General features: G+C 68.3%; 97 protein-coding genes (1 of these 97 only partly in view). 52 read left to right on the top strand and 45 right to left on the bottom strand.

The genetic code is table 11. The features are described 5' to 3' along the window. Window positions 1-316 carry the final stretch of a helix-turn-helix domain-containing protein gene (locus AB0P21_RS29480; protein ID WP_363700489.1) on the top strand. The gene continues 326 nt to the left of window position 1, outside the view, so the window shows 316 of its 642 coding nt (coding positions 327-642); its start codon lies beyond the left edge, outside the window; it ends in the stop codon at window positions 314-316. A 50-nt stretch (window positions 317-366) separates the two neighbouring features. Here AB0P21_RS29480 and AB0P21_RS29475 read toward each other — a convergent pair whose 3' ends face one another. From AB0P21_RS29475 to AB0P21_RS29460, 4 genes are all read right to left on the bottom strand, one after another. After that, a complete protein-coding gene (locus AB0P21_RS29475) occupies window positions 367-2,019 on the bottom strand; it encodes a cation acetate symporter (protein WP_363700488.1) in 1,653 nt (550 codons plus the stop codon). After that, entirely contained in the window at window positions 2,016-2,357 is a 342-nt protein-coding gene (locus AB0P21_RS29470; RefSeq protein ID WP_363700487.1) for a DUF485 domain-containing protein, read from the bottom strand. The genes AB0P21_RS29475 and AB0P21_RS29470 overlap by 4 nt, the downstream gene beginning before the upstream one ends. 115 nt (window positions 2,358-2,472) lie before the next feature. Beyond that, window positions 2,473-3,240 carry a methyltransferase domain-containing protein gene (locus tag AB0P21_RS29465; protein WP_363700486.1) on the bottom strand — a complete coding sequence of 256 codons (768 nt, stop codon included), beginning with the start codon at window positions 3,238-3,240 and terminating at the stop codon, window positions 2,473-2,475. Window positions 3,241-3,335: 95 nt separating this feature from the next. Continuing rightward, on the bottom strand, window positions 3,336-4,067 hold the full coding sequence (locus AB0P21_RS29460; RefSeq protein WP_363700485.1) for a hypothetical protein: 732 nt from the start codon (window positions 4,065-4,067) through the stop codon (window positions 3,336-3,338). Window positions 4,068-4,224: 157 nt separating this feature from the next. Between AB0P21_RS29460 and AB0P21_RS29455 the strand changes: the two genes are divergently transcribed. Further along, complete coding sequence (locus tag AB0P21_RS29455; RefSeq protein WP_363700484.1) at window positions 4,225-5,367, top strand: hypothetical protein; 1,143 nt, start codon at window positions 4,225-4,227, stop codon at window positions 5,365-5,367. Window positions 5,368-5,375: 8 nt separating this feature from the next. Here AB0P21_RS29455 and AB0P21_RS29450 read toward each other — a convergent pair whose 3' ends face one another. After that, window positions 5,376-6,746 (bottom strand): serine/threonine-protein kinase, encoded by a 1,371-nt coding sequence (locus AB0P21_RS29450; protein ID WP_363700483.1) that lies wholly within the window; start codon window positions 6,744-6,746, stop codon window positions 5,376-5,378. Window positions 6,747-6,781: 35 nt separating this feature from the next. Between AB0P21_RS29450 and AB0P21_RS29445 the strand changes: the two genes are divergently transcribed. Next, entirely contained in the window at window positions 6,782-7,339 is a 558-nt protein-coding gene (locus tag AB0P21_RS29445; protein ID WP_363700482.1) for an RNA polymerase sigma factor, read from the top strand. A gap of 1 nt (window position 7,340) precedes the next feature. On the opposite strand, the gene AB0P21_RS29440 is transcribed toward AB0P21_RS29445, so the two are convergent. From AB0P21_RS29440 to pseB, 5 genes are read right to left on the bottom strand one after another with little or no spacing between them, the layout of a single operon-like run. Beyond that, a complete protein-coding gene (locus AB0P21_RS29440) occupies window positions 7,341-8,081 on the bottom strand; it encodes a glycosyltransferase family protein (protein ID WP_363700480.1) in 741 nt (246 codons plus the stop codon). Beyond that, entirely contained in the window at window positions 8,078-8,908 is an 831-nt protein-coding gene (locus AB0P21_RS29435; RefSeq protein ID WP_363700479.1) for a hypothetical protein, read from the bottom strand. Before AB0P21_RS29435 ends, AB0P21_RS29440 begins: the two co-directional genes overlap by 4 nt. Beyond that, complete coding sequence (locus AB0P21_RS29430; RefSeq protein ID WP_363700478.1) at window positions 8,908-10,293, bottom strand: hypothetical protein; 1,386 nt, start codon at window positions 10,291-10,293, stop codon at window positions 8,908-8,910. The genes AB0P21_RS29435 and AB0P21_RS29430 overlap by 1 nt, the downstream gene beginning before the upstream one ends. Continuing rightward, on the bottom strand, window positions 10,290-11,414 hold the full coding sequence (locus tag AB0P21_RS29425) for a DegT/DnrJ/EryC1/StrS family aminotransferase (protein WP_363700477.1): 1,125 nt from the start codon (window positions 11,412-11,414) through the stop codon (window positions 10,290-10,292). The genes AB0P21_RS29430 and AB0P21_RS29425 overlap by 4 nt, the downstream gene beginning before the upstream one ends. 3 nt (window positions 11,415-11,417) lie before the next feature. Then, complete coding sequence (pseB, locus tag AB0P21_RS29420) at window positions 11,418-12,398, bottom strand: UDP-N-acetylglucosamine 4,6-dehydratase (inverting) (RefSeq protein ID WP_363700476.1); 981 nt, start codon at window positions 12,396-12,398, stop codon at window positions 11,418-11,420. A 97-nt stretch (window positions 12,399-12,495) separates the two neighbouring features. Here pseB and AB0P21_RS29415 point away from each other — a divergent pair, with 97 nt between their 5' ends. After that, a complete protein-coding gene (locus AB0P21_RS29415; RefSeq protein WP_363700475.1) occupies window positions 12,496-13,521 on the top strand; it encodes a spore coat protein in 1,026 nt (341 codons plus the stop codon). On the opposite strand, the gene AB0P21_RS29410 is transcribed toward AB0P21_RS29415, so the two are convergent. Together AB0P21_RS29410 and AB0P21_RS29405 are read right to left on the bottom strand one after the other, a co-directional pair. After that, entirely contained in the window at window positions 13,506-15,725 is a 2,220-nt protein-coding gene (locus AB0P21_RS29410; RefSeq protein WP_363700474.1) for a hypothetical protein, read from the bottom strand. The two genes, AB0P21_RS29415 and AB0P21_RS29410, sit on opposite strands and share 16 nt — an antisense overlap. A gap of 50 nt (window positions 15,726-15,775) precedes the next feature. After that, window positions 15,776-18,229 (bottom strand): hypothetical protein, encoded by a 2,454-nt coding sequence (locus AB0P21_RS29405; RefSeq protein ID WP_363701261.1) that lies wholly within the window; start codon window positions 18,227-18,229, stop codon window positions 15,776-15,778. A gap of 65 nt (window positions 18,230-18,294) precedes the next feature. On the opposite strand from AB0P21_RS29405, the gene AB0P21_RS29400 reads away from it, so the two are divergent. The 6 genes from AB0P21_RS29400 to AB0P21_RS29375 are packed head-to-tail and all read left to right on the top strand — an operon-like array spanning window position 18,295 to window position 26,097. Beyond that, window positions 18,295-19,287, top strand: coding sequence for a glycosyltransferase family 2 protein (locus AB0P21_RS29400; RefSeq protein WP_363700473.1), 993 nt, complete (start codon window positions 18,295-18,297; stop codon window positions 19,285-19,287). An 11-nt stretch (window positions 19,288-19,298) separates the two neighbouring features. After that, on the top strand, window positions 19,299-20,453 hold the full coding sequence (rffA, locus tag AB0P21_RS29395) for a dTDP-4-amino-4,6-dideoxygalactose transaminase (RefSeq protein ID WP_363700472.1): 1,155 nt from the start codon (window positions 19,299-19,301) through the stop codon (window positions 20,451-20,453). Further along, window positions 20,450-21,214 (top strand): N-acetyltransferase, encoded by a 765-nt coding sequence (locus AB0P21_RS29390; RefSeq protein ID WP_363700471.1) that lies wholly within the window; start codon window positions 20,450-20,452, stop codon window positions 21,212-21,214. Before rffA ends, AB0P21_RS29390 begins: the two co-directional genes overlap by 4 nt. A gap of 38 nt (window positions 21,215-21,252) precedes the next feature. Next, window positions 21,253-23,574 carry a glycosyltransferase gene (locus AB0P21_RS29385; protein ID WP_363700470.1) on the top strand — a complete coding sequence of 774 codons (2,322 nt, stop codon included), beginning with the start codon at window positions 21,253-21,255 and terminating at the stop codon, window positions 23,572-23,574. Beyond that, the gene (locus AB0P21_RS29380; protein ID WP_363700469.1) at window positions 23,574-24,404 is read left to right on the top strand and encodes a hypothetical protein; all 831 of its coding nucleotides are present in this window, start codon (window positions 23,574-23,576) and stop codon (window positions 24,402-24,404) included. The genes AB0P21_RS29385 and AB0P21_RS29380 overlap by 1 nt, the downstream gene beginning before the upstream one ends. Next, window positions 24,397-26,097, top strand: coding sequence for a hypothetical protein (locus AB0P21_RS29375; RefSeq protein ID WP_363700468.1), 1,701 nt, complete (start codon window positions 24,397-24,399; stop codon window positions 26,095-26,097). The genes AB0P21_RS29380 and AB0P21_RS29375 overlap by 8 nt, the downstream gene beginning before the upstream one ends. Here AB0P21_RS29375 and AB0P21_RS29370 read toward each other — a convergent pair. From AB0P21_RS29370 to AB0P21_RS29355, 4 genes are read right to left on the bottom strand one after another with little or no spacing between them, the layout of a single operon-like run. Continuing rightward, on the bottom strand, window positions 26,094-27,578 hold the full coding sequence (locus tag AB0P21_RS29370; RefSeq protein ID WP_363700467.1) for a class I SAM-dependent methyltransferase: 1,485 nt from the start codon (window positions 27,576-27,578) through the stop codon (window positions 26,094-26,096). The genes AB0P21_RS29375 and AB0P21_RS29370 overlap by 4 nt on opposite strands. A gap of 1 nt (window position 27,579) precedes the next feature. Then, the gene (locus AB0P21_RS29365) at window positions 27,580-28,533 is read right to left on the bottom strand and encodes a glycosyltransferase family 2 protein (protein ID WP_363700466.1); all 954 of its coding nucleotides are present in this window, start codon (window positions 28,531-28,533) and stop codon (window positions 27,580-27,582) included. Window positions 28,534-28,554: 21 nt separating this feature from the next. Further along, window positions 28,555-29,613, bottom strand: coding sequence for a pseudaminic acid synthase (gene pseI / locus AB0P21_RS29360; protein ID WP_363700465.1), 1,059 nt, complete (start codon window positions 29,611-29,613; stop codon window positions 28,555-28,557). Further along, window positions 29,610-30,128 (bottom strand): GNAT family N-acetyltransferase, encoded by a 519-nt coding sequence (locus AB0P21_RS29355; protein WP_363700464.1) that lies wholly within the window; start codon window positions 30,126-30,128, stop codon window positions 29,610-29,612. The genes pseI and AB0P21_RS29355 overlap by 4 nt, the downstream gene beginning before the upstream one ends. Before the next feature lie 86 nt (window positions 30,129-30,214). Here AB0P21_RS29355 and AB0P21_RS29350 point away from each other — a divergent pair, with 86 nt between their 5' ends. From AB0P21_RS29350 to AB0P21_RS29340, 3 genes are all read left to right on the top strand, one after another. Beyond that, window positions 30,215-31,786 carry a family 10 glycosylhydrolase gene (locus tag AB0P21_RS29350; protein WP_363700463.1) on the top strand — a complete coding sequence of 524 codons (1,572 nt, stop codon included), beginning with the start codon at window positions 30,215-30,217 and terminating at the stop codon, window positions 31,784-31,786. Between the two features lie 6 nt (window positions 31,787-31,792). After that, a complete protein-coding gene (locus AB0P21_RS29345) occupies window positions 31,793-32,545 on the top strand; it encodes a class I SAM-dependent methyltransferase (protein ID WP_363700462.1) in 753 nt (250 codons plus the stop codon). A 129-nt stretch (window positions 32,546-32,674) separates the two neighbouring features. Beyond that, window positions 32,675-34,054, top strand: a complete 1,380-nt coding sequence (locus tag AB0P21_RS29340; protein ID WP_363700461.1) for a condensation domain-containing protein — start codon at window positions 32,675-32,677, stop codon at window positions 34,052-34,054. Here AB0P21_RS29340 and AB0P21_RS29335 read toward each other — a convergent pair whose 3' ends face one another. Together AB0P21_RS29335 and AB0P21_RS29330 are read right to left on the bottom strand one after the other, a co-directional pair. Further along, entirely contained in the window at window positions 34,055-35,017 is a 963-nt protein-coding gene (locus tag AB0P21_RS29335; RefSeq protein WP_363700460.1) for a phosphotransferase, read from the bottom strand. It lies immediately after the preceding gene. Further along, the gene (locus tag AB0P21_RS29330; RefSeq protein WP_363700459.1) at window positions 35,014-35,673 is read right to left on the bottom strand and encodes a TetR/AcrR family transcriptional regulator; all 660 of its coding nucleotides are present in this window, start codon (window positions 35,671-35,673) and stop codon (window positions 35,014-35,016) included. Before AB0P21_RS29330 ends, AB0P21_RS29335 begins: the two co-directional genes overlap by 4 nt. An 80-nt stretch (window positions 35,674-35,753) precedes the next feature. On the opposite strand from AB0P21_RS29330, the gene AB0P21_RS29325 reads away from it, so the two are divergent. After that, on the top strand, window positions 35,754-36,140 hold the full coding sequence (locus AB0P21_RS29325; RefSeq protein ID WP_363700458.1) for a DUF1761 domain-containing protein: 387 nt from the start codon (window positions 35,754-35,756) through the stop codon (window positions 36,138-36,140). 18 nt (window positions 36,141-36,158) lie between these two features. After that, entirely contained in the window at window positions 36,159-36,461 is a 303-nt protein-coding gene (locus AB0P21_RS29320; RefSeq protein WP_363700457.1) for a DUF1905 domain-containing protein, read from the top strand. Window positions 36,462-36,467: 6 nt separating this feature from the next. On the opposite strand, the gene AB0P21_RS29315 is transcribed toward AB0P21_RS29320, so the two are convergent. Continuing rightward, window positions 36,468-39,368, bottom strand: coding sequence for a hypothetical protein (locus AB0P21_RS29315; RefSeq protein ID WP_363700456.1), 2,901 nt, complete (start codon window positions 39,366-39,368; stop codon window positions 36,468-36,470). A gap of 201 nt (window positions 39,369-39,569) precedes the next feature. Between AB0P21_RS29315 and AB0P21_RS29310 the strand changes: the two genes are divergently transcribed. The 6 genes from AB0P21_RS29310 to AB0P21_RS29285 all read left to right on the top strand — a co-directional run bounded on the left by AB0P21_RS29310 (window position 39,570) and on the right by AB0P21_RS29285 (window position 43,889). Next, entirely contained in the window at window positions 39,570-39,764 is a 195-nt protein-coding gene (locus tag AB0P21_RS29310; protein WP_363700455.1) for a hypothetical protein, read from the top strand. A 42-nt stretch (window positions 39,765-39,806) separates the two neighbouring features. Next, entirely contained in the window at window positions 39,807-40,058 is a 252-nt protein-coding gene (locus tag AB0P21_RS29305; protein WP_328332703.1) for an acyl carrier protein, read from the top strand. Window positions 40,059-40,060: 2 nt separating this feature from the next. Next, entirely contained in the window at window positions 40,061-41,311 is a 1,251-nt protein-coding gene (locus tag AB0P21_RS29300; protein WP_363701259.1) for an AMP-binding protein, read from the top strand. Further along, window positions 41,304-42,050 carry an SDR family NAD(P)-dependent oxidoreductase gene (locus AB0P21_RS29295; RefSeq protein ID WP_363700454.1) on the top strand — a complete coding sequence of 249 codons (747 nt, stop codon included), beginning with the start codon at window positions 41,304-41,306 and terminating at the stop codon, window positions 42,048-42,050. Before AB0P21_RS29300 ends, AB0P21_RS29295 begins: the two co-directional genes overlap by 8 nt. Window positions 42,051-42,127: 77 nt before the next feature. Next, a complete protein-coding gene (locus tag AB0P21_RS29290) occupies window positions 42,128-43,336 on the top strand; it encodes a DUF2786 domain-containing protein (protein ID WP_363700453.1) in 1,209 nt (402 codons plus the stop codon). A gap of 10 nt (window positions 43,337-43,346) precedes the next feature. Beyond that, window positions 43,347-43,889 (top strand): dTDP-4-dehydrorhamnose 3,5-epimerase family protein, encoded by a 543-nt coding sequence (locus AB0P21_RS29285; protein WP_363700452.1) that lies wholly within the window; start codon window positions 43,347-43,349, stop codon window positions 43,887-43,889. Between the two features lie 3 nt (window positions 43,890-43,892). Here the strand turns inward: AB0P21_RS29285 and AB0P21_RS29280 are convergent, their stop codons facing one another. Further along, entirely contained in the window at window positions 43,893-44,462 is a 570-nt protein-coding gene (locus AB0P21_RS29280; protein WP_363700451.1) for a helix-turn-helix domain-containing protein, read from the bottom strand. Window positions 44,463-44,597: 135 nt separating this feature from the next. Here AB0P21_RS29280 and AB0P21_RS29275 point away from each other — a divergent pair, with 135 nt between their 5' ends. Beyond that, window positions 44,598-46,091: an MFS transporter gene (locus AB0P21_RS29275; protein ID WP_363700450.1), complete on the top strand. Its 1,494-nt coding sequence runs from the start codon at window positions 44,598-44,600 to the stop codon at window positions 46,089-46,091. A gap of 10 nt (window positions 46,092-46,101) precedes the next feature. Continuing rightward, entirely contained in the window at window positions 46,102-46,443 is a 342-nt protein-coding gene (locus AB0P21_RS29270) for a hypothetical protein (RefSeq protein ID WP_363700449.1), read from the top strand. 2 nt (window positions 46,444-46,445) lie between these two features. Here the strand turns inward: AB0P21_RS29270 and AB0P21_RS29265 are convergent, their stop codons facing one another. From AB0P21_RS29265 to AB0P21_RS29250, 4 genes are all read right to left on the bottom strand, one after another. Beyond that, window positions 46,446-47,423: a GNAT family N-acetyltransferase gene (locus tag AB0P21_RS29265; protein ID WP_363700448.1), complete on the bottom strand. Its 978-nt coding sequence runs from the start codon at window positions 47,421-47,423 to the stop codon at window positions 46,446-46,448. Window positions 47,424-47,465: 42 nt separating this feature from the next. After that, window positions 47,466-48,500, bottom strand: a complete 1,035-nt coding sequence (locus AB0P21_RS29260; protein WP_363700447.1) for an alpha/beta hydrolase-fold protein — start codon at window positions 48,498-48,500, stop codon at window positions 47,466-47,468. A gap of 18 nt (window positions 48,501-48,518) precedes the next feature. Continuing rightward, window positions 48,519-50,246, bottom strand: coding sequence for an arginine--tRNA ligase (gene argS / locus AB0P21_RS29255; protein WP_363700445.1), 1,728 nt, complete (start codon window positions 50,244-50,246; stop codon window positions 48,519-48,521). Between the two features lie 142 nt (window positions 50,247-50,388). After that, window positions 50,389-52,611 (bottom strand): CDP-glycerol glycerophosphotransferase family protein, encoded by a 2,223-nt coding sequence (locus tag AB0P21_RS29250; protein WP_363700444.1) that lies wholly within the window; start codon window positions 52,609-52,611, stop codon window positions 50,389-50,391. Window positions 52,612-52,636: 25 nt separating this feature from the next. Here AB0P21_RS29250 and AB0P21_RS29245 point away from each other — a divergent pair, with 25 nt between their 5' ends. Beyond that, the gene (locus tag AB0P21_RS29245) at window positions 52,637-53,419 is read left to right on the top strand and encodes a Fic family protein (RefSeq protein ID WP_363700443.1); all 783 of its coding nucleotides are present in this window, start codon (window positions 52,637-52,639) and stop codon (window positions 53,417-53,419) included. 282 nt (window positions 53,420-53,701) lie between these two features. On the opposite strand, the gene AB0P21_RS29240 is transcribed toward AB0P21_RS29245, so the two are convergent. Beyond that, window positions 53,702-54,508: an HAD family hydrolase gene (locus tag AB0P21_RS29240; protein WP_363700442.1), complete on the bottom strand. Its 807-nt coding sequence runs from the start codon at window positions 54,506-54,508 to the stop codon at window positions 53,702-53,704. A 505-nt stretch (window positions 54,509-55,013) separates the two neighbouring features. Here AB0P21_RS29240 and AB0P21_RS29235 point away from each other — a divergent pair. Both AB0P21_RS29235 and AB0P21_RS29230 read left to right on the top strand, forming a co-directional pair. Continuing rightward, window positions 55,014-56,720 carry a glycoside hydrolase family 18 protein gene (locus AB0P21_RS29235; protein WP_363700441.1) on the top strand — a complete coding sequence of 569 codons (1,707 nt, stop codon included), beginning with the start codon at window positions 55,014-55,016 and terminating at the stop codon, window positions 56,718-56,720. 2 nt (window positions 56,721-56,722) lie between these two features. Then, the gene (locus AB0P21_RS29230) at window positions 56,723-57,649 is read left to right on the top strand and encodes a helix-turn-helix domain-containing protein (protein WP_363700440.1); all 927 of its coding nucleotides are present in this window, start codon (window positions 56,723-56,725) and stop codon (window positions 57,647-57,649) included. Window positions 57,650-57,667: 18 nt separating this feature from the next. On the opposite strand, the gene AB0P21_RS29225 is transcribed toward AB0P21_RS29230, so the two are convergent. Continuing rightward, window positions 57,668-58,117, bottom strand: coding sequence for a YbaK/EbsC family protein (locus AB0P21_RS29225; protein WP_363700439.1), 450 nt, complete (start codon window positions 58,115-58,117; stop codon window positions 57,668-57,670). After that, a complete protein-coding gene (locus tag AB0P21_RS29220) occupies window positions 58,114-59,253 on the bottom strand; it encodes an MFS transporter (protein ID WP_363700438.1) in 1,140 nt (379 codons plus the stop codon). Before AB0P21_RS29220 ends, AB0P21_RS29225 begins: the two co-directional genes overlap by 4 nt. Window positions 59,254-59,581: 328 nt before the next feature. Here AB0P21_RS29220 and AB0P21_RS29215 point away from each other — a divergent pair, with 328 nt between their 5' ends. Further along, a complete protein-coding gene (locus AB0P21_RS29215; protein WP_363700437.1) occupies window positions 59,582-60,268 on the top strand; it encodes a hypothetical protein in 687 nt (228 codons plus the stop codon). A 292-nt stretch (window positions 60,269-60,560) separates the two neighbouring features. Here AB0P21_RS29215 and AB0P21_RS29210 read toward each other — a convergent pair whose 3' ends face one another. Then, a complete protein-coding gene (locus AB0P21_RS29210; RefSeq protein ID WP_363700436.1) occupies window positions 60,561-61,073 on the bottom strand; it encodes a MauE/DoxX family redox-associated membrane protein in 513 nt (170 codons plus the stop codon). Between the two features lie 137 nt (window positions 61,074-61,210). On the opposite strand from AB0P21_RS29210, the gene AB0P21_RS29205 reads away from it, so the two are divergent. Genes AB0P21_RS29205 through AB0P21_RS29195 form a run of 3 tightly spaced genes read left to right on the top strand, consistent with a single transcriptional unit; the run spans window position 61,211 to window position 64,004 of the window. Further along, a complete protein-coding gene (locus tag AB0P21_RS29205; protein ID WP_363700435.1) occupies window positions 61,211-61,750 on the top strand; it encodes a redoxin domain-containing protein in 540 nt (179 codons plus the stop codon). Then, complete coding sequence (locus AB0P21_RS29200; protein WP_363700434.1) at window positions 61,747-63,579, top strand: ABC transporter ATP-binding protein; 1,833 nt, start codon at window positions 61,747-61,749, stop codon at window positions 63,577-63,579. Before AB0P21_RS29205 ends, AB0P21_RS29200 begins: the two co-directional genes overlap by 4 nt. Next, window positions 63,576-64,004, top strand: a complete 429-nt coding sequence (locus tag AB0P21_RS29195; RefSeq protein WP_363700433.1) for a S26 family signal peptidase — start codon at window positions 63,576-63,578, stop codon at window positions 64,002-64,004. The genes AB0P21_RS29200 and AB0P21_RS29195 overlap by 4 nt, the downstream gene beginning before the upstream one ends. Here AB0P21_RS29195 and AB0P21_RS29190 read toward each other — a convergent pair. From AB0P21_RS29190 to AB0P21_RS29180, 3 genes are all read right to left on the bottom strand, one after another. Continuing rightward, complete coding sequence (locus AB0P21_RS29190) at window positions 63,982-65,724, bottom strand: BTAD domain-containing putative transcriptional regulator (RefSeq protein ID WP_363700432.1); 1,743 nt, start codon at window positions 65,722-65,724, stop codon at window positions 63,982-63,984. The genes AB0P21_RS29195 and AB0P21_RS29190 overlap by 23 nt on opposite strands. Before the next feature lie 132 nt (window positions 65,725-65,856). After that, window positions 65,857-67,416: a cellulose binding domain-containing protein gene (locus AB0P21_RS29185; protein WP_363700431.1), complete on the bottom strand. Its 1,560-nt coding sequence runs from the start codon at window positions 67,414-67,416 to the stop codon at window positions 65,857-65,859. 25 nt (window positions 67,417-67,441) lie between these two features. After that, a complete protein-coding gene (locus tag AB0P21_RS29180; RefSeq protein ID WP_363700430.1) occupies window positions 67,442-69,208 on the bottom strand; it encodes a glycosyl hydrolase family 18 protein in 1,767 nt (588 codons plus the stop codon). A gap of 246 nt (window positions 69,209-69,454) precedes the next feature. Here AB0P21_RS29180 and ssd point away from each other — a divergent pair, with 246 nt between their 5' ends. The 4 genes from ssd to AB0P21_RS29160 all read left to right on the top strand — a co-directional run bounded on the left by ssd (window position 69,455) and on the right by AB0P21_RS29160 (window position 73,483). Further along, window positions 69,455-70,660 carry a septum site-determining protein Ssd gene (gene ssd / locus AB0P21_RS29175; protein ID WP_363700429.1) on the top strand — a complete coding sequence of 402 codons (1,206 nt, stop codon included), beginning with the start codon at window positions 69,455-69,457 and terminating at the stop codon, window positions 70,658-70,660. Next, on the top strand, window positions 70,657-71,817 hold the full coding sequence (locus tag AB0P21_RS29170) for a TadA family conjugal transfer-associated ATPase (RefSeq protein WP_363700428.1): 1,161 nt from the start codon (window positions 70,657-70,659) through the stop codon (window positions 71,815-71,817). The genes ssd and AB0P21_RS29170 overlap by 4 nt, the downstream gene beginning before the upstream one ends. Before the next feature lie 22 nt (window positions 71,818-71,839). Further along, complete coding sequence (locus tag AB0P21_RS29165; RefSeq protein WP_363700427.1) at window positions 71,840-72,721, top strand: type II secretion system F family protein; 882 nt, start codon at window positions 71,840-71,842, stop codon at window positions 72,719-72,721. Between the two features lie 210 nt (window positions 72,722-72,931). Then, on the top strand, window positions 72,932-73,483 hold the full coding sequence (locus AB0P21_RS29160) for a type II secretion system F family protein (RefSeq protein ID WP_363700426.1): 552 nt from the start codon (window positions 72,932-72,934) through the stop codon (window positions 73,481-73,483). Here AB0P21_RS29160 and AB0P21_RS29155 read toward each other — a convergent pair. Continuing rightward, window positions 73,475-73,777, bottom strand: a complete 303-nt coding sequence (locus AB0P21_RS29155; RefSeq protein ID WP_363700425.1) for a YciI family protein — start codon at window positions 73,775-73,777, stop codon at window positions 73,475-73,477. The two genes, AB0P21_RS29160 and AB0P21_RS29155, sit on opposite strands and share 9 nt — an antisense overlap. Before the next feature lie 190 nt (window positions 73,778-73,967). Between AB0P21_RS29155 and AB0P21_RS29150 the strand changes: the two genes are divergently transcribed. From AB0P21_RS29150 to AB0P21_RS29135, 4 genes are all read left to right on the top strand, one after another. Beyond that, on the top strand, window positions 73,968-74,177 hold the full coding sequence (locus AB0P21_RS29150; protein ID WP_363700424.1) for a DUF4244 domain-containing protein: 210 nt from the start codon (window positions 73,968-73,970) through the stop codon (window positions 74,175-74,177). 77 nt (window positions 74,178-74,254) lie between these two features. After that, window positions 74,255-74,650, top strand: coding sequence for a TadE family type IV pilus minor pilin (locus tag AB0P21_RS29145; RefSeq protein WP_363700423.1), 396 nt, complete (start codon window positions 74,255-74,257; stop codon window positions 74,648-74,650). Continuing rightward, a complete protein-coding gene (locus AB0P21_RS29140; RefSeq protein ID WP_363700422.1) occupies window positions 74,631-75,053 on the top strand; it encodes an Rv3654c family TadE-like protein in 423 nt (140 codons plus the stop codon). Before AB0P21_RS29145 ends, AB0P21_RS29140 begins: the two co-directional genes overlap by 20 nt. Before the next feature lie 4 nt (window positions 75,054-75,057). Then, a complete protein-coding gene (locus AB0P21_RS29135) occupies window positions 75,058-75,468 on the top strand; it encodes a hypothetical protein (RefSeq protein WP_363700421.1) in 411 nt (136 codons plus the stop codon). A gap of 1,344 nt (window positions 75,469-76,812) precedes the next feature. On the opposite strand, the gene AB0P21_RS29130 is transcribed toward AB0P21_RS29135, so the two are convergent. Then, window positions 76,813-77,013, bottom strand: coding sequence for a hypothetical protein (locus AB0P21_RS29130; protein WP_363700420.1), 201 nt, complete (start codon window positions 77,011-77,013; stop codon window positions 76,813-76,815). A 264-nt stretch (window positions 77,014-77,277) separates the two neighbouring features. Here AB0P21_RS29130 and AB0P21_RS29125 point away from each other — a divergent pair, with 264 nt between their 5' ends. Beyond that, complete coding sequence (locus AB0P21_RS29125) at window positions 77,278-77,898, top strand: response regulator transcription factor (RefSeq protein WP_363700419.1); 621 nt, start codon at window positions 77,278-77,280, stop codon at window positions 77,896-77,898. Window positions 77,899-78,042: 144 nt separating this feature from the next. After that, window positions 78,043-78,432 (top strand): VOC family protein, encoded by a 390-nt coding sequence (locus AB0P21_RS29120; protein ID WP_363700418.1) that lies wholly within the window; start codon window positions 78,043-78,045, stop codon window positions 78,430-78,432. 12 nt (window positions 78,433-78,444) lie between these two features. Here the strand turns inward: AB0P21_RS29120 and AB0P21_RS29115 are convergent, their stop codons facing one another. The 8 genes from AB0P21_RS29115 to AB0P21_RS29080 all read right to left on the bottom strand — a co-directional run bounded on the left by AB0P21_RS29115 (window position 78,445) and on the right by AB0P21_RS29080 (window position 88,826). After that, on the bottom strand, window positions 78,445-79,695 hold the full coding sequence (locus AB0P21_RS29115; protein WP_363700417.1) for a CehA/McbA family metallohydrolase: 1,251 nt from the start codon (window positions 79,693-79,695) through the stop codon (window positions 78,445-78,447). Beyond that, entirely contained in the window at window positions 79,695-80,927 is a 1,233-nt protein-coding gene (locus AB0P21_RS29110; RefSeq protein WP_363700416.1) for an ABC transporter ATP-binding protein, read from the bottom strand. Before AB0P21_RS29110 ends, AB0P21_RS29115 begins: the two co-directional genes overlap by 1 nt. Next, complete coding sequence (locus AB0P21_RS29105) at window positions 80,927-81,748, bottom strand: carbohydrate ABC transporter permease (RefSeq protein WP_363700414.1); 822 nt, start codon at window positions 81,746-81,748, stop codon at window positions 80,927-80,929. The genes AB0P21_RS29110 and AB0P21_RS29105 overlap by 1 nt, the downstream gene beginning before the upstream one ends. Continuing rightward, the gene (locus AB0P21_RS29100) at window positions 81,745-82,779 is read right to left on the bottom strand and encodes a sugar ABC transporter permease (protein ID WP_363700413.1); all 1,035 of its coding nucleotides are present in this window, start codon (window positions 82,777-82,779) and stop codon (window positions 81,745-81,747) included. Before AB0P21_RS29100 ends, AB0P21_RS29105 begins: the two co-directional genes overlap by 4 nt. Continuing rightward, on the bottom strand, window positions 82,779-84,203 hold the full coding sequence (locus tag AB0P21_RS29095; protein ID WP_363700412.1) for an extracellular solute-binding protein: 1,425 nt from the start codon (window positions 84,201-84,203) through the stop codon (window positions 82,779-82,781). Before AB0P21_RS29095 ends, AB0P21_RS29100 begins: the two co-directional genes overlap by 1 nt. Before the next feature lie 527 nt (window positions 84,204-84,730). Then, window positions 84,731-85,477: a ricin-type beta-trefoil lectin domain protein gene (locus AB0P21_RS29090; protein WP_363700411.1), complete on the bottom strand. Its 747-nt coding sequence runs from the start codon at window positions 85,475-85,477 to the stop codon at window positions 84,731-84,733. A 454-nt stretch (window positions 85,478-85,931) separates the two neighbouring features. Beyond that, window positions 85,932-86,480 carry a hypothetical protein gene (locus AB0P21_RS29085; protein WP_363700410.1) on the bottom strand — a complete coding sequence of 183 codons (549 nt, stop codon included), beginning with the start codon at window positions 86,478-86,480 and terminating at the stop codon, window positions 85,932-85,934. 39 nt (window positions 86,481-86,519) lie between these two features. Then, window positions 86,520-88,826, bottom strand: coding sequence for a DEAD/DEAH box helicase (locus tag AB0P21_RS29080; RefSeq protein WP_363700409.1), 2,307 nt, complete (start codon window positions 88,824-88,826; stop codon window positions 86,520-86,522). A 207-nt stretch (window positions 88,827-89,033) separates the two neighbouring features. Here AB0P21_RS29080 and AB0P21_RS29075 point away from each other — a divergent pair, with 207 nt between their 5' ends. The 8 genes from AB0P21_RS29075 (at window position 89,034) to AB0P21_RS29040 (ending at window position 98,413) form a co-directional block, all read left to right on the top strand. Next, window positions 89,034-89,363, top strand: a complete 330-nt coding sequence (locus tag AB0P21_RS29075; RefSeq protein WP_333486527.1) for an STAS domain-containing protein — start codon at window positions 89,034-89,036, stop codon at window positions 89,361-89,363. Window positions 89,364-89,599: 236 nt separating this feature from the next. After that, a complete protein-coding gene (locus tag AB0P21_RS29070) occupies window positions 89,600-91,906 on the top strand; it encodes a sodium-translocating pyrophosphatase (RefSeq protein WP_363700408.1) in 2,307 nt (768 codons plus the stop codon). A gap of 356 nt (window positions 91,907-92,262) precedes the next feature. Next, complete coding sequence (locus AB0P21_RS29065) at window positions 92,263-93,261, top strand: ATP-binding cassette domain-containing protein (protein WP_363700407.1); 999 nt, start codon at window positions 92,263-92,265, stop codon at window positions 93,259-93,261. A gap of 1 nt (window position 93,262) precedes the next feature. Further along, window positions 93,263-94,027, top strand: coding sequence for an ABC transporter permease (locus tag AB0P21_RS29060; protein ID WP_363700406.1), 765 nt, complete (start codon window positions 93,263-93,265; stop codon window positions 94,025-94,027). Window positions 94,028-94,158: 131 nt separating this feature from the next. Then, window positions 94,159-94,953, top strand: a complete 795-nt coding sequence (locus tag AB0P21_RS29055; RefSeq protein ID WP_363700405.1) for a DUF2785 domain-containing protein — start codon at window positions 94,159-94,161, stop codon at window positions 94,951-94,953. Beyond that, the gene (locus AB0P21_RS29050) at window positions 94,954-96,408 is read left to right on the top strand and encodes a class I SAM-dependent methyltransferase (RefSeq protein WP_363700404.1); all 1,455 of its coding nucleotides are present in this window, start codon (window positions 94,954-94,956) and stop codon (window positions 96,406-96,408) included. 65 nt (window positions 96,409-96,473) lie between these two features. Then, complete coding sequence (locus AB0P21_RS29045) at window positions 96,474-97,652, top strand: cytochrome P450 (protein WP_363700403.1); 1,179 nt, start codon at window positions 96,474-96,476, stop codon at window positions 97,650-97,652. Continuing rightward, complete coding sequence (locus AB0P21_RS29040) at window positions 97,649-98,413, top strand: crotonase/enoyl-CoA hydratase family protein (protein WP_363700402.1); 765 nt, start codon at window positions 97,649-97,651, stop codon at window positions 98,411-98,413. Before AB0P21_RS29045 ends, AB0P21_RS29040 begins: the two co-directional genes overlap by 4 nt. Here the strand turns inward: AB0P21_RS29040 and AB0P21_RS29035 are convergent. The 4 genes from AB0P21_RS29035 to AB0P21_RS29020 form a co-directional block, all read right to left on the bottom strand. Continuing rightward, on the bottom strand, window positions 98,376-99,968 hold the full coding sequence (locus AB0P21_RS29035; RefSeq protein WP_363700401.1) for a GGDEF domain-containing protein: 1,593 nt from the start codon (window positions 99,966-99,968) through the stop codon (window positions 98,376-98,378). The genes AB0P21_RS29040 and AB0P21_RS29035 overlap by 38 nt on opposite strands. A 28-nt stretch (window positions 99,969-99,996) precedes the next feature. Next, on the bottom strand, window positions 99,997-101,511 hold the full coding sequence (locus tag AB0P21_RS29030) for a GGDEF domain-containing protein (protein WP_363700400.1): 1,515 nt from the start codon (window positions 101,509-101,511) through the stop codon (window positions 99,997-99,999). 140 nt (window positions 101,512-101,651) lie between these two features. Beyond that, window positions 101,652-102,956 (bottom strand): cytochrome P450, encoded by a 1,305-nt coding sequence (locus tag AB0P21_RS29025; protein WP_363700399.1) that lies wholly within the window; start codon window positions 102,954-102,956, stop codon window positions 101,652-101,654. Window positions 102,957-103,260: 304 nt separating this feature from the next. Further along, on the bottom strand, window positions 103,261-106,878 hold the full coding sequence (locus AB0P21_RS29020; protein WP_363700398.1) for an NPCBM/NEW2 domain-containing protein: 3,618 nt from the start codon (window positions 106,876-106,878) through the stop codon (window positions 103,261-103,263). A gap of 305 nt (window positions 106,879-107,183) precedes the next feature. On the opposite strand from AB0P21_RS29020, the gene AB0P21_RS29015 reads away from it, so the two are divergent. The 4 genes from AB0P21_RS29015 (at window position 107,184) to AB0P21_RS29000 (ending at window position 113,156) form a co-directional block, all read left to right on the top strand. Then, on the top strand, window positions 107,184-108,521 hold the full coding sequence (locus tag AB0P21_RS29015) for a hypothetical protein (RefSeq protein WP_363700397.1): 1,338 nt from the start codon (window positions 107,184-107,186) through the stop codon (window positions 108,519-108,521). 86 nt (window positions 108,522-108,607) lie between these two features. Continuing rightward, window positions 108,608-109,759 (top strand): hypothetical protein, encoded by a 1,152-nt coding sequence (locus AB0P21_RS29010; protein ID WP_363700396.1) that lies wholly within the window; start codon window positions 108,608-108,610, stop codon window positions 109,757-109,759. A gap of 239 nt (window positions 109,760-109,998) precedes the next feature. Next, the gene (gene topA / locus AB0P21_RS29005; protein WP_363701257.1) at window positions 109,999-112,713 is read left to right on the top strand and encodes a type I DNA topoisomerase; all 2,715 of its coding nucleotides are present in this window, start codon (window positions 109,999-110,001) and stop codon (window positions 112,711-112,713) included. Continuing rightward, window positions 112,713-113,156, top strand: coding sequence for a Fur family transcriptional regulator (locus AB0P21_RS29000; protein WP_363700395.1), 444 nt, complete (start codon window positions 112,713-112,715; stop codon window positions 113,154-113,156). Before topA ends, AB0P21_RS29000 begins: the two co-directional genes overlap by 1 nt. Window positions 113,157-113,218: the final 62 nt, after the last annotated feature.

The raw sequence follows: 113,218 nt of genomic DNA, 5'->3' as shown, positions 1-113,218 counted from the left end.
GGGTGAGATCGTCACCACCGACATCCTGGTGATGGCGCTGCGCTCTACTTTCCTGCCGGGCAAGGCGAAAGCGAAGTACGAGCTGAGGTTCGGCGAGCTGGTCATCCACGCGATCGTCGACGGCGAGGAGTTGACCGTCGACCTCGGACCGCTGGAGAAGGCGGTGGTGGTGGAAGCCTTCGCGCCGATCGCGCCGCTGCTCACCCGCACCATCGACGGAGCCGAAGCCCTGCGCTCAGGTCTGATGAAAACCTCGGGTACCGCGAAGGACCTGGATCGCTTCGCAGCCACCTTCCCGATCGGCACCCCCACGTAAAAGACCCGCAGCACCGTCGAAGGTGCTGCGGGTCTCTTGCTGCTGAGAATTTAGTGCTTGCCTGCGCTCTCTGCGCCGGCGCCGGTGAGGGCTCGGACGGAGAGTTCGTTGTAACGGTTCGACGCGGACTTGTCCTTGCCGAGGAAGGTGCCGACCACGCCGAGCAGGAAGCCGAGCGGGATCGAGACGATGCCGGGGTTGGACAGCGGGAACCAGGCGAAGTCGGCGCCGGTGATCATCGACGTGGACTTGCCGGAGACGACCGGCGAGAAGATCACCAGGACGACGGCGGAGATCAGGCCGCCGTAGATGCTCCAGACCGCGCCGGAGGTGTTGAAGCGGCGCCAGAACAGGTTGAACAGCAGCGCCGGCAGGTTGGCCGAGGCGGCGACCGCGAAGGCGAGTGCGACCAGGAAGGCGATGTTCAGCTTCTGGGCCGGGATCGCCAGGCCGATCGCGACCGCGCCGATACCGATAGCGGCGAAGCGGGCGACCCGGATCTCGTTCTTCTCGGTCACCTTGCCCTTGGCGATCACGTTCACGTACAGGTCGTGCGCGAACGACGACGCCGAGGTCAGCGTCAGGCCGGCGACCACCGCGAGGATGGTGGCGAAGGCGACCGCCGCGATCAGCGCCAGCAGGATCGCGCCGCCGAGCGAGTCGGCTCCACCGCCGACCACCTCGGCGAGCAGCACCGACGCGGTGTTGCCCTTCGAGGCCGCGACCGCGCTGTCCTTGCCGGTGTTGAGCAGCGCCGCGGCGCCGAAGCCGAGGGCCAGCGTCATCAGGTAGAAGGCGCCGATCAGGCCGATCGCCCACTGCACCGACCGCCGCGCCGAGCGGGAGTCCGGCACGGTGTAGAAGCGGATCAGGATGTGCGGCAGGCCCGCAGTACCGAGGACCAGCGCGAGCCCGAGCGACAGGAAGTCGATCTGGCCGACCAGGTCCTTGCCGTAGAGCAGGCCGGGCTGCAGGAACGCCTCGCCCTTGCCCGAGTTGGCCGCGGCCGCGCCGAGCAGCTTCGACGGGTTGAAGTCGAACTTGAGCAGTACCAGGAAGGTGATCAGCAACGTGCCGGTCATCAGCAGCACGGCCTTGACGATCTGTACCCAGGTGGTGCCGCGCATGCCGCCGATCGTCACGTAGATGATCATCAGCGCGCCGACCAGGATGATCACGCCGGCCTTCAGGCCCTCGCTCTTCACACCGAGCAGCAGCCCGACCAGCGAACCCGCGCCGACCATCTGGGCCAGCAGGTAGAAGATCGACACCACGATCGTGGACGACGCCGCCGCGGTACGGACCGGGCGCTGCTTCATCCGGAAGGCGAGCTGGTCGGCCATCGTGAACCGGCCCGAGTTGCGGAGCAGTTCGGCGACCAGCAGCAGCGCGACCAGCCAGGCCACCAGGAAGCCGATCGAGTACAGGAAGCCGTCGTACCCGTAGAGGGCGATCTGGCCGGAGATGCCGAGGAAGGAGGCCGCGGACATGTAGTCACCGGCGACGGCGAGACCGTTCTGGGCGCCGCTGAAGGAGCGGCCGCCGGCGTAGTAGTCGGCGGTGGTCTTGTTCTGCCGGGACGCCCACCAGGTGATGTACAGCGTCACGGCAACGACCGCGGTGAACAGCGAGATGGTCAGCGCCTGGTTGCCGGGCTCGGCGTCGGCGAGTGGGACAAGCAGAGGTGTGGTCAGCTGTGTCATCGACGGCGCTCCCTCTTGTACTTGGCGTTCAGCCCCGCGGCCAGCGGGTCGAGCTTGCGGTTCGCGAACCGGCCGTAGATCGCGGCGATGACGAAGGTCGAGACGAACTGGAGCAGGCCGAAGATCAGCGCGACGTTGATGTGCCCGATCACCTTGTGACTCATGAAGTCACGCGCCCAGTTGTTACAGGCGACATAGGCCAGGTACCAGACCATGAACGCGACCGTCCACGGCACGACGAAGTTCTTGTACCGCCGTTTCAGCTCCTGGAAATCTCGAGCCTCGTGGACGGCCTCGTACGCCCGAGCTTCTCGCTCGTGCCCAGTTTCCTCTGACATCTGCACCCCTTAGTCCGGAACGCGAACAAGGGCACGTTAGCGGTTGGTCCCGGGTTTGTGACCGAAAGCAACAAAATCGTTCTCGGCAGCAAGCTGCCGGAGGTGGTGGTTCGGCTCAGGCCATCGTGCGGCGGTAGTTCGCCAGGTCGCTGGGGCGGGTGCGGTAGCAGTTGGTGAAGTACGGCATCCGCAGCGGTTCCGGCGGGCGGGCGGTGCTGTCGTAGATGCCGTCGATCTGGTCGAGCACCGAGTCGCGGCGCGATTCGGTCAGTACCGCGACCCGCGAGTGCGACATCGCCAGCTGCTTGAGCCCGTTGCGGTCGAGGTCGTGCCAGTGCCGGAAGCGGGCCGTCTCGACCATCGCGAACAGGTCGGACTGGAGCAGCGTCGGCATCGGGTCGAACTCGTCGGCCAGGTGGTCCTCGCCGATCATCGCCCGGTGCAGCCGGCGGACCCAGGGGACCACCGTGTCGTAGTTGTTCCAGAGCAGGCCGAGGACGCCGTGCGGGCGCAGTACCCGAGAGATCTCCGGCAGCGCGCGGCTGTGGTCGAACCAGTGGAAGGCCTGGCCGACGATCACCGCGTCGACCGAGGCCGGCGCCAGCGGGATCGACTCGGCCGCCCCGACCATGGTGTCGACACCGGTCAGCTTGCGGCAGACCGACAGCATCTCCTCGGACGGGTCGACCGCGACCACGTCGTGCCCGAGGGCGGCCGCGACCTGGGCCAGCTTGCCGGTGCCGGCGCCGAGATCGAGGATCTGCAGCCGCCCCGGACCGAGGATCCAGTTCAGCGCGTCGGCAGGAAACGTCGGCCGGCCCGCGTCGTACGCGGCCGCGACGGCGCCGAAGGAGTGCGCGCGTGCTGAGTCGTCGGTGGTCATCACGCCAAATCATGCCGTAGCCACGCGCATGCGATGCGTTCATTCGGCGGTTTTCCACCATCCGGCCTGGGGCGACCGCGATCAACGGGCCCGAATCAGCTCATGATCCAGCCCCAGCGCTTCAGGTTCGGGACGTAGACGAAGGTCCAGCCGCGGTCGTGCTGACCGGTCGGCCGCACCCGCCAGCCGGCCGGCACGTTGCCGATCACCAGGGAGTTGGGCTTGTCCCGCAGCGTGCCGGGCTTGGTGGTCTTGACCAGCTTGCCGGGGATCGCGCCGTGGGCCGGACGCCAGTCGACGTCCACCCAGCCCCGGGCGGACTGGCTGCGCGCCTGGAACTTCCGCTTCGGCCGGACCTGACCCGCCGGGATGGCGGGCGTCTTGTGGGCCCGCCACTTGCCGCTCTCGTACCGCCAGTAGTTGCGGGCGGGCTGGCCGACGGTCGTGCCGATGCAGTCGGTGTCGGTGAAGCCCCACCACGGGAACCCCTTGTCGTGGCCGCGCGGGTCGGAGACCAGGGCGGTCTTGCTGCTGACGTTGTAGCGCCAGATGATCTGGGTACCGGTGACCGTCCACGGGGTGCCCTTGCGGGAGTGGTTCGGATAGATCTTGCAAGGCGTGTCCATCGTGTACGTGATCAGCAGGATCTTGCTGTGTCCGCAGGTCTTGCCTTCCCGGGGAGTCGGGTCCTTGAGACACGACGCCGGTGGTTTCGGGTCGGCGGCAGCGTCGGCGAGCGGGCGGGCATCCGCCGGGACGGCACCGGCGGTGGTGAGGACCAGGCCACCCAGCAAAGTGGCCGTGAGCAATGATCGGGGCGTACGCATGGAGAACTCCTGTCTGGAAGGGGACAACTCACGCATCTGATCGGTGGCCGGGCCGATTCGGTTCTCGAAAAGTCGCAAGAACTTTTCCGGCCCGCGGACCGATCAGATGGCTGGTACCGGATCAACCGGCGCCGAGCGATGACGAGAGGACGACAAGATGAACCGGACCAGCAGGGTGAGTGGCGTGCTGGCGGCGGTCGGGATCGTGGTGGCCGCCGCGCTGATCGGTGCCACCGCGGCCGCGCTGACCGGTGGCTCCGAGCGCAAGTCGAGCGGGACCGTGGCGCCGATCGGCGAGACGCCCAGCGCGAAACCCAGTACTCCGCCCAAGGTCACCGGGCCGGCCTCGGTCAAGCTGAACCCGGCCAAGCTGAAGTCCGGCGCCGCGCCGTCGGCGCCGTACCTGCTGAACCGGAAGCTGGTCGGCGACGGGCCGACGGTCGCGATTCCGGGCGATGGCACCGTGACGGCGGTGGTCAGGTCCAAGGCCCGCACGCTGGTGCTGCTGGACCTGACCGATCCCTCCGGCGGGACCGAGCTGGTCAGCTACGACGGCGCGGGCAAGCAACTACGGCGGATCCCCGACGTGTCGGACCTGTACGGGTCGCCGGACGGCCGGAGCGCCGCCTGGGTCCAGCACACGGTGGACGAGAAGGGTCCCGTCCCCGGCGCGACGCTGACCTTCAGCGATCTGGCCACCGGGCGCAACACGGTGCTGGACCTGCCGAAGGATCTGATCGTGGTGCCGATCGGGATCCAGGACGGCGTGGTGCTGTTCGTCACCGCGGTCAAGCAGGCGATGCAGCTGCACAGCTGGAAGGTCGGCGACGCGACCGCGACGCTGATCGACAAGCCGACCGAGGAGCCGATCCTGCTGTCACCCGATCAGCGGAGCCTGGTCGAGCGGCTGGGCGAGGGCGTCATCCCGGACTGCGACCAGCTGGTCAACCGGGCCGACGGCACCAAACTCTGGCAGAACTGCAGCTGGCTGGTCCGCGAGTTCTCCCCGGACAGCCGCACCGTGCTGACGGCGCCGAAGAACATCACCCAGGAGGACCGGGTGGCGATCTTCGACGTGGCGACCGGCAAGCTCATCCGGCAGTGGACGGTCGGCACCGAGGCGTTGGAGGCGACGATCTACGAGGACGACGACCACGTCCTGTTCACCGTCGCGGCCGACGACCGGCGGATCGTCCGGTGCACGATCTCGGACGGGACCTGCGAGCAGGCGACCAAGCCGGTCGGGATCGAGAACTTCGAGGACTACGAGGTACTGCCGCGCGGCGGTGCCTCGGCGTGATCCGTCGCTCAGCTGCCCTTGCGGGTCGAGTCGACGACGGCCCGGCCCTGCTCGATCGTCGTACTGCGAACCTGCACGCGGGCGAGCAGGTCGCCGAGGTCGACCACCGCCTCGACGATCGAGGTGCCGCCGGGGCAGCCGGCGAACTCCTGGGTGATCCGAGGCTTCTCCGCGGTCGGCTGGTTGAGCTGACCCGCCTGTTGGCACTCGGGGTGGGCGGTGAGCGAGTTGGGGAGCGCATCCTTCGGCAGTACGCCGAGGAACACGCCGGGCTGACTGGAGTCGGCCGCGCTGAAGCGGTCGGACTGCGCGGAGGCGACCAGCGTTGGTTTGGGCTCGCCGCCGCCGGGGGTCCATTGGCTGGTCCGTACGTCGCTGGCCCAGTCGCCGGGGACCAGGACGGAGACGGCAGCTCCGTCGGTGCCGACGCGGGTCTCGCGGTCGCCGCGGATTGCTTGGTAGCCGGCGAAGCCGCCCGCGCCGGCGAGGACTGCTGCAACAGCAACCAGCGCTGCAAGCTTCAGTTTCTTCTTCTGATGATTGAGCTCTGGCCGGACAGTGATGGCGTCTGTTGGGCGGACTTGCGCCAGGGCGGTGGCGAAGGCGTCGATGGTCGGCCAGCGGCGGTCGCGGTCGGGCTCCAGCGCCCGCAGCACCACCGCGTCGTACTCCGGGGGGACCGCAGCGCGCCGACTCGGCGGCTCGGGAAGACTCTTGAGCCCGAGAACAGCCTCGAGGCTGCCGAAATCATGCGGCGGCCGACCCGTGAGCGCGGCGTACGCGACCGCGCCGAGCGAGTAGACGTCAGCCCGCTCGTCGAGTCCGAGCGCCCGCACCTGCTCCGGCGCGACGTAGGTCGGTGTACCGGACGGGATGGTGATCCCGGAAGCCTCCTGCAGCGCCTTGCCGAGCCCCAGGTCGCCTACCACCACCCGGTAGCCGCCGGGCTCCTGGTGGAAGAGCAGGTTGGCCGGCTTGACGTCACGGTGCAGCAACCCGGCCCGATGCAGCGCGCTGATGCCCTGGGCAGCCTGCAGGATCGTGTCGACGGCAGCGCCCACCGGCAGCGGTCCACTCCGCAGGCGATCGGCCAGCGTCCCGCCGTCGGCGTACGCCAGGACGAGGTACGGGCGCCCGTCGGGCAGCTCGCCGACATCGTGCACCCGGACCAGGTGCGGCGAGTCGACCTTCCGCAGGAATCGGCCCTCGGCCAGGAACCGGCGGCGGATCTCGGTGTCCTCGACCAGGTTGTCGGCGAGTACCTTGATCGCGACCGGCGTGTCCAGCAGGTCGTCGTGAGCCAGCCACACGGTGGCGAAACCGCCACTGCCGAGCCGTCGTACGATCTCGAATCGGCCGATCTGGCGAGGGACGGTCACGGGGTCATTCTTACCCTCCATCGATCGGAGTACCGATGAACGGCCCTGAGCAGGCGGCTGCGCTGGACGAGTTGGCCCAGCGCGCGGCCCGTGGCGAGCCGGCCGCGCTGGAGGATCTGCTCCGCCGGATCCGGCCCGACGCGGTCCGGATCTGCCAGCGGCTGCTGCCCTATCCACAGGACGCCGAAGAGGCCGCCCAGGACGCGTTGTTCCGGATCAGCCTCAAGATCGGCACGTTCGAGGGCCGCAGCCGGTTCTCGACCTGGCTGTACGCCGTCGCCTCGAACTGCGCCCGTGAGACCTACCGCACCCTCCGCCGCCGCTCGCTGGAGGCCACCTCGCCGGTCCAGCCCGACCGGCCCGACCCGCGGACGACGAGCGTGATGGCCGGCACCCGGCTGGACCTGCTGGAGGCCCTCGAACGCCTGGGCCAGGAACGCCCCGAAGCCGTTGCCCCACTCGTACTGCGTGACGTCTACAGCCTCCCGTACGGCGACATCGCCGCCGAGCTGGACATCCCGCTGGGCACGGTCAAGTCGCGCATCCACGCCGGCCGGGACGCGATCCGTCCCTACCTGCTGCCCGGCCGCTGACTCAGTCGCCGAGCTTCTTCTGCTCGATGTGCGCGTTGAGCGCGGCGAGCTCGGGATGCTCGGTCAGCACGCCGACCAGCTCGGCGCAGTTGAGCGTGCTCGCGGCGTACTCCTCGAACAGCGCGGTGAGCAGCAACCGATCGTCCGAGGTGTCCAGCGTCAGCCGGTACTCCGCTCCGCCGCCGCTCCAGGAGAGGTTCTGCAGCCGGATGTCGCCCGGGCGGTTCTGGTGCAGGTACGACGTGACGTGCTCACGATCGGCCTGCAGGGTCGCCTTCGCGTCGGCCTCCAGCAGCCGCTTGGTCGAGAACACCTCGTAGTCCATCCCGCGCGGATAGGTCCGCTCCAGGCAGTTCGACAGGTACAGGTCCTCGTCGTCCTCGGCCCGCCAGCGGTCGACGCCCGCGGCAACGACCTCGGGGTCGATCAGCGGGCAGTCCGAGGTGACCCGAACCACCCCCTCCAGCCCGTACTGCGTTGCCGCGCCAGCGAACCGGGACAGCACGTCCTGCTCGCTGCCCCGGAAGACCGGCAACCCGAGCTTCTCGGTCAGGATCACGATCGGGTCGTCGTCCACGTTCGTGGTGGTCGCGACGATCACCGGCAGCCCGGTCGCGACCAGCCGCTCGACATGGTGCTCGAGATAGGTCCGCCCATCGGCGGTCAGCAGCACCTTGGCAGGCAGCCTGGTGCTGGTGGCACGCGCCTGCGTGATGACGCCGATCTTCCCCGTGAATGTCACTGAACTGCCTTCTTCGTCGTCCACTGGAACATGTCCCGGATCTCCGCCGGGTGGGCGAGGTTCTCGACACCCAGTTCGGCGTCGGTGAACTCGCGGGCCTGCTGCAACGGTACGTACGGCTGGTCCATCTCGGGCCACAGCCGCTTGATCCGGGCCTGGCCGCCGAACGACGGATGCTCGTTCTCGAGCAGCATCGGATCGCCGTAGACACCGGGCTGCAGGCCGAGCGAGGCGCCGTACAGGATCGCGGTGCTGAGCCGGTTGGAGGCGACCCGGCGGTGTTTGCGGAGCTCCTTCAGCTGTTTGAGCAGGAAGTCCTGGTCGGTTCTGCGCCAGTGCAGGCCGCGGTAGCCGTGCGTGATGACACGGAAGCCGGCCTGCTCGTAGACCTGCCGGATGGCCACGTTCTCGTACTCGTTCCAGTACAGGCAGACCGTCACCGGACCCTGCTCGTGCTCGTTGATCGAGGCAACGATCCGGCCGTGGTCGCCGAGCACGTGCTGGCCTTCCCAGCCGTGGAACGGGTAGAAGATGGTGCCCTCGGCATCGGCCGCGGGCGTCGCCAGCTCGGGGTGCACCTGCAGCAGGTAGAGCCAGGGCGCGCCGATCACCGAGTAGTTGCGCAGCCCCATCGACCAGCCGCGGCGCCGGACGCTGTCCGACCAGACGAACTTGGGCATCCCGGCCACGAACGCGGTGTTGTACGCGAAACCGTCCAGGATGTTCCAGCCGTGCTGCAGATAACCCCAGATCCGCGGCGAGCCGCGCAGGCCGGCGTACTTCGCCATCACGTGCGCGTGGCCGTAGAAGTGGTTGGCGTGGTGCATCAGAGCCGCCGGAGTCGCTTCACGATGACGCGGGCCGGGTTGAGCACCGCGTGACCGATCCGGTAGGGCCGGGACCGCCGGATGCCGTCCAGCTGACTCTCGAACCAGGTCGCCTGCTCGTTGGCATCGGCAAGCTCCTGGGACAGTCTCGCGATCGTCGCCAGCTGCTCGGCCTGACCCTGTGGCTGAAGGTTGTCGAGGGCAACGGTCAGCTCGCCGTCGACGGTCAGGCCGACCATCGAGGCAAGCCTGCTGGTCAGCGCCTGGGTGTCGCCGGCCCACGGTTGCCGAGAGCCCGCTTCCTGGGCCCGTCGGACAAAACGCGCCAGGTGCTCCACCGCGCCACCCGAAACCACCACGCCGCTACCGAACAACCGGTACTTCGTACCCTCCACGATCACGTTGTCCGGCGAGGCGATCGCCGCCGACTCCGGATCGAGAGAATGCAGCCACGTGATGTACGCCGGAACCATCCGGCGGAGTGCTGCCTGGTCATCGATCTTCAGCGCCGCCAGCAACTGTTCTTCCAGCAGCACGCCGGTGCCGGTCGGAATCACCTTGTTCGGAAGGGTTTCCGGACCTTTGTCGCCGACAACGAAGTACCAGACCGGGGCCAGCTCGCGGCCGAGTCCAGCGGCGACGGCATCCTGGACCAGACGATAGGGGTCCATCAAGGTCTGCCCGCTGTGGCGCGCGGCAACGGACCTGGCGATAGCCGCCGCAGTCAGAGGTCCGGTCGGCGTGAGCAGAGCAAGATCCGCCGCGATCAAGTCCGGGTAGACGCTGTAGACGGTGGTGTTGGCGGCCAGCGCGCCGAGCGCGGTGCGGATGCCCGCCAAGCCGACCGGGGCCTGGAGCGCGCCGTCGACAACGCTGGGCCAGTCCTCGTTGCGTGGTACGCCGGCCGTGACATCGGGTTGGATCAACCGCTCGATGCCGAAGGCGTTCTCAGCAGCCAGCAACAGCCGACCGCGCGGCGCCATCCGCGCTTTGAGCAGCGCGAGGGCATCGGTCCACGACATCGCCGGGCTGTCGGGGCCGACCAGCCGGGGAAGGCCGTCGAGCGCCACGACCACGTCGTACAGGTCGGTGCCGGTGAAGCGGTCGAGGGCGCCGCAGTACACGCGGCGGCCGACGACGCGGGCGATCTGCTCGGCGTCAGGCGCGGAGCGGACCAGTACGTCGACCGTCGCGGCCTTGGTCGCGATCCGGTCCAGCAGTTGCAGCGAGTGCGGTCCGACGACCAGCACCTTGTCGGTCGGCCGCAGGGTCGCGTCCAGCAGGGCGGCCGTGGCCGGGCCGCCGGTCGCCGGACGTCCGTCGGTGGGACGCAGATCGGACCAGTTGAGCATCTCTGCCCCAACCATCAACAGGCTTGTAGTCACCGCACCAGTTTCGTCAGCGTTTCGATCACCCGGTCGACGTCGGCGTCGGTCAGGTCGGGGAACATCGGCAGCGAGAGCTCCTCGCGGTAGAACTGCTCCGCGTTGGGGCACAGGCCGCGCTGGTAGCCCTGTTCGGCGAAGACAGGGTGCCAGTAGACAGGAATGTAGTTCACCTGGACGCCGATCCCGGCAGCGCGCATCCCCTCGAACACCTCGCGCCGCCGGTCGCCCAGCACGCGGACGGGGTAGAGATGCCAGGCAGGATCGACGCCGGCCCGCTGCGGCGGCGTCCGCAGACCGTCCACACCGCTCAGCGCCTCGTTGTACTTCGCGGTGATCTCGGCGCGACGCTGCTTGAAAGCCGTGAGCCGGCGGAGCTGGGACAGGCCGAGCGCGCAGGCGAGGTCGGTCAGCCGGTAGTTCACGCCGAACTCGTGCACCTCCTGGTGCCACGGGCCTTCGTCGGTGATCGCGAACCGGGAGGGATCGCGGACCAGCCCGATGAAGTGGAACTCGTGGATGCGCTGGGCGACCGCCGGGTCCTTGGCGACGACCGCGCCGCCCTCGCCAGTGGTGAGGTTCTTGGTCGGGAAGAACGACAGCGTGGTCACGTCGGCCAGGTCGCCGACCGGGCGGCCGGCCGCGAAACCGCCGACCGAGTGGGCCGCGTCGTCCAGCGTCGAGGCGCCGACGCGGTCCGCGATCCGCTGGAGCGCGTCGTAGTCCGCCGGGTGGCCGGCGTAGTCGACCGCGGCGATCACCTTGGTGCGGTCGGTGGCGACCGCGTCGACCGCGGCCGGGTCGAGCAGCGCGGTGTCCTCCTCGACATCGGCGAAGACGATCTTCGCGCCGAGGATGGCGGCGGACGACGCCGTGGCCACGAAGGTCATCGGGGTGGTCACCACCTCGTCACCGGGGCCGACGCCCAGACCGGCGTACGCCATGTGCAGGGCGGCGGTGCCGGAGGTGCAGCTGATCGCGCGGTGGCCGCCGGTGAGCTCGGAGATCGCGGTCTCGAAGGCGGTCACCGCCGGGCCGGTGGTGAGCCAGTCGCCGCGCAGTACGGCGGTGACTGCCTCGATGTCCTCGTCCGAGATGGACTGGCGGCCGTAGGGGAGCATCTGTCAGTCCTCGAGCAGGATCTTGCGGATCTCGTCGATCGAGTACCACTGGTCGTTGGTGTCCGAGGCGTAGTGGAAGCCGTCGTCGACCGGTGTCCCGCCGGTCGGTGGGACGTATCCCCACGAGGCCAGGTCCGGCTGGAGCACGAAGCGGTTGCCGAGGATCAGCGCGCGGCGGCCTTCCTCCGGGCTGATCATCTCCTCGTGCAGCTTCTCGCCCGGGCGCAGGCCGACGTCGTGCATGCTGGCGCCGGGCGCGATCGCCTCGGCCAGGTCGGTCACCTTCATCGACGGGATCCGCGGCACGTACAGCTCGCCGCCGGTCATCAGCTCGAACGAGTCGACCACGAACTGCACCGCGTCCGGCAGCGTGATCAGGAACCGGGTGCAGCGCAGATCGGTGATCGGCAGCGACTGGCCGGCCTCGTGCAGGGCCCGGAACTTCGGGATGATCGAGCCGCGGCTGCCCATCACGTTGCCGTACCGGACCACGCTGAACCGGGTCTCGTACGCCGCCGCGTAGTGGTTGCCGTTGATGAACAGCTTGTCCGCGGTCAGCTTGGTCGCGCCGTACAGGTTGATCGGGCTGGAGGCCTTGTCGGTGGAGAGCGCGACGACCTTCTTCACGCCGGAGTCGATCGCCGCCTCGATCACGTTCTGCGAGCCGATCACGTTCGTCTGGACGAACTCCCACGGGTTGTACTCACCGCTGTCGACCTGCTTCAGCGCGGCCGCGTGCACGACGTAGTCGACCCGGTGCATGGCCCGCATCAGCCGGGCCCGGTCCCGCACGTCGCCGAGGAAGAACCGCAGCCGCGGGTCGTCGCCGAACGCGGCCCGGACCTCCCACTGCTTCAGCTCGTCCCGGCTGAACACGATCACCCGGCGCGGATCGAGCCGCTCCAGCGCATGCCGGATGAACGCCCGGCCGAAGGACCCGGTGCCTCCGGTGACGAGAATGTCGGAGCCGGTGAGGATGGACACGTCAGACCCTTCTGAGCCACATTTCCGAACCACGCGATCACACCGCGCAAGTCCGTACCTTAGCTGGCCGCCCGAAGGGACCGGATACGGTCTGGACATGCTGCGGGTTGGGGTCAGGTGTGACGTGGGGGTCCGGCGCGGGGTCGGGCACGTGATGCGGAGTCTGGCCTTCGCGGAGGAGCTGCGCGGGCGCGGGGTCGAGGTGGTGTTCGTCTGCGACAGCGGGACGGTGCCGTGGGCGGACGAGCAGATCCGCGGGCGGGGGATCGCGATCGAGGCGGCGGTGTGGACGCCGGACGAGCACCTGGCGCTGGTCGAGCGGTTGCGGCTCGATGCGGTGGTGTTCGACTCCTACGATCTGCCGGGCGAGGTGTTCAGCGCAGTACGCCGGTCCGGGGTGCCCACGCTGGCGATCGTGGACGGCGACCTTCGTGGCGGCGATGCCGACGTACTGGTGGATCAGAACCTGGGAGCCGAGTTCGACCAGCCTGTGCTGCCTGCAGGCGCAGTACGGCTGGCTGGGCTCGACTACGTGTTGCTTCGCGACGAGGTGCTCGCGCTGCGCCCGACCGAGCCGCCGGTACTCCGGCAGGGCGGGGTGCCGAAGGTGTTCGCGTTCTTCGGCGGCACTGATGCCTACGGAGCCGGCCCGTACGTCGTACGAGCGCTGGCTGCGACAGGTGTTCCGTTTGAGGCGACAGTGGTCGCGCCCGATGAGCAACTGGTCCAGGCGATCGGCGCAGTACCGCTGCAACAAGGGCAGCAGGTGCAGGTGATCGGCCCGACCTCGCAGCTCGCACAGGCAGTGGTGGAGTCCGACCTGGTCGTCAGCGCTTCCGGTACGTCGACCTGGGAGCTGCTGTGCCTAGGCGCCACAGCAGGACTCGTCTGCGTCGTGGACAACCAGGAGATGGGCTATGAGCGAGCAGTAGCCACCGGTGCGGCAGCAGGTGTCGGCACACTCGCCGCGCTCAAGGCAGATCCAACAGAAGCAGCCGCAGCACTACGGACCTTGCTGACCGACCCGCAAGAGCGCGCACAGCTAGCCCAAGCAGGGTGGAAATTAGTAGACGGTCAGGGCCGAGCACGTGTGGCCGATGCGTTGCTTCACCTGATCTCGTAGATCGTCGCGTCCAGCGTCGCGTGCCGCAGCCGCACATATTGCTTCAGCTGCGGCGACACCAGACCGGCCCGGTTGTCGGCGTACAGCCATCGCACGCCCAGCTTCCGCAGCCGCTGGATGATCGCCTCCGACGGTGACGTGAAAGTAGCGTCGTTCGCCGCGAGTTGGTCCTTGTTCCAGTACGGCACCTGGCTCGCCTCGACCCCGGTAGTGGCCGAGATACGGGTGGACCTGTTGGTCCGGACCCAGCCTTCGATCAGCACCTGCCGCTCGGACAGCGCCGCGATCCAGAAGTGCCGGCTGTCGCAGGTGACGCTCGTCTGGGTGAGGCAATGCGCGTTGGTGGCGACCAGATCATCGGCCGGAGTGTTCTCCTTCAGCCACCGGGCGGCATCCGCCTGGGCCTCGGTCGGCCCGTCGCGACCCGGTCGGCCGTAGACGACATTGCTCGCCTGCTCCGACACCAGCCCGAACACCGGCAGCGTGGCCGCACCGACCATGCTCGCCGTGACCAGCGCAGCGCAGAAGGCCGTCACCAGACCACCCTTGCGTCGGCCGAGCTTCCAACCGACTGCCACCACAAGGCCGACTGCCACCAGCGCCGCGACCGTCCAGATCAACGGCTCCTTGACACCCCGAAGATCCGCCGAGGTCCAGCGAGCAACACCACAACCGACCACCCCGAGCCCAGCGGCAACCGCCACCAGTGCGGCACTCCGGCGATCCTCCAACCGCTCGACCAGCCGCGCCAGCCCCACACAGGACAGCACCGCCAGGAACGGAAAGGCCATCCGGTAGAACGACAACGGCTGACTGGTCACCAGCGCCGCCACGAACCCGCCGATCGCAAATCCCGCGATGTAGATCCCACCCGGATCCCGCCAGAACCGCCGCAGGAACAGCACCCCGACCACCGCGAGCCCCCAGGCAGCAAGGATCACCACCGCACTGATCAGCTTGGCCCGCTGCTCCGTCTCGACCGCGCCCAAGATCGACTCGTACGGCGGAAGCTGCGTGAACAGCTCGCCGAACTTCACCTGCAACCCGGACGACTCGCCGCCGAAGACCACCACCACCGAGCCGATGAACAGCCCGAGCGCGATCACGACGCCGAAGAACGCGTTCCGGGTCGACCGGCGGAACAGGAACACCAGCAGAAACCCGCAGACCGCCATCGGCAGCACGGTCGCCTTGGCGCCGGCCGCGGCCAACGCGACCAGGAGCAGCAGCAACCAGCGACTCCGCGGCGGCTGCTTACGCAGTACGTCGATCGCGAGCACGGCCAGCACGAGCGCGAACATCAGCCCGAGGTTCTGGGTGGGGCTCAGATAAGCCCCGGACACCATCGACACCCCGCCGACCGACAGATCGTGCAGCGGCTCCAACGCCCCGCCGAGCCCAGCCACCAGTACGGCGAGCGGCCCGGCCCACAAGGCAGCAGCATTCTCACCGGGCTGGATGAACCGCTGCGTCAACGCGAACACCAGCGCGCAGCCGGCCAACGCGAACGGCAGCCAGATCAGCGTGTAGATCAGTTGAGTGAGGTCGATCCCGGTTGCCCACGAGGTCGCCGCGGTGACCTGGTGGAAGAAGGTGTGGAACTTCATCGGCTCGCCGCCGACCCACAACGGCACGATCGGCACATCGGCCTTCGCGCTGGCCGCGAGTGCCTGGTGGAAGGCCATCCCCGGATCGCTGACCAGCGGATCGGCGTACGCCGGTGCGTAGCGCTCCGGGCCGTTGCGGTAGATCGCGAACAGCACCAGAGCGGTGGCCAGCGACAACAGCCACGCGGTCAGCGGCGCGAGCGGGGCCTCGACCCGGCGCCAGACGCGGTTGCGGACATCGCGATCCAGGACGCCGAGGACGAGCACGATCGGCGCCCAGCCCCAGGCCCAGCGTTGCAGCCCCACCGAGGACGCGGCCAGGTAGACGATCAACTGGGCCGCCGTGCCGATCGCGAAGCCGGCCGCGAAGTCCTCCACCAGATTGCGGCGGTACGCGCCGATCAGCCGCCAGATCACCAGCCCCGGCAGCAGCACGCCGACCATCAGGAACAGGCCGAACTTCAGCACGTCGAAGACCGGCGCCCGGGCGATCAGGAGCACCAAGACCAGCAACAGGACCGGAAGCGCGGCCATTCGCCCGGCAAGGGTGCCGGCGCCGGTTTCCCTCGGCCCGCGCCGTCGAGCCCTGGAGTGCATGGGCGTCACCCTAATGCCGCACCGGCTCCTATGAGTAGCCGTGCTGTTACTTAGCGAAGCTCGTAGACCAACGCGTCGGGGGTCCGGAAGCGCAGGGTGGCCAGACTGTTCAGGGTGCTTGAGACGATCGTCTGAGTCGGGTCGGCGTACAGCCAGCGGACGCCGTACTTCTCCCGCAGGACCCGCAGGTTGTCCCGCGTCGGCGCGACGAAGACGATGTCGTTGTCCTGCAACCGGGGCTGGTCCCAGAACGGCAGCGAGTTCGGGCCCATCCCGGTGCCGGCGACCAGGTCGTTCAGGGTGTTCGTGTAGCCCCAGCCCTCGATCAGCACGTGCCGCTCCGACAATGCTGAGATCCAGAAGTGCCGGGCGTCGCAGCCGATGGTGTTCTTCATCGCGCAGTGCGCGTTGGTCGCGATCAGTTCACCCGGCGCCGCGTGCTCGCGCAGCCAGCGCGCCGCGTCGGCCTGGCTCTTGGTCGGGCCGAGCAGCTGCTTGTCGGTCTGCGGCGCGAGCGTGACCGGCTTGTACTCCGCCATCGCCTGGATCGGCAGGAACAAACCGGCGCCCATCCCCGCGAGCATGAAGGACGCCAGCGCGATCCGGGTCGGCCGTCCGCGGCGATGCCCGAGCTTCCACAGACCGGTGACCGCGGCGGCGACCAGCAGCAACAGCGCGATCGTCCACACCCACGGCCCGATCAGCCCGTGCAGCGATCCATCGGCCTGCCGGAACGGTTTCGCGTCCGACCGCACGATCGCCCGGGCCGCGGCGGTCGCGCCGATCCCACCGGCGACCGACGCGAGCACGATCAGGTCGGAGCGTTTGTCGGCGAACCAGAACACCACCATCCACACCCCCGAGGCCGCGAGCGCCGCGATCACCGGTACTGCGGTGCGGTGGAAGTACAGCTGGCTGGTCCCCGGCTGGTCGGTCAGCAGCATCGCGCAGAACCCGGCGATCGAGATGCCGACCAGGAAGATCGTGCCCGGATCGCGGAACCAGCGGGCCGCGCTGCCGACCAGGATCAGCAGCCCGGCCGAGCCTAGCACCAGGCCGAGGCAGGCGGTGATCCCGCTGATCCACATGGCGCCGTGGTCGAACTGGCCGGACGGCAGCGGATCGGCGATCAGCGGATAGATGCCGATCTTGGCGAACGTCACCCAGGGCTTCACCGCGAGCCCGGACGAGTGCATGCCGAACACCACCACGATCGAGGTGGCGAAGATTCCACCCAGGACGGCGGCGATCAGCAGCGCCACCCCGGACAGCCGGCCGTAGCAGAGCCGGATGAAGACGACCAGCGCGAGTCCGCAGATGATCAGCGGCAGCACGGTCGCCTTCGAGCCCGACCCGGCCGCGGCGATCACGACGAACAGCAACCACGAAGAGGGCGCGCTGCGGCCGCGCAGCAGGTCGACCCCGAGGATCGCCAGCAGGGTGATCAGCGCGCCGCCGAGGTTCTGGGTCGGGCTGCCCCAGACGTAGTTCATCAGGCCTTCGGACAGCAGCGAGGCCTGTGGATAAGCGCTGACCGTACCGCCGATCGCGGCGACCGCGATGGCGAGCGGTCCGGCCCAGCGCGAGCTCGGTGCCAGCCGGTCGGTGAGCGCGAAGATCAGCGCGACCCCGGCGATCAGCAGCGGCACCCAGCCGATCGTGTAGACGAGGTCGGTCAGGTCCACACCGGTCGCCCACGAGGTGGCGGCCGTGAACTGGTGCCAGAAGTAGTGGTAGTCCATCTGCTCACCACTGACGTACGGCGCCTGCAGCGGGAAGTCGTACTTCGCACTGGCCGACAGCGCTTGGTGGAAGGCCATGTCAGGCGAGTTGGAGCGGGCATCCGTGTACGGCGCCGGCAGCAGGTTCCGGTAGCGGCCAGTGCCGTACACCGGCAGGGCGCAAGCCAGCACGATCAGCCAGGCGGTCAGCGGATGGACTGGGCGCTCCACCTTGCTCAGTACTCGTTTGCGCCACGTCGGGACGGACACGGCGACCAGCAAGACAGGCGCAGCCCACAGCCAGGCCCACTGCTGCAGCCCGAGCGGTGCGACCGCCATATAGACCAGCAGCAGGATGGACACGCCAACCAGCGAGCCGGCGGCGATGTCCTCGATCAGGTTGTGCCGGACCGGGCTGGCCAGCCGCCAGAGGATGAAGCCCGGCAGCGTCAGCCCGAAGACCCAGAACCGCAGCAGCGCCACGATGCTGTCCCCGGACGCGTGCCCAGCCATCAACCAGATCGCCAGCCCGGCCAAGGCGATCCCCGCGCCGACCTTCACCAGACGTGCGGTCAGTGTCTCCGGGTCCTGCCGGGGCGGAGCTTGCGGTGGCCGGATGACAGCCCGGAACTTCCGCGACGAGGCCCGCAATCGAGCGGCCTCCCGCAGGCGGCTCTCCTCGATCTCGCGGGCTTTCTCAAGCTGACGGGCGCTCTCCCGGAGCAGGGCCGCCTCGCGCCGACGTGCGGCGAGGCTGGTGGCGCGAGGCGCATCGCCCGTCATGATTGACACCACCGCAGCCTAACTGCGCAGGGTCCGAGTAGCCTCCCTCGCAAGGGAGGTCCGCAATGGCAGCTCAGCCTGTTCTGTCCGTCGTCGTGCCGATGTACGACGAGGAAGAGGTGCTGCCGATCTTCTTCGAGCGGATGCACCCGCTGCTGGACGGGCTCGGAATCGCCTACGAAGTACTGGTGGTCGACGACGGCAGCCGGGACAAGACGGCCGCACTGGTCACCGAGGCGGCCGCCACCTGGCCGCAGCTCCGGCTGGTCCGCCTGCTCCGCAACTCCGGTCACCAGGCCGCCCTGTCGGCGGGCTTCCGCAAGGCCCGCGGGGAGTACCTCGTCACCATCGACGCCGACCTGCAGGACCCGCCGGAGGTCATCGCCGACCTGCTCGCCACAGCGCGCGACCAGGATGTCGACGTCGTGTACGGCGTCCGCTCCGACCGCTCGAGCGACTCCTGGCCGAAGCGAACGACCGCCCGGATGTACTACCGGCTGATGTGCCGCCTGGTCGGCAAGCAGATCCCGTTCGACGCCGGCGACTTCCGGCTGGTCTCGCACCGGGTGGTCGAAGCGGTGAACGCGTTGCCCGAGGACGGGCGGGTGTTCCGGCTGGTGATCCCGTGGCTGGGGTTCCCGAGCGCAGAGGTCGCCTACGTCCGCGCCGAGCGGGCGGCAGGCGTGACGAAGTACAACTGGTCGAAGATGTTCCGGCTGGCCTTCGACAGTGTGACCGCGTTCTCGGCGGCGCCGCTGCGGCTGGCCACTTGGCTCGGTCTGCTCGGCGGGCTGCTGTCCTTCGGGGTGGTGATCGCCGCGCTGGTCATCAAGCTGGCGGGCAACAGCATCCCCGGCTGGACGTCGACAGTGCTGGCCGTAGGAGTCATCGGCGCCATCCAGTTGCTCTGCCTCGGTCTGTTGGGCGAGTACGTCGCTCGCTTGTTCCAGTCGAGCCAGAAGCGTCCGCAGTTCCTGGTCGGCTACGACAGCCTCGAAGACCCCGGCCACCACAGCTACGCCGAGGCGATCGAGGCCCAGCAAGAAGACCAGCGGTAAGCTCCGGACCCATGCCGGAGTTGTCACCCATCCCGTTCGTCAAGGCATACCTGGCGGGTGACGAGCTTGCCTACGTGAACCAGTCGTTCACCTCTGCCGCGGTCACCGGCGACGGCCCTTTCACCGCCCGTGCGACCGAGCTGATCACCAAGCTCACCGGCGGAATCGCGGCGCTGCTGACCACCTCGTGCACGCACGCGCTGGAGCTGACCGCGCTGCTGCTCGACCTCGGGCCGGGCGACGAGGTGATCATGCCGTCGTTCACCTTCGTCTCCACCGCCAACGCCTACGTACTGCGCGGCGCGGTCCCCGTCTTCGTCGACATCCGCCCGGACACGCTGAACCTGGACGAGACCCAACTGGAAGCCGCCGTCACCGAGCGGACCAAGGCGATCGTGGTCGTCCACTACGCGGGGGTCGCGGCAGCCATGAACGAGGTACTGGCGGTCGCGGCGCAGTACGGGCTGGCGGTGATCGAGGACAACGCGCACGGGCTCGGTGGGACCTACAAGGGTCGCCCGCTCGGTTCCTTCGGTCTGATGGCGACACAGTCGTTCCACGGGACCAAGAACGTGCACTGCGGCGAGGGCGGCGCACTGGTGCTCAACGACGCCGACCTGGTCGCCCGAGCCGAGGTGATCCGGGAGAAGGGCACCAACCGCAGCCAGTTCTTCCGAGGCCAGGTGGACAAGTACCGCTGGGTCGACCTCGGCTCCAGCTATCTCCCTGCCGATCCGCTGGCAGCGTTTCTCACGGCCCAGCTGGAGCAGTTCGACAAGATCCAGACCCCGCGGCACGCGATCTGGCAGCGGTACGACGAAGAGCTCGCCGTCTGGGCCGCCTCGCGGGGAGTCGGCGTACCGACCGTGCCGGCCGAGTGCGTGCACCCAGCGCACCTCTACTACCTGCTGATGCCGTCGCCGGAAGACCAGCAGGGCCTGATCGCCCACCTGCGCGAGCTCAACATCACCGCCCCGTTCCACTACGTCCCACTGCACTCGTCGCCGGCCGGTGAACGCTACGGCCGGGTCGCCCCCGGCGGCTGCGACATCACCGAGCTGGTCAGCGGCCGGCTGGTGCGCCTGCCGCTGTTCAGCCAACTGACAGCAGACGAACAGAGCCGTGTCATCGACGGCGTCCACTCCTACGACCTGGTTGCCGCATGAGTTGGTACGACGCCCTGGAGTCCGGCGAGCTGACCAGCAAGCCGGGTGAGTACGAGTCGAAGCGTTTCGGCGTCTCGGTGGACCGCATCTCCGTCTCAGCCTCAGCCGGTACTCCGCTGGACGAGGTGCTCGCCGCTGTCGACAAGTCCACCGCCGACGTCGTCGTACTGCGCTACCCCGCGCGCGAGGTGCACTGGTTCGCGGCACTCGCCACCGGCTCCCGTACTGCGCTACTGGCCGACAGCCTCGTCTACTGGGCTCTCCCGGTCGGCAAGGGCCGTCGCCCGGCGCCACTGGCCGGGTTCAACGCGAGCCTGGAGAAGGCGGTCGACGACGAACTCGTGGACGACCTGGTCGGCGACATCTTCGGCGACTACGGCAACCACTACTGCGCGAACCCGCTGTTCAAGCGCTCCGAGGCACTCGCCGGGTACCAGGAGTGGGCCCGGCGCAGCGTCGCCGAGTCAGGCGCCGTCGTACTGCGTGGGCCGGATCGCCGGGTGCTCGCCCTGGCGACGGTCGACCAGGAGCGCTCGTGGACCGAGGTCCAGCTGGCCGGCGTGGTACCGGCTGAGCAGGGCCGTGGACGGTACGGGCATCTGCTCGCCGCGGTCGAGGACGCGAGCACGGCGAGACGCTTGGTGATCTCCACCCAGGGGCATAACACTGGGGTGCAGCGGGCCTGGGCGAGGTACGGATTCGAGCCTGTCCACACCTTGCTGACAGTGCACTTAGTAGCCGATCGGTTACTGCTAGCATGACGAACCGAACGAACTGAGCCGAGGAGACAGAAGCAGTTGTGACGCCGCGGCTGAGCGTGGTTGTGCCGTTCTACAACGTCGGGGAGTACATCGGGGACTGCCTCGAGTCGATCGCCCGGCAGACCTTCGCGGACTTCGAGGCGATCCTGGTCGACGACGGGTCGCCGGACGACAGCGCCGCGATCGCGAAGGACTTCTGCGGCCGCGACTCCCGGTTCCGGATCGTCGAGCAGCACAACCAGGGCCTCGGGCCGGCCCGCAACACCGGCGTCCGGGAAGCCCGCGGTGAGTACCTGACCTTCGTCGACAGCGACGACCTGGTCAGCCGGCACGGGTTCGAGCGGTTGATCCACAGCCTCGACGAGACCGGCTCCTGCTTCGCCGGCGGCAACGCGCGACGGTTCAACAACAGCGCCGGGGTCCGGCCGTCGTGGATCCACCGGCTGCCGTTCGCCAAGGACCGGATCGCGACCCACGTGATCGAGACGCCCGACCTGATCCTGGACCGGATGATCTGGAACAAGGTCTACCGGCGGTCCTTCTGGGACGAGCACGGCTACGAGTTCCCGGCGATCCGCTACGAGGACTACCCGGTCACCCTGCAGGCCCATCTCGACGCGGTCACCGTCGACGCGCTCTCGGTGCCGGTCTACTACTGGCGCGAGCGCGAGTCCGGCGAGTCGATCACCCAGCAGAAGTTCCAGTTCGGCAACCTGGCCGACCGGGTCACGTCGGCCGAGCTGGTGCTCGACCTGATCGACTCGGGCCAGGCCGGCCTGGGCGAGATCAGGCGGAGGGTGCACTCGCACTTCACCCAGATCGACATGCTGACGCTGATGATGGCCTTCGGTCCGGTGCCGGAGTCGGAGGAGCAGGAGCTGGTACTGCTCGCCTCCCGCTTCCTGGAGCGGCTGGATCGCTCGGTGCTCAGCCGCGCTCACGGCTACGACCGGCTGCAGCACGCCGCCCTGCGAGCCGGGGACGTCGACCTGCTCCGCCGCCTCGCGAACTTCCGCAACGACGGCGGCCTGCGCGGCGGCGCTCGCGCTCTGGCCAAGCCGGGCCGGCGTCGCCAGTTCGAGCACAACTACCCGGGTGTGCACGAGCCGAACACGGCGATCCCGCGTTCGCTCTACCAGTTGCCCGCGCGCGAACTGACGCTCGCGACGACCGTGCAGGACCTGGCCTGGCGCGACGGCGGCCTGTCGATCAAGGGCACCGCCGAGATCCGCCACCTGGCGACCGACGCCTCGGCGGCGCTCCGGATCGCGCTGGTCATCGACGGCACCGAGACGCCGCTCGCCGTCCGCCGGTACGACGCCACCGACTCGCACGGCGACCTGGCCCCGGTCGGGTTCGAGGTGCACCTCGACAAGCCGTTGCTGGGCAAGCTGGCCGCGACGGGGGCGCCGGCGCACTTCGCAGTACGGATGAGGTCGGGGAAGGCTCGGCGCGAAGGCAAGTTGCGCGGGCAGAAGGCAGGCAGCCCGGGCTGGCCGCCCGGCAGCTGGATCTGCTCGAACAGCTGGGTCCAGCCCGGTCCCGGCGCCGACGGAGCCTTCGTACTGCGCCGGATGGTCGACCCGTGCCGGCTGACCTCGGTCGAGCAGTACGAAGACGCCCTGGTACTGCGTGGTCGCGTCCCCGCCGCCCTCGACAATCCCGAACTGCAGCTGACCCGGCCGCTGTCGGGACAGGACCAGGTGTTGTCGGTCGAGCTGTCGAGCGACCGGCGGTTCAGCGTCCGGATCCCTTATGCGCCGATCATCGCGGAGACCAACCCGGACGACCCGTTCAGTCAGCGCACCACCTGGGCGTTCCGCCTGGTCGGCAGCGACGGCACCGAGAAGCTGCTGCTCTGGACGGCCGAGGAGCAGGCCGTCAACCACCTGGAGCGCGGCCGGCTGGTCTCGCTGACCCGATCGACCGGCGGCTACGTCAACCTGCACGAGGGACCTGCCCGGCTGGTCGCCGAGCGGGTCGCAGTTGTTGCTGAGAGCAACGAATTGCGAATCAGCGGGCCGCTGACCGATGTCACCCACAGCTTCAGCTGGCGGCGCTATCTGGACGACTCCGACGACCACCTGGACGTGGTCTGCCGCAGCCGGCTGTCGGGTGGGCACTGGTCGGCTTCGGTGAAGCTGCCCGCCCTGATCCCGGCCAACCCGGTCGCACACGCGGTCGATCCGCTGGCCAGCCTGGCGGACTGGGTGCTGTTCGCGGTCTCGGCGGACGGTTCGGCGCAGGCCGTGCAGTGCGAGCCGTTCCTGGCCAGCCGGTTGCCTTTGGTGATCGAGCGGGACGGGCACACACTCGGAGTCCGGCCGCACGCAGGCACTCTTCATGTCGAGGTTCGCTGATGCACCACCACAACCACTACTACGGTCAGGCGCACATCCTGGCCCGGTACGCCGGGCTGAACGATGCCTACCCGCCCCGGCTGCGCGGCTACCTGCAGCACGGCTGGAACATCGGCGACGGCTGGAACCCGGTGCACGAGTTCTACGACGGTGCCTGGCGCTTCACCTGGAGTGACGCGCCGCGCCGCCGCGGACACGCGCTCGGCCGGCGGAACTACCACAGCATCGGCGCGCCTTTCCTCTACCTGCTGGACCTCGAGCCGGAGCTGGCGGTGGTGCCGGAGGAGGAGCGCGAAGGCACGCTCTGGTTCCTGTTCCACGGCTGGGAGGGCGGCAAGATCGAGGGCGATCACAAGCGCCTGATCGACGAGATCCGCGAGACCGAGCCCGGGCCGGTCACCTTCAGCCTCTACTACACCGAGTACGACCGGCCGGAGATCCGGCACGCGTACGAGGACGCCGGGTTCCGGGTGGTCTCCTTCGGCCGCCGCGGTTTCTCCTACGAGGGTACGGATCCGCGGTTCCTCTACAAGCAGCTCGCTGAGCTGCGCAAGCACAAGCGGGTGGCCGCGAACCGGCTGTCCACCGCGGTCTTCTACGGGATCGCGGCGGGCTGCGAGCCGGCCGTGTACGGCGACCCGATGCAGATGGCCGGTGAGAATCCGCTCTTCGGCGGCGAGGCGCGGATCGCGCGGCTGTGGCCGGAGCTGCTCGGCAAGGAGATCGACCTGGCGGCTGCCCGGGCGACCACCGAGCTGGAACTGGGCGTGCCGTGGATGATGCCGCCCGACGAACTTCGGATGTTGTTCGATTGGAGAGAGCGTGTCTGACAACCAGCTGGCCGTCGAGGTGGTTCGCGGTGAGATGCAGCCGTGGAGCGACTACAGCGGCAAGCGTGGGGCCGTCGGAGGCCCGGTGCTCCGGGCCCTGCTGACCGACGTACTCCCTGCTGGGGCACGCACCCTGATCGTCGGCCCGCACGCGGCCGACCTGGTCGCCGTCGCCGTCGAGAAGGCGTCGACCGCGACCATGCTGGTCCGCTCCGTCTCGGATGCGGCCGCGCTGGCTGAGCAGTTCCCTGACCTGCAGGTGATCGCGGGAGCCCTCGACGGCCTCGCCGGTACGACGTACGAGACGGTTGTCGCAGTGGACGGCCTGGACCGCGTGCTGGGCTACGACAGCGACGACCTCACCTGGCCGGAACGCCTGGACGCCTTGGCAGCACTCTGTACTCCGGAGACGGTGTTGCTGCTGGGCCTGGAGAACGAGTTCGCCCTCACCAGCCTCCTCGACCGCCGCCCACCCTTGGATCGCCACGGCGACGACGAGTGGCGTCCTCTCCACGACGACCCGGCGCGCCCGGTCTCCGCCGTGCAGTTGGCCTCCGAGCTGGCCCGCGTTGGCTTGCCGCTGCAAAGCGTCTACGCGTCCTTCTCTGACAAGACGCTGCTGGCAGTGGACGTCGCCGCAGCCGCCCGCCCAGGCACCCTGCCGACCCGGCTGGCCATCGAGGCCCTTGAGTCCACCGACGTCCCCCTGCTGGCCCCGATCGCCGAAGCCGCCGAAACCGCCTCCCGAGCAGGCCTGCTGGTATCGACCTCCACCGGCTGGCTCGCGGCCACAGGCGCTCCCGTCGAGCACGCCGTCTACAGCAGCACCGGCCCCGCGGTGCTCACGGCCGACCAGACCTCCACCGGCTGGTCAACTACTGCTGTTGCCTCCGAGGCACCTACCGTGGCTCCCCGTTCCACTCATCTTTCAGCCCGGCATGTCTCCTTCGACGCTTCCGCCGTGCCTGCTGAGGTTTCTGGTGGTGTCAGCGTCGAGACTCTCCTCTTCCGCTACGCCGCCGCCGAGGACGTGCCCGCCTTCCGCGAACTGGCCGCGCGACTGGGCGAGTGGGCCCTCGCGCAAACCAACCAGGTAGTACTCCGCTGGGACGACATCGTCGTCGACGGCGACTCGTTCGGCTTCGGCGTCTCAGGCTGGATCGCCGACGCCAACCGCACCGAACTGCTCGCCGCGGCCTGGCAGCGCTTCCACACCAGGCTGATCGGCAACCATCGACGGCACCCGTGGCCGCCATGGATGATCGGCGACGACCTGGTCACCGCCTGGCTGGCGATGTCCGGCGCCCCCGACGAACAAATTGCTCAAGGCAAGGAAATCGCCGCCGCGCTGGCCGCTGTGCTCGGCACCGTGGAGACCCCGGCGCCCGACGTCCGGACCGCGCTGGCCGACGCCGAGCGCGCCAAGCACGAACTCTTCGAGCTGCAGGGCCACGTCTTCGGGCTCGAGCGCACCCTCGGCTTCCGCGACAAGGCGCTCAAGACCCGCGAGACCCGCCTGCGCGAGCTGCGTCTGCAGGTGCAGAAGGCGAACGCCGAGCGCACCCGCTTCCGCAACTCCCGCGCCTTCGCCGTCACCACCGTGATCCGCAAGGCCGCGCTGATCCGCAACCCGCGCAAGTTCGCCTACAAGGTGAAGCGCCGGCTCAAGAAGAAGCTGGGCAACCGCTTCTAACGGCGGGCGACCAGCAACTGGTGGGTGTCCGGCCAGTCGACCGGCTCGCCGTCGGCGGTACTGATCGAGGCGACCGGAGCGATCCGGTTCTCGATCACCCAGTCGTTGCGCCACGCCTTCGAGGCCGGGTCGATGGTGAAGCCGGCCTGCTGCGCGACCGCTGACCAGCCGGCGAAGTTCAGTCCGCAGAATTGCTCGTGGGTCTCGCTCAACCAGTTGTCCACGTAGTCCTTGCGGGTCAGGAAGTCCATCGCGTCCGCCAGTCGCAGGACCAGCTTGCCCTCGCGTTCGGAGTACTCGAAGGGCACTGAGGCGTTGCGCCGGAAGTCCTGGGCGAACTGGAAGAACCGTGCCCTGGTGGAGAGTTTGGAGATGTACGCCGCCGGATCCGCCAGCGCCTCCAGCTCGGCCGGGGCATCCGGGTTCTCCCCGTCACTGTCGTCCAACGCCAGTACTACGCTCCGCTCCGGCTCGCCCGGGCCGCAGACATCGGAGTTCACCCAGACCCCGCCCGGCGCCGTGTGTGCGAACACCGCGTCCGCGAACCGCTGGACCGTCTCCGGACGCGAGCCGTCGGCGTACGACCAGATCTCGTGGGTCAGGGCCAGCGTGAGCGTGGTGTCGATCGAGCGGGGCGTGAAGACGGCCGAGCCGAGCATGTTGCGCTGGTAGAAGTAGACGTTCGGGTTGTGGAAGAGTCCTTGCTCCTTCTTGTGCACGCATTCGGCGTACAGGTGCCGGGCGACCTCGACGCCGATCAGGTCCGACTCGTGGAACCGCGGGTCGGCGTCGACGAGTTGCAGGGTCGCGCCGGTCGCGCAGCCGATGTCGAGGATCCGGCCGGGCCGGACGAAGTCCTTGATCTGCAGCCATTTGCGGTCGGCCGCGGTCTCGAAGGCGTCCGCGTAGGTCTTGTAGTCGCGGGTGGTGGTCAGCCCGCCGTCGTCGCCGACCACCGGATCGTTCACGCAGCGCTGGATGTGCGCGTCCAGGTGGTAGCGGTCGAAGACGTCGACGGTCGCCGGGTGGGCCAGCTTCCGCCAGTCTTTATTGCCCTCAGCAACCATCAGCAGGACGTCCCATGGCCGGTGCTGGTCCTCGGGCTCGACCCCAACCACCTGGTAGCCGAGCTGCTCGTAGAGCTTGGCGACCTCCGGCGTCGAGCAGGCGACGACCGTGTTGCCCGGATGCAACTGCACCTGGTCGTCCGTGCCGGCTTCGACCGCCTTGATGGTGACGTCGGCGAAGTCGTCGGTCGGTGGGGTGTCGACCACGCCGATCACCAGCGACCGGATCCCGACCGCCACGCTGAGCCGCTCGATCGCGGCCTCGCGCCGGTCGAAGGGCACCGGGTTGCGCTTGGTGGTGTGGTGGTTGGCCGAGGTGACCGCCCAGACGATCGTCGCGTCGTACCGGCGCAGGAACTCCGCCTGGAACCGGGTCAGCACGTGGTGCCGGCCGGGGAAGAGGAGGTACTCCATGTCAGTCTGCCTCACGCTTGATGTCGGGGTGGGCGTCCACGTCGGTGCGCTCACGGATCACGTAGGTCGGCCGGCCCATCGAGCCGGAGTGCAGCCTGCCGACGTACTCGCCGAGGACGCCGAGGGCCAGCATCTGGGCGCCGGAGAACAGCGCGACCATCGACGCGATGGTGGTGAACCCGGCCACCGTGGTCGCGCCGGTGACGTACTTGACGATGATCACGCCGAACAGCCCGACGCCGAAGACCGCGCAGATGAAGCCGAGGTACCCGACCAGCCGCAGCGGCTCCACGGAGTACCCGGTGATCAGGGTGAGCGCGTGCTTCATCAGCATCCAGGTCGTGTAGTTCGACTGGCCGTCGGCGCGCTGCTCCATCCGGACCGTGGTCTGCGCAATCCGTGTCGTGGACCACGACAACGCCACGTCGACCGACGCGTGCGGCCCGTCCAGCCCGTCGAACCCGTCCCGCAGGAAGGTCCGGAAGGCCCGGAACGCGCTGATCGACCGCGCGTCCCGCACCGCCATCGCCGACGCCAGCGCCCCCTTGACCAGCCGCGACGAGAAGCTCCGCGCGAACCCGTGCTCCTCCTCGACCGGTACGCCGTACACCAGGTCGACGTCGTCGGTCAGCGCCCGCAACAACACCGGCACCTGATCGGCGGGATGCTGCAGGTCGTCGTCCATCGTCACCACCACGCCGTACCGCGCGTTCCGCACGCCGGCGATCAACGCGTTGTGCTGCCCGTAGTTCCGCGCCAGCCGCATCGCCCGGACCTCGTCGTACTTCGTCGCCAGCTCACTCGCGACCTGCCAGGTGTCGTCCGGACTCCCGTCCACCACCAGCACGATCTCGAACCCGGTCGTCGCGTCCGGCAACACCTGCACCAGCTCGTCGATCAGCCGCGGCAGAGTCGCCGCCGACCGGTAGCACGGCACCACAACAGAGACGAGCACGACTTGCCTTTCGAACTGCGGTTACAGGAGGTCCCAGGTCAGGGCGGTGCCGGCTGGGGTGTCGGTGCGGAAGGGGCGGCCTTCGACGGTCGTGTAGGCGTCCGGGGGGAGGCCGCCGGCTGGGCGGACCGAGCGGACGTTGCCGGGGGAGACCTGCTCGCCGGCCTTGACGTCGCGGGTGACGTAGAGGGAGCGGCGGAAGCGGAGGACGTTCTGTTCGGCTTGTTTGGGGCCGATGATCGGCTCGCCGAGGGCCTCGTGGGCGATGGTGGTGCCTTCGACCAGGGCCCTGACCTCGTGTGGTTCGAGGGAGAACGCCGAGTCGACGCCGCCGTCGGAGCGGGACAGGGTGACGTGCTTCTCGATCACTGTCGCGCCGAGGGCGACAGCCGCGATCGAGGCGCCGATGCCCATCGTGTGGTCCGAGAGACCGACCTGTACGCCGAGGGCGTCGCGTAGTACGGGGATGCCGCGGAGGTTCGACTGGTCGGCGGGGGCCGGGTAGCTCGCCGTACAGGAGAGGACGACGAGCTGCTCGTTGCCGGTGGAGCGGGCGGCGCGGACGGCCGCGTCGATGTCGGTCAGCGTCGCCGAGCCGGTGGAGATGATCACCGGCTTGCCGGTCGCGGCCATCGCGCGGACCAGCGGCAGGTCGCCGATCTCGTTGGACGCGACCTTGTAGCCCGGCACGTCGAGCTTCTCCAGCAGGTCGATCGCGGTCTGGTCGAACGGCGACGCGAACGCGACCATGCCGAGCGAGTTGGCCAGCTCGAACAACGGCTCGAACCAGGACCAGGGCGTGTGCGCCTCTTCGTACAGCTCGTGCAGGTGCCGGTCGGCCCACAGCTTGTGATCGCCCGGCAGCCGGAACGCGGGCAGGTCGACGTCCAGCGTCATGGTGTCCGCGGTGTAGGCCTGCAGCTTGAGCGCCTGGACGCCGGTGTCGCCCATCGCCCGGACGATCTCCTGGGCCCGCTCGAAGTCGCCGTTGTGGTTGCCCGACATCTCGGCGATCACCAGCGGCCGGTGCTCCGGCCCGATCGGTACGCCGCCGAAGTCGATGGTCCGGGTGGCGCTCATGAGGTTCCCTTCGGCGTACGGCGGTCTTGCCTGGCCAGCGTGATCGGCAGCACGGTGAGCTCGCGGCCGTCGACCGAGCGGATCTCGGGCTCGCCTTCGGTGAACCGGAACCGCCGGTTCATCTGCCGGACGACGGTGTTGTGCTCGAGCACCTCGCCGGTCAGCTCGTCCAGGCCGAGGGTGTCGAAGGCGTAGCCGGTGGCTTCCTTCATCACCTCGATCCAGGCAGGCAGCGTCTCGCCGGTCTCGGCCAGGCCGTCGGCGTCGAGGAAGAATCCCCAGGCAGCGGTCTTCCGGCCGGGGTCCAGGTCGAAGATGTTCACCACGCCCGCGGTCCGGCCGTCGCGATCGTAGATCAGCACCTGTCGGGTCGGGTCGGTACGTGTCCTGGCCCACCACCCCGCGTGCTCGGCGGCGGAGATCTCGTGCGCGGTGAGGCTGACGTCGCGGTTGGCCTGCTGGTTGCGCAGAGCCCGGATGGTGTCGACGTCGTCGTCCGTCGCCTGGCGCAGCATGGCCCAACCGTACCGACCTCTTCTGCGCCGGGCCCAACTGTGTAACTATTTTTCGACTTCATCCCTGGAATCAGTCGGAGAGTGACATGCAAGCCAGCCGGATCATAGCCCTGCTCAGCGCGTCGGCCCTGCTCCTGACCGGCGCGTTCACCGGTGCGGCTGGTACAGCTGGTGCTGTGCAGCCCACGCCAGCAGCCGCCGCGTCCTGTCCGCCGGACGCCAGTACTCCGCTGCGCCAGTTCCGCGCCAGCTGGGTGTCGTCGGTGGTCAACATCGACTGGCCCTCGAAGATCGGGCTGACCCCCGACCAGCAGAAGGCCGAGCTGATCGGCTGGTTCGAGGACGCCGTCCGGCAGCACCACAACGCGGTCATCCTGCAGATCCGCCCGACCGCCGACGCCTTCTGGCCGTCGAAGGTCGAGCCATGGTCGCAGTACCTGACCGGCACGCAGGGCGGCAATCCCGGCTACGACCCGCTGGCCTTCGCCGTCGCCGAGGCGCACAAGCGCAACCTGGAGCTGCACGGCTGGTTCAACCCGTACCGGCTGTCGATGGGCACCAACCTCAACGCGCTGATCCCGACGCACCCGGCCCGGCTGCACCCGGATTGGGTGGTCACCTACGGCGGCAAGCTCTACTACAACCCGGGGATCCCCGCGGCCCGCAAGCTGGTCGAGGACGCGATCATGGACGCCGTCGCGAACTACGACCTCGACGGGGTGCACTTCGACGACTACTTCTACCCGTACCCGGTGGCGGGTCAGGTGTTCGACGACGCGGCCACGTATGCGCAGTACGGGGCCGGCTTCCCGACCGTGGCGGAGTGGCGGCGCAACAACATCAACCTGTTGATCCAGGAGATCCAGCAGCGGATCAAGGCGATCAAGCCGTGGGTGAAGTTCGGCATCTCGCCGTTCGCCGTCTGGCGCAACAAGGCGACCGACCCGCTCGGCTCCGACACCACTGCCGGTGTGCAGACCTACGACGACCTCGCTGCCGACACCCGGCGCTGGGTGCGCGAGGAGTGGATCGACTACATCGTGCCGCAGGTCTACTGGGCCGGCGGCTTCGCTCCGGCCGACTACAACAAGATCGTGCCGTGGTGGGCCGAGCAGGTCCGCGGTACTCGCGTGCATCTCTACATCGGGCAGGCGACGTACAAGGTCGGTACGTCGACGCAGTCGCCCGACTGGGCGGACCCCGCTGAGCTGAGTGACCATTTGGCCTTCAACACAACGATTCCTGAGGTCAAGGGCGACATCTTCTTCTCCGCCAAGGACGTCCGCGCCGACCGACTCGGCGCGACGAGCCTGCTGAACAGCACTTGGTACACGCGCCCGGCGCTCATCCCCGCGATGCCTTCACTCGACTCGCGTGCGCCGCTACCGGTCCATGCCTTGCGAGCTTCGCGTTCGGCGGCCGGCGTCAAGCTGCAATGGAAGCCGACCTCAGCCGACAGTACGTCGTACGCGATCTACCGGCGCGACCTGACCGGTGGCGACTGGTGCGCCGACAACGACGCCCGCAACCTGCTCACCACCCTGCGATCCACTAGCTACATAGACACAACCGCCGTCCCCGGCCACCACTACCTGTACTCCGTAACAGCCCTCGACCGAGCCTCCAACCAAAGCCTCCCCATTCCCGCCATAAGCTAGCCAGTTATGACCGGTTATGACGTACTTGCCGATGTGTACGAGTGGCTGATCTCGGACGCGAAGTTGCCTCCGGCCCAGTTCGCTGCGTCGTTCGACGACGTCCTCGGTCAGCTGCCGTCGAACGCTCGCGTCCTCGATTGCTCCTGCGGAACCGGACAGTTGGCGGTCGGCCTCGCTGGTCGTGGCCTGCAGGTGGTCGCGACTGATGCCAGCGAAGCGATGGTTCGTCGTACTGCGGAGTTGGCTGAGGAGTTCGGGGCAACGGTGCAGGCCGAGCGGGCGAGCTGGGAAGAGTTGCCCGAGCATTTCGAGGACGGCACGTTCGACCTGGTGTTCTGCGTTGGCAACTCGCTGCACCATGCCCCGGGCGTGACAGCCAGGGTCGCTGCTCTGGCGTCGATGTCACGCCTGCTGCGCCCTGGCGGGCGCTTGGTACTCACCTCCCGCACCTGGGAACTCGTACGGTCCAGAGGCTCCCGACTGGACATCAGTGACCGCCTTGTCCGCCGGAACGGTCGCGATGCCGTCGTGATCTACCGCTGGGATATCGCGGCACAGTGGGAGGAAGAGCACCACATCGAGATCGCGATCGCGCAGGTTGATGCGGCTGGGCCGGTTCTTGTCCGCTCGGAACTGCTGTCGTGCTGGCCCTACCGATACGACGAACTCCTGGCCGAATTGCACCAGGTCGGACTCCGGATGGAAACCAGCACGTACGACCCTGAGGCCGAGAACTACACGGTGGTGGCGACCAAGTAGGGCTTTCGCTGGATCGACGCGCCCAGTAGCACCGCGACGGCCGACCTGAGGTGCTAAATCTAGGTGAGCTTTCCTGCGCGGGGTGTTCTTCGCGCGGCCCGCCCCAGGTCAGTGAAAGGTTGGTTCCGCGTGATCACCGAGAGTGCGACCGAGGCGGTTTTCGGCGGTGGACGGTCGCGGGTCGCGCCGTTGACCTGGGGGCAGCAGGGGACCTGGGACGGCATTCACGAATGGCTCCCGGAGATCAAGCCGTTCTTCACCCTGACCCGCTGGTTGTCGGTGCCGCTCGTGCTGACCCTGCCGGATGTCCTGGAGCAGCTGGGCGAACTGCTGAACCGGCACGAGTCCTTGCGGACCCTCTACCGCTCGAGCGCGCGGGGTGGTGCGACCCAGGAGGTGCTGGCCGCCGGCACCGTCGCGGTGACCCTGTTCGATCGGCCGGCCGATGACCCGGTCGAGTTCCACGAGCTGGTCGAGGAGAGTCTCCGCCGGGCCAAGGAGACCGCCTGGGACTACGGCACCGAGCTGCCGGTCCGCTTCTACGTCGCGATGCACGAAGGCATCCCGGTACTGGTGACCTTCGGCGTCTCGCACCTGTCCTCGGACTACCTGAGTGCTGACCTGCTCTCGAAGGAGCTGGCCGCACTGTTGCAGGCAAAGGTGGACGGCAGCGCCCCACCGGCTGCCCGATCGTCGATGCAGCCGGTCGACCTGGCGATGTTCGAGAACTCGCCGGACGGGCAACTGCTGAACGTCGAGGCGATCAGGTACCAGCGCGAGCAGTACAAGAAGTACCAGCCGAGCATGCTTCCCTTGCGGTCCGAGCCACTGACGCCGCGGTTCCGCCGCGGCGAGCTGGAGTCGGACGCCGTACCGGTCGCGGTGCGGGCGGCCGCGCGTCGCCATCGGACCTCTCCGTCGGCCGTGCTGTTGTCCATCACGACCGCTCTGGTTCGCTCGATCGCCGGGGCGGACGTCTACTCGATCGACATCATGCAGAGCAATCGGCTGCTGCCCGAGCTGGTCGGCGCGGTGAACACCCTGAACCAGATCGTGCCGACGGCGATCGACCTGACGGCGGACTCGTTCGAGGAGATCGTCCGGCAGTCGGCGGTGGCGATGGACGGAGCCCGCCGGCACGGCCGGTACGACGCTCGGTCGGCCCGGGCGATGGCGCTCTCGCTCAGAGGGCCGGACTGGGAGCCGGGCTCACAGTTCAACGACATGTGGTCGCTGCTGCCCCGGCCGAAACGGCCGGTGGCCACGGACGAGGCCGAGCTGAATGCGTTGGCCGAGCGGACGACGTTCAGCTGGCCGGAGATGACCCATGACGAGGGCATGGTGCTGTTCCTCGACATCCGGGGGACGGCCGACCGGATCCAGCTGTCGATGATGGCGGACACCGCCTTGCTGCCACCGGCGCAGATCGAGGCTTTCCTGTACGCCTTCGAGCGAACGGCCATCCAGCTGGCCGTCGCGGACGTGGACCTGGAGACGCTCCGGCTGTAGCTACCAGACGAGTCCGTCCAGATGGTTGTGGCCGGACAGCAGACGAGCGATGCGGCCCTGCGCTGCTTCGCGTACCTCGGGCTGTGGGTGGTGTGCATGGAGTGCGAGCTCGCTGTACATGTCGTAGAAGTTCAGCCGCTCGCGCAGCTGCTCGCGCTCGAACAGCTCCGGATATACGCCTCGCAGCCAGCCGGGGAGTTCGGTGAGGGTGGTCTCGTCGAGGCCCTGTTCGTCGGGTGTGGGTGGGTACTCCCGTGATCTCGCGCACCAGCGCAGGATGGTGTCGAGCTCGGCATCGGCCGGCTGAGCCAGCGCTTCCGCGAAGTCGATGATTCCGGTGACGCGGCCTTGGTCGACGATCACGTTGGAACCATGGAGATCGCCGTGGACGAGGACGGGGTGGTCGGTGGCGAACAACGCCAGCCGTTCCTGGATCCAGTCGGTGACGTCGGCGAGGAGGCGCGAGTCGTGGCCGGGTAGTCGCTGGGCAGCCTCGACCAGATGGAGCGTCGCGCTCACCACGGGTGGGTGGTACGCAGGCCATGGCTTGCCGGCGAGTGCGTCGGTCAGCCAGGGCGGCAGTAGGTCTGGTGGGACGGGGATGCGGTGAAGGGCGCTTAAGGCGGTGCCGAGGCTTTCGATCATTGCTCGGCGCGTGTGTGGGTCCGCTGTTGGCCAGGCGTCGTACAGGGTTTGGCCGGGGAGGCGTTCGGAGACGTACCACGGTCCGTCGGGTCCGTTGCCATGGGCAACGTGTTGGGCGTGCGGGACCTCGCTGCCGGCCAGCAGGTCGACGACCGCGGCTTCGTGGCGATAAGCATCGCGGAACTGTCCGTTGGTCAGTCGTACGACGTACTCGTCGCCGACCCAGACGCGGCTGACCCAGCCGGCCTTCGGAAGAAAGTGGCCGGTCGTCGGCAGTCCCGCGGCGTTGAGCGTTCTGCGCAACGCGGGATCAGTCATGAGCCTTTGCCGACCCTCGCCGACCCCGCTGGGCCGAAGCGGCTGATGAAGGTGGCTACGCCCTGGTCGGCCAGCTCGGCGAGTTCGTCGGCGGAGTACGGCGCGGCGCCGGCTTGCAAGGTGAGGCGGTTGAGGGGGGCTGCGATGACGAGCCAGGTCAGTTGCTCGGCGGCGAGTTCGGGGTTGTCGAGTTGCAGGAGTCCGCGGTCGGCCATCACGCGGAGGGCCTTGGCGAGCATCTGGATGTTGCGGGTCCAGCTTCGCTCGACGTAGTCCGCGGCGATCTCGGGGAAGCGGGATGCTTCGGCGGCGATCAGGGTGCGCATCTGGAGGACCGGCGGGCTCAGGATTCCGGCTTGCATGATGCGGGCGATGCCGAGCAGGCCGGCGTGGGCGTCGTCAGTCGCGGCGAGAGCCTCGGCGTGCGGCTTCATCCCGTCGGAGCCGCGCTCGACCCAGTCGCGGACGACGGCGGAGTACAGCTCGTCCTTCGACGGGTAGTCGCGGTAGAGCGACTGTTTCGACACGTGCGCCCGCGCGGCGACCGCGTCCATCGTGGTGCCGCGGAAGCCCTGCTCGGTGAACAGTTCGCGGGCGAGGTCCAGGAGTTGCCGGGTGTCGCTGCCGCGCGGGCGGCCTCTCGAAGACGGGGACATGGGAGGAGTTTAGTACTTGACAGTACGGAAGTCGATGGTGATTATGGTACTCAGTCGTACTAAACAATCTGGAGGCCGTCATGATCGTCGTCGGGATCGCCGCCGCAGCACTCGCGGCGTTTGTGCTCAGCTCGGTGTACTACGCGGTGGTGACGCCGCTGGAGCAGAAGGCGGTCGGACCCGCCGCGCTGGATCGAGGCCGTCCCGCTGCCTGGAAGGTGGTCGTCGAGGTACTGCGCACCGCGCTGGTCGCCGCGATGTTCGCCTGGGTCGCCGATCGCGGCGGGGAGCTGAGTCTCGGGCACACGCTGCCGCTCGCGCTGGTGCTGTGGGTCGGGTTTCCATTCGTGCTGCTGACCGGATCGGTGATCTGGGAGAAGGTCCACCCGGCCACCGCCGCACTGCACGCCGGCGACTGGCTGCTGAAGCTGGTGCTGATCGCCGTCGCCGTCGGCCTACTCCACTGAGTCGAAAGGATGTTTGTGATGAACAGAGCAACTGCAGTAGCGAAGGCCGGACCGCTCGACCACACCTTCACCGCGACGCTCGTGCAAAGCCCCGCCAAGGGTGGCTGGACCTATCTGGTGATGGACGGGTCCGCCGAGTACTTCGGGACGCGCGGGTTGGTCAAGGTTGCCGGCACTGTCGATGAGGTGCCGTTCACCAGTTCGTTCATGGCTCTGGGGGATGGGACGCACAAGCTTCCTGTTGCCGCTGCGCTGCGTCGACGGGTCGGCAAGGAGGCGGGGGAGAGCGTTGTGGTGCATCTCAGTGAGCGGGTGGGGTAGGGGTTTTTATGGGGTTGAAGGGGGCGTCTGGGTGGGGAAGGCGCCGGGGGTTTGGGTGGGGAAGCTGCCGGGGGTTTGCGTGGGGAAGCCGGTCGGGGTTTGGGACGGGGAGGCGCTTGGGGTCTGTGAGACGCAGGGGCTGGCTGTCGGTGACGGAGTACCGGTCGGTGTCTCCGTGGGGAAGCCGCCGGGGGTTTGCGTGGGGAATCCGCCCGGCGTCTGCGTCGGGAATCCGCCGGGTGTCTGGGTGGTGGGGAAGCCGCCAGGTGTCTGGCTCGGCACCCCGCCGGGAGTTTGGCTCGGGAGCCCGCCTGGGGTTTGGGTTGGGAAGCTCCCAGGTGTCTGGCTGGGCGAGCTGCCGGGACTTTCGGCCGCGGCACCCTGGGGAGCGGCGCCGGCCGGCGGGCGGGACGTGGGGAAGCCGCCGGGCGTCTGCGAGGCGAACCCGCTCGGGGTCTGCACTGGGAAACCGCCAGGCGTCTGCGACGGGAACCCACCCGGCGTCTGACTGGGGAACCCGCCCGGGGTTTGTGACGGGAACCCACCCGGCGTCTGCGACGGGAAGCCACCTGGTGTCTGTGACGGGAAACCACCTGGTGTCTGACTCGGGAAGCCGCCAGGCGTTTGCGTCGGGAAGCCCGGCGTCTGGCTCGGGAAACCAGGGGTCTGCGAAGGAAAGCCTGGCGTCTGGGTCGGGCACGGGTTCAGCGGCGGGAACGGACTACCCGACGGCGGCGGCCCGACCTGATAGATCCGCACCGTCCCATAGTGGAACCGCAGCGGCGCCAACTTCTCCAACTCCTCCGGCGGAGTCCCCACCCGCTCGTCCGCCAGCAACCACTGCACCCCGTACTTCGTACGCAGCGTCTCCAGCACCTCCCGCGTCGGAGCGGTGAAAGCCTCGTCGTTCACCCGCCGCCGCTCCGGATCCCAGTAAGCACCCTGGATCTTCTCGTCCGCCGCATAGCTGTCGTCGACGCGCTGCTTGTAGGCCCAGCCCTCCACCAACACCCGCCGTTCGGCGTACCCAGCAAGCCAGTAGGACCCGGTCAGGCAGCTGTCGGTACCGGCCTGGCGGCAGTGGATGTTCGTGGCGATCAGGTCGTTCGGTCCCGAGTTCCGGCGGATGAAGCGGGCCGCCTCGATCCCACCCGGCGCGATCGACTCGTACGACGTCAGCGCGGGCGCGGCGAACTCCTTCAGCGACCCCAGCGTCGGCGACACCGTCAGGCCCAGTACGACCGAGACGGCGACCACTGCCCACATCTGCCGCTTGAGTCGCAGCAGCAAGGCCAGGGCACCGGTACCGATGACAGCGATGACCAGTGCGACCACCAGCGGCTGACCGAAGCAGTTCGCGCTCGTGCATGACTCCTCCGAGCGGTACCGGCCCCAGTAGATCGCGGCGGCTCCGATCAGCAGTGCCGGCGCGGCGACGTAGTACTGCTTGCGGTTGAGCGATCCCAGACCCCACGTGGCGATCAGTACGCCGTAGATGAAGCCGGTACGCACGAAGAACACCTGTGTCTGGCCACTGTCGTACAGCAGTCCGGCAGCGATGACCGAAGCCAGCAGCCCGACCAGCAGGAACACCACCATCGGATCGCGGGGCTCACGCCGCTTGATCAGCACCAGGCCGGCGGCAGGCAGCAACCAGCCGACCACCACGATCGCTGCGATCACCAGTACCGCTTCAGTGGTGTGCAGCGGGGTCATCACGTCCATCATGTGCCGGAACGTCCTGGCCGGCTGGAACTCGATCCCGGACGGCGTCCCCCGCAGTACGACGAAGAAGGTGAACGCGTAGCTGGCGGCGATCCCGGCGCCGAGCACCAGCGCTCGCAGGTTGACCCGCCCGGCTCGCACGGTGAGGTAGACCCAGGCAGCGGCCAGCCCAGCGGCGTACACGGGGAGGGCGGAGGCCTTGGCCGCGGAGATCGCGGCGATCAGCACAGCAGCCGCTACCAGCATGCCGATGACCTGGGCGCGCGTCTGGGACGGCTTCCGGCGGAGCAGCATCGCAGTGATGGCTATCAGCGGCAGCATCAGCACAGTGGAGAACGCCTGCGACGGGTTGGTCAGCTGCCCCATCGAGAACGGGCTGTCGTTGAACAGACGGGCATCTACTGCCCAGGGCCAGGCTGCAAGGTCTCCTGCGGCCACAGTGAGGCCGGCGGCGATCGGAGCCGCCACTGACCGTCCAGTGAGTACTACGCCGACTGCTGCCGCGCCGAGGACTGTGAGCAGGAGGAAGGCGAAGGGCGCCATCCGCTGGGTCAGTACGTCGAGCTCGACGCTGGTGATCCAGTGTGCCGACGCCAAGTGGTCGTAGGCAGCGAAGTGGCTGGTGAGTGGCCTGCCGGACGCGTAGGGGAGCTGCGGCGGGAAGTGATGGGTCAGCTCAGCAGCGAGCGCCAGGTTGCGCGAGGCGTCGGAGTCGGACCGCAGAGCCGCGGGCCCGTCGATCGGGATCAGCTGAGACCCGACCCGGACGAACCAGGCAGCGACCACACCGACAGCGAGCATCACGCCGGCCATCGCCCACCAGGGCGTCGGCTTCACCGGCTGCTTGCTCCGCGGGAACGCGCGGTAGACGCCGAACGCGAGCGATGGCATCACCAGCACCGCGAGCGGGATGTCGAAGTACCGGACGACCGGATAGATCAGTGCCTCGACCGCCAGACCGAACGACGTACCGAGGGCGGCGTCGACGGTGAACCAGCCGGTGCCACCGGTCAGCCGGCGCCAGAACAGCGTGCCGGGGACGGCGATCACGAGCAGCAGATAGCCGAGGTAGGCCGCCGACATCCACGGGGTGTGGTCCTGCAACGCGATGAACCAGGCGAGCGGAAGCACGGGCAGGCTCACCATCGCGGCAAGGCCCATCGCCCGTCCTGGTCTCGTCATACCGGTCCTCTCGGTCGCGTCCACTGCATACGGAGAGAGCCCCGGACGACGAAAAGTTCAGTAACTGCCACTACTGCTGTCACAGACATCCCTGACAAACGGTCAACAGTGTATGAGCCGTTTACCAGCCGACAACCCGCGCCTACACTGAGTAGGCGAACGCCCCCTGGTCCGTCACCCAGCGCACGGGAGGTCACGTTCATGCCTGCCCAGCACATCGCAGGACTACCGGTCGAGGAGATCCTGCTCGCCGCGCTCGCCGCCGCCACTCCGATGATCGCGCTGATCGGCTGGGAGATCCGGGACCGGGTCCGGCGGTTGCGCCGCAAACTCACCGGCACCCCGGCGAACGCCGTACCGGAGGCTGTTCCCGATGCGGCCCCGGAGGTGCAGTAGACCGTGCGAGCACCCAGGTCGCAGGCGATAGGCTCTGTGGTCATGGCTGAGCTGACGCGGGAGCAGATCCGGGACCTGATGGGCGCGGTGCTGACGGCGCAGGGGAAGACGCTGCCGGCCGATGACAGCGCCGACCTGCGGGAGATCGGCTTCCGCTCGCTGGACTTCTCCGAGCTCGCCCTGCGGGTGGAGGACGAGATCGGTGACGAGCTGAACTTCGACGCCCCCGGGCTGCGCCAGATCGCCAAGGTCGGCGACGTGCTGGACTTCATCGAACAGCTTCAGTCGGCGTGACCATGCGCCGCCGGTCCACCGCCCTGATCGGGGACGACAACACCGTCGTCGCCGGCGGCAAGACCGTGACGTGGCGCACCCTGCACAAACTCCCGCAACTGCCGTCGCCGGCCGCGGTGCTGGTCGACAACGGCGCCGACGCGCTCGCCGCGGTCCGGCACCACGCGGTGCACGGCACCGAACTGCTGGTCGCCACTACCTCGCGGGTCGACCTCAAGATGCGGGAGGAGCTGGAGGAGTCCGGCTTCGCGATCGTGATCGCGAAGGGCGACGAGCACTCCGTCGAGCCCGCGAAACTCAAGCGGGTGGAGGAATCCGGCCGCGCCTGGCTGCTGACCTCGGGGTCGACCGGCCGGCCGACCAGGATCGGTCACACCCTCGAGTCGCTGACCACGGTCACCACCCAGCAGCGCCCGCGGACCTGGCTGCTGCCGTACTCGCCCGGCACCTACGCGTGGTGGCAGGTGGTCACGATCTCGCTCACCCAGGCCGACCAGGGCCTGGTCGTGATCGAGCCGTCCGAGCTGGAGATCTGGCCGTCGATCGCGGCCGAGCACGGTGTCACCGCCGCCTCCGGTACGCCGACCTTCTGGCGTCAGACGATCTACCGCGACACCGAGGCGCTCGCCAAGGTGCCGCTCGAGCAGATCACCCTCGGCGGCGAACCGGTGGACCAGACCATCCTCGACCAGCTGCGGGAGATCTTCCCGAAGGCCCGGGTCTCCTGGATCTACGCCTCCTCCGAGGTCGGTGCGTCGATCGTCGTGCACGACGGCCTGGCCGGGTTCCCCAAGGCCTGGCTGGATCGCGAGCCCGGTCCCGAGGACGAGCGGCCGATCCTCTCCGTCGACGGCGACGAGCTGATCATCACCTCGCCGCACCACGGCGCGGGGATGGACGGCGCGGTCCGGACCGGCGACCGGGTCGAGTTCAGCGGCGACCGGGTGCTGATCACCGGCCGGCTGGACAGCGACGAGATCAACGTCGGCGGCTCGAAGGTCTCGGCCGGGGTGGTGCGCAGCGTGCTGCTCGCGCACCCGGGCGTCGCCTGGGCGCGGGTGTTCGCCCGCAAGGCGCCGCTGGTCGGCCGGTTGGTCGCCGCCGAGGTGGTGGCCAACTCGCACCTCGGACCGATCACCCACGAGGATCTGGTCCAGTGGTGCTCCAACCGGTTGCCGGACTACGGCGTACCGCGGCGGATCAGGTTCCTCGATGAGATTCCGCAGAAGGAGACGTTGAAGAGCGATGTCTGACCACACCGCAGTACCGCCCTCGTCGGTGGTGCTCGTCTCCGGTGGTTCGCGCGGCCTGGGGCTGGCGATCGTCACCGAGCTGCTCGACGCCGGCGTGAAGGTCGCCGCGTTCGCGCGGACCGTGACCGCCGACCTGACGGCGCTGGCGACGAAGTACCCGGAGCAGGTGCACGTCGGCTCGGTCGACGTGACGGACGCCAAGGCGACCCAGGCTTTCGTCCGGGAGGTCGAGGAGGAGCTCGGCCCGATCGACGGCCTGGTCAACAACGCGGCGGTCGGGCAGGACTCGCTGCACGTGCACACCTCGGCCGAGCAGCTCGCCGGCATCATCGAGACCAACCTGACCGCGCCGCTGATCCTGACCCGCTTCGTCCTGCGCCGGATGCTGGCCAAGGGGCTGAAGGGCAGGATCGTCAACGTCACCTCGATCTGCGCGCAGCGCGGCTTCCCCGGCCTGGTCGCGTACTCCGCGACGAAGGGCGGCCTGGACGCCGCCACCCGGTCGATGGCCCGCGAACTGGGCGGCCGGGTGCTGGTCAACTCCGTCGCCCCCGGCTTCTTCGCCTCGGAGATGTCGGCCGTGCTCGGCCAGACCCAGCTCGACCAGATCGTCCGCCGCACCCCGACCGGCCACCTGACCGAGCCGGAGGAGGTCGTCCCGGTGGTCCGGATGCTGCTGCTGGAGAACACCAACATCAACGGCCAGGTCATCGTCATCGACGGCGCCGCCTCGATCTGAGCCGGTGGCCGGGGTTATCCACAGTCGCCCGCGGATGGCTTTTGGGTCGCGGTCGATCGGCTGTCAGACTCGGTCGGGTGAGTGACCAGGAGCTTCAGGAACTGTTGCCGTCGGCAGCGGCCGCCGTCTCGCGTGATGACGGACAGGCCGATGGATACCTGGCGTTGCTGGGTGGGTACGACGAGCGCGATCAAGCGCAGGTCGATCTGAGTCTGCAGGCCTTTCTGCAGAGGCTGACGCGATCCGCGTGGGAGCGCGGCTGGACGCCGGGTGACGTGGTGCAGCACGCGCGGCGGCGGCTGGAGCAGGGGATGGAGCCGTTGCTGCTCGCGGTGATCGCGTCCGAGCATCGCGCCTATCAGGAGATGGATCCGCGCTGGCTGGACCAGCTGACCGACTTCGGCATCGTCCCCCCGTACGCCGAGCTGCGGCTGACCAGCTGGGCGGCCGATCAACGGCTCGGCCGCTATCTCACCCTGCACACGGCGCTCGCCGTCGCGGGCTTCCTGCAATCACTGCCTGGACTCGCCCGCCTCTTCCCCCTCCCCGGTACGCCGGTCCGCGCGCGTTCGGCGACCTCCGCGGTGCCGAACGACAAGATGCTCTCGCGGATCAGAGCCCTGCTGGCCAAGGCGGAGGGGACCGACTTCCCCGACGAGGCCGAAGCATTGTCGGGCAAGGCACAGGAGCTGATGGCCAAGTTCTCACTCGACCAGGCGCTGGTGGACGCCGACCCGAGTCTGGACCTGCACGACGACTCCGGCGCCCGAAGAATCTGGGTCGAAACCCCTTACGTCTCAGCGAAAGCGCAGCTGGTCGGAGCGGTCGCCTCCGCCAACCGGTGCCGCACGGTCTCGATGGAGCAGCTCGCCGTCGTCACGATCGTCGGCGACGAGCTGGACCTGCAGCTGACCGAATTGCTCAGTACTTCGCTGCTGGTGCAGGCCAACCGGGCAATGCTTGCCGCTGGCAAACACATCGGCCAGTACGGCGAATCGCGGACCAGGTCGTTCCGGCAGTCGTTCCTGATGGCCTATTCGCACCGCATCGGCGAGCGGCTGCAAGCGACCGCGGACGCGACCCAAGCCGCAGTACCGGCCGAGGATGCCGACCGATTGCTGCCGGTGCTGTCCAGGCGGGAGGAGCAGGTGGAGAAGCTGTTCACCAAGCTGTTCCCGGACACCATCACCCGGCGGACCAGGATCACCAACGGCGCCGGCTGGCAGGCCGGCCTGACCGCGGCCGACCAGGCCCAGCTGCAGGCTCGCCCCCAGGTCCGTCGGTAGGCTGCGCGGCATGCCGACCGTCAAGCAGACCAGCATCCCTGGCCTTCTGCACATCGAGCTCGACCTGATCGAGACCCCGCAGGGCTGGTTCAAGGAGAGCTTCCAGCAGGCGAAGCTGGTCGGTCAGGGCTTCCCCGAGGTCGACTTCGTACAGAACAACGTCGCCTACACGACCGAGGTCGGCATCACCCGCGGCATCCACGCCGAGGCCTGGGACCGGTACATCTCACCGGCCCTCGGGCGGCTCTTCACCGCGATCGTGGATCTGCGCGAGGGCGCGACCTTCGGCCGGCTGGAGACCTTCGAGCTCACCCCGGGGCAGGCGATCTTCCTGTCGGAGGGCTGCGGGCACTCGTTCTGCACGCTGGAGCCGAACACGGTCTACACCTACCTGCTCGCCGCGCACTGGACCCCCGATGCGCCGCGGACCGTGCTCAACCTGTTCGATCCGCAGATCGCCGTACCGTGGCCGCTACCCAAGGACCAGTTGCAGTACGTCGAAGCCGACGCGACCGCGCCGTACCTGGATGCGGTCAAACCGATCAGGCTCTGAAGGTCAGGCTTTGAGCCCCGCCAGCACGATCTCGAGCAACCGGTCGGCCTGCTCGGGCGACATGTCGCGGCCCATCGTGATGCCGCCGACCAGCCGCAGGATGTCCATCAGCTGAAGCTCCGGCCGCACCGAGCCTTCCGCCTTGGCCGCGTTCAGCAGCAGCTCACCGGCCTCGCGGACGTTCGTCTTACAGGCCGTGAAGAACTCAGAATCCTTGCCTAGAGCAACAGTCAGCTCACCGGCCAGGCTCTTCTTCGAGACGCTGTAGTCGACGAAGCTGCGCAGCCAGGCGGCCAGCGCCTCGTACGGTCCGAGCTGGTCGGCGAAACCGTAGGCCCGGTTGCAGACGGACTGGATCTCGTCGACGTAGACCGCCTCCAGTAGCGCGGTCCGGTTCGGGAACCGGCGATAGAGGGTGCCGATACCGACCCCGGCCCGGCGGGCGATCTCCTCGAGGGAGGCGTCCGTGCCGTGCTCGGCGAAAGCCTCGCGCCCGGCGGCGACCAGCAGGTCGTAGTTGCGCGCGGCGTCGACCCTGGTGGGCCGCGTCGTCGGGAGTGGTGTCGAGGTCATCCGGCCCTCCTTGTCCGAGTCTGTTCCCTAAATCGGTTGAAAAAGCGGAGGTGGCCTCCGTATAGTAATCCGGAGGAGCGCTCCACTTCATTGATTCCCACTCTAGCCCCTTCGGGGTAAGGAGCAAGTCACACTATGTCGGCAACATCCGCGGCGCCGGCCGGCGCCAGTACCGGCACGCCCGCGCGGCGGCCGGGGGTAGTCCTCGCAGTCATCCTGATCACCCAACTGATGGTCATTCTCGACGGCACCGTGGTGAACATCGCGATGCCCAAGATCCAGCACGCGCTCGATTTCAGCCCGGCGAGCCTGTCCTGGGTCCAGAACGCCTACGCCCTCGCCTTCGGCGGCCTGCTGCTGCTCGGCGCCCGGGCCGGCGACCTGCTCGGCCGGCGCCGGGTGTTCATCACCGGTGTCAGCGTCTTCACCGCGGCCTCGCTGCTCGGCGGGCTCGCTCCGTCCGCCGAACTGCTGCTGGCGGCCCGGGTCCTGCAGGGCATTGGTGGTGCCATCGCAGCTCCGGCCGCTCTGACCCTGCTGATGCTCACCTTCCGCGAAGGTCCGGAGCGGCTGAAGGCGCTCGGTCTCTACAGCCTGGTCTCCTCCGGCGGCGCGAGCGTCGGCCTGGTGGTCGGCGGCATGCTGACCGACTGGGTCTCCTGGCGCTGGGGGCTGTTCATCAACGTCCCGATCGGGATCGGCCTGGTCATCGCGGCCCGGCAGGTGCTGTCCGAGACGCCGCCCGAGAAGGGCAAGTTCGACGTCGCGGGGGCGCTCACCTCGACCTTCGGCATCACCTCGATCGTCTACGGCTTCATCCGGGTCGCCGAGGTCGGCTGGACCTCGGCCGAGGTGCTCGGCGCGTTCGTGGCCGGCGTCGTCCTGCTGGCCGGCTTCGTGCTGATCGAGCGCCGGGTCAGCCACCCGATCGTGCCGCTGCGCCTGTTCGGCAACCCCGACCGGGTCGCGGCGTACGTGACCATGCTGTTGGTGGTCGGCACGATGTTCGGGATGTTCTTCTTCCTCACGCAGTACCTGCAGGGCGTGCTGGGGTTCAGCCCGTTGCAGGCAGGCCTGGCCTTCCTGCCGATGACCGGTCTGCTGTTCACCTCGTCCCGGGTGGTGCCGCGGCTGCTCGGCCGGATCGACGGCGGCCGGCTGATGATCACCGGTTCGATCCTGGTCACCTCCGGCATGCTCTGGCTGACCCGGCTCACCGAGGACAGCAGCTACCTCGGTGACGTGGTCGGTCCGCTGATCCTGTTCGGGTTCGGCGCCGGAATGATCTTCATCCCGCTGGTCGGGCGCGCGCTGGCCGGCGTACAGCCCGAGGACGCGGGTGCCGCCTCCGGCATGCTGAACGTGGTCCAGCAGGTCGGCGGGGCCCTGGGTCTCGGCATCCTGGTCACGATCTTCGGTACGGCGAGCCGCAACTCGGACGCTGCTTCGCGGATCCCGGCCGAGCGTGCCCGGGAGATCCTGACCGACGGCGTGCACGCGGCCTTCGTCGGCTCGGCGATCTACGCGGCGCTCACGCTGACCGTGATCGTGCTCAGTGTCCGGCCGTGGAAGCGCGGTGGCAGTTCAGCGATCGTCGAAAAGATTGAAGAAGCCCCGGCCCTGCACTGACAGTGAGTGCATGACTGCTCACAAGCTTGTGGTGGCGACACTCGTCCTGACAGCCGGTACGGCGGCACTCACCGCCGTACCGGCTTCGGCAGCGGTCGATTCAGCGCCGGGGAGGTGTGTCGGGTCGCCGCTGATCCGCAACGCGCCCAGCCTCGGCGGGGTAGGGATCGCCCGCTGTCTGCCGTCCCATCGCACCACCGCGATCTGCAAGACGCGGACCGAGATCGTGGTCGACCCCGGCGGCGCGGTCACCAACGTCTGGTACTTCATCACCGATCACACCATCACCGTGCAGGGCTTCGTCAGCGCCGCGTACTACGAAACCGACGACTCGGCCGTCCCCACCTGCTGACCTCAGGTCAGCGGCAGGCGATACGTGACCCACTTGCTGTTCTGCCGGAAACCAAGGCGTTCGTAGAGCCCGAGCGCCCCGGTCGGGTTCTCCGCATCGACCCCCAGCGAGGCCCGCTGGAAGCCGGTCCGCTCCGCCTCGCGCATCAGCGCAGCCAACGCGACGGCCGCCAACCCCCGGCCTCGATGCGACCGCACGGTTCCGACCTGCCCGACGTAGACCTCGCGAAGACCGGTCACGGCGGTGTCGGCCTCGTACTCGAAGCCGTTCGCGTAGGCGACGATCCGCTCCCCGTCGAGCACCACGAAGCTGAGCCCGGGCCGGAACGCGCGCGCCCCGGTGAACCAGGTCTTCCAGGCCTCCTCGTCCTTCGGGGTCGAGCCCCAGTGGTCCAGGAACACCTCGTTGTGGACCAGCCGCAACGCCTCGTCGTACTCCGGTCCGAAGGGCGCCAGCCGCAGCCCGTCGGGCACCTCGAGCACCGGGATCGGGGTGTCGAAAGGGCGCCGCATGTCGAAGGCGTACCGGATCTGCTGGAAGCCCTGCGAGACGAAGAGCGCGTCGGCGCCGACGTTCGTGCTGATCGCGACCGCATGCAGCTCGGCCTCGGCGACGTCGGGATGATGCTTGGCGTGCAGCTCACGGGCGCGCTCGGTCATCCAGGTCAGCAACGCAGTACCGAGTCCCCGCCGGCGCCAGTCGCCGCGGACCGCGGCATCGGTGTTCAGCCGGTCGACGTCGACCAGCTCCTTGCGCCAGCTGACCACGCCGTACCCGACCATCAGCCCGTCGGCCCACAGCCCGACCGTGTCGTGCTCGGCGTCCAGTTGTGGATCGCTGAGCTCCTCGAGCATGTCCTCGGTGTCGAAGTTCTCACCGTTCTGATCGGCCTGCTGCACGTCGTTCATGACGGCCGCCCAGTCAGCGGCGTCGCTCTTCTCGATCGGTCGGGCCTCGACCCACTCCGGAAACGTCCCCATGCCAAGAACGGTAGGGCCGGACCCCGCGGCCCGGCATCCCAATTAGTCGGTGAGCTGCCGGCTCAGCCAGCCGACCGCGAGCGGATAGCGGTACTCGATCCCGCCGTGAGTGCCCTCGAAGAGTTCGAACGACAACCGCTCCTCCGGTACGCCGACCGCCAGCGCCGCGCGATGGAACGCCGCCGCGCCGAGATCGAGGTAGTACTCGTCCTGCTTGCCAGCGTCGATCCAGACCGCCCGCATCGAGCGCAGCGCATCGGCGTACCGGGGCTCGGTGGTGACCATGTGTACGGGGTCGCGGCTGAGCCAGCGCCCCCAGACCTCAGGGATGATCCGGCCGAGCTCGTCGTAGGGGAGCAGCACGGTGCCGTCGGGCTCGGCCGAGTAGGCCGCGGCGTACCCGTACATCTCCAGGAACTCCAGATCCTGCCGAGTGGCCCGTCCAGGCCGGCTCTCGAAGTCGGCGAAGAACTTCGGGTACGACCCCTCGTACTGGTCGCGCAGCAACCGCGCGCGCAGCGGGAACTCCGGCTGGTAGCAGACCTCGAACGCGGCATCTCCGGCGTGCGTTGCGAGCGCGCCGAACACGTCCGGCCGCAACAGCGGAGTCACCATCGCGGCGTACCCGCCACTGGACTTGCCGGTGATCGCGCGGTGGTCCCGATCGGCGATCGTCCGGTACTTCGCGTCGACGTACGGCACGATCTCGTCGCAGAGGTACGAGTGGTAGCGGCCGGTGCCGGGGGAGTCGAGGTACTGGCTGCCGCCGAGCTTGGTCCACGCGTCGACGAACACCACGATCGCCGGCGGCACTTGGCCGGACGCGAACAAGGTGTCCAGCAACTCCGGGTAGGGCTGACGGAACGGCGCCCGGTTGAACCACATCCCGCTGTGCCCGGTGTAGCCCATCGCCACGTAGATCGACGGGTAGCGCTGATCCGACTCGTCGTACCCGGGTGGCAGGTAGACGATCACCGGGCGCTCGTGCGGATCGCCGAGCGGGTTGTCGCGCAGGAACGCGCTGTCGAAGGTCGTCTGGTCGAATCGTCCGGACAGCTCCGCGGACCACGGCAGCATCGGCGAACCTCTCTCACGTCACATGGTGTCGGGTGCGCTGATGCCCAGCAAACCCAGACCATCCTGCAACACACTCCGGGTCGCCGCGCACAGCGCCAGCCGGCTGGCCCGGATCTCGCCTTCGCTGCTCAACACCGGGCAGGTCTCGTAAAACGCGGACAGTGCACTGGCGACCTCGAACAGATACGTGCACAGCCGATGCGGCTGCAACGTCTCGGCAACCTGTACGACGCAGTCGCCGAAGCCGCTCAGCAACAACGCCAACCGCTGCTCGGCAGGCTGCTCAAGCACCGTCACCACGCCAGGAGTCTCGCCGGTCTTGTCGAGCAACCGGGACAACCGCGCATGCGCGTACTGCAGATAAGGCCCGGTGTTCCCGTTCATCGCGACCATCCGGTCGAGATCGAACACGTAGTCGTTGATCCGGTCACTCGACAGGTCGGCGTACTTGATCGCTCCGATCCCGACGGCGTGTGCCACCGCTGCCCGGGTCGCATCGCCCATGCCGCTGCCAGCTGCCTCGTCGTCGCCGTGCCGTTCGTCGAGCAACGCTCTCGCCCGCGCCACCGCGCCGTCCAGCAGCCAGGCCAGCCGGACCGTCCCGCCGTCCCTGGTCTTGAACGGTTTCCCGTCCTTCCCCAAGACGGTGCCGAAGGCAACATGCTCGGCCGGCACGCTGTCCGGCAACCACCCGGCCGCCCGGCACAGCGCGAAGATCTGCTGGAAGTGCAGCCCTTGCCGATGATCGACCACATAAATGATCCGCTGTACTCCGAGGTCGTCCACCCGATGCCGTACCGCCGCCAGATCCGTGGCGCTGTACCCGAACCCGCCGTCCGACTTCCGCACGATCACCGGCAGCGGCGCACCGTCCCGGCCGACGAATCCCGGCAGGAAAGCGCACAACGCCCCACCCGACTCCGTCAGCAGACCGGCCGCGGTCAAATCGTCCACAACGCCTTGCAGCCGGTCGTTGTAGGCGCTCTCGCCAACTACGTCGGCCCGCGTCAGCGGCGACCCCAGCTGCGCGTAGATCCGGTCGAACTCGACCAGCGACACCTCGACCATCTGCCGCCAGATCGCCAGCGTCTCCGCATCGCCGGACTGCAGCGACACCACCCGGGCCCGGGACAGCTCCACAAAGTTGCTATCGGCATCGAAATGCCGCCGGCCCCGCTGGTAGAGCTGCTGCAACCCCTCGATATCGAGGGATCCGACGTCGAGACCCTCGAACAGCACCTGCTCGACCATCATGCCGAACTGAGTGCCCCAGTCGCCGACATGGTTCTGCCGGATCACGTCGTAGCCGACGTACCGCAGTACGTTGCACAGGGCGTCGCCGATCACCGTCGACCGCAGGTGACCGACATGCATCTGCTTGGCCACGTTGGGCTGCGAGTAGTCGACCACCACCCGCTCGCCGCGCGGCGCGAAGGTGACCGGCTCGTTGACGCCGGCCGCGAGGGTCGACGGCAGCAGCGTGAGGTTGATGAACCCCGGCCCCGCGATCTGCGCCGGTTCGCAGACCCCGGTCAGGTCGAGCGCATCCACCAACTGCTGGGCGATCGCGCGTGGCGGCTGCCCGAGTGAGTTGGCGAGCCGCAGCGCGAGGTTGGTCTGGAAGTGGCCGAACTCGGGCTTGGTGGCCGCCCGCAGCTCAGGATCGAGTACGCCGTACTGCGCGCCGAAGGCGGCCGTGACGGCGTCGGACAGTTTGGTGGCGAGGACAGACAGGACTGCGGACATGACAGGGGTCCTTCAGAACGAGGCACTGGAACAGGGCTGAGGTGTTCAGACAGTGCGTCGTCGTCGCAGGCCGGAGCGATCGCGCAAGGCGCTCACGATCACCGGGCTGGTCGACATGCCGACCATTATGCACGACGCGGAGTTACAGCCGATGCGGTGAAGGCGCCGGGTGCCGATCGGCGAGCGGGGTGATCGGCGGCAGCTCGGTCTCGCCGAGGAAGACCCGGCGGACCACCCGCTCGGCCGCGCGCCCGTCGTCGAACTCGCAGAACTTCTCCCGGAACAGCTGCCGGTGCTTGGCCGCCTCGGCCTTGGCGAAGGCGCCGGTCTGCAGGGCGGTGAGCAGCTCCTCGGGCGATCTCGCCACCAGGCCGGGCGGGAACGAGGTGATGTCGAAGTACGTGCCGCGGTTGTTGTCGTAGGCGCCCAGGTCGTCGACCAGCACGACGATCGGGCGGTCGAGGTTGGCGTAGTCGAAGCTGATCGAGGAATAGTCCGAGATCAGCACGTCAGCCGCCAGCATCAGGTCCTCGACGCGGGGGTGATCGGACGCGTCCACCACTCGCGGCGACTGCGCCGACGGGTGCTTCGACAGCGAGTAGTGCGTGCGGACCAGCACCCGGCCGTGATCGCCGGCGGCCGCGGCCAGCCGGTCCAGGTCGAGATGGATCCCGTCACCGCCGAGGTCGACCAGGCCGGCCGGAGTACGGACCGAGTCGACGCCGTCGCGGAAGGTCGGGCAGTACAGCACCACCAGGTTCGAGTCGTCGAACCCGAAGGACGCGCGGATCGCCCGGACGTCGTCCAGCGTCGCGTTCACCAGCCGGTCGTTGCGGGGGAACCCGTACTCCAGGTCCTCGAAGTGCGCCGGGTAGGTGCGCTCCCAGATCTCCGACGAGTACCGGTTGGAGGACAGGTTGTAGTCCCACCGGTCGACCTGGCGCATCAGCTCGTCCAGGTCGAGATCCTTCGCCGCGACCGGGTAGTGCCGCAGATCGGTGCCCATCGTCTTCAGCGGCGTGCCGTGCTGGGTCTGAAGATGGATCTGCCCGTCGCGCTTCTCGTACTCCTTCGGCAGGTTCATGTTGCTGATGAAGTACGTCGCCTTCGCGCACAGCTTCCCGTACGCCGGGGAGCCGGCCACCACGTACTCGACGCCCTCCGGGATCGCGCTGACGTGGTCCGCGTCGATCACCCAGACACCGCGAATCTGCGGCGCCAGCTCGGCGGCCTTCTCGTAGATCGCGCGCGGATTGCAGGCGTACTGCTTGAACCAGTAGGCGCCGTACAAGGCCAGGTTCGGGTCGAGGTCGCGGTGCAGCAGTTTGCCGACCGCCTTGCGCGGGCTGGGCACGCTCAGCACCTTGGCGCTCAGCTTCAGCGTGCAGTACGTCGCGTAGTCGTCGTGCACGATCTGCCAGCGGCGGAAGCCGCGCCGGGTCCGGTCGACGACGTACCCGTCGGGCTTCCAGCGCTTGGCGAAGGCGGCCGCGGCGTGGAAGAACTCGGCCCGGTCGTCCGGATCGAGCCGCTCGGGCCGGTCCAGGACGGCCAGGATGTGGTCCAGCGACCGGTCGAAGGCGAACCGCCGCCAGCCTTCCAGCGCCGGGTCGGAGTTGATGAACGCGTGCACCCGGTCGTACTGGTCGAAGATCTCGAACTGCTGCCGGGTCGCGGTGGCGTGGATGTTGCCGCCGGTGCGGTGCTGCCGGTAGTGCACGACCACCTTGTCCAGGGTCGCGATCCGCTCGGCGGTCAGCATCGTGGAGTAGGTCCAGGGCGCGTCCTCGTAGAACCCGGCGGTGAAGACGAACCCGTGCAGGGTGAGGAAGTCGCGCCGGATCGCCTTGTTCCAGACCACCTCGAGGAAGGTCAGGAAGACCGGCCGCTCGAGCGCGGTGAAGACCCCGTCACCCTCCCGGGCGAACGCGTCGTGCCGCTGGTTGCGGACCACCCGGCCGTCCCAGAAGATCCGCTCGTAGTCGAACATCACGATGTCCGGCCGGTCGGTCGCGTCGATCCGCTGGGCGATCGCCGCCAGGGCGCCGGGCTGGTAGGTGTCGTCGGCGTCGAGGAACAGCACGTAGTCGCCGCGGCACTCCTTCAGCCCCTCGTTGCGGGCCAGCCCGAGCCCTACGTTCTCGGTCAGGTGCAGCACCCGGACCCGCGGGTCGGCCGCGGCGTACTCGTCCAGGATCCGGCCGCTGCCGTCCGGACTCGCGTCGTCCACCCCGATGATCTCGAAGTCGGCCCAGGACTGGCTCAGCACCGAATCCAGGCACGGTCGCAGCCAGGCCCGTGACGCATGACACGGGACCACGATGCTGAACCTGGGGACCCCGGCGGAGTCGGTGCTGGCGGCCATGAGTCTGCATCTTAGAGTGCGGTCCATGACCTCTGATGTGTTCGAACCGCTGGCCGGACTCGAAGGGGTCGGATCGGCGGCCCGGGCGGCCCGGGATGCGGTCGACGTGCTGTTGCGCGACCGGGGTCTGCGGAAGGTCAGCGCCGACATGACCGCCGAGGCGCTGCTGCGGGGCGCCCACGCGTCCGCCGCACTGGCCGGTAGCCCGTCGACGCTGGACGAGGTACGCCGGGGCGACGGTGACGCGTTGGCGGCCGGGGCGGTCCGGATGACCAGCGAGCTGATGGGCCTCGCGCCGCAGCTCAACACCGCGCCGGTGAAGGTCTGGACCAGACTGCACCAGCTGGCCGCCGCCGACCTCGGCAGTGAAGACCAGCTGGGTCACCTGCGGACCAGTCGGGAGCCGATCCCGGACGACATCCCCGGGCTGCTGCCGGCGCCGTCCGCCGACGAGATGTGGGAGCGGCTGAGCGGACTGGCCCAGGCGCTGACCCGGCCGACCAAGGCGCCGGGCCTGGTGGTGGCCGCGATCGTGCACGCCGAGCTCGCGGTACTCCGGCCGTTCCCGACCGCCAACGGGCTGGTGGCGCGGGCCGCCGAGCACGCCGTTTTGATTGCCAAGGGCATCGATCCGCTGTCGGTCACGGTGCCGGAGGTCGGGCAGTTGGAGCTGGCCGGCTCGTATGCCCAGGGCCTGCGGGACTACGCGAGTGGCGGGCTGGTCGGCGTACAGGCTTGGTTACTGCGGAGTTGCGAAGTGATCGCGCTCTCCGCGGAGCGTTCACCGCTCAATACTTCCAGCCAGTAAGGGAGAAATAGCGAACGGCGCTCTCCGAAGAGAGCGCCGTCGCGAGCACGTCATCCTGGTTACCAAGCGTGCACCTTGTCTGCCGCCCCACGGTTTCGGCGTTGGCCGAAGTCTGGGGTCGTGCTGCCCGGTTGGGATGGGCTGGTCGCCGCGTGGGTGCCTGGCTGCCGTGCGATTCTCTACCGGATCCGAAGATCCTTTGTAGTTCCTTTGTACTCTTCGGATCCCTGCATGGGAAGGGTTTGCGCGACCTTCATGAAGCTGTGAAGAACGGAGCCCGCCTCAACTTCCGGCCGGTCGCGCGCGCCGGCGGGCGGCGTACAGGAGCACTCCGGCGACGGCCACCGCCGCGCCCAGCAGGGAGGCGGCGACGGCCGGCTTGCGGACCTCGTGGAACCGGGTGCGGTCGGCGAGCTCGACCGGCTTGCTGAAGTCGAGCACCGGCCAGTCGCGCTCGGTTGCGAGTTTGCGCAGCGCCTTGTCCGGGTTCACCGCGAACGGGTGGCCGACCGCGGCCAGCAACGGCTCGTCGGTGATCGAGTCGGAGTAGCCGTAGGAAGCCTGCAGGTCATAGCCTTCCGCCGCGGCCAGCTCGGTGATCGCGGACGCCTTGCGCGGGCCGTAGGCGTACTCCGAGATCTCGCCGGTGTACTTGCCGTCGGCAACTACCATCCGGGTGGCGATCACCTTGTCGGCGCCGAGCATCGCGCCGATCGGCTCGACCACCTCGGCCCCGGAGGTGGAGACGATCACCACGTCCCGGCCGGCCGCGTGGTGCTGCTCGATCAGCGACACCGCCTCGTCGTAGATCATCGGCTCGACGATGTGGTGCAGGGTGTCGGCGACGATCGCGCGGATCGTCTCGACGTCCCAGCCTGTGCACATAGCGGACAGGTACTGCCGCATCCGCTCCATCTGGTCGTGGTCGGCGCCGCCGAGCAGGTAGACGAACTGGGCGTACGCGCTGCGCAGTACGGTGCGCCGGTTGATCAGGCCGCCGGCGTAGAACGGACGGGAGAACGCCAGGGTGCTGGAGCGGGCGATGATGGTCTTGTCGAGATCGAAGAAGGCGGCCGAGCGGGGCGTCATACCGACGAGCATAGGGCGGCCGGCGAAACGCCCGAGGGGCCCGGGCTTTCGTGGAGACGGGTCTCCCGTTAGACTGTTGAGCAGTGTGACAGTGGCACTGGCTTGAATGGCTTCTACCGAGCGTCAAGCGCCGGTTCGACAGACACTCGGTTGAAATTGAACTGAGATGTGTGAGATCCGGATTCGGGGGGTAGATACCTCTCGACAGTGGCAGACTGTCGCCTCCTGATCGGCCCCCGGCTCCTCCCCCCGAGCCCGTGGCCGAAGACGGCCCCCGGTCACCCCCCCGCCGGGGGCCGTCGCCTTTCCTCCTCCAGGTCGCCGGCGCTGCCTGGTAGCTTGCCCAGCAAGCGCTTACCGAATTGCCGTTCCTGCCCGTGTTCGGGCAGATGTCGGCTGCTGAACCTCAAAAAGCCATATAGTTTTCAGTTTTCTTGAGCGTGAGAGCGTTCCCACTTTATGTAGGGTCTTGACAATGTAGTTGCACCATCACACTTTGTGTCTCATGAACCCGCGTTCGAACCGCCCCCGCGCCGCGGTCATCTCCGTCCTGTCAGCTCTGCTTCTCGCCGTCACCGGCCTGGTCCTGATCACTCAGACCGGCTCCGCGGCGACCAACCTCGTCACCAACGGGACCTTCGAGACCGGCACCCTCGCCGGCTGGTCCTGCACGGCCGGCTCCGGAGCCGCGGTCAGTGGCTCGGCGCACACCGGCACCTACCAGCTGCAGGGCAGCCCCACCTCGGGTGACAACGCCCGCTGCAGCCAGTCGGTCTCGGTCAAACCCAGCTCGACCTACACCCTGTCGGCCTGGGTCAAGGGCTCGAACGTGTACCTCGGCGCCGACGGTGGCACCAGCACCTGGACCTCCAGCACCGGTTGGGCCCAGCTGACCACCACCTTCACCACCAGCGCCTCGGCCAGCACGGTGACGGTCTACCTGCACGGTTGGTACGGGCTCCCGGCGTACCAGGCGGACGACGTAGTACTGGACGGGCCGGGTGGGACCGGGCCGCCGCCGGACACGACGCCCCCGACGACCCCGGGTGGTCTCACGGTCGGCAGCCCGACCTCGAGCTCGCTGCAGCTGAACTGGTCGGCCGCGACGGACGCCAACGGCGTCAGCCGGTACGACGTAGTACGGGGCTCCGACGCCCCGCAGAGCGTCGGCAACGTGACGAGCTGGACGGCGACGGGTCTCAACCCGAGTACGGCGTACAGCTTCAAGGTGCGTGCCTGTGACGCGGCCGGCAACTGCTCGGCGTACGGCACCACTGTCTCCGGTACGACGTCCAGCGGGCCGGTCGAGCCGCCGCCGGGCAACCTGCCCAAGCACGTGCTGACCGGCTACTGGCAGAACTTCAACAACGGCGCGACGGTCCAGAAGATCTCCGACGTGCCCGCGGCGTACGACCTGATCGCGGTGGCCTTCGCCGACGCGGACGCCTCCCGGCCGGGTGGCATCACCTTCAACCTCGACAGCGCCGGCCTGAACGGCTACACGGTGGCCCAATTCAAGGCGGACATCGCGGCCAAGAAGGCGGCCGGCAAGAAGGTCATCCTGTCCGTCGGCGGCGAGCGCGGCACCATCTCGGTGGCCAACTCGACGGCGGCCGCCAACTTCGCCAGCACCTCCCTGTCGGTACTGCGGGAGTACGGGTTCAACGGGATCGACATCGACCTGGAGAACGGCGTCAACGCGCAGTACATGGGTCAGGCATTGCAGAGCCTGCGGAGCAGCTTCGGCAGCGGGCTGATCATCACGATGGCGCCGCAGACGATCGACATGCAGGCGCCGACGTACGAGTACTTCAAGCTGGCGCTGGCGATCAAGGACATCCTGACCATCGTCAACGTGCAGTACTACAACTCCGGCGCGATGCTCGGCTGCAACGGAGCGGTGTACTCGCAGGGCTCGGTCGACTTCATCACCGCGCAGGCCTGCATCATGCTGCAGAACGGTCTGCGGCCCGACCAGGTCGGGCTGGGACTGCCTGCCTCGACCCGGGGCGCCGGGAGCGGCTACGTGTCGCCGACGATCGTCAACAACGCGCTGGACTGCCTCGCCAAGGGCACCAACTGCGGCAGCTTCAAGCCGAGCACCACGTGGCCGACCCTGCGTGGCGCGATGACCTGGTCGACCAACTGGGACGCGCTGAACGGCAATCAGTTCGCCAACCAGGTCGGCTCCCACGTCCACTCGCTGCCCTGACCATGCACAACTACCGACCCGCTCCCGTGCTGGAAGCACTAGGTGTCTGCTCCGAGGACGAGCAGCTCTACCGGGTGCTTCTGGCCCGGCCGGAAGCATCTGCGACCGAACTGGCGACTGACACGGGCTGGGCCACCGCACGGGTGGCCCGGCACCTCCGCTCGCTGCTGACCCTGGGCCTGGCTTCCCGTACTCCGGGACGCCCGGCCCGCTACACCCCCGCCGTGCCCGAGGCTGCGGTAGAGCTGCTGGCACTTCGCAAGCAGGCGGCGATAGTCCAGGCGCGGCTGGGCGCTGCTGCGCTCTCTGAGGAGTTCCGGGCTCGGCGCGATGCCGGGCCGTTCACGGTGATCCGCGGGCAGCAGGCGATGGCGCAACGGTTCTACCAGGCGCAGCAGAGTGCGCAGACCGAAGTACTGGTGCTGGACAAGCCGCCGTTCGTAGTACTGCCTATTGAGCCACGGCGGGCGCATGGAGTGGCTTACCGGACGATCTACGACATGGCTGCGCTCGTGGAGCCTGCGGAGATCGCTGCTGCCCGTAGTGCTGGGCCCAGCTGCCGGATGCTGCGCGACGTACCGCTGAAGCTGGTGGTCGCCGATCAGCGGACCGGGCTGCTGCAGTCCGGGCAGGAGCTCATCGAGATCGGGCCGTCCACCTTGCTGGACGGTCTGGTGCGGTTGTTCGAGCTGCTCTGGCAGCAGGCGAGCCCGCTGTCACCGTCAGCCTCGGACGGACCGTTGAGCTTCGAGGACCAGCAGTTGCTGGCCCTGGCAGCGGCTGGTCTCACTGATCAGGCGATCGCTCGCCGGCTCGGGGTGGCGCAGCGGACGGTCGAGCGGCGCATGCAACGGATCCTGAAGGCACTTGACGCGACTACGCGTTTCCAGGCCGGGCTGCGGGCGGGTCAGCGCGGTTTGCTGGCTTAGGGCGGGGTGCAACCCCGCCTAGTCCGTGACGTCTGCGACGGTGGCGTCGAGGGCCTTGAGCAAGTCCTCGGCGTCCACTGTCAGCCCGGTGCCGTGGTCGCCGCCACCGATCGAGATGGTGCCGGTGATCCGGTCATCGGCAATCACCGGCCAGGCGTTGGTGCTGCCGAGCGGAGTGATCGTCCCGCGCACGTAGCCGGTTACGTCGAGCGCCGTGTCAGCACTGGGCATCGAGATCCGGTTGATGCCGAGCAACGCGCGCAGCTTGGGCCAGGCGATCTCCCGGTCCCCGGGGACCAGGATGAACCGGTAGTCGTCGTCGGCCAGCCGCACGACGATCGTCTTGATCAGCTTCGCCGGCTCGATGCCTCGGGCGGCCGCGGCCTCCTCGAGAGAGTTCACCCGGCCGTGAGTGGTGACCTCGTACGCCAGGCCCAGCTCGGTCGCCGCCTCGGTTGCTCGCGTCATGTGGTCAGTTTGGCACTGCGCCTCAACAGCAGAGCCAAGACCAGAGTGATGAGCAGCAGCGCGCCCGCCTCGGTGGCAACCCCGGGCCAGGCGGCGTGCGACCACGCAGTACCGGCTAGGCCGCCGAAGACGGATGAGCCCAGGTAGTACGCGAAGAGGTAGAAGCTGGCAGCCTGCCCTGTGCCGCCACCACCCGCATGCGCCCGTACTGCGACCCACCCGCTGGCGACGCCGTGCACAGCGAAGAACCCAGCCGTCATCACTGCCAGCCCGGCGATGACCAGGGGGAGTGGTGCGCTCAGGGTGATGGCAAGGCCCGCCAGAGTCACCAGGCAACCGACGGGGACCACCGCCCGACGCCCATACGTGTCAGCCAATCTGCCGGCCACTGCCGATGCCGCTGACCCGCAGAGATACACAGCGAACACCAGCCCAGCCGGCCCAGGCCCCAACCCATACGGCTCAGCCGCAAGCCGAAACCCCGTCGCGTTGTAGACAGCGACGAACGCCCCCATCGCCGTGGCCGCGATCCCGTACAGTGCCAGCAACGCCGGATCCCTCAGCACCCGCAGCGTCTGCCGACTGCCCTGAGCCTTCACAAAGTGCCTCGACTCCGGCAGCAATACGGCAACCAGCACCGCACACGCCACTCCCATCACCGCGATCCCGCCCAGCGCCAGCCGCCAACCACCCAGGTCAGCCAGCCCGCCGGCAATCAGGCGACCAGTCATGCCGCCCACCGCAGTACCGGCGATGTAGAGCCCGCTAGCCCTGGCCAAGCTGTCGTCGTGCACCTCCTCCCGCAGGTACGCCACAGCCACCGCCGGCAACCCCGCCAACGCCACCCCCTGCACACCTCTGAGCACCAGCAACACGTGCCAGGTAGGCGCGACCACACACAACACAGCCATCACCGCAGCCGCCGCCACCGACCACCGCATCACCTTGGTCCGCCCGACAACCTCAGAAACCGCTCCGGCTCCTAGCAGCGCCAGCCCCAGCCCGAGCGTCGCCACGGAAACACTGAACGCACTCTGTCCGGCTGAAACTTGAAACACCCGAGCCAACTCCGGCAGCAACGCCTGAGTGCTGTAAAGCATCGCGAACGTGGCCAGCCCGGCTGCGAACAAGGCCACCGACAACCTGCGATACCCCGCATCGCCTGGTCGATAGCCACTCTCCACAACCCCGACTATGCCGCCGCCCCTCACCCACCCGAAGCGCAAGTGACAAGAGCAACAGACAAGAGCAACAGACAAGAGCAACAGACAAGAGCAACAGACAAGAGCAACAGACAGTGCCCCCGTCGGCGCGGGGTTGCTGTAGGTGCCGGAGGTGACGGCGGGCACGTGCGACAGGCATCTCAGACCCACGTCGCAAGTTCCGAAGACTCTCGGCCTATATACAGTCTGCGCAGTGAGGAAGCTTTTGAGTGGCGTGAGGCCCAATCGAAGACAAGTGTTCATGGCAGGGGCGGTGGCAGCCGCGTCGACGGTGGCGACCACCGGTACTGCGGCCGCCGGCGGCTACGGATCGGGGGATCTCGGCGCCTGGAAACACCTGACCAAGGCCGTCGCCCCGGCCTCGACGGTCCAGCGGGTGCTGGCTGCCAACGGGGTGTTCATGTTCGGTGACAGCATCGGAGTACAGGACGGCAAGGCGTTGTCGATCCGCTTGATGGGCACGCTGAAGCTGGATCTCGCCGTGAACAACTGGTCGGGCCGGCCGACCAAGGAGACCGTCGACGAACTGGCGAACTGGAAGGCGACGTACGGGCTGCCGCGCCGGGTGCTGATGGCGTGTGGCAGCAACGACATCTTCACGCCACCGGTGATGGCCGCGCAGATCGATCGGGCGATGAGCATCGTCGGCTCGCGGACCACGGTGTTCTGGGTCAACACCCAGGTCGCGCGCACCGGCCAGGGCGCCACCCTGCAACTGGCAGACCAGCGCAACAGCGCCTGGGTCAACATGCAACTCGCCGACGCACAACGGCGCTACTCGAACCTGCGAATCGTCCGCTGGGCAGAGTGGCTGGCAGCCAAACCGACCCGCCTCAGCACCTATCTCCGCGAAGGCAACCACACCTCGATCCCGTACGGCCAGGACGCACGCAACGAGCTGATCGTCCAGGCAATCAAGGCCGGCTGACCTGTCTCGACGGTTCCGGGTCCTCCTTCGCGGGTGAGCACCCGGAACCGTCTGCTCAGACGGTCAACCACACAAGGTGCAGGAACACCTCACGCACTGGCCGTTCGGGTTTCTACACCCACAGAGGTCGCAGCAGATCACGCTGACCGCAGCCTCGGCCTCGATCTTGGGAGCCACCAGTCCGAGCATCCGGTCTCCCACCTTGTTGATCAGTCGCTTCACGAGAATCACCTCCCTCCTTGCCTCGACGTGATCGGCGCCGCGTCACGGCGCCGACAGACGCAAGCTCGGCTCACTGGCCGAGTCCGAGCAAGGCAGACAGGTCGTCCCAGCGGGTCAGGCAGAAGCCGATGACGGCTCCGCCCGCGATCAAGGTGATCGCCACCGCGTCCAGCCCGTCAGGTGCAGCGACGAACTGCGCCCCCAGCCCTGCCATGGCAATCGCTGTCAGCAGTAGGTTGCGGACCAGATGGCCTTTGCTCAACACGGCAGTGCCAGCGCCGAAGCAGCGGCAGCGCACCTGCAGCCGGCGACGTAGTACCAGCGCGACCCCTGCCGAAAGGGCCGCGAAGAGCGCGACGGTCCCGGCGTAGCCGGCCAACGGCGCCACCACCAGCCCAACGGCCGCCAGTACCTCGCCGCTGGTCAGTGCAGCGGCTGTCAGCCGGCTGCGGCGCGGAACCAGCACGGCGAGACTCGCAGCGAAGTCGCTGAAGGCCCTCCTGGACCGGAGCTTCGAGGCTGCCGCGGTCAACAGCACGACCACCAGCACGGATCGGCAGAGCAGCTCGATCACCTGCAGCATCTCCCTCGCAGTCCGGCATCACCTTGGGATCGGACGGTAGGGAAGGAGCCGATAGATCCGATACACACCCGCGTGTAGCCGGTCTATCGAGGCGCTGCCTACCTTGCACTCCTTGATCCACTGGAAGGAGAGCTGCTGTGGCCGGACTCGTCGCATTCGCCGTACTGCTGACATTGCTCAACCTGTTGCTGATCTTCGCGGTGATCCGGCGGCTGCGGGAGCACACCGAGCAGCTGGCCTCGCTCGCGGCCGGTCATGGATCCGACCAGAACGCCGGGCTGCCGGTCGGCCGCCGGGTCGCTGACTTCAGCGGTACGACGGTTGACGGTGAAGCCATCAGCCGGGATCTGCTGACGGGTGAGACGCTGGTGGCGTTCCTGATGCCTGGCTGCACTCCGTGCCGCAAGAGCCTGCCCGAGCTGGCCGAGACGGTCGCCAACTGGCCAGGTGGACGTGCCAGCACGCTCGTGGTCATCTCAGGCGACGAAGAGAAGGCTGCCGAGTACGTCGCAACGCTGGCGCCCGTGGCCAGAGTCCTAGTCGAAGGACCGGACGGCCAGGTCGGTACTGCGTTCGAGGCCGCCGCCTACCCACTGTTCGGCACCGTCGACTCGCACGGCCGGGTACTCCGTTCCGAGCGCGACCCAGGTGTCCTGTCGGTCGTGACCCCGGTGTGAAGGAGCAGCCGTTCCGGGTCGCCGGGCTGGTCCAGGTACTCCGGCTGGTCTGGCTCGGCGGGCCTGCGATCGTGGTCGCCTACCTGGTGTTCACCATCCTCGGTGGTCTGGAGCCGGTCGTCCTGTCCTGGCTCACGAAGTTGCTGCTGGATGGGATTGCCGGCGGGCGGATGGAGTCGGGCACCGCCGTCCTGCTGGGCCTCGGACTCGGAGTCGCGGGGATCGCGCTCACCGTGCTTCCCAGCTGTGTCCGCTATGTGTCCGACCAGCTCGAGCGGGCCGTCGCACTGGTCGCGGACGACCAGCTGTACGCGGCCGTGAACAAGTTCGTCGGGCTCGGCCGGTTCGAGGATCCGGAGTTCCTGGACAAGTTGGGGCTGGCCCGCAACGCGGGTGGTGTCGCACCAGGCCGGGTGCTGAGCGCGATGCTCACACTGGTCCGCTCCGGCCTGACGGTGGCGGGGTTCCTGGTGTCGCTGCTCGCGATCAGCCCGGTGATGGCGCTTGCCGTCTCGGCCAGCGCGGTCCCGATGGCGATCGCGGAGTTCCGGCTGTCCAGACAGCGGGTCCGGATGTACCAGCAGATCGAGCCGGTCCTGCGGCGTGAGTTCTTCTTCAGCGCCCTGCTGACCACGGTCGAGGCGGCCAAGGAGGTCCGGCTGTTCGGCACCGGCCAGTACTTCCGCCGCCGGATGCGGGCCGAGCGGGTCACGGCCAATGCTGCCGAACGCCGGACTGCCCGGTCCGAGCTGCTGACCCAGGGCAGTCTCGGCCTGATGAGTGCGCTGGTCGCCGGGGCAGGGCTGTTGTGGGCCGTGCGATCCGCTGCGGCCGGCAACCTGTCGGTCGGCGACCTGACCCTCTTCGTCGCCGCTGTCGGCGGCGTCCAGCTTGCGCTGGGCTCGCTGGTCACCGAGCTGTCCGGCGCGCATCACCAGCTGATGATGTTCGAGCACTACCGCGCGGTCGTCGGTGCGGGACCCGACCTGCCGGTCGAGCCGGTGCCGAGATCCCTGCCCGTCCTGGCGCGCGGTATCGAGTTCGAGGACGTCTGGTTCCGCTACTCGCCGAGCCATCCCTGGATCCTGCGAGGGGTCGACCTGGCCATCCCGTACGGCGGATCAGTCGGCCTCGTCGGTCTCAACGGCGCCGGCAAGAGCACTCTGGTCAAGCTGCTCTGCCGGTACTACGACCCCGAGCGCGGCGCGATCCGGTGGGACGGCCGAGATCTGCGCGAGATCGACCCGGCGGAGCTACGCCGGCGGATCGGCGCCGTCTTCCAGGACTACATGACCTATGACCTGACGGCAGCCGAGAACGTCGGACTCGGTGACATCGACGCCGTCGATACTCGAGCCAGGATCGTCGCCGCTGCCCACAGGGCAGGCGCCCATGAGCTGCTCGACGACCTGCCCAACGGCTACGACACCTTGCTGTCCAGGGTTTTCGTCGACCAGGCCGAGAAGAGTGCTCAGGCCGCCGGCGTCCACCTGTCCGGCGGGCAGTGGCAGCGGGTCGCGCTGGCGCGGGCGATGCTGCGCGACCACTGCGATCTGATGATCCTCGACGAGCCGGCCTCCGGCCTGGACGCCGAGGCGGAACACGAACTGCACCAGCGGTTGCAGCAGCACCGCGCCGGTCGTACGAGCGTGCTGATCTCACACCGGCTGGGAAGTCTGCGCGAGGCCGACCGCATCGTCGTACTGGAGTCGGGCCAGGTGATGGAGCAAGGGAGTCACGACGAGCTGATGATGCTGGATGGTGCTTATGCGCGGCTCTTTCGCCTCCAGGCCAAGGGATATCACCTGGACGAGCTGGTCGGCCAATGATCCTTCTCCCCGTTGGTCTGCTCGCTGCGATCGCCGTCTGGTGTGTGCGCCGGCGGTACCTGTTGGTGACGGTTCAGGGAGCGAGCATGTCGCCTGCTTTGACCGGTGGGGAACGGGTGCTGGTCCGGCGGTCCGGACCCGAGTCCCTGCGGCGGGGTGACATCGTCGTCGTCCGGTGGGACACCGAGGAGCACAAGACCCGGGTACCGGTCTCGATGCAGCTGATCAAGCGCGTAGTGGCGATCGAGGGCGATCCGCTACCAGAGCTGATCGCGGCGGCGGCCGGGCTTCCGGCGGATGCGCCGACGCCTGCCGGGCTGTTCGCAGTACTGGCGGACAATCTGGAGAACAGCATGGATTCGCGGGCCTGTGGACTGTTCGGGGCCGGCAACCTGATCGGCGTCATGGCCCGGCAGCCAAGCTGAGCTCCGCTGCGAACAGCCTGGTGAGCTTGGGCAACCGGTACCGGTCGTGACTCGGCTGGTCGAGCAGCCCGTGCTCCACCAGTCGGTCCAACGCGCGTACGGCGATCGGCACGGACTGGCCCAGAGTCGCCGCCAGGTCGCTTGCCCGGAGTTCGGGAGCTGGCCTGCCCCCAGCCCAGTGGAGAGCCTTCGCGGCCAGCTGATCCGTCCGGCCACCAGCAGCCAGTACGTCGTACGCGTCGCGCAGGCGGTCTCTGAGCGCAAGATCCTCGGACTCGAACTCGTCGAGGAGGCAGCGCTCGTCGTCGAGCCGAGCTGCCAGGTCGGCAAGTCTCCAGCGCGGATGCCCTGCCAGTCTTGCCGCCGCGATCCGGAGTGCCAGCGGCAACTGGCCGCAGAGCTCTACCAGTCGCTGAGCAGCGGCCGGCTCGGCCTGCAGCCTGGCGGGTGGGACGAACAGGCCCAGTAGCGCCAAGCCTCCGGAGTTGCTGAGCCCCCCGAGGTGCAGCGGAGTCGCGCCGTCCAGCGTGCACAGTGACTGCCGGCTGGTCACCAGGACCGCACATAGAGAGGAGGAAGGGATCAACGGCCTGATTTGCGCCACATGCGTCGCGTTGTCCAGCACCAGCAGCATGCTGCGGCTCGCGAGCAGGGACCGGAGCTGTGCGTCGGCACAGTCCGGATCGACGGTCGAGGCGGTGATGGCGCGGACCAAGCCGACCAGCGCCTTCTCCACTCGCGGCTGGCGGCGAAGATCGAGGTAGAGGCTGCCGTCCGGGTAGCGCTCGGCTACGGCATCAGCTGCGGCGAGTGCCAACGCGGACTTGCCGGCTCCGGCGGGACCGTGGATCGAGACCAGGCTCCCGGGGCGGCCGAGCTGATCGGTCAGACGCTCGAGCTCGTCACACCTGCCAGCCAGCAGCGGAGGTGGCGGCAGTTGCCGGGGTTTCACCGCTACGGCACCGGCGTCGGTGCAGAGAGCGGGATCGCGACGCAGGATCGCCAGGTACAGGTCGCGGAGTTCTGTGCCTGGCTCGATGCCGAGTGTCTCGATCAGTGCAGCCCGGGCCGCGGTGAAGGCGCGGATGGCGCCTGCGGGATCGTGGACGGCGTACAGCGCGCGCATCAGCAGGGACCAGCTCCGCTCCCGCAACGGCTGCGCGGCGACCAGTGCCTGGAGAGGAGCGATCGCGGTACGGGCTCTTCGGAGTGCCAGCAGGGCGGCACAGCGGTCTTCTTCGGCCGCGAGCCGGCGGTCCTCGACGGCGACCTCTCGCGCGGTCAACGACGGACCTGTCCGAACGTCTTGGGCGAAGCGGCCGTGCCACTGAGCGAGAGCCAGGTCCAGAGCCTGAAGGGCCTCCTCGGTGGCACCGCGTTCGAGTGCCAGCCTGCCGGTGTTCGCAGCGCTTTCGAAGACGGACAGGTCGAGCTCGTCCGCGTTGACTCGCAGCCGGTAGCCGAGAGGCCCGACGGTCAACCGGTCGCGCTCGGCCGCGGGCAGTGTTGCTCGCAGCCGGGCCGCGTACGTGCGGATGTTCGCTGTCGCTGACCTCGGCGGCTGCTCGCTCCAGAGTTCCTCGGTGATCTGCGGCAGACCGACGACTGCGTTGGTCTTCGCCAGCAGCAGAGCAGTCAGCGTTCGTTGCTTGGGTGATCCCAGCCGGACCGGTTTCCCGGCGGCCGAGATCTCCACGTCCCCCAGCAGTTTGAACTCCACGGCGCCTCCCATGCCGAGCATGGCGGAGGCTGCTTTCACTGCGCTTTCAGATTCGGAAGCCCACCGGGGCTTCGACCGTACGAGCCCGGCACGGCGAACGAGTGGGGGCCCTCGTCCGCCGTACCGGTGCTGCTAGAAGCCTGCAGTGATGCGGGTGAACTCCCAGTCGGGCTGGGCGATCCCACTGCAGTTGGAGACGACGCCGCCGCCCGCGCAGCCGCGGTCGCGGTTCACCGACCAGAACGCCAGCCGCCCGAGGCCGTTGGTCTTGGCCCAGGTGGTGATGTTCTGCCAGGTTGCCGTGGTGGTCAGCTCCTGCTGGTCGGACAGACCGTTCATGCCGGAGATGCCCTGGTGGGCGTAGGCCTGCGCGGTGGTCCAGCCGAAGACGGACTTCAGCTTGTTGTTCAGGCCGGTGGAGGCGCCGACCGTGTCGTTGTAGATGTTGCCGCTGCCGAAGTCGAACGGCATCAGGGTGAAGATGTCGATGTTCGCGTTGAGCGCCTTGGACCGCTCGATCAGCCGGTTGCCGTAGTAGTTCGGGCCGGTGGTCGAGGTGCCGAAGGTCAGGATCGTCTGGATCCCGGGGTTGTTCTGCTTGACGATCTTCAGCGCGTTCAGGATCCGGTCCTGGACGACCTCGTTCTCGAACTCGTCGGAGTTCTCGATGTCGACGTCGATCGCCTTCAGGCCGTAGGCGCTGATCACCTGCTGGTAGGCGCCGGCGAGCGCTTCCGGCGTACTGCAGTTCGGGCCGAGCTTGTTACCGCTCCAGCCGCCGATCGACGGCACGATGTCGCCGCCGGCCGCGCGGATCTGCGCGATCGCATTGGCGTCGGCGCTGCCCTGCAGCGGCCGTGCGCCGTCCCAGGCCGGGTTGCAGCCGCCGGACGACAGGATGAAGGCCATCGTGAACCACTTGATGCCGGTGGCGCTCATGACCGTCGCCGGGTTCGGCGGGTCGCCCCAGCCCATGTAGAGGTACGGCGCGGCCCTACGGGTGCCCACCGGGTCCGGGTCGGTGCCACCTGTCTTGGTGGTGACCGAGACGGCACCGCTCTTGGCGCCTTCGCCTGCACTGTTGGAGCCACTGACCTGATAGCTGTACGCCGTGTTGGCGGACAGGCCGGAGTCCGTGTACGACGTACCGGTCGGCGTACCGACCTTGGTGCCGTTGCGGTAGACGTTGTAGCTGGTAGCCCCGCTAGCAGCCGACCAGGTGAGGCTGACGGACGAGGCGGTCGAAGTACCGGCTAGTCCGCTGGGTGCACCGGGGACTGTCCCGCCGCCTCCGCCAGTACAGGACCCACCGTTGAGGCGGCAGGCGGCGATACCGGGGAAGTTACCCGGGCTGCCGTTGAAGCCGAAGGTGACGCTGGCGCCGGGAGCCAACGGCCCCGCCCAGCTGGGCGGAGTGAAGGTGTGGGTCTGCCCGCTGGTACTGCGGACCGCGTCCCACGAGCTGCTGACGCTGTAGCCGGACGGGAAGTCCAGGGCGACCGACCAGGTGCTGATCGCGGCGGAGGTGCCGTTCGTGACGGTCACCTTGCCCTCGAATCCGCTACCCCAGTCCGACACCTTCGTGAAGGCCGCGCTCACCGGTGCGGCCTGGGCCGTCGGTACCACGAGGACGGACATCACCACTGCTGCTATCGCCGCGATGGCGACCGAGATGTGCTTGCGTTTCATCATGCTCCGATCAGTAGGCGGTACGTGATCAGATCCGGCCCCAGAGTGCGGGGACGTTCGGCGGTTCCCATCCGGGCAGCGTGGTGTGGCCCTGGATACACCGGTAGGTGACGCCTTGGTAGGAGACCAGTGCGCCGGTCGGGTACGCCGTGTACGGCGCCCACGGCGTCGCCGTCGGAGGGGTGGTCGGCGGCGTGGTGGGAGGTGTCGTCGGGGGAGTCGTGGGCGGGGTGGTCGGCGGCGTCGTGGGAGGCGTCGTCGGAGGTGTGGTGGGCGGCGTGGTCGGGGGAGTCGTGGGCGGAGTGGTCGGGGGACCGCTGCAGCCAGGGGTGTCCGCGTTGACCGAGTTGACGACCGCGTTGAACAAGGTGGCGGCCGGGTCCAGTGCCTCCAGCGAATACATCATCGCGCCGCCCAGGCCCTTGCAGTGGCCGTAGTCGGCCTTCTCCTTGATCGACCTGGCGTTGTCACCGGTCCAGAAGGTGCCGTTGCTGTAGAACCAGGACGACTTGCTGGCCTCGTCGAAGAACGTCGACGCGGGGTTGTCGACGAAGCCGGTGAGCTCCTTGTAGAAGGAGACGCCGGGCACGTTGCCGCTCAGCGCGTGACCGTCGGCGGGTGCGGTGGCCGTCTGGTACTTGCCGTTGGCCGTGGCCGGCACACCCTTCCATCCCCTGTAGTAGAAGGGATATCCGATGGTCAGCTTGTTCGCCGGGAAGCCGCCCGGGATCCCGTACGCCGGGTCGCCGGTGGTCCAGGCCTGGATCGCGCCGTCGACGGAGTACTTCTTGGTGCCCGGCGGGATCGGGTTGCTCGGGTCGTTCGGCGCCTGGTAGAGCGGGTCCTGGAAGTTGGTCGGACCGGTCGGCTCGAACCCACCGTGCATGTCGTACGTCATCACGTTGTTGTAGTCGAGGTACTGCCCGATCTTGTCGGTCTCGATCGTCTTGATCTTGTCCTGACCGGCCGGCGTCGCGGCGGTCAGCCACATCTTCTTGCCGCCGTTGGCGCTGCCGAAGGCGTCCAATTGGGCACGGAACTCGGCCAGCAGCAGGGTGAAGTTCTGCTTGTCGGCGGCGCTGTAGTGGTTACCGGTGTGGCCGCCCGGTGAGCCCGGGTACTCCCAGTCGATGTCGATGCCGTCGAAGATGCCGGCCGCGCTGCCCGGACCGCCGAAGCCGTCCACGGTCGGCAGATCGCCCTTGATGAACATGTTCACGCAGGAGCTGACCAGCGCCTTGCGCTTGGCGTCGGTGGAGGCCGCGTCGGAGAAGTACTTCGAGTAGGTCCAGCCGCCGATCGAGATCAGGATCTTCAGGTTCGGCTGCTTGGCCTTCAGCTTCTTGAGCTGGTTGAAGTTGCCCTGGATCGGCTGGTTCCAGACGTCGCCGACGCCGTCGACGCTGATGTCCGCGCCGTACGACTTGCCGTAGTCGGCGAACGCGTCGCCCGCGCCGTCACCGGCGTTCGGGTCGTTCTCGTCCTGCGAGGCGGCCTTGTTGGCCATGAAGCAGGTGTGGCTGGTCGGGTGGATGTTCGCGAACGCGTAGTTGAGGAAGTCGAGCTTGCTCGCGACCCCGGTGGTGACCAGGTTCTTCGGGTAGTAGGTGTTGCCGTAGATGCCCCACTGAGTGAAGTAGGCCGTCTTCACACCACCACTGCTGGCGGCCTGGGCCTGGGGTTGGGCTTGCGGGGCGGAGTTGGTTCCAGCGGTGGCGGCGGATATGCCGCCGACGGCGATCAGGGCGCTGGCGGCGACAGTGGCCGCGGCGGCGATGCTGCGCATTCGACTCATGGGGCGGTCCTCCGGTTAGGAGCTGAGCAGTGCACGGGTGTCCAGCAGTTGTCCACGAATGGACGACTTCGGAGCCTTCTGAGAGAAACTTAGTTAAAGACTCTTCGAAACGAACCGTAGCCCTTTGCTCCCCGCAGGTCTCCGGGTCGCGATGGCGGGTTGCCGCTGCTGACGGATATCCGACAGTTCTCCACAGCCTTGGTATTTCTTCTGGCTCAGCAGTCGAACGACGGCACCTTCTAAGGCATGGAGAACCTTCGATCGATCCCGCTGCCGACACCGGCGCCGGCCGTCCTGCTGGCCACCGCCGACGCCCTCCTCCTGGACGACCTACTTCGCCTCGCCGCAGCCGCCGAGGTGACCCCACGGGTGGAGCACGACCTGCTCGGCCTCCGCCGCAACTGGCAGACCCCTGTCCTGGTCGTAGTCGGCCAAGACCTGGCTGAGCCTTTGGCCCGCACCCAACCACCTCGCCGCCCAGGCGTGCTGGTCGCAACCCATGCGCTCAGCAACCACGACCAAACGACGCAGTCGGGCGACACAGACCCATACCGCGCGGCCCACCCCGACCCGTACCGCGCAGCCGCCACCGCCCCATCCCACAACGCGCCTGCAGCCGAGTCCACCGCCTACCGCAGCGCCTTGGCGATCGGCGCCGAAGGCGTCTTCACCCTGCCTGCCGACGCAACCGCGCTCGGCGACAAACTGGCAGATGCCCTCGATGGAGGCGCCCGCATAGCCGTCACCCTGGCTTTCGTCGGCGGCTGCGGCGGCGCCGGCGCAACCACCCTCGCCGCCGCGGTAGCCGTCGCCGCCGACCGACGCGGCCTCCGCAGCATGCTGATCGACGGCGACCCGTTGGGCGGCGGCATCGAGCTAGTACTAGGCACCGAAGCCCACGAGGGATCCCGCTGGCCGGCTTTGCTGAACGCCGCCGGCCGAGTCAGCGCCAGCGCCCTCCGAGCCGCCCTGCCACAAGTAGACGGCCTAGCAGTCCTGTCCTGGGATCGATCAGGTGTCACAGCCCTACCACCAGAAGCAATGAGATCGGTCCTCGGCGCAGCCCAACGCAGCAGCGACCTGGTAGTAGTCGACCTCCCGCGCAGACCGGACCCCGCAGCCGAGGAAGCATTCGTCCGCGCGACCTCAACGCTGGTAGTCGTCCCCCGAGACGTCCGCTCCTGCGCAGCAGCGGCCCGCCTGGTAGCGCCCCTCCGCGAGGTCGCCCACGACCTGCGAGTAGTGGCGCGAGAGCCTGGCCTGAACGGACTTTCCGCCCTCGACGTCGCAGACCACCTGTCGTTGCCCCTGGCAGTCAAGCTCGGATTCGAGCGAGACTTGCCGTCCCTGCTAGACGAAGGCCGCTTCGATCCAAGACCACGAAGCGCTCTGGGGCGAGCAGCAACCGAAGTACTAGACCTGTTCGGCCTCCACGGACAGCTCGCGGCATGAACATCTCCACCGACCTCCTCGAACGCGTCCGCACCACCCTCGCTGCGCAAGGAGCCGAGCCAACAGCCGCCCAGGTCGCCGCAGCTCTCCGCGCCACCGGCGAAGTCTTCGGCGACTCGACCGTCCTCGCCGTCCTGGAGGCGTTGCGTCGTGAGGCCCTCGGTGCCGGCCCACTCGACGGCCTACTGACCGAGCCCGGCATCACCGACATCCTGGTCAACGGCCCCAACCAGGTCTACGTCGACCGCGGCTCAGGCCTGGAGCGCATCCCCCTCCGCACCGGCGACGAACCAGCAGTCCGCCGACTCGCCACCCGTCTCGCCGCAGCCGCCGGCCGCCGCCTCGACGACGCCACACCGTACGTCGATGTCCGTCTCCCCGACGGCACTCGCTTCCACGCCGTCCTGGCCCCGATCGCGGCCCCTGGTACGTGTCTCTCCCTCCGTGTCCCTTCCCGCAACATCTTCACCCTCGAAGACCTGGTCGCAGCCGGCTCCCTCCCCGCCGCCGGAGCCCCCGTACTACGAGACGTCCTGCTCTCTCGCATCGCCTTCTTGATCAGCGGCGGCACCGGAACCGGCAAGACCACCCTCCTGAATTCCCTGCTGTCCTTGGCCAATCCCGCGGAACGCCTGGTCCTCGTCGAAGACGCCAGCGAACTCCATCCAGACCACCCTCACGTGATCCGCCTCGAGGCTCGTCCACCCAACGTCGAAGGCGCAGGCGAAATCTCCCTCCGCGACCTGGTTCGCCAAGCACTCCGAATGCGCCCGGACAGGTTGGTAGTCGGCGAGGTCCGTGGCGCTGAAGTGGTCGACTTGCTCAGCGCCTTGAACACCGGCCACGAGGGCGGCTGCGGCACAGTCCACGCCAACTCAGCCGCCGACATCCCCGCCCGGCTGGAAGCCCTAGGCGCCCTAGCAGGCCTCACCCGCGACGCCATCCACAGCCAGATCTCCTCAGCCCTGCAAGCAGTAATCCACCTGACCCGCACCCCAACAGGCCTCCGCCGAATCACCGAGATCCGAGCTATCGCCCGCACCTCCAGCGGCCAAGCCATCACCATCCCCGCCATCGAATTCACCCCCACCGGCCCACCCAAACTCCACCCAGCCGCCGCCACCCTGCTAACCAATCCCCGCCCCCAAGCAGCCTGACCCCACCCTCCGGAGCAGTCCGATGCCAGCCCTGACAGCACTTTTGGTCCTGATCACAGTCCTAGCCCTAATCCCCACCCCCACCCGAGCCCTCCACCGCCTCAACTCACCCACCCCACAGCGCCGCCACCAGCTCACCCTCCCGACCCGCGGCCGCCCGCACCTCTCAGCCAACGCCTTCGCCCGCTCAACCCGCCGCCGACTCACCGCGCTCGCCGCAGTAGTTGCCCTAGGCATCTTGATCGCAGCATCAACCGACCCGTCCGTGCTGGTGATCGCTCTGACGCTCGCCGTCATCGCCACCCTCATCACCACCCAACGCGCCCGCACCACCAGAGCGCGAGCCACCGCCAGGAAACGAGCCGCCGTCATCGAAGCCTGCGACGTACTGGCCGCCGAACTGGCCGCCGGCCGCCCACCATCAGCCGCCCTGGAAGGCGCCGCCACAGTCTGCCCAGATCTCGAGGTCGCCTCAGCCGCAGCGAAGCTCGGCGGCGACGTCCCCGCCCTCCTCGACCTCCTCGCCGAAACCCCGGGAAACGAAGGCCTCCGGGCCCTCTCCGCAGCCTGGCGAGTAGCCGACGAGTCCGGCGCAGCCTTCGCCACCATCATCGACCGCCTGGCCGACTCCCTCCGCGCCGACGAAACCATCCGCCGCCAGATCACCACCAGCATCGCCGGCCCCAGAGCCACCGCCCGCCTGCTGGCAATCCTCCCCGCCTTCGGCACAGCCCTCGGCTACGCCATCGGCGCCAACCCCCTGGCCTTCCTCACCCAATCCCCACCAGGTTGGCTCTGCCTCGCTCTGGGCCTGGCCCTCACCACCCTCGGCCTCTACTGGACCAACACCCAAACCAAACCCCCATGGGAGTCAACTCCCAGCCCCCGCCACCAACCCACCTAACCCATGCCCACCGATGCACTGGCAGCCGTAGCCACAGCCTCCGCGCTCGTACTCCTTCTCCCCAGCCAACCAAGCCACCGCCGACTAGCAAGGCATCGCCCCCTCACCACCCGCTGGCCCTTCAGCCTCATCTCCCCAAAGAACATCCCACCCACAACTCGCCGCCTCCACCTCTCGGTAGCAGCCATCGCCGCAGTCGGCGTCCTCTTCTTGCTAGGCACACCCACCGGCCTGCTCCCCGCAGCAGCCGTCTTCCTAGCCACCCCACCAGCCCTCAGCCGACTAGAACCCGCAGCCACCCGCCGACGTACCGCCCAACTAACCGCCGACCTCCCACTAGCAGTCGACCTACTAGCAGCCTGCCTACGAGCCGGCCGCCCACCTCAAGCAGCAATCGCCCTCGTCGCCAAATCCCTCGGCGGCCCACTGGCCGACCTCCTGACCGAGGTCGAGCGCCGCCTGAATCTCGGCGCAGACCCGATCGACGCCTGGTCCTGTCTCCTCAAGGAACCCGCCTGCGCCCCCTTCGCCCGCGCCACCCAACGAGCCCTCCGCTCCGGCGCACCACTGGCGAAGATCCTCGAACGCCAAGCCAACGACACCCGCCAAGCCCGCCGCTGGTCCGCCGAGGAACACGCCCGCGCAGTCGAATCCCGATCCGTAGTCCCGCTGGGCCTCTGCTTCCTCCCCGCGTTCGTCCTACTCGGCATCGTCCCCACCATCGCGAGCTCGCTGTCCGGCCTGCTCAGCTTCCTACGCTGACGGCAACGACTCCTTGAGCTGCGCCAACTCTGCCGTCACCGTCGTCGCGAAGAAGAGCGTCACCCGATACTCACAAACCCCCGCAACCGAGAACGAATCGCCGGCAACCAGTTCCTCGATCGCCGCCCGATCATTGCCTACGGCAAGAATCACCCCGCCATCCCGAGGCTCCTTCCGCCCCGAGGCCAAGAACACCCCGGCGTCGTACTGCGCCTTCACCCACCCCAGGTGATCGGCCATGTACTCATCCACGCTCTCCAGCGGTGCCGTGTAAGTCAACTCAAGAACAAACATGCAACTCACGCTAGCCCGGCGCACCGCCCACCCACGCGCCGGGCTACTCGGCATCAATTCACTCCTCCGATGGTTGATCGAACACAGTTGTCCCCAAGCAGAAAACTCCTTCTCTGCAACGGCTCCGACGACGGCACCTTGTCAGTAAGCCGATCCGGAACAGCCCGGGTCGAAGATCAGGAGGTCCGATATGTCCAAGGCGCTGATCCCCGTCCGCCGATCTCGTCCCCGCGGTGAACGCGGCGCCGCCACCGCGGAGTACGCCGTCTCGATCGTCGCAGCCTGCGGGCTCGGCGGCATCCTCATCGCCCTGCTCAAGTCGCCTGCCGTGCAGACGGCACTCAAGGCAATCATCAACTACGCCTTGAAAGCCGCCGGCGTAGACGGCGTCCAACTCTGACCAACCACCCCTAGCCGGCCGCGGCGCCTCCCCTCACCGCCGCGGCCGGCCCACCCCGGTTAGAGAGAGGACCCCGCATGCCAACCCATCCCAAAACCCGCTCCGACCACGGCGCGATCACCGCCGAAGCCGCCCTCGTACTCCCTGTACTCCTAGCCTTCCTGGCCCTCGGCCTCTGGGTAGTCGGCACCGTCATCACCAACATCCGCTGCATAGACGCCGCCCGAGACACCGCCCGCGCCGCAGCCCGCGGCGAGTCCGAGGAGATCGCCCGCCAACTAGGCGAACGCGCCGCCCCACAAGGAGCAACGATCACCATCACCCAAACCGGCACCACCATCCACGTCGAGGTGACAGCAGCCCCCGCCAGTCCTCCCGGCCTACTTCGCGCTCTCCCACACCCGAACGCCCACGCCACCGCCGTCATCCAAGCCGAGCAGCCCCTCCAGCCCAATGCCCACCCAGCCAACTGACCCGGGCGTCAGCAGTCCGATGCCCACCGAGGCAGCTGACGCCCGCGCCAGCGCGAGCGATCTCGGCAGCGCAAGCCTGCTAGCCATCGGTGTCGCATTCGTCTTGCTAGGAGGCTGCCTAGCGGGAGTCCTATGGGCAGCCATCTCCATAGCCCACCACCGAGCAGACGCCGCCGCAGACCTAACCGCCCTCACAGCAGCCCAATCCCTACAAACCGGAAGCAGCACCCCCTGCGCTGCAGCCGAAGAGATCGCAAAGGCACACCAGGTCGAACTCCACGACTGCCAACAACAAGGCGAGACCATCTCCGTCGTAGTGGCAGTAAAGCTAGACCTCGGCGCGATAGGCACGCCGGTACTAACCGGCCAAGCCAGAGCCGGCCCCATCGAAGGAGCAAACTGACCAAGTGACGGATAACCCGCCCCACCTCCTGGTCATAGACGCAGCAAACGCCGTCGGCTCCCGCCCCGACGGCTGGTGGCGAGACCGCGCCGGCGCAGCCCGCCGCCTCCTCACCAAACTCGAAACCCTCCCACCCCTCCTGGACCACCCCACCGAAATAGCCGTAGTACTAGAAGGCGCCGCAAAAGCAGCAGTCACCAACGCCTCCGACCCCGCCTTCCCCAACCTCACCATCATCCTGGCCAAGGCCTCAGGCGACGACGCAATAGTCGACCACGTCACCACAACCTCCGCAGCAGCCCCCAACCGCCAAATCACCGTAGTAACCGCCGACCGCGCCCTCCGCACCCGCCTCACCTCTCTAGGCGCCCAAACCACCGGCCCAACCTGGCTCTGGACCCAACTACCTTCATAAACCCCACCCCACCACCTTGTGCGCCATAACCCCGCGCACCCCGCACCCGCGTACCGGCTCACGCCATAGCCCCGGGCACCCCGCACCCGCATACCGGCTCACGCCATAGCCTCGCGCACCACGCACCCGCGTACCGGCTCACGCCATAGACCCGCACACACCGCCACACCGCACGCCGACCCGCGCGGTACCGCCGCGCATATGTCGTCCCGCGCACCTGCTCACGCGATAGCGGCATGCACCTGATCGCCAACGTGATCAGCATGAGCTTAGAGACCTGTCATCCGCACGCCGGCCCCATGCGGTAGTGCCGCACACCTGGCACCCCGCGCACCAGCCCCATGCGCACCCGTTGCCCCGCACGCCAGTCCGCTCGGAACAACCAGCCAAGATCGGGCTCGCGCTCGGCGACTTCCATCTCGGCTCGACTACGCCGGAGGCAGCGCCTCTCTGCTCACCCACGGACCTGCCTGCTTGCCCGGCCGCTCGCTTGCTTTGATCTTCCGCTCGCCACCATGCCCGCATGCCCGCATGCCCGCTGGGCAGCTCGCCTGGTCCCGACCCAGCGCGCTCAGCCAGTCACCCATCCGTTCGCCTGCCCCTTCTCAGCTCGCCTGCCCGTTCGTCTGCCTGCCCGCCCGCGTACGCCCCGCTCCTCCGCCCGCGAGCAGCCACTCCGTCGCTCACTTACCCGCAAGCTCGTACGCGTGCTCGCTGGTCCGCTCGCCTGGTCCCGGCCAGCGCGCTCACCCGCTCGCCACCAGCTCACCGGCCTGCCCGCTTGACGGCCAGCTGGTCCGCTCGCCTGCGGCGCCTGCCACCCCGACCAGCGCGCGCCCGCTCACCCGCGGGTCAACTCGCCACCAGTTGCCTGCCGACCGGTCGGCGCGCTGGTCCGTTCGCCTGCCCCCATTGACGCGCCCACCCACCCGACCGCGCTCACCCACCCGCCCGCGTTGACCCGCTCGCCACTAACCCACCTGCCGCTCGCTCGTCTGCTCCCACCAACCGCTCACCCAGCCACCGCCGCGCGTACCAGCTCGCCAACAGCCCAACTGCTCTGCTCGCTCGCCACCGGCGCGCTCGTGTGCCCGCCCGCTTGCTCCTCACCAGCGCGCTCACCTACCCACCAGCGCGCTTACCCGCTCGACACCAGTCCGCTCGCTTGGCCTCCGGCTCGTCCCGCTCGCTTGCCCTGCTCAGCTGCCTGCTCCGCCTGCCGTCCCACCAGCGCGCGTCCGCTCCCACTGACGCGCTCTCCCACCCGCCCACGCTGACCCGCTCGCCACTGCCCAAAGTCGCCGGCGGCGATAGCCAGCAGGTACCGCGCCCGCAGGCGCGCACTCACCTGCTCGTCCACTTGCCCGGCCACCTGCCCCGTCCGCTCGCCGCATCCTCGGCTGTCCCGCTCTCCGCCAGCGTGCCGCCCAGCAGCGCGCTCACCCGCTTGCCACCAGCGTGCCCGCCCAGCCGCTTGCCACCAGCCAGCCCGCCGCCTGCCTGCCCGCTCGCTCGCTGGCTGGTCCGCACGTCTGCCCCGCTCACTCGTCTGCTCTGCCTGCCGCTCGCCATCGGCGCGCGCCCGCCACCCACCATGTCTGCATATCTGCAGGGTTCTTCTCGGGTTCGGCTGCGGTGCTTCGGGCGGGGTGGGGAACCGTCTGGTCGCGATCTGGTCGCAATCTGGTAGAGATGTGCTGTTGATGTGGACGGCGTGAGTTTCGCGCCTTCATGATCTGGAACCGATGTCTTGCCCATCTCCTCCCGGACGCACTTCCCTGGTGTCCGGACGGTCCCCCGGAGGCTCGTTTGCCCGACCGCATCCGGCTGCTCCTGGTCGATGACCAGATCCTCAGCCGAGGCGTGCTCAGAAGCGGTCTGGAACGCGAGCGGGATCTGGAGGTAGTTGCCGAGCTCAACCGCACCGATGACGTGGTTCGCGCCGCTAAACAGCACCGCGCCAATGTCGCGCTGGTCGATACCGCTGGGCCTGGCTACAACAGCTTGACTGTGACCACCGAGCTGCGGTCGTCCATGCCGGAGTGCCGGGTGGTCATGCTCACCACCTTTGGTCGGCCTGGTCACCTTCGTCGTGGGCTTGAGGCTGGTGCCAAAGGGTTCGCGCTCAAGGGCAGTCCGGCTCCGCAGCTCGCCGACGCGGTACGGCGGGTCCACCTTGGGCTGCGAGTTGTTGATGCCAATCTTGCTGCCGAGACTCTCCAGTACGCCGAGACTCCGCTCAACGACGGTGAGACGGAAACTCTCCGGGCCGCTCGCGACGGGGGCACGATCGCTCTGATGGCTCGCAACCTTCAAGTCTCCGAGCGCGTAGTCCGCACTCGGTTGTGGTCCGCTATCGGCAAGACTGGCGCGCGCACCCGAGCCGATGCCATTCAAATTGCCGACCGCAACGGGTGGCTCCTCGACTAATCTTCCCGACGGGGGCACCTGCAACGGCGTCACCCGCGTCACCCGCGTCATCCGGGTCATCCGGGTCATCCGGGTCATCCGGGTCATCCGGGTCAACGCAGACGGCAGCCACCGCGTCGCTACTTGAGTGGGAGGTCTCCTGCCATGGGCAGTAAGTTCACCGAGCTTGCGATCGACTGCGCTGATCCCCACGGGCTCACGCGGTTCTGGTGTGCCGTCCTCGACTACGAGGTACAGCAGGTGGACGACGACGGAGTGGTCACCATCGGCTCCCCGCTGGTCCCCGAAGGCAAAGGCCGTCGCGGGCCGGTGCCGCCGACGTTGACGTTCGCGCGGGTCCCCGAGGGCAAGGTCGTCAAGAACAGACCGCACCTCGATCTGAACCCCACCGACAGAGACCAAGCCGAAGAGGTCCGCCGCCTGGTCGACCTCGGCGCACGCCCTGCCGACGTCGGCCAAGGCGACGCGAGCTGGGTAACCCTCACTGATCCGGAAGGCAATGAGTTCTGCGTTCTCGCCACCCGTCATCCCTGACCAGTAAGGCGGTCAATTGGTGAGGGAGAGGATTCGGTTGTCGTGGGTGATCAGGAGCGTGCCGGTGGCAGTGGGGGCCGGGATCGTCTCGTACGGGGTGCGGATGGGGTGGCGGGTTCCGTCGGCAGTCACGAGCAGGGTGTTGGGGGCGTCGATGACGACTAGTTCGTTGTCGTTGTGGAGGACGACGGGGGCGTCGTAGCCGGCGGAGATGGCGGTGCGGCCGGCTGCTAATGCCTGCATGACGGCGGGGACCAGTTCGTCGGGGGATTCGGCGGCGGCGTCGATGGCTAGCCAGGTGGTGGGGATTCCGGGCGTCGCCAGGGAGGTGGGGTTGTGGTAGTCGCTGCCGCCGATGGGGGTGGTGGTGCCTTGGCCCCAGGCTTGCCACCAGGCGATGGGGCCGCCCCAGCGGTGGTCGAGCCAGGAGGAGTGCCAGACCTCGGCGAGGGGTGGGTGGTCGGGGAGTGGTTGGCGCCAGGCGCAGTCGCCGCTCAAGGGGTGGTTGATGGAGAGGAGGCCGCCGCGGCGGGCTACCTCCGTGACCCAGGTGGATGCCGGTTGGCGGAAGTCGATGACGCCGATCGGGCCGAAGGCGTTCGCGTGACCGGTGTCGGTGGTCACCTCTTGGCCGGGGATCAAGCCGATGCCGAACTGCCGGCCGAGGCCTGGGAGCTCCAGGTGGTGCGCTTCGGTGTTGTGGTCGGTGATGGCCATGACGTCGAGGCCCGCTGAGACGCCGAGGGCGGCCAGGTTGGCGATCGGCGTGGAGCCGTCGGAGTGGAGCGAGTGGGCGTGGAAGTCACCTGCTATCCAGCGGAGGCCGTCGGCGGCGGGGAGGATGCGGCGGGGAGGGCGAGCCGGTACGGCGACGGCGGCGGTCAGAGCGGCGTACTCGTCCAGGCCGGGGATCACCGGGACCGGGCCGGTGACCGCTTCGATGATCAGCTCTACGCCTTCGAGCGGTACGCGGTGCAACCCGATCACCACGAACCAGGTGCCGGCCTCCAGTTCGCCGGCGAGGTAGCCGGGGGTGGCGGCGGTCGGGGTGATGGCGAAGGACTGGCGTGCGCCGCCGGACCAGCCGCGCCAGCCCTCGGCGCCTTCGCAGCCGAGGTCGACGACGGCGCCCTCGACGTCGGGGACGGTCAAAGTGACCGACAAGCCGGGGCAGCCTGGTGGGATGTCGACCGGCAGGGAGTGCCAGACCGATTCGGCGCGGTCGTCGAGGGTCCAGCGCTGCCGGTACGTCGTGACTGCCATCAGCCGACGACCGAGGGTTGGCGGGCCAGCAGTTCGCCGGATTCCTTGTCGTAGAGCAGTACGCGGTTCTCGGTGGCAGTCAGTACGACGGGAGCGCCTGGGGCGGGCTCATCTTCCTCTGGCACGGTCACGCCGATCAGTACGCCGTCGCAGTCGACGCTGACCAGGGACATGGTGCCGAGGTTCTCGGCGACGACCACTGTGCCGCGGATCGACGGGCCGGACACGTCGCCGGTCGACAGGGTGAGGTACTCCGGACGGATTCCCACCGTCACCTCGGCGCCTGCCGGTACCGACATCGTTGCAGCAGGCAACGAGCCGCCGGCCAAGGAGACCACACCACCGGATGCGCCACCGAAACCATCCGCAGCCCCACCGGCCCCACCGCGCGCCGACCCGGCCGACCCGGCCGACCCGGCCGACACGGCCAACCCGGCGGACGCGGCGGACGCGGCGGACGCGGCGGACGCGGCGGACGCGGCAGACCCGGCCACCACCCCAGGCACCAGATTCATCGGAGTCGACCCAATGAAGTTGGCAACAAACGTATTGACCGGCCGAGCGAAAACCTCCCGCGGAGTACCAAGCTGCCGCAACTTGCCGGACTCCATCACCGCGATCCGGTCCGCCAACGCAAGCGCCTCGGCCTGATCATGAGTGACGAACACCGTAGTGATCCCCAAATCCCGCTGCAGCTTCTTCAAGAAGGTGCGAGCCTCCAACCGCAACCGCGCGTCCAGGTTGGACAGCGGCTCGTCGAGCAACAAGACCTTGCCCTCGGAAGCAATAGCGCGAGCCAGCGCGACTCGTTGCTGCTGGCCACCAGACAGTTGCCCCGGACGCCGTTCCAGCAACCCTTGCAGGGAAAGCTCCCCACCAGTCCGCTCGGCGACCTCAGCACGCGTCGACGCGGCAACACGGCGTACCTTCAAAGGGTAGGTGATGTTCTCCGAGACCGTCATGTGCGGGAACAACGCGTAGTCCTGGAAGACCATCGCGACACCGCGCTTGCCGGGCTCGAGCCGGGTCACGTCGGCCGAGTCGATCCGGACCGTCCCCTCGGTCGCGGGTTCCAGGCCGGCGATCGTGCGCAGCAGGGTCGTCTTGCCGCACCCGGACGGGCCGAGCAGCGCGAAGAACTCGCCGTCGGCCACGGTCAGGTCCAGACCGTCGACGGCGCGGACGCCGTTCGGGTAGACGGTCGCCAGACCCTCGATGTCGATACCGGCCATCAGCTCTTGATCCCTCCATGGAAGCGGAACCCGTACCGCGAGTTCACCAGCAGATACAGCACGACGACCGGAATCGAGAACAGCAGCGAGAAGACCGGGAGCACCTGGAGGTTGACGCTGCCACCCTCGTCGGTGAAGGTCTGCATCAGCACCGGACCGGGCTGCAGCTCGATCGACCGGATCAGCAGGAACGGCACCAGGAAGTTGCCCCACGAGTTCACGAACGCCCAGACCAGGATGGTCGCCAACCCCGGCCGGGCTACCGGCAGCACCACGTCACGCAGGATCTGCAGCGGCGAGGCGCCGAAGACGCGGGCCGATTCCTCGTACGACTTCGGTACCGCGTCGACGAAGTCCTTCAGGATGAAGATTGCTGCGGGCAACAACCCGCCGGTCATCACCAGCGCGACGCCGAACCGTGAGTCGATCAGCCCGAGCTGGAACATCATCACGAAGATCGGCACCATCGCGGCCGTTCCCGTGACCACCGAGGACAGCAGCAGAAGCCCGTACAGCAAGGCGTCCCGGCCCGGGATCCGGACCCGCGACAGCGCGTAGCTGGCCAGCGCCGCGAAGACGGTCACCGCCAGCGCCGTCGTACCGCAGATCACCAGCGAGTTCACCATCGAGTGCAGCGCGTACGGGTGCTCGAAGGTCTTGCGGACGTTGTCGAGGGTCCAGTCCGGCCAGTGCACACCGAGACCGGGCGACGAGTCGAACGGCGCCGAAGCGATCCACAGCATCGGTACTGCGAAGAACAACGTGATCACGCAGATCGCGACGTAGAAGCCGATCCGGCGTACTACGAAAGCCGGGGTCATGAGCGCCTCCGCAGCAGCCGTAGGTAGAGCAGCGCGACCAGCAGGTTCGCGAGCAGCAGCAGGAACGAGATCGCCGACGAGTAGCCGAGCTCACCGCCTTGCAGCGCGACGTTGTAGATGTAGACCGGCACGGTCTCGGACTCGTGGTTCGGGCCGCCCTTGGTGAGCAGGAACGGCGAGAAGTCGTTCGCGGTCCAGAGTGAGATCAGCAGCGTGTTGGTGAGCACGTGGCCGCGGATGTGCGGGAAGACGATGTCCCGCAGCGTCTGCCAGCCGGAGGCGCCGACCATCCGGGCCGACTCGAGTTGGGAGGGCGGGACGGCCTGCAGCGCTGACGAGTAGAGCATCATCGAGAACGCCGTACCGCGCCAGGTGTTGAACAGGATCAGGCAGACCATCGGGTACTCGATCAGCCAGGCGGTGCCTTGCGTGCCGAGGATGCTGTTCAGCGTGCCGGTGTCGCGGTCGAAGAACGCGATCCACAGGTAGGCGACCACCGTCGACGGGAGGATCCAGGCGAGGAGCACCAAGCCCTCGACGGTACGCCGTACCGCGGGGCGCGCGCGGCGCATCGTCCAGGCGAGGGCGAAGCCGAGGATGTTCTGCCCGACGATCGCCGAGCCGAGCACGAACAGCATGGTCAGCCAGAGCGCGTTGTGGAACAGGGCGTCGTTGAGAGCCTTGGTGTAGTTCTCCAGGCCGACGATCGACGGGGAGATCGCCTCGACACCGGTGAGCCGGTAGTTGGTGATACCGATGTAGATCGTCCAGACCGCCGGGAAGACCAGGAACGCCCCGATCAGCAGCAGAGCAGGCGCCACGAAGCCGAGCGCCCGCGCGGTGCCGAGCCCAGCAACATCCTGAGCCGGCCCCCGCACCCGCCCAAGCGGGCCACCCGGCTTGCCGGGACCGCCCGCGCCACCCCGCCCACCCGGCTTGCCGGGACCGCCGGCGCCACCCGGCCCTCGCGGATCGCCTGGCCCGGCAGGGCCTCCCGGGCCACCCGGCACGGGTTCGGTGATGGCACCCATCAGTTGCTGGTGACCTTGTCCTTGCTACCCGCCGCTGCCTCGACAGCAGTCTGGTAGCCCTTCGCCGCCGCATCCGTCGGCTTGCCACCGACCACATCAGCGGTCGCCTGCTGCAGCGCTGCCGAGATCTTCGGGTACTCCGCGATCCCCGGCCGGTACTGCGTCAGCGGCAGCACCTTGGTGGCGACGAAGTTCAGCATCGGGTCGCCGGCCAGGACCTCGGCGTTGACGTCCGAGCGCTGGGTGATCTTGGCGGCGCCGTTCAGGCCGGCCTTGACCATCTCGGCCGAGTTCATGAACTGCAGCAACTCCCACGCCTGCTGGGGAAACTTGGTGTTCGGGTTGATCGCGACCGCGCCGCCGCCGGACATCGAGACGAAGTCCTGGCCCTTGACGCCGGCGCCCGGCTTGCTGGCCGGGATCAGCGCGTAGCCGACCGCGGTGTCGCGGTCCGCCATCTTGGCGACGCCGGCCTTCGGCTCGACGACGCTGCGCCAGAAGTAGTCGCCCTCGAGCAGGATGCCGATCTTGTTGGCGGCGAACTCGGCGAACGACTTGTCCCGGCCCTTCGCCTCGCGCTGCAGGATCGGGTCGCCCAGACCGCTGCCGTAGATCGACTTGTAGAAGTCGAGCACCTGGCGGACCTGCGCGGTGTTGCCCTGCCACTTGCCGTCGGTGTTGATCCCCGTGCCGGTGCCGACCAGGAGCGGCAGAACACCTTGCATGGTGGTCGCCTCGCCCATCGCCGTACCGGCGTTGATCTGGATCGGCGTCACTCCGGAGAGCTTCTTCAGCGCCTGGCCGGCCGCGGTGATGTCGTCCCACGACTTGGGCTGCCAGTCGGCCGGCAGCCCGGCCTGCGCGAACAGCTTCTTGTTGAAGTAGAGCACCCGGCCGTCGGAGCCACCCGGTACGCCGTACCGCTTGCCGTCGAACATGCCGAGCTGCTGGACCGAGTCCGGGATCTGCTTCCAGCCGTCCCAGTCGTCCACCTTGCCGGCGTCGCCGACCGTGTCGGTGAGCAGCTTCAGGTAACCGGCCTGGGCGAACTCGCCGACCCAGATGCCGTCGATGTTGATCAGGTCCGGGCCGGACTTGTTCGACAGGCCGAGCGCGAGTTTCTGCTTGTAGACCTCGTCGTCGGAGCCGTCGCCCTGGAACTTCACCGTCACCTCGACGCCCTTGGCCTTCTGCGCCTCGACGAACTTCGGGATCAGCACGTTCTCGGTGAACTCCGCGCCGGCGCTGTTCTTGCCACCCTTCACGGAGTTGGCGCCGATCACCAGCTCGACCTGCTTGGCGTCGGCGTTGCGGCTCGCGTCCTGGTCGCCGCCGGAGTCCGACGAGCCGAGGCAGCCGGTCAGCAGCACGGCGGCGGCCGAGCCGAGTACGGCCAGCCGGAACAAGCGCGGGATACGTCGCATCAGGGGGCTCCTTGCGGGTCAGTGCAGCCAGTGCCGAATCACCTTGGCACCCGTCGGGAACTTTGTGAAGACTTTTGTACGGCGGAGCGGGAAACGTTGTTAATTTCCAACGTCAATCGTTGCTCTGGGCTACCACGCCGAAGCTCCGGGTGGGCGTCAAGTCCGCTGCAGGCGGGACGCATTGCGGAAAAGTTAAAGCTCGCTCGCGGTTGCGTTACAAAGAGTAGCTGGGTAGATACAGAACGTGAGATCGCGAGGTAGCGTCAGTGCCGATCGGACATCGGATGGAGGTGACATACACATGTTGCTCGGACTGCTTGATGGCCTGCTCGGCGGCCACTACTACTGGCATCACCACCACCACTGCTGGTGGTGACCACCCTCGATCGGGCAGCTCCGCTGACGCGCAAGCAGCGGATCGCCTCCCACTGAGAATCTGACCACCGCGGTTCATGAATCGAAAGGAAAGGGCCGGCCCCGACAGTGTCGGGGCCGGCCCTCCTCTGTGTGGCAGAGGATCCTGCTGGTTACTTCTGAGCCAGCTGCATCATCTGCTTGGGCAGCGTCGTCATCTGCGCCGGAACCGGGCTCTTGGCCTGGATCAGACTGAACAGGCTCGTCGCGGCGTTCGCGATCGGCAGCGGCAGGGCCAGGCCCAGCGATGCCAGCAGTGCGTTCACGAGTGCCAGTACCGCGCCGAGAATGTCCAGACCCGGCAGCGGCAGTGCGCTCCAGCCCTGGTACTTCGCCCCGCTGGCCGACTGGATCCCGGTCGGCTGCGCCTGCTTCTTCACACCCTTGCCGAGCAGCGAGCTGAGTGCCATTCCGTTCGCTGCGTTGACGAAGGACCCGGAGGTCTCGTCGTAGTTCCACTTCTGGCCGGCCCCGTCACGACAGGGCAGCACCAGGACCGGTGCGCCCTTCGGGGTCTTGACCAGGTCGGCCCCGGTGTCCAGGCAGGCTCCGGTCCGGGCAAGGGCGCCACCGACGCTCTTGCTCATCGCGACCTGCAGCTGGCCCTTGTCGGTCATGACCCATTCCTGGGTCTTGCCCTCCTTGCCGGGAGCGCAGGCCATCATCACCGCCATCGGGACCTTGTTGGACGTGACGAAGGTGAGGCAGTAGCGCGTGTCCGCGCGGTTCGCGATCTGCTTCACCACGCCCACCTGGACGCCCGGGGGATCGGCCGGTGCCGGTGCCGCCGCCTGAGCGGGGATCGCGGTGGCCAGGGCGACGCTGACGGCGAGGACTACCACGCCGGTGCGGCTGAACATTCTACGGATGATCAAGACAACCTCCAGAGGTCGTGCTGACTCGCGGCATCAGGTCGTCGGGACCCCGAGGCGTGAGCTGGCCGAACCGTTCCGGAACCGCTACAGGTCCCATTGCGCTGGGACGAGAGTGCGGGTCGATCCCCCGGTCGAGGAGGCGGTGTGGCCCGGAAGGCCGGCGGTCACTCAACGCGACGTTGACGCCACGACCAGTAGTGCACAGGTCCGCGGAGGGTGGCTATCGAGATCCGGGGGTACTTGATGCCAATGGCAACTAACTGCCAGCGTTCGATCGTTGCGCAGGGCATCGATATGCGGCTGCGCAGTGGCCGTGCCGCGGTCGAGTGGCGGCTGTGCCGGGATCGAGATACTACAACGGTTTTCGTTTCAGGGCACGTTCCATGACTGAGCCGGTTTCACCTTCCCGGGAAGGTGAAACCGGCTCAGTTGGAGTGCGTCAGCGCGCGTGCTTCGAATCGGTGCCGTCGGCAACAGTGTGCCGATCGGCGGCCAGCCGGTCACCTGCTGACAGGTCAACCGTCCGGCTGTCGCGGTCGTCGCCGACCGAGTCGCCGACCGAGGCACTGACGGGGTGGCCGGACGCGTCGACGGAGTCCGGGTCGGCTGCGTGCCGGCCGGCCGGCGCTCCGACGGTGTCGGCACCGTCGCCGACGGTCTCGCGGGTCGCCGGGGCGCCATGCGCATCGCCGCCTTCGTGGCCGCCGTGACCGTCACCGGTCTGGACGGGCTCGACCGCGGCGACCTTCTGCCGAAGCTGCCGAACCTCCTTGTGCCGGCGGTAGCCGCGGCTCATTCCCTTCTTCGTCAGCCACAGGCCGAGGGTGACCGCGATCCCGGCGGCGGCGCCGAGGAAGAACAGAGTAGGGACGGAGAGTCCGAAGTCGACGCCGAAGACCGACATGGTGGTCGAGTCCGCGGACGAGACCGAGACGCCCAGGCCGAAGAGGACGGCAAGGACGATCAACACGATTCCGAGAGCCAGCATGATCGCTGCCTTTCTTCCAGCAGCCTGGTGCTGGAGGTTTCAGGCCTCACTGCGAAGGAGTGCGGTAAGCAACGCGACTGCGCCGCCTTTGTCGAGCGGGTTGTTCCCGTTCCCGCATTTGGGTGACTGTACGCACGACGGGCAGCCGTCCACACACTCACAGTGTGCTATCGCTTCCCGTGTCGCGGTCAACCACTCGCGCGCCGCGGCGTACCCGTGTTCGGCGAAGCCCGCGCCGCCCGGATGTCCGTCGTACACGAAGACGGTGAGCCGGCCGGTGTCGGCGTGCTTGGCGGTGGAGACGCCGCCGATGTCCCACCGGTCGCAGGTGGCGAACAGCGGCAGCAGTCCGATCGACGCGTGCTCCGCCGCATGAGCCGCACCCGGTACGTCGTTGAGCCCGAGCTCCTCGACCACTGAGTCCGGCATCGTCCACCAGACCGCCTTGGTGCGCAGCGTGCGTTCGGGCAGATCCAGCGGTTGCTCGTCGAGCACGTCACCGGTGACGAGTTGCTTGCGCTGGAAGGAGATCACCTGGTTGGTCACCTGAACCCAGCCACGCGACAGCTCGGCCGCACCCCACTGGCGGGTCTGCTCGGTGGCCAGGATGCTGATCTCGGTGACGTCGCGCGCGAAGGTGGTGTAGTCCGGCGAGGCCGGCTCGACGATGGCCGCGTGGTTCTCCAGATCGAGGGTGCGGACCAGATACGACTCACCCGCGTGCACATAGACAGCCCCGGCATGCACGCTGGCATGGGCCGAGCCGCCGTCGACCGTGCCGAGCAGTCGCCCGGTCTGGTCCTCGACGATCTGCACTGTCTTGCCGCCGGCCGAGCGGATGTCGATCGCGTCGACGGCCCGGTCGCGCCGGGTCCAGAACCAGCCGTGCGGCCGCTCCCGGAGCAGCCCTTGTTTGACGAGCTGCTTGATGACGGTCTCGGTGGTCGCGCCGAAGATCTCGTAGTCGTCCGGTGTCAGCGGCAGCTCCTGGGCCGCGGCGCAGAGCTGCGGCCCGAGGACATACGGGTTCTCCGGGTTGAAGACCGTCGCCTCGACCGGCCGCCCGAAGATCGCCTGCGGGTGCCGGACCAGATAGGTGTCCAGCGGGTCGTCGCGGGCAACCAGCAGCGCCAGCGCATCGCCACCCGATCGCCCGGCGCGGCCGGCCTGCTGCCAGAGCGAGGCGCGGGTGCCCGGCCAGCCGGACAGTAGTACTGCATCGAGTCCGGCGATATCTATGCCGAGCTCCAGCGCGTTGGTCGCGGCCACTCCGGTCAGCTCGCCGCTCTGCAGCATGCCCTCGAGCCGCCGTCGCTCCTCCGGCAGATACCCGGCCCGGTACGCCGAGACCTGCTCGCTCAGCGACGGGTCGATCTCGGCCAGGTTTTCCCGGGCCGTCATCGCGACCGACTCGGCGCCGCGCCGAGACCTGACGAACGCCACTGTCCTGACCCCGGAGACGACCAGGTCGGTCAGCAGGTCGGCGACCTCGGCCGGGGCGGACCGGCGTACGGGGGCGCCGTTCTCGCCGCGCACGGAAGTAAGAGGTGGCTCCCACAGGCCGAAGGAGATGCCGCCCCGGGGTGAGCCGTCTTGAAGAACCTCCACCATCGGCAGCCCGGTGAGGCGCTCGCCGGAGACAGCCGGCTCCGCCACGGTCGCCGACGCGCAGACGAAGATCGGATGCGCCCCGTACTGCGCGCAGACGCGCCGCAGCCGCCGCAGTACTCCGGCAACATGTGCGCCGAACACGCCGCGGTAGTGATGACACTCGTCGACCACCACGTACTGCACCGAGCCCAGGAACTTGGCCCAGCGCTGGTGGTTCGGCAGCACCGATCGGTGCAGCATGTCCGGGTTGCTCAGGACATAGGTGGCGTGATCGCGGGCCCAGTCGCGCTCGGACCGCTCCGAGTCGCCGTCCAGGGTCATCGCGCGCAGCCCTGGCACCGTGTACGCCGAGACCGCCCGCAGCTGGTCGTGGGCCAGCGCCTTGGTGGGAGACAAGTACAGAACGGACGCCAGCCGTCGATGCGGTGACGCCGCGTGCGCGATGCTCAAGGTGGCGAAGGCCGGCAGCAGATAGCCCAGCGACTTGCCGGACGCGGTCCCGGTCGCGACCACCACATGCTTGCCCGCGTACGCCGCTTCGGCGGTGGCGACCTGGTGGCTCCAGGGCTTGCGGATCCCCACGTCTGCCAACTGACCGAGCACCTCGGCCGGCACCCACTTCGGCCAATCACTCGTTTGACCCAGTCGGGGCGGCACCGACTCGACGTGGGTCAGCCGCTCGGCGCGGCCCGGTCCCGCGGCGAGCTGCTTCAGAATCTCGGCTGCCCCACTCACGGGGCCGACCTTAGTCAAGCCCACGGACAGATCGTGATCCGAGAGTGCACGCGCGGATGCGCAACGCGTGTGCAAATGCGGATGCACACGTCACTTTGGACGGCCGACTCGACGCGGGATGCACCGAAATGAAAGAGTTTTCGCTCACGGCCCCTCTCACGGTCCGTACATGGTTGAATGCAACAGTTCACGGGATCGGAGGCCGAAGTGGATCTGTCGCTGACGACGCGCACAGAGGGTGGGCGCACCGTCGTCGAGGTGGGTGGGGAGATCGACGTCTACACCGCGCCGAAGCTCCGCGAAACCATCGTCACACTGGTCGACGGGGGTCACTACGACCTGGTCGTCGACCTGGAAAGAGTGGAGTTCCTGGACTCCACCGGCCTCGGCGTGCTGGTCGGCGGGCTGAAACGGGTGCGGACCCACGACGGCTCACTGTCGCTGGTCTGTACCCAGGAGCGGTTGCTCAAGATCTTCCGGATCACCGGCCTGACCAAGGTGTTCGAGATCCATCCGGACGTCGCCTCGGCCATCTGAGGCGAGCCGGACCCGATCGCGGGCAAGCCGAAAAGGTGTCTCCGCGATCACCGAGGGTGAACTGCTTTCCGTCCGCACCGGGTATGGCGTAGACCACCCTGTCGGCAGGTCTGGTCGTTTACCCGTTAGAGTGACCCACCGCGCCAGGCCTATGGCGCTTTTGTCGTAATTCTCAACCCAACGGCCACGGCAGTACGGGAGCCGTCAGTCCTGAGGGTTGCCTACAAGGAGGACGGATGTCCCGGCTGCTTGCTGTACAAGCGGTGGATCTCTCGTCGAGCAACACCACGCTGGTCATCGTCGTCGGAGTGATCGCGATCTTCGCGGTCGCGATCGCGATGGTGTTCCGCCGCCAGGTGCTTGCCGCCGATGAGGGCACCGAGAACATGAAGACGATCGCGTTGGCGGTGCAGGAGGGCGCTTCAGCCTATCTGTCCCGGCAGTTCAAGACGCTGTCGATCTTCGCCGTGGTCGCGTTCCTGCTGCTGTTCCTGTTGCCTGTGCACAGTGACGGCGGCGGCGAGACCACGCTGAAGATCTTCCGGTCGGTCTTCTTCCTGGTCGGTGCGGGCTTCTCGGCCGCCATCGGCTACCTGGGCATGTGGCTCGCGACCCGGGCCAACGTCCGCGTCGCCGCGGCCGCCCGGTCCGAAGGCCGCGAGCCCGCCATGCGGGTCGCGTTCCGGACCGGTGGCACCGTGGGTATGGCGACGGTGGGCCTCGGCCTGTTCGGCGCCGCCCTGGTGGTGCTGCTGTTCAAGGGTGACGCCCCGACGGTGCTCGAGGGCTTCGGCTTCGGCGCCGCCATGCTGGCCATGTTCATGCGGGTCGGCGGTGGCATCTTCACCAAGGCCGCCGACGTCGGCGCGGACCTGGTCGGCAAGGTCGAGCAGAACATCCCCGAGGACGACCCCCGCAACGCCGCGACGATCGCCGACAACGTGGGCGACAACGTCGGTGACTGTGCCGGTATGGCTGCCGACCTGTTCGAGTCGTACGCCGTGATGCTGGTCGCCTCGCTGATCCTGGGCAAGGCCGCCTTCGGCGAGCAGGGCCTGATCTTCCCGCTGATCGTGCCGGCCATCGGCGCGGTCACCGCGGTTATCGGCGTCTTCCTGACCAAGCCGCGGGCCGGCGAGAACGGTCTGCGGACGATCAACCGGGCGTTCTACATCTCGGCGGCGATCTCGGCCATCCTGTGCGCGGTGGCGGCGTTCGCCTACCTGCCGAGCAAGTTCGGCGACCTGACCGGCGCGACCGAGAAGATCGCCGCGCAGGACGGTGACCCCCGGGTGATCGCCACCGTCTCGGTGATCATCGGCATCGTGCTGGCCGCCATCATCCTGGCGCTGACCGGCTACTTCACCGGTACCGAGGACAAGCCGGTGCAGGACGTCGGCCGGACCTCGCTGACCGGCGCCGCGACCGTGATCCTGTCGGGCATCTCGGTCGGCTTCGAGTCGGCCGTCTACACCGCGCTGGTGATCGCCGCCGCTGTCTACGGCGCCTTCCTGGTCGGCGGTTCCGGTGTGCTCGCGCTGTTCGCGATCGCGCTGGCCGGTGGCGGTCTGCTGACCACCGTCGGCGTCATCGTCGCGATGGACACCTTCGGTCCGGTCTCCGACAACGCGCAGGGCATCGCCGAGATGTCCGGTGACGTGGACGGCGAAGCGGCCCAGATCCTGACCGAGCTGGACGCCGTCGGCAACACCACCAAGGCGATCACCAAGGGCATCGCGATCGCCACCGCCGTACTGGCGGCGACCGCGCTGTTCGGCTCCTACACGGACTCGATCTACGCGGTGCTGAACGACGCCGGCGACGCCGCGTTCAACACCAACGCGCTGGTCTTCGACCCGTCCACGCTGGTCGGCCTGATCATCGGCGCGGCAGTCGTGTTCATGTTCTCCGGACTGCTCATCAACGCCGTCGGCCGCGCCGCCGGCGCGGTGGTCTACGAGGTTCGTCGCCAGTTCCGCGACATCCCCGGGATCATGGAAGGCACCGGCAAGCCGGAGTACGGCAAGGTCGTCGACATCTGCACCCGCGACTCGCTGCGTGAGCTGGCCACCCCTGGTCTGCTCGCGATCGCGGCCCCGATCGCGGTCGGCTTCGGTCTCGGCGCCTCGGCGCTGGCCGGCTACCTGGCCGGCGCGATCGCCAGCGGCACCCTGATGGCCGTCTTCCTGGCCAACTCCGGTGGCGCCTGGGACAACGCGAAGAAGCTGGTCGAGGACGGCAACCACGGCGGCAAGGGTTCGCCGGCACACGAGGCCACCATCATCGGTGACACCGTGGGCGACCCGTTCAAGGACACCGCCGGCCCGGCCATCAACCCGCTGATCAAGGTGATGAACCTGGTCTCGGTGCTGATCGCGCCGGCCGTCGTCGGGATGTCGTCGATCGGTGAGGACACCAACACCGGCCTGCGGATCGCCATCGCGCTGGTCGCGCTGGTGATCATCATCGCGGCGGTCGTCGTGTCGAAGCGCCGGGAGTCGGTCATCTCCGACACCCCGGCCCCGGCCAACATCGCTGCCTGATCGTCTGACGCAGTACGCCGAAAGGCCCGCTGGAGTTCGTCTCCGGCGGGCCTTTCCGCTTTTCCGAAATGAACCATCAGCTGAAAGTCACCTCCGTTTCCGGCCGGGGCGATCCGTTCGGCCGACCAGCGTCGACTTTGGTCGGATGCGCGGGCGGCCGGAGTACGCGATGGTCGGGGGTAGGTCAGGGCGTTAACCGATGGCAACCCCGGCAGGGTGGACGGCAGAATCCACCTAAGGGGGGACACACCGGGTCCGCCCGGGGTTCGATGTATTGACCCAGCCAGACCTCGATACTGATACGAGCACAGCCCGCCCATGAATTCACTGGCGCGCCACCGAACGAGGAGTACGGGATGATCGAGGCAAAAGGCCTCACCAAGCGTTACGGCCATACCGTTGCCGTTGACAACCTTTCTTTCGAGGTAAAACCCGGCAAGGTGACCGGCTTCCTCGGTCCGAACGGGGCCGGCAAGTCGACCACCATGCGGATGATCCTGGGCCTGGACACCCCAACCTCCGGTGACGTCCGGATCGACGGCCAGCACTACCGCGACCTGCGGCAGCCGCTGACCAAGATCGGCGCGCTGCTGGATGCCAAGTGGGTGCACCCGAACCGGTCCGCCCGGGCCCACCTGGCCTGGATGGCCGCGTCGAACAAGCTGCCCAAGTCGAGTGTCGACAAGGCGCTCGAGATGGTCGGTCTGACCGCGGTCGCGAACAAGCGGGCCGGCGCGTTCTCGCTGGGCATGTCGCAGCGGCTCGGTATCGCGGGCGCCCTGCTGGGCGACCCCGAGATCCTGCTCTTCGACGAGCCGGTGAACGGTCTCGACCCCGAGGGCATCGTCTGGATCCGGACCTTCATGCACCGGCTGGCCGACGAGGGCCGGACCGTACTGGTCTCCAGCCACCTGCTGTCCGAGATGGCGCTGACCGCCGAGGAACTGGTCGTCATCGGCCGCGGCAAGCTGATCTCGCAGAGCACCACGACCGAGTTCGTCGACCGCGCCAGCGGCACCACGATCAAGGTCCGCACCCCGCAGCTCGACCTGCTGCAGAACGTTCTGCAGCAGCAGAGCCTGAAGACCCGGATCGAGGACAGCGACGAGGGCAAGGCGCTGATCGTCGAGGGCGACGTCACCACCGACGTGATCGGTGAGACCGCCGCGGCCCAGGGCATCGTGCTGCACGAGCTGTCGCTGAAGCGCGGCTCGCTGGAGGCCGCCTTCATGCAGATGACCGGCCACTCGGTCGAGTACCACGCCACAGACGCAACGGGCGAGGTCGTGGACCCGAGCCTGGTTCCGCCGGTCTCCGGCGCCGAGGTGGCCGCTGGGCCGAAGGAGGACAACTGACATGTCGGTCATTCAGGTAGAGCGGATCAAGCTCTTCACCACCCGGTCCCCGTGGTGGTGCATGATCGTCGCCGCGGTGCTGACGATCGGCCTCGCGGCCCTCACCACCGGTTTCCTCAAGGGTGACGACGAGCTGCAGGCGTCGATCTTCATCACCCAGCCCGGCGCCCAGCTCAGCCAGATGGTGATGATGGTGATGGCCGCGCTGGCCGTCACCACCGAGTACCGGTTCGGCACGTTGCGGACCAGCTTCCTGGCCGTCCCGCAGCGCAGCGCGCTGCTGCTCGGCAAGACCTTCGTGGTCGCCTTCCTGGCCGGCGTCGTCGGCCTGGTCGCCTCGTTCGGCGCTTGGGGCATCGGCTCGCTGTTCGCCAGCACGGCCGACCTGGCCATCGACACCGGCGCCGAGTGGCGGCTGCTGGCCGGTCAGGGCCTGGTCTTCGCCCTGTCCGCCGTGATCGCGATCGCGATCGGCATCCTGATCCGGCAGAGCGCGGGCGCGATCGCGATCGCGATCCTGTGGCCGCTGGTGGTCGAGAACCTGTTCGGCCTGATCCCGAAGGTCGGCGACGAGATGGCCAAGTACGCGCCGTTCGCGAATGCCAGCTCCTTCCTGAACCAGGGCCAGGACTTCGGCATCGCCGGCGAGAACGCGGGCGGCAGCAACTACGCCTTCGGCCCGTGGGGCGCGCTGCTGTACTTCGCCGCCTGGGCCGCGGTGCTGCTGGGCATCGCGCTGTTCTCCGCGAACAAGCGCGACGCCTGACGATGAGACGGCCGCCGGGTGGCTAGGCGGTGCGAGGCCCGGCCGGGCTGAGGGGTCCTGGTCGCTACGGCCCGTGGAACATCTGGTTTCCAGATGTCCCACGGGCCGTTCCCTTTGTTAGCCTTCGGCGCATGACCGATTGGGCGCAGGTCCGCGCGAACGGGTTCGCCGTACCGGCCGGGCGTCCGGTGGACGAGTTGGTGGCCGAGCTGTCCGGCATGCTCCGGTCGCCCGATCCACAGGTCCGGGACGGGCAGGCCTACTCCACGCTGGCCACCTGGATCGGCGAAGGGGTGCTCGACGCCGACGCGCTGCGGGCGCTCGGCGAGGAGATGGTGACCCGGTTCGCCGATCCGGAGATCCAGGCTCGTACCTTCGCCCCGCTGATTCTCGACGCGATCATCTCCCAGGGGGTCTTCGAGCCGTCCTGGGTGCCGCCGTTCGAGCGCTGGTACGTCGGTGAGGAGGATCTGCGCGGCTTCGACCCCAAGCTCGGCTGGCTGCACGCCGTCGCGCACGGCAGCGACCTGCTGGCGGCCCTGGCGCGGGTCCAGGCCGTCGAGCCCGTCCAGATGCTCCGGCTGGGCGTAGGGCGGCTCCTGACGCCGACGGAGTACGTGCTGCGTGATCTGGAGGACGACCGGCTGGGGTTCGCCCTGGGCGTCGCGCTGACCCGCGAGGACCTGACCGGGGCCGACGCGGTCGGCTGGCTCGATCCGGCGCTGCGGGCCGTCGTCACCGTCCCGGCCGCCGGGTTCGCGCCGGAGATCTCGAACACGCTCCGCACACTGCGCGTGGTCTACCTGATGGTCGACCACGGCGTCCGGCTCGACGACGAGCGCCCGAACGTCCAGATCCCGCATCGCGACCAGGTGAAGGCCAAGCTGCTGGAGGTCTTCCAGACCGCCACCCCGTACTACTTCTGAATGGACGTGCACGTGCTGGGTGTGGAACTGGTCGACCGGTTGCGTGCTGCCTTCGAGGCGGCGGAGTACACGGTCGACGGAGTGGCCGAGCGGTTGGGGCCGCAGGCCAACGCCGCGTTGGCGCGCAACGAGACGACGCTGGCCTACCGGCGGACCGGCTCCGGTGACGCGCTCGACACGATGATCAGGCTCTTCCTGCTGCAGCGGGAGCTGCCGAGGGAGTCGGCGGCGCAGGCCTTTCCCGGCGCCGTCGACGAATTAGTTGCCTTAGGCATCTTCAATCAGACCGGCCGGCAACTGGCCGCGGCGCTGGACATCCGGCCGTACGCCGAGGACGAGCGGCACTGGTGGGTGATCGCCGATCTGACCCCGGGCCTGGACGGCCGGCGGCAGCCGATCAGGTCGGACTACGTGCTGGGGATCGCGCCGGCCAGCCTGAGCCTGGTCCGGCTGACCGTGCCGATCAAGGCCGAGAAGGCGCTCGACATCGGCACCGGCTGCGGGATCCAGGCACTCCACCTCGCCGACCGGATCGGCCGGCTGGTGGCCACCGACGTCAATCCCCGAGCGCTCCAGCTGACTCGCTGGACCGCCGCGCTCAACCGGGTCGAGCTCGATGTCCGCGACGGCAGTCTCTACGAGCCGGTCGCGGGGGAGCGGTTCGACCTGATCGTCAGCAACCCGCCGTACGTGATCGCGCCGCCCGCCGCCGAGGCCCGGCTGACCTACCGCGAGACGGGCTTCGCCGGCGACGCGGTGGTCGAGCAACTGGTTCGGCAGGCGCCGCAGCACCTGACCGAGGGTGGCTGGTGTCAGCTCCTCGCCAACTGGACCTGTGTCCGTGGCCAGGACTGGCGCGAACGCATAGCCGAGTGGACCGGCGACAGGTCCAGCTGGGCCGTGCAACGCGAGCAGCTCGACCCAGCGGAGTACGTCGAGCTGTGGTTGCGCGACGCCGGCCTGCACGGGCGGCCGGAGTACCCGAGCCGGTACGACGCCTGGCTGCGCTGGCTCGACGAGCAGCAGGTCGAGGCGATCGGGATGGGCTGGATCAACCTGCACAACGTCGCGGGCAGCACGCATGCCGAGGAGTGGCCGTACGAGATCGAGCAGCCGATCGGGCCGCACGTGCTCGACCGGTTCGAGCGGATCGAGGGGCTGCCTGCCGACCTGACCGGGCTGCACCTGACGATGGCCGACGATCTGGTGCAGGAGACGGCCGGGCAGCCGGGCGCCGAGGACCCGGCGACGATCGTGCTGCGGCGGCAACGCGGGATGCGCCGGGCCGAACAGGTGGACACCGTGCTCGCGGGCTTCGTCGGCGCCTGCGACGGCGAGCTGAGCGTCGGGCAGATCCTGGATGCGCTGGCGAGTCTGCTGGAGCGCGACGACCTGCACGCGGAGTACCTGCCGAAGATCGCCGGCCTGATCACGGACGGGTTTCTCAGTCACTAAGCTTCGGTAACAACGGGTAATCATGAGGTAGCTTTCAGTCACCAAAGCTGACTGAAGGGCGCCTGATGGTCGACGTTCTGCTGGCGGGTCCACCGGCCGAGTTGCTCGCCCGCCGGACCGACGATCCCTACCCCTACTTCCGCTGGCTGCGCCGGCATGCTCCGGTCTTCGCCGAGCGCAAAGGCCAGGGCCGCACCATTTGGTCCGTCTCCCGGTACGACGACGTCCGGCTGCTGCTGACCGACAAGCGGCTGAGCAAGAATCCCGACCTCTACCCGGGCTACAAGCCGGGCCCGGCCGGGCTCAACAAGCATCTCGTGCACGCAGATCCGCCCGAGCACACCAGGCTGCGGCGACTCGTCAACAACGCGTTCGTCCCGCGCCGGATCGCCGCGCTGGAGCCGTTCGTCGCGCAGACCGCCGGCCGGCTGCTCGACCAGGTCGACCCGGACGACGGCCTCGACCTGATCAACGACTTCGCGATGCCGCTGACCTTCACCCTGATCTGCACGATCCTCGGCGTCCCGGAGCACCTGAACACCCCCGCGATGCGGACGATGCTCGCCAACACGGTGGTACCGGCCAGCGGTCATCGCACCGACGACGAGCTCCGCACCTTCCTGACCGTGTTGGTGGCGGACAAGCGCGACCACCCGGCCGGCGAGCTCGACCTGCTCGGCGCCCTGGTCGGCGCAGGCGACAGCCTGACCGAGGAAGAGCTGATCAGTACGGCGTACCTGCTGCTGCTCGTCGGGCACGACACTACCGTCAACCTGATCGGCAACGGGATGCTCGCGCTGCTGCGGCATCCCGACCAGTTGCGGGCCCTGCGGGACGATCCCGCGCTGATCCGCACCGGGCTCGACGAGTTGCTGCGCTACGACTCCCCGGTCCGCGATGCCACCTTCCGGGCGGCCGCGGAGCCGATCCTGCTGCACGACCAGTTGATCCAGACCGGCGACATCGTCAGCCTGCTGATCGGCTCGGCCAACCGGGACGAGACCCGGTTCGCCGATCCTGACGTGCTCGATCTGCGCCGGGATCCCAACGAGCACTTGGCTTTCGGTCGCGGGCCGCATTTCTGTATCGGCGCCGCGCTGTCGAAGATCGAGGGCGCGGTCGCGATCCGGATGCTGCTCGAGCGGCTCGGCGACCTCCGCCTCGCCGTTCCGGCCGACGAGCTGCGCTGGCGGCCGTCCCGCGTGATGCGCGGACTGGAATCGTTGCCGGTGGTCCGCCGATGACCATCGATCTCCGGCCGGTCCGGACCGAACTCCTGGGCAGCGTGCTGGTGATGACGCTGGATCGCCCGGCCGCCCGCAACGCGATCAACCGCGAGGTCGCGACGGCGCTGAGTGTCGCCCTGGATCACCTGGAGAAGCGCCCCGAACTCACCGCCGGAGTACTGACCGGTGCCGGTGGCCACTTCTGCGCCGGGATGGACCTGAAAGCCTTCCCCAGCGAGGGAATCCCGGTGGTCGGCCAGCTCGGGCTGGCCGGTCTGACCCGCCGGGCACGGACCAAACCGCTGATCGCGGCCGTCGAGGGGTACGCCGTCGCCGGCGGCTTCGAGCTGGCCTTGGCGTGCGACCTGATCGTCGCCGGTGAGTCCGCGCAGTTCGGGCTGCCTGAGGTCCAGCGGGGACTCATCGCCGGCGAGGGTGGCGCGATCCGGCTGCCCCAGCGACTGCCCCACCACCTCGCGATGGAATTGCTGCTCACCGGCGATCCGATGCCTGCGGCAACTGCTTTCGGTCATGGGCTGGTCAATCGTCTGGTCCCCGACGGCGCGGCGCTCACGACGGCGCTGACCCTCGCCACCCGGATCAGCCGCAACGCCCCGCTCGCGCTGGCTGCCGTCCAGCAGATCGTCCGCGCGGTCACCGAGGCCGACGCTTTCGCGCTCCAGGATCCCTTGTACCACAAGGTTTCCGCGTCCGTGGACGCTCGGGAAGGCGCGCTGGCGTTCAGCGAGAAACGTCCTCCCCGTTGGCAGGGGAGGTAGCCCGGCGGCGGCGCTTCTCCTCGTACATCCGGCGGTCGGCGGCGGTCAGCAGATCGTTGACCGAGGTGCCGTCGGTGCTGCTGGCCTGGCCGATGCTCAGCCGGAGCATCGCGAACCACGGCTCGACCGCGCCCCGGGCCACCCGCTCGGCGGCGAACTTGATCCGCTCGACGAGTTCGCCGGCGCCGCGGTCGTCGGGGTTGTCCAGTACGACGACGAACTCGTCCCCACCCGCTCGCGCGACCACGTCGTCCGCGCGGCACTGCTCGCTGAGCAGCTGGGCGACGCGCCGCAGTACCTCGTCACCGCAGGCGTGGCCGTGACTGTCGTTGACGATCTTCAGGTTGTCGACGTCGATCGCCAGCACCGCGATCGAGCGACCCGAGTCGAGCGCCGCGGTCATCCGCTCGTCCAGAGCCCGGCGATTGCCGACGCCGGTCAGCGGATCCTCGCGGGCCGCCCGCCACTCGGCGTCGTGGCGGACGGAGAGATCGTGGGTGGCCAGCGCACTGCGTACGGCGTACAGGCCGCGGAGTCGTTCGGCCCACCAGCCACGGGTGATGGCCCGCGCATACTGCAGCCCCGAGGCGGCTCCCGCATCCCCGGAGTCCGCCACGATCAGCACTGCGGTGTGCCGGACCAACGCCTCGACCGGCGGATCGGAGGTCGGCGGCAGGTCGGTCGCGGACCGCTCGGCGGCCTCCAGCGCGTCGTCCAGCCGGTCAAGGGACGCATAGGCCTTCGCCAGATAAGCACCAGCGATCGCGGCCAGCTCCAGCGAGCCGAGCTTGGTCAGCTGGTCGCGGCAGTCCTTCAGAATCACCGCGGCCTCGGCCGGATCGGCGTCGAAGTTGCTGGCCGCCAGCCACATCCGCCCGGTCATCGGCCAGTAGCCGATCAGGTTCGCGCGGACGATCACCTCGTTCGCCTCGGCGGCCCAGCGCTTCGCCTCCTGGCGGCGGCGCAGGATCTCCTGGTCGTGGTCCGGGTCGCCGAGCCGCTCCATCTCGTGGGCCCAGCGCAGATTGGACTCGGCCAGGTTCAGCCGGTTGATCGCGGGCGACTCGGGCAGCCCGAGCGGGTCCACGTCGGCCGCGGCGGCCAACTCGAAGTGCGGGATGCACAACTCGAACAGCCGCAGCAGGTCATAGGCGTAGCCCAGCCCGGTGTGTGCCCAGCTCGCCAGCCCCGGGTCCTTCGTCCTGGCCAGGGCGTTCTCGGCGGCGACCAGGTCGGCGACCGAGTCACCGCCCTCACCGGTGCGGATCAGCGTGACGATCCGGACCGCGAGCGCGTTCGCCTCCCAGCCTGGCTCCTCGATCGCGCGGGACACCCGGATACAGCCGTCGACCGCGTCCAGCGCCGTCTCGGCGTCGGCGGAGTAGTGCGCGGCGACCGCCCGGACGTACTCCGCGGCCGCGCGTTCGCTGGTCGGCTCCGGCCCGAGCTCGGTCAGCAGCTTCCGGATGTCGGTCGCCGCGCCGGCCTGGTTCCCGGATTGGGCGCGCGTCATCGCCGCCGCGATCCGAGCGGTCACCCCCGACGTTTCCCGCACCCAGTCTCCTCTTCGTCCTGCTCGCCGCTCACCTGGAACGGCGCTTGTCCTCGTACAGCCGGCTGTCCGCCAGTGGGATCAGCAACTCCACCGCCACGCCTTCCGCGGTCGCGGCGTACCCGATGCTCACGCTCAGCTTCCGCAGCCACGGCTTGGCCGTCGTGGCCGCCACCAGGGCGACCGCGGCCCGGACCCGCTCGGCCAACTGCGCGCCGCCCTTGGCGTCGGGCTGGTCCAGCACCACGAAGAACTCGTCCCCTCCCGATCGAATCACGGCATCGGTGGCCCGCGCCTGTTCTACCAGCAGGTTTGCAATAAGTTGCAACAGTTCGTCCCCGCAAGCATGCCCGAAGGTGTCGTTCACGATCTTCAGGTCGTCCACATCGATGGCCAGCAAGGTCACCGCGCGCTGGGAGTCCCGGGCCGCGGTGAGCCGCTCATCCATCGCGCGGCGGTTGCCGATCCCGGTCAGGGCGTCCTGCCGGGCAGCATGCCACTCGGCGTCGTGGCGCGCCGACAGATCATGGGCCACCAACGCATGCCGTACTGCGTTCAGCGCGCGCTGCCGTTCCTTCCACCAGCCGCGGGCCACCGACCGGGCGTACTCGAGTGCGGCGGTCGCGCCGCGTTCGCCGCTCGCGGCGGCAAGCTCGGATCGCGTCTGCAGGACCAGCACCTGGGTCGACGGATCGGCCAGCGGAATCAGGTCCTCGATCGCCCGATCGGCCGCCGCGCGAGCCTCGGTCCAGTTGCCCTGGGCAGCGAAAGCCCTTGCCAGGTAGGCGCCGGCGATGGCCAGCCGTTCGGTCTCACCGAGTTTGCTGATCTCGTCGCGGCATTCGGTCAGTACTTCGACGGCGGCCGCCGGGTCGCTCGCCGTGGCGGCCGCGGCCAGCCAGATGCGAGTGCTCAACCGCCAGTACTCCTGGCTCTCGTCGTCGACGATCACCAATTCCGCCTCGCGGGACCAGTGGGCGGCCGCCGCGAGCAGGTCGTCGATCTCGTGCTGCTGCGACGGGTCGCCGAGGCGCTCGAGCTCATGAGCCCAGCGCAAGTGGGTCTCGGCCAGGTTGAGCCGGTCGATGGCAGGAGATTCGACCAGGTCGAGGACATCGACCTCGCTGCCGGCGGCGATCTCGTAGTGCGGGATGCAGAGCTCGAACAGCCGCAGTACGTCGTACGCGTAGCCGAGGCCGGTGTGGGCCCAGCCGCGGAGTCCGGGGTCGGTCGTCCGGCTCAGGGCGTGCTCGGCGGCGACCAGGTCGGTGACGGTGTCGCCGCCGCGACCGCTGCGGGCCAGGGTGATGACCCGGATCGGGAGCGCGTTCGCCTCCCAGCCTGGTTCGTCGATCGCGCGGGCGACGGCGAGGCACTCCTCGACGGCTGCAAGGGCCTCGTCGGCATCGCTGGCGTGGTGGGCGGTCACTCCACGGACGTACTCGGCGGCAGCCAGTTCATAGCTCGGTACGCCGCCGAGCTCGGCGCGGATGACCTCGATCTGGGCTGCCGCGACGGCGTGGCCGCCCGACTGGGCAAGCGTCATGGCCGCTGCGATCCTCGCGGACAACACCGCCGCCTCCATCGCTGCCCTCCCTCTCGGTCACCCGCTGTTCAGGTGAGACCGCCCATTGTGGCCGCGCCGGGGTCCGCTGTCACGAGCCCGCCGGGTTAAGACGCCAACGGTCAGCCGGCTGCTTGCTGGGTAGTGGCGACGGCGTGCAGCTGGACCGGCAGCGACTCGACGCCGTAGACGATGGAGAAGTCACGGAACCGGAGTTGGTCCTCCGAAACGGCCAGGGAGAGGTCGGGGAAGCGGTTGGCCAGCGCGCTGAACGCCGCCCGCAGCTCCATCCGGGCCAGCTCGGCGCCGACGCACCGGTGCATGCCGTGCCCGAAGGCGAGGTGGGCGGCCGGAGCGCGGCGCGGCCAGAACGCCTCCGCGTCGTCACCGAAGACCGCCTTGTCGCGGTCCGCGCCGGACAGTGAGACGGCAACCAGGTCGCCCTTCTTCACCTGCTGGCCGAACAGTTCCTGGTCGTGCTTGGCGAACCGGGGGAAGGCGACCTGGACAACTGTCAGGTAGCGCAGGAGTTCCTCGACGATGGCGTCCACCGACTCGGGTTCGTCGCGGAGCCGGGCGAAGTTCTCCGGATCGCGCAGCAGCACCAGGGTGCCCAGGGCGAGCATGCTCGCGGAGGTCTCGTAACCGCCGAGGAAGACGCCGTCAGCGAGCCCACCGAGCTCGATGTCGTCGATGCCGTCGCCGTGCTCGCGGATGATCGAGCCGATCAGGCCGTCACCGGGGTTCGCCCGTTGCTTGCCGACGATCTCGAACAGGAACTCGCGCGACTCGCTGGCCGAGCCGAACACACCGATCCCGCCACCGGACAGGTCGAACCGGGCCGGGCCGAGGGCGCGGAACCGATCGCGGTCCTGCTCCTCGACCCCGAGCAGGTCGGCGATCAGCAGGAACGGCACGTTGAAGGCGAAGTCGGCGACGATGTCGGCGACCGGGCCCTTGGCCTCCATCAGATCCAGCTGGTCGTTGACGATCTTCTCGATCATCGGCTCCAGCCGGGCCAGCCGGCGCTTGGTGAACTCCGGCGTCAGCAGCTTGCGCAGCCGGGTGTGGTCCGGTGGATCGGTGAAGCCGAGGCCGCCGATGCCCTCGGACGGCTTGTTCGGGTCGGAGCCGATCATCGGCCGGATGTCGTTGCTGAAGTTGACCGAGTCGGCCAGCACCACCTTGGCCTCGGCGTGGCCGGTCACCATCCAGACGTTCAGCCCGAACAGGTTGGCCAGTTTGTGCATCGGCTCGACCTCGCGGATCGCACCGAGCTCCGGCACCGGGTCGAGACCCTCGCGGCGCAGCGGCATCGAGACCTGGCGCGGGAACACCCGCATCTTCGACAGGTTCAGACCACCTTTGCGGGTGGTCCGGCTCAGCACCCGGCTGCCGACCCATCTCTTCAGGTATGTCGCAACCATGACTCCCACGCGCCCTCTCTGAAACTGCTGCCCCCGACGGCTTTCGTCTACCTCGAAAGTAGCGTCAGCGGGGACCAGATCTGATGGTGTTGGCACTACTTCCACAGTGGCGTCTGCACCACCATGGGAGGGGGCCATGGCGCTGCTCGGTGGTGCCAGCTCAGACCTTGTCATGGACGAGGGCCCAGATACCACCGGAACCCACCCGGTACCGTCCCCTGGGACGGCTGACAGGTGGGTTCCGGGGTAGCTCAGGGAAAGTTCAGCCGAAAGTCGGATGCGGTCACCCGAACCTCCTGCTGTGTCAGGCGTTCTTGCAGACCAACCGCGCCTCCGCCCAGTCCGCGTGGTCGCTGGTGACGCCGTCGCCGGCATCGGTCACCTGCAGCGTCAGTAGTTGCCCACCCGTCGTGTCGACACTGACGGGCACCGTGGCCGACGTTCCGGTGAGCAGATCCGATGTGTACTTCGCCACACCGTCGACCAGCACCTTGAAGCTCACCTTGCCACGATCCTCCATCTCGTCGTCGATCCCGACCTTGGCGGTGAAACCGGTGCAGTTGCCGCCGATCCGGACCGTGACCGACGACGGCGCGTGCGTCCCCAGTCCCCTGGCGTACTGCGTTCCGGCCAGCGTCAGGGCAGCTCCGTCACCGGCCGCGTCCTCACCGTTGCTCTTGTCCCGCTCGACCGGACCCCAGCCGTTGCTCGAGTCGACCCATTCCAGGTCGCTCACCCAGGGCTGACCGGTCGGAGCCGGAGGCAACGGCTTGTCCGCCAGGGTGGCCGCGAAGAAGCCGAGGCCGCCACCGGGCAGCTTGATCGCCTTCACCGTCTTGCCCGGTGTCAGCGCCACGGCGGTGTAGAAGACCCGGTAGTCCGTGGTGGTATTCGCCAGACCGGCTGCGGTGTACCGGCCCTTAACAGAGACGGCGAGCTTCGCGCCGCCGGTGGCAGGATCCTGACAGCACCAGTTCGGCAGCTGCAGTGGTGCCTGGGACTCGGTGCCGTCGGTGTAGATGATCGTCACGTTGCCCTTGGCATTGAGACTCGCGCCCGCGCCCAGCAGGGCCAGATGCGACCCGGTGCCGGAGACGAGGATCGGCGCGGACTGGTTCTTCACCAGGTTCGGCGTACCGGGTGCTCCGGTCGGCCAGGTGAAGTCGGCGCCCTGGACGGTCACCTTGGCGCCCGGCGTGTACCCCGCCGCGGCCAGGGCCTCGCCGTTGAAGCTGTTGCCGGAGTCATCGAAGTTGCCCTGAGCAAAGGTCTTCGCGTCGCTGATGCCGACCACGGTCGCTGCCTGGGACAACGATCCGTACGGCAGCTGAGCCGTCGCGACCGTGCTGTTGCGGTAGCTGTCCTCGTGCACCAGGTACGACGCGTCGAGTCGCAGCGTGAAGCTGGCCGGCTTGACCGAGGCCGCGGGCGTCACCGCGAGCTTGGTGGTGACGGTCTTGCCGGGGTCGACCTTGGCGAAGGTGCTGGTCCCAGTAGCAGTCCAGCCGGCCGGCAGGTCCAGCGCGAGGCGCACATCGCGCATGGTCGTCGCGCTGGGGTTGGTGAAGGTAGCCGTCAGCTCGGTGGCCTGGCCGGGTGCGTTCCACAGGGCCGGCGAGGAGAGCTCCGGAGTACCAGTGGACTCCATGACTGCCTTGCCGCCACCGACTGAGGTGGTGCCGCTCAGCCGGACGGTAGCCTCCTTCGAGGTGGAGATCGAGGCGGTCTTCACGAGCACCACGCCGTTCTCGTAGAACCAGCCAGTGGCGGCAGCGAGGTAAGCAGCCTTGCTGGCTTGCTTGTTGAGCTGCACGTTGTCGACCGAGACCTCGCGCGGCGCAGTACCGGTGTGGACGGTCAGCTCGTAGGGACGCGCGCCCGGCTTGCCGGCGTACGAGCCCTTGCTGGCGCCGATCTTGACGCTGACGTCGCCACGACCGGCGACGGGTGCGGTCACCTCGAGCAGTTGCGTGGCCGACTTGGCCTGCTTGTAGTCCCGGGTGACGCGGTCGTCCTCGTAGAGGCTGAACGACGACTTGCCCTCGGGGTAGACGTCGACGGTCAGGCGATCGCCGAACGCCTGCTCGGCGGCGTTATTGATCCCGCTCTTCCACATCGGTACGACGGCGCCCGCCTTGACGAACAGCGGCAGCGTGTCGAGCGGCGCGTGGTAGCCGTTGACTGTGGTCGGACCCTGGTAGACCTTGCCGGACCAGTAGTCGACCCAGGTTCCCTTGGGCAGGTAGATGCCGCTCTTCACCTCGTCGGCGCCCCACATCGGCGCGACCAGGAACTCCTTACCTGCAAGGAACTCGTACTTCGTGGTGTCGTCCCAGGTCTTCGGGTCGTCCGGGTACTCCAGCACCAGCGAGCGGTTCAGCGGAGCGCCGGTCGCGTGCGCCTCGGCGGCGTACGAGTAGAAGTAGGGCAGCAGCCGCTCGCGCAGCTTGAGGTACTTGCGGTTGATCGAGGTGTACGGCTCGCCGTACGTCCACGGCTGCTTGTACGCCGGGGTGGCCCAGCCGGACATCGTCATGAAGGCCGGGTTGAACACCTTCCACTGCAGGTCCCGCGTGTAGCTGGTCGGGGAGCCGCCGAAGATGCCGTCCACATCGCCCGCGCTGTAGGCGATTCCGGAGTTCCCGGAACCGGTGATGGCCGGGATCTGCCACTTGATGGCGTCCAGCGAGCCGCTGTGGTCGCCGGTCCACTGCACCGCACACCGCTGCGCTCCGGCCCAGCCCTCGACCATCCAGGCGTAACCACGGGCGTTGCTGTACTGCTCGATGCCGTCGTGGGCGGTGTCGCAGGCGCTCAGCGCGTAGCGGTAGCCCGGGCCGACCCAGGCGACGTCCAGCTTGCGTACGCGAACCCCTGCGTCGCCGACCTCGGCAGGCTGGCGGTCCAGGGACGACTGCGTCCACAGGCCCATCTGGATGTTGCGGCTGCGCAGTTCGTCGCCGGTCTGCTTGAGCGCGGGGATGTCCCGCTTGCCCCACCAGGTGCCATCGACCTGCTCCGACTCGGTGTTGGCGGAGTACCCGCAGCCGTAGTCGTCGTTGACCAGCATCCAGCCGCCGGGCATGTCGTTGTCGTGGAACTTCTGCGCGACCTTGACGGCGTCCAGCGTGGTGGTCTTGTCCGGGTTGACCTTCCAGTCGTTGCTGGGGTCCGGGTCGGTGGCGTAGTGACCGCGGTTGTAGCAGTCCGAGTCGCCGTACTCGAGTCCGTAGATCGGCGGCATGAAGGGCCGGCCGGTGAGCTCGGTGTAGCGGTTCAGCGAGGTCTTGAGGTCGCCGACGAAGTAGTACGCGTCGAACCGCTTCTCGTCGTGCCTGGTGACGACGGGAGCGGTGAAGCTGTAGCTGCCGGGGGCGAAGGTGTTGCGCAGTACGCCGTATCCGGCGGTGCTCATGTAGTACGGCGACGCGTTCGGGTTGCCGCCGTCCTCCCAGTTGAAGTCGCGGGCGACGGTGATGGTCTGGTCGCGGTGCGAGAACCGGCCGTTCTGCATGCCGCCGCCGAAGAACTGCTCGGTGGCGCCGCGGCTCAGCGACTGGCTGGCCGAGCTGTCGGTCCAGGTCAGCGGCGCGGTCTCGGACCAGACCTGCTCGCCGTTCGCGCGGTAGAGCGAGAAGCGCAGCGGCGACTTGTTGGCCCGTACCTCGATCTTGCCGGTGGTCAGCGAGTAGTAGCTGCCCTTGTCGGCCCAGTTGGTGGCGGGCTTCGGGTAGTCGGTCTTGGCGACGATGTTCGAGGCCGGCGCCGTCGGGTCGGTCGGCGGGGTGTTGGCCGGGTCGGTGAACGTACCATCCGGGGCCAGCCAGAGCCGGAACACGTCGTCCTTGACGAACACGACCCGGACCTTCGCCGTACCGGCGCTGAGCGTGTACTGCGCGTTGTCGGCGGCGAAAGCGGTCACGGCCCCCAACGACGTGCCCGCCGCGGCGGCGGCCGGTTCTGCGCTGGCGGGGCCGACGGCGTTGGCCAGGGCACCCGCGACTAAGGCCAGGGATGTCCCGGCGATGACTACTGAACGTTTAACACGGACAAAGATGCTCACGAGTGCCTCACTTCATGCATCTATGAACAGGATTGCGCTATTGATAACCCACCGGGCCCGCGCCTGTCACTAGTTCGGCGCGGACTGGTCGTCATGAAGTTGAGACGGGGTCTCCACCGAGTGGGGGATCCGCGCCGACCGGCGGGGCAGCGACGATGATTCGCATGACGAACTATCAAAGCTTCAGCCGCCGCCGGGTGGTCACCGCCGGCCTGGCAGCGAGCTTGATCTTGTCGACGCCCGCGCTGGCACAGGCCTATCCGGTCGACGAGCGGGACCACGGCCGCAGCCCGGTGACCGGTAACGCGCTCGCCGCGGCCACCACCGCGACGTACCCGCCGACGAAGATCCACGTGCCCGCCCCGACCGGGCCGCACAAGATCGGCACGATCGAGCTGCACCTGGTCGACCGGGCCCGGCGGGACGAGAGCGCCCCGGGCCGGCGGCGGGAGCTGATGGTGAGCGTCTGGTACCCCGCGCGGTCGCGCGCCGAGGGTCCGTTCGCCAAGTACATGCCACCGAAGACCGCGGACGTGCTGAGCCGCAGCCTGTCGAAGGCGGCCTTCGGCCTGAAGGAGCCGCTCTTCGACTTCGCCAACAGCGACACCCAGGCCCGCGTCGAGGTACCGGCCGAGCTGGGCAGGCACCCGGTCGTCCTGTACTCGCCGGGCTTCCCGCTCAGCCGGTTCTACGGCACCGCCCAGGTGGAGGAGCTGGCCAGTCGCGGGTACGTCGTCGTGACGATGGACCACACGCACGAGGGGCCGGTCGAGTTCCCGGGCGGTCGGTTCGTGCCGGGCGCCGACATCCTGGTGCCGACCGCAGCCGAGACCAAGGCGTTCGTCGACACCCGGGTGGCGGACACGCGGTTCGTGCTCGACCAGCTGACGTTGCTCGGGCGTGGCCTCAACCCGGATGTCGATCGGCGCCGGTTGCCGTCCGGCCTGCGGCAGGCGCTGGACCTGCGCCGGGTGGGGATGTTCGGCTTCTCGGCCGGCGGTCACACGGCGGCGAACACGATCGCGGTCGACGGACGGATCAGGGCCGGCGCGGACCTGGACGGCACGCTGGCCTATGACATGCAGGAAGGCCCGCTCGGTCCGGCCGCCGAGAAGGGTCTGGATCGCCCGTTCCTGCTGTTCGGCTCGGACGGCAGCCAGCGCACCGATCCCGCCAACCCGGCCACCTACGACAAGTCGTGGGCGGCGTTCTGGAAGAACCAGCGGAACTGGAAGCTCAACCTGCAACTGCCGGGCACGAACCACCTCGGCTTCTCCGACTACCAGTTCTTCTTCTACGACGTCTTCTTCGGGCTCACCGACGACGACGCCGGCGCGACCCAAGTTCAGGCGAACGTCTCCGGCATCCTCGACCGGCACCGGATGCTGCTGGCCCAGCGCACCTACCTGACCGCCTTCTTCGACCGCTTCCTGAAGGACCGGTCCCAGCCGCTGCTGGAGAAGGAGTCCAAGGACTTCCCGGAGGTCCAGTTCGTGCGGTGAGCACGTCGCTGAGTGCTACCTAGGGATGACTCGGAATCACGCCTTAGGACGATTCGCCGGGGCGGCCGGTCGGGTTGGGTGGGTGGATGATGCCGCGCCGAACCCTCGTAGCTGCTCTGGCGACCTCCGTCGCGGTGCTGGCGGTGCTCGCGGTGCCGGTCGCGGTGACCCGGCTTCCGGTTTCGGCGGTTGCGGCCAGTGCAGGTCCGGCGGCTGCTGCCAGTACGCCGTATCGGGTGGTGTTGCCGGCGCCGATCGGGCCGTACGGGATCGGGACCACGGAGGTGCACCTCACGGATCAGCGGCGCGCGGACCCGTGGGAGCCGGGGAAGCGGCGGGAGTTGATGATCAGCGTCTGGTACCCGACCAGGTCCACCCACCGCGAGCACGCGCCGTACGCGCAGCCGGGTGTCGCGCCTGCGCTCGGGACCGAGATGACCTCTTATCTAGGGCTACCGGGGACGCGGGTCGACCTGGCCGGTAGTACGACGCATGCCCGGGTCGCCGCGAAGCCGTGTGGGCGGCACCCGGTACTGCTCTATTCACCCGGCTCAGGCGCGTCCCGGGTGATCGGGACGAACCAGGTCGAGGAGCTGGCCAGTCGCGGGTACATCGTGGTGACCATCGACCACACCGGGGAGGCGCCGGTCGAGTTCCCGGGCGGCCGGGTGGTGGGCGCGCACGTGCCGTGGGACGAGCCGGGTGCGGCGAAGAAGGCCACGGACACGCGGGTGGCCGATGTGAGATTCGTCCTCGACTCGCTGCCCGGGCTGCCCCGGCGGCTGAGCCGCAAGATGGACCTGAACCGGATCGGCGTCTTCGGCTACTCGATGGGCGGTTCGACGGCCGCCTCGGCGATGCTCGTGGACCGCCGGATCGACGTCGGGGCGAACCTCGACGGCGGCCTGACGGATGGTGACGGGCCCAGCGAGGTGTCCAGGAGGGGACTCGACCGGCCGTTCCTGTTGGTCGGCGGCGGGCGACATTCCCGGAGTACGGACCCGACCTGGTCCAGTTTCTGGACGCAGCAGCGCGGCTGGAAGCAGGAGTCGCTGCTGCCGGCCGGCGGGCACGGGTCGTTCGGTGACTATCAGTTCTCGCTGCCCGGCCTCGCGCGCGCCTCGGGGATCCCGGCCGACGTGCTGACCGAGGGGCTCGGCACGGTCGATCCGGAGAGCTCGGTGAGCTTCACGCGACTCGCGCTGAGCGGGTTTTTCGGCCGGTTTCTGAAACCCTGATGAGGCCGGTGGCGCCCCGAGCGGTTACCGTGCGTTGAGAAATGCGTTGCTGTCGGCCGTACTCTGTCCTCGGACGGTGCGGTTTTGTTGTTCGGGGGAACAAGGCATCCGGCTGCAGGGTTGAGGCATCACTGAAGCATTGACGGCGTTGACAGGCAAGGAGCGCAGTGGCAGCGGCAACAGGGACCAAGAAATCGGCCGGCACGTCGTCGACGGCGGCTGCTGGTCAGCGCCGACTGGTGATCGTCGAGTCGCCGAAGAAGGCGCGGATGATCGCCGGTTTCCTGGGCGCCGGTTACGTGGTGGAGTCGAGCTTCGGCCACATCCGCGACCTGCCGAAGGGCGCCGACGAGATCCCGGCGAAGTACAAGGGCCTGCCCTGGGCACGGCTCGGGGTCAACATCGAGGACCACTTCGACCCGCTGTACGTCGTACCGGCGGACAAGAAGGCGCAGATCCGCAAGCTGAAGGACCTGCTGAAGGACGCCGACGAGCTCTACCTGGCCACCGATGAGGACCGCGAGGGCGAGGCCATCGCGTGGCACCTGCTGGACGAGCTGAAGCCGAAGATCCCGGTCAAGCGGATGGTCTTCCACGAGATCACGCCGAAGGCGATCCAGGACGCGGTCGGCAGTGCGCGGCAGATCAACGACGCGCTCGTCGACGCCCAGGAGGCCCGGCGGATCCTGGACCGGCTGTACGGCTACGAGGTCTCGCCGGTGCTGTGGAAGAAGGTCATGCCGAAGCTGTCGGCGGGCCGGGTGCAGTCGGTCGCGATCCGGATGGTGGTCGATCGCGAGCGCGACCGGATCGCCTTCCGCTCGGCGTCGTACTGGGACCTGGACGCGAAGCTGGACGCGGGCGAGGGCAAGACGCCGCGGATCTTCCCGTCCCGGCTGGTCGCGGTGGACAGCCGGCGGATCGCCCAGGGCCGCGACTTCGCCTCGACCGGTGAGCTGAAGGGCGAGAACACCGTCCACCTGGACGAGGCGACTGCCACCGCGCTGGCCGCGGCGCTGCAGGAGTCGACGTTCAAGGTCCGCTCGATCGAGTCCAAGCCGTACACCCGCAAGCCGTACGCGCCGTTCCGGACCACCACGCTGCAGCAGGAGGCCGGGCGCAAGCTCAACATGTCCGCCTCGCAGACGATGCAGATCGCGCAGCGGCTGTACGAGAACGGCAACATCACCTATATGCGTACGGACAGCGTCACGCTGTCCGACACCGCGATCACCGCGGCCCGGGCCCAGGTCCGCGAGCTGTACGGCGCGTCATACCTGCCGGACAAGCCGCGCGTCTACACCTCCAAGGTGAAGAACGCGCAGGAGGCGCACGAGGCGATCCGGCCGGCCGGCGAGCACTTCCAGACGCCGGCCCAGACCGGGCTGAGCGGTTCGGAGTACCGGCTGTACGAGCTGATCTGGATGCGGACCATCGCGTCGCAGATGAAGGACGCGGCCGGTAACAGCGTCTCGATCAAGATCGACGCCAAGGCCTCGACCGGGGAGAACTGCGAGTTCACCTCGTCGGGCCGGGTCATCACCTTCCACGGCTTCCTGAAGGCGTACGTCGAGGGTGCCGACGACCCGTCGCACGAGACCGACGACCGCGAGACGCAGATCCCGGACGTGGCCGAGGGCGATGTGCTGCCGGCCACCGAGGTGTTCGCCTCCGGGCACGAGACCAAGCCGCCGTCCCGCTTCACCGAGGCGACGCTGATCGCCCAGCTGGAAGACCGCGAGATCGGCCGGCCGTCGACGTACGCCTCGATCCTGGGCACGATCCAGGCGCGGGGCTATGTCTACAAGAAGGGCACCGCGCTGGTGCCGGCCTGGCTGGCCTTCGCCGTCGTGCGGCTGCTCGAGGAGCACTTCACCCGGCTGGTCGACTACGCGTTCACCGCCTCGATGGAGGACGTGCTGGACGAGGTCGCCGCCGGGAACCTGCAGCGCGAGGGCGTGCTCGGCCGGTTCTACTTCGGTGAAGAGGGCGTCGAGGGACTGCAGTCCATGGTCAGTGACCTGGGCGACATCGATGCCAGGGAGATGTCGACCTTCCCGGTCGGCGACGCGGACAGCGGGATCGTCGTCCGGGTCGGCCGGTACGGGCCGTACGTCGAAGGCGCGGAGGAGACCCGGGCGAACGTGCCCGAGGATCTGCCGCCGGACGAATTGACTGTCGACCGTGCGCGCGAGTTGCTGTCGCAGCCATCAGGGGTTGAGCTGGAGCTCGGGACGACCCCCGACACCGGTCTCAAGGTGGTCGCGAAGGCGGGTCGTTACGGGCCTTATGTGACCGAGGTTCTGCCGGAGGACGCGCCGAAGAGCGCCAAGCCGCGGACCGGTTCGCTGCTGTCGACGATGGCGCTGGACACGGTCACGCTGGCCGATGCGCTGAAGCTGCTGTCGCTGCCGCGAGTGGTCGGCAAGGACCCGGAGTCCGGTGACGAGATCACCGCGCAGAACGGGCGCTACGGGCCGTACCTGAAGAAGGGCACGGACTCGCGGTCGCTGCAGACCGAGGACCAGATGTTCGACATCACCCTCGAGGACGCGCTGAAGATCTACGCCGAGCCGAAGCAGCGTGGCCGGCGAGCCGCCGCGCCGCCGCTGAAGGAACTGGGCGAGGACCCGGAGTCCGGTCAGCCGGTGGTGGTGAAGGAAGGCCGCTTCGGCCCGTACGTCACCGATGGCGAGACCAACGCGACACTGCGCAAGGACGACTCGGTAGACACCATCTCGCTGCTGCGCGCGGCCGAACTGCTCGCCGACAAGCGGGCACGTGGTCCGGTGAAGAAGAAGGCGCCGGCGAAGAAGGCCGCCGCCAAGAAGACCGGGGCCGCGAAGAAGACCGGTGCTACTGCGAAGAAGACCGCGGCGAAGAAGACCTCGGGTGTGAAGAAGACCGCGGCGAAGAAAACCGCCGCTAAGAAGACTGCCGCCAAGAAGGCTTGATGTCCGGTACCACGAAGAGCCCGGCCGAGGTCACCGCGGAACGCCTCCGAGAACGAGGCGAACGCGTGACCCCGGCCCGGCTCGCCGTGGTCGAGGTACTGGCCGGCACCGACGAGCATCTGAGCGCCGAGCAGATCGGCGAACGAGCCGAGGAGCTGCGGCCGGGGATCCATCGGGCGACTGTTTACCGGGCCTTGGATGCTCTGGGTGAGTTCGGTTTGGTTACGCATGTGCACTTGGGGCGGGCTGGTACTACGTATCACCTGGCTGGGGAGTTGGCTGCGCCTCATTTGCATTTGAGGTGCAGTGAATGCGGGACTGTGGTGGATGTGGCGGGGGATATTTTGGACCCGGTGCGGCGGAAGTTGCTGCGGGAGCAGGGGTTTCGGTTGGCTCCGGAGCAGGTTGCGCTGGTTGGGGTTTGTAAGGACTGCAGCGCTTAGTTTTCTGCGGGTGCGCTTGCCCGGCCTACCTTTGTTCGCTCCTTCGCCGTACCCGGCTCGTG

The sequence above is a fragment of the Kribbella sp. NPDC056861 genome (genome assembly GCF_040687575.1).
Lineage (GTDB): Bacteria > Actinomycetota > Actinomycetes > Propionibacteriales > Kribbellaceae > Kribbella.
This window is presented reverse-complemented; position numbering and strand designations above follow the sequence as displayed.

What these genes read in the sequence shown, in the direction of transcription:
- AB0P21_RS29425 (WP_363700477.1), bottom strand. Translation starts at nt 11,414, where the DNA reads ATGCTCCCCTACGGCCGCCAGTCCATCTCGGACGAGGACATCGAGGCA.
- AB0P21_RS29045 (WP_363700403.1), top strand. Translation starts at nt 96,474, where the DNA reads ATGGTCGACGTTCTGCTGGCGGGTCCACCGGCCGAGTTGCTCGCCCGC.
- AB0P21_RS29040 (WP_363700402.1), top strand. Translation starts at nt 97,649, where the DNA reads ATGACCATCGATCTCCGGCCGGTCCGGACCGAACTCCTGGGCAGCGTG.
- argS (WP_363700445.1), bottom strand. Translation starts at nt 50,246, where the DNA reads ATGTCCGCAGTCCTGTCTGTCCTCGCCACCAAACTGTCCGACGCCGTC.
- AB0P21_RS29380 (WP_363700469.1), top strand. Translation starts at nt 23,574, where the DNA reads ATGCACCACCACAACCACTACTACGGTCAGGCGCACATCCTGGCCCGG.
- AB0P21_RS29270 (WP_363700449.1), top strand. Translation starts at nt 46,102, where the DNA reads ATGACTGCTCACAAGCTTGTGGTGGCGACACTCGTCCTGACAGCCGGT.
- AB0P21_RS29320 (WP_363700457.1), top strand. Translation starts at nt 36,159, where the DNA reads ATGAACAGAGCAACTGCAGTAGCGAAGGCCGGACCGCTCGACCACACC.
- AB0P21_RS29225 (WP_363700439.1), bottom strand. Translation starts at nt 58,117, where the DNA reads ATGACGCGAGCAACCGAGGCGGCGACCGAGCTGGGCCTGGCGTACGAG.
- AB0P21_RS29090 (WP_363700411.1), bottom strand. Translation starts at nt 85,477, where the DNA reads ATGTTCAGCCGCACCGGCGTGGTAGTCCTCGCCGTCAGCGTCGCCCTG.
- AB0P21_RS29445 (WP_363700482.1), top strand. Translation starts at nt 6,782, where the DNA reads ATGAACGGCCCTGAGCAGGCGGCTGCGCTGGACGAGTTGGCCCAGCGC.
- AB0P21_RS29405 (WP_363701261.1), bottom strand. Translation starts at nt 18,229, where the DNA reads ATGACGGGCGATGCGCCTCGCGCCACCAGCCTCGCCGCACGTCGGCGC.
- AB0P21_RS29370 (WP_363700467.1), bottom strand. Translation starts at nt 27,578, where the DNA reads ATGGAGTACCTCCTCTTCCCCGGCCGGCACCACGTGCTGACCCGGTTC.
- AB0P21_RS29150 (WP_363700424.1), top strand. Translation starts at nt 73,968, where the DNA reads ATGTCCAAGGCGCTGATCCCCGTCCGCCGATCTCGTCCCCGCGGTGAA.
- AB0P21_RS29065 (WP_363700407.1), top strand. Translation starts at nt 92,263, where the DNA reads ATGATCGAGGCAAAAGGCCTCACCAAGCGTTACGGCCATACCGTTGCC.
- AB0P21_RS29300 (WP_363701259.1), top strand. Translation starts at nt 40,061, where the DNA reads ATGCGCCGCCGGTCCACCGCCCTGATCGGGGACGACAACACCGTCGTC.
- AB0P21_RS29295 (WP_363700454.1), top strand. Translation starts at nt 41,304, where the DNA reads ATGTCTGACCACACCGCAGTACCGCCCTCGTCGGTGGTGCTCGTCTCC.
- AB0P21_RS29185 (WP_363700431.1), bottom strand. Translation starts at nt 67,416, where the DNA reads ATGATGAAACGCAAGCACATCTCGGTCGCCATCGCGGCGATAGCAGCA.
- ssd (WP_363700429.1), top strand. Translation starts at nt 69,455, where the DNA reads ATGGAGAACCTTCGATCGATCCCGCTGCCGACACCGGCGCCGGCCGTC.
- AB0P21_RS29180 (WP_363700430.1), bottom strand. Translation starts at nt 69,208, where the DNA reads ATGAGTCGAATGCGCAGCATCGCCGCCGCGGCCACTGTCGCCGCCAGC.
- AB0P21_RS29350 (WP_363700463.1), top strand. Translation starts at nt 30,215, where the DNA reads ATGCAAGCCAGCCGGATCATAGCCCTGCTCAGCGCGTCGGCCCTGCTC.
- AB0P21_RS29145 (WP_363700423.1), top strand. Translation starts at nt 74,255, where the DNA reads ATGCCAACCCATCCCAAAACCCGCTCCGACCACGGCGCGATCACCGCC.
- AB0P21_RS29120 (WP_363700418.1), top strand. Translation starts at nt 78,043, where the DNA reads ATGGGCAGTAAGTTCACCGAGCTTGCGATCGACTGCGCTGATCCCCAC.
- AB0P21_RS29105 (WP_363700414.1), bottom strand. Translation starts at nt 81,748, where the DNA reads ATGACCCCGGCTTTCGTAGTACGCCGGATCGGCTTCTACGTCGCGATC.
- AB0P21_RS29060 (WP_363700406.1), top strand. Translation starts at nt 93,263, where the DNA reads ATGTCGGTCATTCAGGTAGAGCGGATCAAGCTCTTCACCACCCGGTCC.
- AB0P21_RS29250 (WP_363700444.1), bottom strand. Translation starts at nt 52,611, where the DNA reads ATGGCCGCCAGCACCGACTCCGCCGGGGTCCCCAGGTTCAGCATCGTG.
- AB0P21_RS29285 (WP_363700452.1), top strand. Translation starts at nt 43,347, where the DNA reads ATGCCGACCGTCAAGCAGACCAGCATCCCTGGCCTTCTGCACATCGAG.
- AB0P21_RS29310 (WP_363700455.1), top strand. Translation starts at nt 39,570, where the DNA reads ATGCCTGCCCAGCACATCGCAGGACTACCGGTCGAGGAGATCCTGCTC.
- AB0P21_RS29085 (WP_363700410.1), bottom strand. Translation starts at nt 86,480, where the DNA reads ATGCTGGCTCTCGGAATCGTGTTGATCGTCCTTGCCGTCCTCTTCGGC.
- AB0P21_RS29400 (WP_363700473.1), top strand. Translation starts at nt 18,295, where the DNA reads ATGGCAGCTCAGCCTGTTCTGTCCGTCGTCGTGCCGATGTACGACGAG.
- AB0P21_RS29335 (WP_363700460.1), bottom strand. Translation starts at nt 35,017, where the DNA reads ATGACTGATCCCGCGTTGCGCAGAACGCTCAACGCCGCGGGACTGCCG.
- AB0P21_RS29355 (WP_363700464.1), bottom strand. Translation starts at nt 30,128, where the DNA reads ATGCTGCGCCAGGCGACGGACGACGACGTCGACACCATCCGGGCTCTG.
- AB0P21_RS29055 (WP_363700405.1), top strand. Translation starts at nt 94,159, where the DNA reads ATGACCGATTGGGCGCAGGTCCGCGCGAACGGGTTCGCCGTACCGGCC.
- AB0P21_RS29280 (WP_363700451.1), bottom strand. Translation starts at nt 44,462, where the DNA reads ATGACCTCGACACCACTCCCGACGACGCGGCCCACCAGGGTCGACGCC.
- AB0P21_RS29245 (WP_363700443.1), top strand. Translation starts at nt 52,637, where the DNA reads ATGACCTCTGATGTGTTCGAACCGCTGGCCGGACTCGAAGGGGTCGGA.
- AB0P21_RS29215 (WP_363700437.1), top strand. Translation starts at nt 59,582, where the DNA reads ATGGCAGGGGCGGTGGCAGCCGCGTCGACGGTGGCGACCACCGGTACT.
- AB0P21_RS29010 (WP_363700396.1), top strand. Translation starts at nt 108,608, where the DNA reads ATGATGCCGCGCCGAACCCTCGTAGCTGCTCTGGCGACCTCCGTCGCG.
- AB0P21_RS29410 (WP_363700474.1), bottom strand. Translation starts at nt 15,725, where the DNA reads ATGCACTCCAGGGCTCGACGGCGCGGGCCGAGGGAAACCGGCGCCGGC.
- AB0P21_RS29260 (WP_363700447.1), bottom strand. Translation starts at nt 48,500, where the DNA reads ATGCTGCCGTGGTCCGCGGAGCTGTCCGGACGATTCGACCAGACGACC.
- AB0P21_RS29330 (WP_363700459.1), bottom strand. Translation starts at nt 35,673, where the DNA reads ATGTCCCCGTCTTCGAGAGGCCGCCCGCGCGGCAGCGACACCCGGCAA.
- AB0P21_RS29210 (WP_363700436.1), bottom strand. Translation starts at nt 61,073, where the DNA reads ATGCTGCAGGTGATCGAGCTGCTCTGCCGATCCGTGCTGGTGGTCGTG.
- AB0P21_RS29275 (WP_363700450.1), top strand. Translation starts at nt 44,598, where the DNA reads ATGTCGGCAACATCCGCGGCGCCGGCCGGCGCCAGTACCGGCACGCCC.
- AB0P21_RS29230 (WP_363700440.1), top strand. Translation starts at nt 56,723, where the DNA reads ATGCACAACTACCGACCCGCTCCCGTGCTGGAAGCACTAGGTGTCTGC.
- AB0P21_RS29195 (WP_363700433.1), top strand. Translation starts at nt 63,576, where the DNA reads ATGATCCTTCTCCCCGTTGGTCTGCTCGCTGCGATCGCCGTCTGGTGT.
- rffA (WP_363700472.1), top strand. Translation starts at nt 19,299, where the DNA reads ATGCCGGAGTTGTCACCCATCCCGTTCGTCAAGGCATACCTGGCGGGT.
- AB0P21_RS29100 (WP_363700413.1), bottom strand. Translation starts at nt 82,779, where the DNA reads ATGGGTGCCATCACCGAACCCGTGCCGGGTGGCCCGGGAGGCCCTGCC.
- AB0P21_RS29095 (WP_363700412.1), bottom strand. Translation starts at nt 84,203, where the DNA reads ATGCGACGTATCCCGCGCTTGTTCCGGCTGGCCGTACTCGGCTCGGCC.
- pseI (WP_363700465.1), bottom strand. Translation starts at nt 29,613, where the DNA reads ATGAGCGCCACCCGGACCATCGACTTCGGCGGCGTACCGATCGGGCCG.
- AB0P21_RS29470 (WP_363700487.1), bottom strand. Translation starts at nt 2,357, where the DNA reads ATGTCAGAGGAAACTGGGCACGAGCGAGAAGCTCGGGCGTACGAGGCC.
- AB0P21_RS29325 (WP_363700458.1), top strand. Translation starts at nt 35,754, where the DNA reads ATGATCGTCGTCGGGATCGCCGCCGCAGCACTCGCGGCGTTTGTGCTC.
- AB0P21_RS29345 (WP_363700462.1), top strand. Translation starts at nt 31,793, where the DNA reads ATGACCGGTTATGACGTACTTGCCGATGTGTACGAGTGGCTGATCTCG.
- AB0P21_RS29140 (WP_363700422.1), top strand. Translation starts at nt 74,631, where the DNA reads ATGCCCACCCAGCCAACTGACCCGGGCGTCAGCAGTCCGATGCCCACC.
- AB0P21_RS29070 (WP_363700408.1), top strand. Translation starts at nt 89,600, where the DNA reads ATGTCCCGGCTGCTTGCTGTACAAGCGGTGGATCTCTCGTCGAGCAAC.
- AB0P21_RS29050 (WP_363700404.1), top strand. Translation starts at nt 94,954, where the DNA reads ATGGACGTGCACGTGCTGGGTGTGGAACTGGTCGACCGGTTGCGTGCT.
- AB0P21_RS29435 (WP_363700479.1), bottom strand. Translation starts at nt 8,908, where the DNA reads ATGCACCACGCCAACCACTTCTACGGCCACGCGCACGTGATGGCGAAG.
- AB0P21_RS29170 (WP_363700428.1), top strand. Translation starts at nt 70,657, where the DNA reads ATGAACATCTCCACCGACCTCCTCGAACGCGTCCGCACCACCCTCGCT.
- AB0P21_RS29390 (WP_363700471.1), top strand. Translation starts at nt 20,450, where the DNA reads ATGAGTTGGTACGACGCCCTGGAGTCCGGCGAGCTGACCAGCAAGCCG.
- AB0P21_RS29465 (WP_363700486.1), bottom strand. Translation starts at nt 3,240, where the DNA reads ATGACCACCGACGACTCAGCACGCGCGCACTCCTTCGGCGCCGTCGCG.
- AB0P21_RS29235 (WP_363700441.1), top strand. Translation starts at nt 55,014, where the DNA reads ATGAACCCGCGTTCGAACCGCCCCCGCGCCGCGGTCATCTCCGTCCTG.
- AB0P21_RS29110 (WP_363700416.1), bottom strand. Translation starts at nt 80,927, where the DNA reads ATGGCCGGTATCGACATCGAGGGTCTGGCGACCGTCTACCCGAACGGC.
- AB0P21_RS29155 (WP_363700425.1), bottom strand. Translation starts at nt 73,777, where the DNA reads ATGTTTGTTCTTGAGTTGACTTACACGGCACCGCTGGAGAGCGTGGAT.
- AB0P21_RS29240 (WP_363700442.1), bottom strand. Translation starts at nt 54,508, where the DNA reads ATGACGCCCCGCTCGGCCGCCTTCTTCGATCTCGACAAGACCATCATC.
- AB0P21_RS29460 (WP_363700485.1), bottom strand. Translation starts at nt 4,067, where the DNA reads ATGCGTACGCCCCGATCATTGCTCACGGCCACTTTGCTGGGTGGCCTG.
- AB0P21_RS29165 (WP_363700427.1), top strand. Translation starts at nt 71,840, where the DNA reads ATGCCAGCCCTGACAGCACTTTTGGTCCTGATCACAGTCCTAGCCCTA.
- AB0P21_RS29030 (WP_363700400.1), bottom strand. Translation starts at nt 101,511, where the DNA reads ATGACGCTTGCCCAGTCGGGCGGCCACGCCGTCGCGGCAGCCCAGATC.
- AB0P21_RS29015 (WP_363700397.1), top strand. Translation starts at nt 107,184, where the DNA reads ATGACGAACTATCAAAGCTTCAGCCGCCGCCGGGTGGTCACCGCCGGC.
- AB0P21_RS29475 (WP_363700488.1), bottom strand. Translation starts at nt 2,019, where the DNA reads ATGACACAGCTGACCACACCTCTGCTTGTCCCACTCGCCGACGCCGAG.
- AB0P21_RS29000 (WP_363700395.1), top strand. Translation starts at nt 112,713, where the DNA reads ATGTCCGGTACCACGAAGAGCCCGGCCGAGGTCACCGCGGAACGCCTC.
- AB0P21_RS29305 (WP_328332703.1), top strand. Translation starts at nt 39,807, where the DNA reads ATGGCTGAGCTGACGCGGGAGCAGATCCGGGACCTGATGGGCGCGGTG.
- AB0P21_RS29415 (WP_363700475.1), top strand. Translation starts at nt 12,496, where the DNA reads ATGCTGCGGGTTGGGGTCAGGTGTGACGTGGGGGTCCGGCGCGGGGTC.
- AB0P21_RS29265 (WP_363700448.1), bottom strand. Translation starts at nt 47,423, where the DNA reads ATGGGGACGTTTCCGGAGTGGGTCGAGGCCCGACCGATCGAGAAGAGC.
- AB0P21_RS29455 (WP_363700484.1), top strand. Translation starts at nt 4,225, where the DNA reads ATGAACCGGACCAGCAGGGTGAGTGGCGTGCTGGCGGCGGTCGGGATC.
- AB0P21_RS29025 (WP_363700399.1), bottom strand. Translation starts at nt 102,956, where the DNA reads ATGGTTGCGACATACCTGAAGAGATGGGTCGGCAGCCGGGTGCTGAGC.
- AB0P21_RS29115 (WP_363700417.1), bottom strand. Translation starts at nt 79,695, where the DNA reads ATGGCAGTCACGACGTACCGGCAGCGCTGGACCCTCGACGACCGCGCC.
- AB0P21_RS29315 (WP_363700456.1), bottom strand. Translation starts at nt 39,368, where the DNA reads ATGACGAGACCAGGACGGGCGATGGGCCTTGCCGCGATGGTGAGCCTG.